Raw genomic sequence first — 87,898 nt, 5'->3', positions numbered from 1 at the left:
AGATGATGCTTGATCACTATCAGCAGACCAAAAACCTGCTGGTGAGCTACGACATCAATCCGTTGGGCTTCTTCTAATGCTCGGGTAGTGAGCGACTAGTCAGAAACCAAGACGTGCCCTGTTGGATGAAAACACAGGGCACGTCAATGGATTCAAGCACTGAGGGGCAGTCGCTGCGATATTTTTCAGGGCTATTACTGTTGAGTGCCTGCCGGTCTACCCCGCGTCCACTTCATTGACCGGCAACGAAGCAAACATTTCAACACGGCACACCTCAAGGATCTCATCCGCCAGTGCCGAATCATCCGGACAGGCACGCGACAAAATTATCGCACCGACCGCACGAGACAGGAGGTCGATCATTTTCTTTCTCCCCTCACCCGAAGCGGCATCCGGCTTCGTCGGGTATTTATCCCCCAGTGTTTGCAGGGTGTGCTCGATCCCTTCGGCAAACGTCGCTTTCACATCAACCGATTGACGCGCCGCGTCGCCACATAACGCGGCCATGGTGCAACCGTTGCCGCGTCCATCGCGATGTTCCCTGGTCACATAGACGTCGATAAAGCCCGGAACATCGAGCGATTCAGCCCCTTCCAGCGATTTGGAAAGGCTGCTGGCCGAGGCTTCGGCCATCAGGTCGGCCTTCGAACCGAAATGCTTGTAGAAACCTCCGTGGGTGAAACCGGCAGCCGCCATGAGGTCCGATATTCCGACGCCGTCGAAGCCGCGCTCACGGAACACCTCAGAGGCCGTCTCAACGATGTGCTCCCGATTGGCCTGCGCCTGGGCCTTGGTCACTCTCACGTGCAATACCTCATGTCGACTGGGAAATCATGCGCCCAATGATACATAGATGTTGATCACAATCAAAACCGTTGACAGTTTAGATTTCGATCATCATCCTAATTGCACGCACCACCGACCTCCATCAACAGGCACGGAAGACATACCAGATGACCGACCAGAATCTGTTCACCCCTTACACGCTTGGCGCTCTCACGCTGTCGAACCGTGTCGTCCTCGCGCCACTGACGCGCAACCGCGCAGGCGAAGGCTTTGTGCCAAGCGAGTTCGCAGCCACCTATTACAGCCAACGCGCCAGCGCAGGCTTGCTGATCAGCGAGGCCACGCAGATTTCCCGACAGGGCCAGGGCTATCAGGACACCCCCGGGATCTACACCCAGACGCAGATAGATGGCTGGCGCACAGTGACCGATGCCGTCCACGCCGAGGGCGGAAAAATCTTCCTGCAACTGTGGCATGTCGGTCGGGTGTCGCACGTTGATCTGCAAGAAAACGGCGCCGCTCCCGTGGCCCCTTCTGCGCTGCGCGCCGCCACCAAAGTATTCGTCAACAACCGCTTTGAAGACGTCTGCGAGCCACGCGCGCTGGAGATCAGTGAACTGCCGGGAATCGTCGCCGATTTCCGCCAGGCCGCGGCAAACGCTGTCGCCGCCGGGTTCGACGGTGTGGAGATTCACGGTGCGAATGGCTATTTGCTGGATCAATTCCTCAAGGACAGCGCCAACGTGCGCACTGATGCTTACGGCGGCTCGATTGAAAACCGTGCGCGTCTGTTGCTCGAGGTGACGGCAGCCGTCGTCAATGAAATCGGTGCGGATCGCACCGGTGTGCGCCTGTCGCCGGTGTCACCGGCCAATGGCGTTTCCAGCAGTGATCCGCAGGCGCAATTCGATTACGTCGTCGATCAACTCAACGCCCTCGGCGTCGTTTATCTGCACGTGGTGGAAGGTGCAACCGGTGGCCCGCGCGACGTGGCGCCATTCGATTTCGGCGCGCTGCGCCAGCGCTTCAAGAACACCTACATCGCCAACAATGGCTACGACCTGGACCTGGCGACTTCGCGGCTCGCCGAAGACCAGGCCGATCTGATTGCGTTCGGTCGCCCGTTCATTGGCAACCCGGATCTGGTGGAGCGCCTCCAGAGCGGTGCGCCGTTGTCCGCCTTCAATCCCGCCACCCTCTATGGCGGCGGCTCGGCAGGCTACATCGACTACCCGACGTTGGCTGAATCGAGCGCCACAGCACGCTGAGCAATCAATGAACGCGCTTTCTGTTTTCACACATCCTGAAAGAGAGATGAACCCATGAGCACTCGCCCTACCGTTCTCATCACCGGCGCCTCCACTGGCATCGGCGCCGTCTACGCCGAACGCTTCGCGCAACGCGGCCACGATCTCGTCTTGGTTGCCCGAGACCAGGCACGCCTGGACGCACTTGCAGCCCGGTTGCGCAGTGAACACGACGTCGCCGTCGAGGTGATTCCGGCGGACCTGACCCAACTCAGCGATCTGACAACGGTTGAAGCACGCCTGCGCGACGACGCCCGTATCGGCATCCTCGTCAATAACGCTGGCGCTGCGCTGTCCGGCAACTTCATCGACCAAAGCACCGACCGTGTTGCGCAATTGGTCGCCCTCAACACCACGGCGCTGGTGCGGCTCGCCAGCGCCATCGCCCCACGCCTGGCCAAAGCAGGCGACGGTGCGATTATCAACATCGGTTCGGTGGTGGGTCTGGCGCCGGAGTTCGGCATGTCGGTCTACGGTGCGACCAAGGCGTTTGTGCTGTTCCTTTCCCAAGGCCTGAGCCTGGAACTTTCGCCTCAGGGCGTCTACGTGCAGGCCGTGCTGCCGGCGGCAACCCGCACAGAGATCTGGGATCGCTCCGGCATCGACATCAACACCCTGAACGAAATCATGGAAGTGGGCGATCTGGTGGATGCCGCACTGGTCGGTTTTGATCGGCGTGAGCCTGTGACGATCCCGCCGCTGCACGAAGCTGAACGCTGGGATGACCTTCAGACCGCACGTCAGGGCCTGCTGGGACAGATCCGCCAGTCGGCGGTTGCCCAGCGCTACCAAATCCCGCAGTGATCTTTTTGTAGCGAACACCCAGGCAGGATTCGATGCAGGCGCCCAAGGCACTGCATCGAAAGCGGCCCTCTGTTCGGAGTAGACATGGCTCCCACGAATACAAATGACCCCACTGGCTCGCAGGCATCGTTCGTCAATGCGGCGAACCAGTCGATCACGGTCAACGGCATTCCCTTCGCCTATCGCGACGTTGGACCCAAGACCGACGTGCCCCTCGTGCTGTTCAACCATTGGGGGGCGGTGCTGGACAACTTCGACCCCGGGATCATCGATGGCCTGGCGCAAACAAGGCGCATCATTGCCACCGACTATCGCGGCATCGGCAGCTCTGGTGGAACCGCGCCTCTGACGGTCGGCGAGATGGCTGACGATGCCATTCAACTGATCCATGCGCTGGGGTTCGAAACTGTTGATGTGCTTGGTTTTTCACTCGGCGGTTTCGTCGCTCAAGACATCGCCCTGAAGGCGCCCGAATTGGTGCGCCGCTTGATTCTGACCGGCACTGGGCCGGCCGGCGGCACCGGTATCGACAAGGTTGGCACGGTGTCGTGGCCATTGATGCTCAAAGGCTTGCTGACCCTGCGCGATCCCAAGTTCTACCTGTTCTTTACGTCGACGCCCAATGGCCGTCGATCCGCCTCGCAGTATTTGCAACGCCTGAAAGTGCGCAAAAAAAATCGCGATAAAAACCCGACGCCCAGCGCCTTTCTCCGGCAGTTGAAAGCCATCATTGCGTGGGGCAGACAGGCCCCTCAAGACCTCGGGCGCTTGCGGACGCCGACGCTGATCGTCAACGGCGATAACGACATTATGGTGCCCAGCGTTAACTCGATTGCGCTGGCTGACCGCATCCCCAACACACAACTGGTGATTTATGAGGATGCCGGCCACGGCGGCATTTTCCAGCACTACGCTGACTTTGTAGCCAAGGCACTGGCGTTCCTTGATGCCTGACAACACCGCATGTTGACGCCGAAAACGCTCCGCCCTCCTTCCAACCTGACAAGAGCCGTACAACGATGAAGGCATTTTTAATTGATCGCTATGGCAAGAACACCGGGCGCATTGGCGAAGTCCCCGTCCCCGCGGTGGGCGCCCACGACGTCTTGATCGAGGTACACGCCAGCAGTGTCAACGTGCTGGATTCGAAGATCCGCAAAGGCGAATTCAAACTGATCCTGCCCTATTCATTTCCGCTGGTACTGGGCAATGACCTGGCGGGCGTGGTGGTTGAGGTTGGCGCGCAAGTGAACCGGTTCAAACCGGGAGACGAAATCTACGCTCGCCCGCCCGAAACGCGGATCGGCACGTTCGCCCAATTGATCGCCGTGAACGAAAACGCAATCGCCCTGAAACCCGCCAATATCACCATGACACAAGCTGCGTCCATCCCCTTGGTCGCACTGACCGCCTGGCAAGTGCTGGTCGAAACGGCCCGACTGGAAAAGGGCCAGAAAGTGCTGATCCATGCCGGTTCCGGCGGCGTCGGCACCCTTGCCATCCAGCTGGCTAAACACCTCGGTGCCTTTGTCGCGACCACCACCAGCACCGCAAATGTCGAATGGGTGAAAGCGCTGGGGGCCGATCTGGTGATCGACTACACACAGCAGGACTTCGAGAACGTCTTGCATGACTACGACGTGGTGTTGAACAGCCTCGGCGCGGATGTACTGGAGAAATCACTCAAGGTCCTCAAGCCCGGCGGCCAACTCATTTCCATCTCAGGACCACCCACTGCGCAGTTCGCGCAGGAGCAAGGGTTGTCCTGGCCATTGAAGCAAGTCATGCGCCTGCTGAGCCTCGGTATTCGGCGCAAGACACGCCAGCGGGACGCCAGCTACGCGTTCGTGTTCATGCGGGCCAATGGCGCCCAACTGCAACAAATCACCGCGCTCATTGAGGCCGGAATCATCAAACCTGTGGTTGACCGCTCCTTCACCTTTGAATCAACGGCAGAGGCATTGAAGTACGTCGAGCAGGGACGCGCCAAGGGCAAGGTTGTTGTTACGATCAAATGAATACCTTCGAAGGAGCCTGGAAACCCAGGGGACAATTCAGTTGTCAGGTGGACGGCGAGAGGACGGGGCGTCCTCTTCTCTGAATTCGCGTGCTAAATGAGTTTCGCTGTTTCCGTTGACCCTTTATTGACAGGACGGATCTTGAACCAGATGGAGTACATCGCTGGCAGGAACACCAGCGTCATGATGGTGCCGACGAAGGTGCCTCCGATCAGGGTGTAGGCCAGCGTCCCCCAGAAGACGGAATGTGTCAGGGGAATGAACGCCAGGATGGCGGCGAGTGCAGTCAGCAGTGGTAAGTATCAAAAAATGACGACGACATCTGAAATCTGCGACACCGGTTGCGGGCTCAACGCCACGCTGCGCATCATCTCGGGCAAGTGGAAACCGCTGGTCTTGTTTTTCCTGCGCGACGGCCCGAAACGCTATGGCGAGCTCAAGCGTTTGATCCCGGGCGTCAGCGACAAAGTCCTGATCCAGCAGTTGAAGGATCTGGAAGCCGATCAGGTGCTGGCACGGACCGACTACAAGGAAGTGCCCCCGCGCGTGGACTACACGCTAACCCCGCTCGGCCGTAGCCTGGCCGATGCGATCATCCCGCTGTGCACCTGGGGAACCGAGAATGCGGCGCAAATGGCAAGCATCTTCGCCAAGCGCGACGCTTTGGCCTAGCGCGATGCTGACGAACCGCCGAGTGGGACGATTTTGCGCAGGCGTGCGCCGTCTTTTCGCAAAGCGAACACCTGAGCCGCCACGCCAACAACAAGCGCAAGCGCTATAAAACCCAGCGCACCTTTGAGCAATGGCGAATTCGGGTCAGTGACGATGGGGTGGCCATCGGGGACTCGACGCAACGTCTCCGAGACGGTCGGGACCATCAGGAGGAACGCCGTCAAGCTCAGAAGGATGGTTTCAAGGTACACCCCTGCCCGGCCCAGCCAGGTAACGAAGCCGACCCCGTAGCCGACGAGCAACAGCACGATCGTGGCCGCCCCGATCACAGGGCTGATCGGTTGATGGGCCACCAGAAACACAGTAAAGCCGCCGATCAGCATCGAGACGAGGTAGGCAAGGCCGGCCCGCGACCGTGGCACGATGCGCCCGTGCCTGATGAACATATAGGCCGCCAAGGGAATGGCTGGCAGGCTCCCGAGGGTGTGTACCCAGCCAAGGGCAGAGATCCCGAACATTCGATTGTTCCTTTTTTGATTGGATGATGTACATGACGCAGCGAACGCCGTTGCGTTGCCGATCAACCGCGTGAAAGCGTTATGATTCCGGGGTTCAGACTATTGAAGGCGTGGCCGGACTGATATGACGGATCTACTCGAAGACTTGACCATTCGTCCAGAGATGCGGTTAGAGGGGCTGGCCACAGGGGATCTGCTCTCCCAGGTATTAGCGCAAATTCGTCTGACCGGGGACCGCGTCTACTCCACCACACAGGCTATGGGTCAACACCTGACGCTGGACGAAAAAAGCTCGCACATCTGCGTCCTGCAAAAGGGACAGCTCCACATCGAAAGCGCCGACGGGCAGGTCCAGACGATCGAACAGGGCGACATCCTGCTGCTGCCCCACGACCCTTCATCGTTGAGCATCACCGCCTCCAAGGGACCTGCGTCGCTCGTCATTTGTCGATTCTGGTTCGATGCCAGCAGCTTCCAGGCCATGCTGTTCGCCTTGCCGTGGCTGATCCATATCAAGCACGCCGAAGCTGCAGCGTGGTCGGAAGGTATCCTGCATTTCATGCTCATCGAGGCCAATGACACGCAGCCTGGAGGCGCGTTGATGATTTCGCGCCTCATTGATCTCACCGTCATTCGCATCCTGCGAACCTGGGTTCAGCACGGCATGGCCTCAGGCTGGCTGGGGGGGTTGTCCGACGAGCGCATCGCCCGAACCCTCAGAGCCATCCATGAAAAGCCCGGGCAACAATGGCGAATTGAGGCACTCGCCACGATCGCCGGCATGTCACGGTCAAGCTTCTGCGATCGGTTTAGCGCGCTGGTGGGACGCTCACCGCTGCGTTACCAGAATGAATGGCGACTGACCCTGGCAAAAACGATGCTGGCCAGGCACAACAGCCGCATCGGCGAGGTGGGATTCGCGATTGGCTACGAGTCCGAGGCTTCTTTCAGCCGCGCCTACAAGGCGTATTTCGGACGCTCGCCACGGGACGACAACAGCCAGAGCGCGGTTGAAGAGCACGTTTGAATCAGACTCGTCGCCGCCTGGAAAACCCCTTCACGCTCACACCTGATCCATCGCCTCGACCAACCCCATATCCTCACCCAAAAACCCGCCGCTCTGATGCTGCCAAAGCCGCGCATAGAGGCCGTTCTTCCCCAGCAATTCGGTGTGAGTGCCCTGCTCTACAATGCGTCCGTCATCCATGACGATGAGCCGGTCCATGGCCGCAATCGTGGACAGCCGATGGGCGATGGCGATCACGGTCTTGCCCTGCATCATTTCATCGAGGCTTTCCTGAATCGCCACTTCGACTTCCGAGTCCAGCGCGCTGGTGGCCTCGTCCAGCAGCAGGATCGGCGCGTTCTTGAGCATCACCCGGGCAATCGCGACACGTTGGCGCTGGCCGCCCGACAGCTTGATGCCGCGCTCACCCACGAGGGTGTCGTAGCCAGTGTGGCCTTGCCGGTCGCTCAGTTGGCTGATGAACTCATGGGCCTGGGCATTGGCCGCGGCGCTGCGGATTTGTGCGTCGGTCGCATCGGGACGGCCATAGGCGATGTTGTCGCGGATGGAACGGTGCAGCAGCGAGGTGTCCTGCGTGACCATGCCGATGGCGCTGCGCAAGCTGTCTTGGGTCACGTGTGCGATGTTTTGGCCGTCGATGCGAATCTCCCCGCTGTCGACGTCATAGAAGCGCAGCAGCAGGTTGATCAGCGTGGATTTGCCGGCGCCGGAGCGGCCAACCAGACCGATTTTTTCGCCTGGGCGGATGCTCAGGCTCAGGCCATCGAGCACCTGGCGTTCGCCGTTGTAGTTGAAGCTCACGTTATCGAAGGTGACCGCGCCACCGGAAGTCGCCAGCACACTCGCGTCCGGCGCATCCTTCACCTTGGGGCCACGGGTAAAGGTGGCCATGCCATCCTGCACGGTGCCGATGCTCTCGAACAGCGAGGTCATCTGCCACATGATCCAGTGCGACATGCCATTGATACGCAACGCCATGGCGGTGATTGCCGCCACGGCACCCGCGCCGACTTCACCCTGGTGCCATAGCCACAGCGCATAGCCACCGGCGGCCATGATCAACGCCACCACCAACGCCTGGTTGACGATCTCGAACTGGCTGACCAGGCGCATCTGACGAAAGCCGGTTTGCTTGAAGTCCTCCATCGCGGCACGCGCGAAATGCGCTTCACGATTGGAGTGTGAAAACAGCTTCACCGTCGTGATGTTGGTGTAGGCGTCCGAGATACGCCCGGTCATCATCGACCGCGCATTGGCCTGTTCCTGCCCGACTTTCCCAAGGCGAGGCACGAAATACAGCATGGCCAGTCCGAACAACGCGACCCAGGCAAGGAACGGCAGCATCAGTTTCAGGGCGAAGCCACCGGCCAGGGCGATGATCGCGATGAAATACACCCCGATCCCGGGGGCGATCTCGATCAGGGTGAACAGCACGTCGCGCACGGCCAGCGCCGTCTGCATCACCTTGGTCGTCACCCGTCCGGAAAACTCATCGGAAAAAAACGAAAGGCTTTGCCGCAGCATCAGGCGATGGAAGTCCCAGCGCAGCCGCAACGGCAAGTTAATCGCCAAGATCTGGTGCTGCACCATGGTGCGTAGCGCAACCAGCCCGACACTGCCCACCATGACGATGCCCATGCCCCACAGCACGCGACTTTCCTGCGCCGCCGCTTCACCGCCGGCCTGCCAGGTCGAGAGCAGGTCCACGACCTGTCCGAGGAAGGAAAACAGCCAGGCTTCGTAAATCGACACCGCGGCACTGAGCAGCGCCAGCGCAAGGATGTAACCGCGGGCGCCCCGCGTACAGGCCCACAGGAAGCGAGCCAGGCCAGCGGGCGGCGGAGGTACCTCGTCAGGAGGAAAAGGGTCGAGCCTTCGTTCAAACGCACGAAGCATGGTGTTCTCCAAAACGGTCAAGTTGAGGGGATTCTGCCATTGAACGGTTGCTTTGAGGGTTTTGCGACGTTGAGGCAGGGCGCTGTTGGCAGCTTGCTTGGCCAATAGCGGACGTTCATCTCAGGCACGCCACGCCGGGTTCTCAATCAAAAGCGCCATACCCTGCCCGCCGCCAACACAGGCCGCGGCGACCCCGTAACGCAGATTGTGCTCACGCAGTTGTCGCGCCAGGGTCAACACCAGACGCAGGCCACTGGCGGCCAAGGGATGTCCGAGCGCCAGTGAACCACCCTGAACGTTCAGGCGCGAACAGTCCAGTTCCAGCTCCCGTGCCACCGCCAGGACTTGGGCAGCCTGGGCTTCATTGATTTCAAAGCGGTCGATCTGCTCCAGGTTCAAGCCACTGCGCTGCAACAACAGGTGAATTGCCGGTGCGGGCCCGATACCCATGAATTCCGGCGCCACGCCCACCACCGCGCTGGCGCGCAGCAACGCCAACGGTGTATCCCGACAGGCCGAAGCACGCCCGACCAGGGCGGCTGCCGCGCCATCGACCACCGCACAACTGTTGCCGGCGGTTTGCACCCCGCCTTCGTGCACGGTGCGCAATCGGGCCAACGCCGCGATTTCTCCGGGCCGTGGGTGACTGTCTTCACTCACCATGTCGACACCGCGTGACAGGCGAATGCCGCGTGGCTGATAACCTTCCTGCTCAAACACCTGATGCCCCACGGCAACGATCTCGGGTGCCAGCCAGCCCGATTGTTGTGCCGCAAACGCCCGCTGATGACTAGCGCAGGCGTAGGCGTCCACCGCTTCGCGACTGAGCCCATAACGCCGCGCCAGGTTGTCGGCGGTGGTGATCATGTCCACCCCGGGAGCCGGGTCGTACAACGCCTCCCAGAGAAAATCCTTGAATTGCACTTGTGCACCAAGGCGGAAGCCACCTCGATGGGTGTAGGCCGCAATCGGATTGCGCGACATCGATTCGGCGGCCACGCACAGCGCCAATTGCACACCGTCACCCAGTTGCCCGGCGGCCTGGCGCAGCAGTTCGAAACCGGTGGCGCAGATGCGCTGTACCCCCAGTGCCGGTACCGATTGCGCCACGCCGCTGTAGAGGCCGATGTGCCGTGGCAGCATGTAGGCATCGAAACTGGCCTGGGCCATGGAACCCGCCAGCACGCTGTCTACCGCCAGCGGATCGACTCCCGAGCGAGCCAGTACTTCGCGCCCGACCTTGATGCCCAGGTCGATCGGCGAAACCTCGGCCAGTGCACCACCCAGATCCACCCACGGCGTGCGCACCGCATCGAAAATCGCCGCATCGGCAAAGACCGAGTATTGCCCGCCTGCGCTCACAACTTCGCTCCAGCGCGCAAGATGGCCGGATCGAGCCCGCGATACAGCGCCTCGACCTGCTCCGCACGCCACTGCAAGACTGCACGCTGATTGATCGAGCCCTTGTCGGTGATTTCCCCCCGGTCGATGGACGCCGGCTCATCGAGCAAGGCGATCCACTCCAGGCGACTGGCATTGCCCGTAGCCTCACGATTGAGTCGCTGCAACCAGCCGGCGAACCACTCACGCACCGGCGCGCTGGCCAACACCTCGGTGTCGCTGGCACTGGCCGCCAACCCAGACAGCCGTCGGCATTCAAACATCCGCGCAAAGACCAACGCGCCCAGGCATTCACGATCCGGCGCGGTCACCACCAGGTCCTGGACATAGGGCGAACCTTCGAGCACCGCACGACTGCGCAAAGGCCCGACGCTGACGAACACCCCGGACGACAACTTGAAATCTTCGGCGATGCGCCCGTCGAACATCAGCCCCAATTGCGGATCACGCGGGTCGGCGAGCTTGAGCGCATCGCCGGAACAGTAGAAACCCTGCGGGTCGAACGCTTCGAGGGTCTGCTGCGGCGACCGCCAGTAGCCGGGCATGATGTGCGGCCCACGAAAGCGCCCTTCCAGCTTGCCGTCTACCGGCACCAGACGCACCTCACAACCCGGCGCTGGAAGGCCGACATAACCGGCCATGGACAACGGCCCGGTGGTGAAGGTGCAAGACGGCGAAGCCTCGGTCATGCCGAGCCCGGCCATCATCCGGATACGCTCACCGCAGTGCTGTTCGGCGACACGTTCGAGACGGTCCCAGACACTTTGCGACAGACCGGCTGCGGCAAAAAAGAACAGGCTGATGCGCTTGAAAAAGACCTCCCGCAGCTCCGCGTCCTGCTCCAGTGCCGAGGCCAACTCTTCCCAACCCTTGGGCACGGTCAGATAAGCCGTGGGCGACACGTCCTTGAGGTTGCGCAGGGTCTGCGCGAAACCCTGCGCCGTGGGCTTGCCGTCGTCCAGATAGAAGCTGCCACCGTTGTAAAGCACGATGCCGACGTTATGGCTGCCGCCGAAAGTGTGGTTCCACGGCAGCCAGTCCACCAGTACCGGCGGCTCTTCGCCGAACACCGGAAACGTCTGCAACAGCATCTGTTGGTTAGCGCACAGCATGCGTTGGGTGGTGATCACCGCCTTGGGCAGTTTGGTCGAGCCGGAGGTGAACAGGAACTTGGCGATGCTGTCTGGTCCCGTGCGGGCAAACGCGGCTTCGGCCTCGGCACCGCCCGGCTGCTCAAGCAGGCTGGCGAAGCTGACCTGCCGGCGTCCGGCGATTTCCCCCCGAACGGTAATCATGGGCGTTTCAGCCGGCAGCACCGCCTCGATGGCTCGCTGGTAGGGCGCGGCATCACTGACAAACACCAGGCCGGGCTGCAGCAGGTCGCAGACATGACGCAGCTTGGCGAAATCCTGGGACAACAGCGAATAGGCCGGCGACACCGGGCAGTAAGGAATGCCCGCGTATAGGGCGCCGAAGGCGAGTTGCAAATGCTCGATGTCATTGCCCGAGAGCAATACCAGCGGTTTGTCCGCCGACAGGCCATAGCTCAACAGGCTTTGAGCGATGGCCCGGACACTGTCGAGCATCTGGGCGTAACTGATCCGGCGCCACTCGCCGTCGGCCTGGCGTGCGGCGATGAAAGTCTGCTCGGGACGCACCCGGGCCCACTGCACCAGACGGTCAAGCAGCCGAGGCGGATAGTCGGCCAATGGCTCCAGGGAGCGCATGTGCAAGGCGCCCTGTTGCTCGGTCACCTCAACCGCTGCGCGACCGATGGACACGTGACGGTAGCGCGGCGCACTGGCCTCGATATGGGGTTGCGATCTGAATTCGGAACTCACGTGCTTGTTCTCCATCAAGGCACGCCACCTCCCAGCCGCACGAATGGGCAGGGTGGTGGCTGCAGCCTTTTTATTGTTATGGGTGCTGTTCAGATCGGGTAATGCCGTGGTCCATGCTGCAAGGTGACCCAGCGTAACTGGGTGAAATGCTCGATGGACGCCTTGCCACCAAAGCTGCCGTAACCGCTGGACTTGACCCCGCCAAAAGGCATTTGCGCTTCGTCGTGTACGGTCGGGCCATTGATATGGCAGATGCCCGACTCGACCCGCTGGGCCAGTGCCAGGGCACGCCCGGTATCGCGACTGAAAATCGCTGCCGACAAACCGAACTCAGAATCGTTGGCCAGACGCAGCAATGCTTCATCGCCCTCCCCGCGCAACACCACCGCCACCGGGCCGAAGGATTCTTCACGGTACAGACGCATGGTCTCGTTGACGCCATCGAGCAGGGTCGGCTGCAAAATGCTGCCGTCCAGTTGTCCACCGACCACCAGCCGCGCGCCCTTGGCCAGGGCATCGTCGATCAGCCCCTTGATGCGTGTTCCGGCACTGGCATCCACCAGCGATCCGAGCACCGAGTCCGTCAGCGCAGGATCACCGGCGCGCAGGGTCGAGACCTTGGCCGCCAGTTTGGCGACGAAGGCATCGGCGACTTTCGCATCGACGATCAGCCGCTCGGTGGACATGCAAATCTGTCCCTGATTGAAGTACGCACCAAAAGCCGCCGCTTCTACCGCCGCCTCCAGGTCGGCATCATCGAGCACCAGCAACGGCGCCTTGCCGCCCAACTCCAGCAAGGCCGGTTTGAGATGGCGCGCCGAGAGTTCGCCGACAATGCGCCCGACGTGAGTCGAACCGGTGAAATTGACCCGGCGCACCGCCGGGTTGGCGATCAGCCGCTCGACAATCGCCGCGGCATCCGCCGGGGCATTGCTGATGACGTTGACCACGCCATCGCCCAAACCTGCATCCTGCAAGACCTGGCCGATCAGACGGTGCACCGCCGGGCTCAACTCGGAAGCCTTGAGCACCACGGTATTGCCGCACGCCAGCGGCATGGCGATGGCGCGGGTGGCAAGAATCACCGGGGCGTTCCACGGGGCAATGCCCAGCACTACACCGCAGGGTTGACGCAGGGCCATGGCAAAACTGCCCGGCACATCCGAGGGGATAACTTCGCCATTGATCTGCGTGGTCATCGACGCCGCTTCACGCAGCATGTTGGCCGCCAGCTTCACGTTGAAACCGTACCAGTTGGCCATGGCCCCGGTTTCACCGGCGACCGCGATGAATTCGTCGCTGCGCACCTGCAACTGCTCGGCCGCCTTGAGTAAACGGGTGCGGCGTTCATTGGGCGCCAGGGCGGCCCAGACGGGAAACGCTGCCTGGGCCGCAGCCACCGCGGCATCGGCATCTTCCAGGGTGGCCGCGGCAACCCGCGATACCACTTCACCGGTCACCGGGTTGCGGCGTTCGAAGGTTCGACCGTCGCGGGCAGGCAGCGACTGGCCGCCAATCAGCAGGGGCACGTCCAGCATGGTGATTCCTCTTTATTGTCTTTATCGGGAATACAGTCGAGCGATGCAGAGCGCCGGGGCAGACGTGCACCCGGCGATCAGTCTCAGCGCTTGTAGGCCTGCAAGCCGGGCTTGATGCTCTTGTCGTCGAGGAACTGCTTCATGCCCTGCTCGCGGCCACCTTCAGTGTCGAGCAGGCGCGACTGGTCAAGCTTGGCGTACAGGTAGTCTTCGTTCTGCTCCCAGGTCAGCTCGCGGCAGCGCTTGAAGCCATGCTTGGCCGCACGCAGCACCACCGGGTTTTTCTCCAGCAGGTTGCGCGCCAGATCCACGGTGACTTCACGCAGTTTCGCTAGGGGAACGCTTTCGTTGACCAGTCCCATTTCGGCGGCTTTCTGCCCACCGAACGTCTTGCCGGTCATGATGTAGTAGAGCGATTGGCGATGGCCCACGGTGTCGGCCATGGCCTTGCTCACCAGGTTGCCCGGCGGAATGCCCCAGTTGATTTCCGAGAGGCCGAAGGTCGCTTCGTCGGCGCAGATTGCCAGGTCACAGGCTACCAGTGGGCTGAAGCCGCCACCGAAACACCAGCCGTTAACCATGGCGATGGTCGGCTTGGCATACATGCGCAGCAGCTTCCATTGCCATTGCGAGGCTTCGCGGCGGATTTTTTCCTGAAGGATCTCCGGGCCCGCGTCCACCTCGCGAAAGTACTCCTTGAGGTCCATGCCCGCGGTCCAGGCGTCACCGGCACCGGTCAGCACCAGCACGCCGGCCGCGGGATCCTGTTCCAGGGTTTCCAGCACATCGATCATTTCCCGGTTGAGTGTCGGGCTCATGGCGTTGCGTTTTTCCGGGCGATTGAGAATGACCCAGGCGATGCCTTCTTCGATTTCTACCTTAACGGTTGTCCAGCGACCTTCGTAGTTGCTCATGGCGTTGCTCTCTTGTTCTTGGCTTGAAGATGACTGGAAATTAAAGGACCTAATTAGTTATGTCAATTAACTATTATTCGAATTAACCATTTTTTTGTTCACCCGAAAATATCCTCCGAACCCATCGCCATGAACAACGGGCATAGCTATCAGCCGCCAACCCCGGCAAACTAGATACGCTTGTTAACCTCCACCTCTCCAGGATTCACCCGCAATGGCCAAGCCTTCCCCCCTCGCCGATCAAAGCGAATCCCCATCCGCCACCGCCCAGATGCAGGCACCGCTGGATTCGGCACTGGACGACCTGATCGGCTACGCGATGCGGCGCGCCCAACTCAAACTGTTCCAGAACCTGATCGGTCGCCTGTCAGCCCACGACCTGCGCCCCGCGCAGTTCTCGGCCCTGGCAATCATCGAGCAGAATCCAGGGCTGATGCAGGCCGACCTGGCCCGGGCCCTGGCCATCGAGCCGCCGCAGGTGGTGCCACTACTCAATAAACTGGAAAGCCGCGCGCTGGCGGTGCGGGTGCGCTGCAAGCCGGACAAACGCTCCTACGGAATCTTCCTGAGCAAGACCGGCGAAGCCTTGCTCAAGGAGCTCAAGAAAATCGCCGCGCAAAGCGATTTCGACTCCACTTCATCGCTGACTGGCGAAGAGCGCGAGGAGCTGCTGCGCTTGCTGAGAAAGGTTTATCAGGACTGAACACACGCGCCCGGCGAGGAACACCGCAGGACCCGGGATTACCAGATCGGCAAGGTATAGAGCACCAGGAAACGGGTCTGGTTTTCATCGCGGAATGCTGCGCCGGCCGGGAAGTCATTGCGGTAGATCGCCTTGCGCGCCAACAGCCCTACGTTTTTCAGCGGGCCGCTCTGAATCACATAACCCAGCTCCATCTGGAATTCGCGCTCCTTGCGGTCCTCGGCGTTGTAGGCGGCCAACTCGATATTGTCGCCGCGCACGTAACGCAACCTTCCCTTCAAACCGGGCACCCCGGACGCGACGAAGTCGTAGTCATAGATCGCTTGCCAGGTGCGCTCCTTGGCGTTGAGAAAATCCGAAGCCATGGTCAGTTCGCTCATGCCCATTAGCTCGGTGCCGGAGATGTACGGCGTTGCCGTGTCGCCACTGGCGTGCATGTAGCCGAGGCTCACCCGGTGCCCGCCGAAGCGGTAGCCGAACAATGCCGAGAGGTTGCGGTTGTCCACTCTGCCCGCCTTGGCGCTACCATCCTCGCGACTGAAAAAGCTGCGCAAGTCGCTGGTGAACACACCTTCGCCGAGCGGCAGGTTATGCAGCAATGCCAGGGTGTCCTGCTGGTACAGGTCGGCCACCTCGGCATGGTAGGCGCGCAGGCTCAGGTCCTTGTTGACCTGGTAATCACCCCCCAGATAAGCCAGGTGCGAGGTGGTTGCCGCGCCGTTGAATCGCCGGTTTGGCGTGGCGATGCTCATGGCCTGATAGTCCGTGGAGTCACGCTTGTTGATGCGATCGATGTAACCGGTGTTGAGGGTCAGGCCATCGATATCCCTGGAACTGAGCGTGGTGCCGCGAAAGGTCTGTGGCAGCAGTCGCGAAGGGCTGGCAAAGGCAAACGGAAGGAAGATCGAGACATCACCGCTCTTGATCGTCGTCTGGGCAAACCGCAATTTGGCCGTCGGAGCCAGCCGCGAATAGTCATCCGCCGCGCGCTTGTCACTGGCTGACACCGGCAACAGTTCAGTACCGCTGCGATCCGGAGCGGAGTCGAGCTTGACCCCCAGCAGCCCCCGCACATCCAGACCAAAGCCTACAGTCCCTTCGGTAAACCCCGACTCCATGCCCATGATGAAACCTTGGGCCCATTCCCGCGCGGCCGTCTTGGCGCCGCCGTCCTGATATTCACGGTCCATGTAGTAATTGCGCAGGATCAAGTTTGCGTGACTGTCCTCGATAAACCCTTCGGCCCTCAGTTGAGAAGGCAGAACGCTGGCGCCAAGCAACGCCACCACCCACCCTGGAGTGGCACGGGAGACGCAGGCGAGCGATGTGACTGAACCGGTGTTCATGCGGCGATTTGGCATGTTCGATGTCCACTTCTTATTGTTGTTTTTGGGTGCCGTTCCCGCAGGGGCTTGCCGGCTTCACGAACACAGAATGGAAACAGCCAAGGGGCGTCGTCAATCGCAGATGACCGATAATCGAACATTAACATTATTATCTATTTTTAATTTAAACCTAGCGTCAACACTTAACAGGCTGTTTTTTATGTCTTTATTTTCTGTTTTCGTGGCTTTTACAACATCATTCTTTTTTTAGTTATATTTGTTATCTTAATCACCAGCAGTCACTCACGGCGCCCCTTCGCACGGACGGCTCGACTGCATAACAAAAACAACAATGAGGTTCACCCATGGACAGTCCATCGCGTCGCTCGACGCTGACAATCGCTTTGTGCTTTATCGTTGCGCTGATCGAGGGGTTCGATCTGCAGGCTGCCGGTACCGCTGCCGCAGGATTGCGGCAGAGTTTTGCCCTGGACCCGAAGATGATGGGCTGGGTGTTCAGCGCCGGGATCATTGGCTTGCTGCCGGGTGCGTTTTTTGGCGGCTGGGTGGCCGATCGTATCGGCCGAAAGAAAATCCTCGTCGGCGCCGTACTGCTGTTCGGTGTCTTCTCCCTCTGCACCGCCTATGTCGAGAGCTATTCCAGCCTGCTGCTGGTGCGCTTCATGACCGGCCTGGGCCTGGGTGCCGCCCTGCCTAACCTGATTGCCCTGTGTGCCGAGGCCGTGAGCGAGCGCCATCGCGGCACCGCCATCAGCGTCATGTACTGCGGCGTGCCCCTGGGTGGCGCGCTGGCGGCTGTGGTGGCGATGTTTTCCAGTGAACACTGGCAAACCACCTTCATCATCGGCGGTCTGACGCCCTTGCTCGTGGTGCCGCTGATGGCCCTGCTGCTGCCCGAATCCACTGCGTTTCGCCAGCAACACGTCACGACCAGCAACCCACGCTCGTCTACCGCCCAGGCGCTGTTCGGCGAAGGACGCGCACGCTGCACGCTGGCCTTGTGGTTGAGCTACTTCTTCACCCTGACCGGGATGTACATGCTGCTCAACTGGCTGCCCTCGCTGTTGCTGGAACAGGGTTTCAGCAAGCCCCAGGCAGGCATGGTGCAGATGCTGTTCAACATCGGCGGCGCCATTGGTTCGCTGCTCGGCGGGGTGATGCTGGACCGCTGCAACGGCCTGAAAGTGGTGCTGTTCGTGTACGCCGGGGTGTTGGCGGCGCTGGCCGGGGTCGGCCTGTCAGTGGGTATCGTGCCGATGGCCATCGCCGGGTTTGCCGTCGGGCTGTTCGTCATGGCCGCACAGCTGGTGCTGTATGCACTGGCGCCCCCGTCCTACCCGACGTCGGTGCGCGCCACCGGTGTCGGCGCGGCCGTGGCCATCGGCCGACTCGGTTCGGTGGCAGGTCCCTTGGCCGCCGGCCAGATCCTCGCCGCCGGTGCCGGCACCACTGGTGTGCTGCTAGCAACTTCACCTGGATTGGTCATCGCCGCGCTGTCGATCCTGACGGTGATCGCCCGCCATGGTGCGATCACCGAGCCGCAACCAGAGGCGGCAAACTGAGCCCCATTACCAATGGTTTCAATAATGAAAATGCCCGGCAATTGGCCGGGCATTTTTGAGGGATAGCAAGCCAACTGTCCGGTTATCGTTTGATCGCATCGACATTCTGGCGAACAACGCTTGGGCGCTCCCCCTTCTACGTCCGCTGCAACACCGACTCACCCGCCTTCGCTGGCAATCGCAGGTTGTCCAGCAACGCCACGGCCGCCACCACGGCGACACACAGGAACGTCAGCTGAAAGTCGACCGTCTCTGCGGTCCCGCTATTGCCATGGATGCTCATTGAGAGGCGCAGCAGCAGCGCGCCCGTGGCCACCCCCATCGCCATGCTCAGCTGGAAGAACATGCTGAACAAGGTCGAGGCGTCGCTCATCTGCTCCTTGGGAACATCGGCAAAGCCCAAGGTGTTGAACGCGGTGAACTGCATGGATCGCGACAAACCGCCGACAAACAGAATGCACATGACCAGTGCCCAACTCATCTGCGGGTCCAGCCAGGCACACGCCGCTATCGCCAGTACACCAAGGACACCGTTGATCATCAGCACCGGGCGAAAGCCCCAACGTTGCATCACCCTGGTCGTGAACGGCTTCATGGCCAGGTTGCCGGCAAAGACGGCCAGCACCAGAAGCCCTGAATCCAGCGCAGAAAGCCCGAAGGCCAGTTGAAACATCAGCGGCAGGAGAAACGGCAAGGTGCTGATGGCGATGCGAAAGATCGACCCACCACACAGACAGACGCTGAAGGTACGGACAGCCAATACGTCCAGCGCCAGCAACGGTTGCCCATGCCGACGCATATGGCGCCAGGCCAGAACACCGAGCATCCCCCCTGCACTACTGAGCGCCAATGCCGACAGCCCGTTGGCCGGACTTTGCCCGAGCAGCTCCATACCGAACAGCAGCGCCGCGCTGGCGCCGCCCGCGAGCACGAAACCCATGAAATCGAAGGACCGCGCAATGACCTGCTCTTGCCTGGGAATCAGCACGAGCGCAGCGATCATGGCCAACACGCCCAATGGCAGATTGAGGTAGAAAATCCACGGCCAGGCCGCGTGGGTGACGATGAACCCGCCCAAGGGTGGGCCGAGTATCGGGGCGACCAAACCGGGCCAGGTGATAAAGGAGATGGCCCGCACCAGGTCTTTTTTCTCGGTGGTGCGAAGTACCGCCAGACGCCCGACCGGCACCATCATCGCGCCGCTGATGCCCTGCAGCACGCGCGCGGCGACAAAGGCCGGCAGGCTGTCACTCAAGCCACAGAGCAACGAAGACAGGCTGAACAGCACGATCGCCGAACTGAATATCAGGCGTGAGCCGAAGCGGTCGGCCAGCCAGCCGCTGATCGGAATGAACACCGCCACCGCAAGCATGTACACGCTCATGCCGATGTTCACATCCACCGCCGGCACGCCGAAGGTTCTGGCCATGTCCGGCAGCGCGGTGGCGATGACCGTGGCGTCGAGGTTCTCCATGAAGAACGTGACCGCGACCAAAAGGGCAATCAATGTTGAGCGACGTTGCGACATCAGTTATCCCCACCCATGAGCCTCTTCGATAAAGTGCAGCACTGCACTCGAGCGCTCGTCAATCCGTGAAATCAGCGACAGTTCACTGACCATTTCCGCTTGATCCAGCGGCACAATGCGTATGCCCGGCATGGTCAGGCGGGTCATGGTTTCAGGCACGATGCTCAGGCCGATGCCGGCGGCCACCAGCCCGGGAATGCTCATCAGCGACGGCACGTACATGATGTTCTGCGGGTGCAACTGGTTCTGACGGCAGGCCTGGAGCGTGTGGGAAGTCAGGCCGATGCCGGCGCTGTCCTGCAGGAACACGAACTTTTCATGCCGTAGCGTGGCCAGGTCTCCGCTGAAGCTGTCGACCAGTTCATGGTTGTCCGGGATCAGCAGGACGAGTCTGGATTGGCTGAAATGATGGGTGCGCAGCCGATCCGGCAGGTGATCCTTGAACACCCGGGCAAAGGCCAGGTCGAGCTTGTGGTCGAGCAACATGTCGAACTGCGCGCGAATACCCGCGTCCACCAGCGACACCTTGACCTCAGGAAAGGTGCTGAAGTAATGCCGGAGCAATTGCGGCAAGTTGGCCTCGAACAAGGCCGAGTGGTAGCCGATGTTGATCTCGCCCACCTCCCCCCGCCTGGCACGCCGGGCAGCGGCGATTGCCAGTTCGCTGGACTCGATGGACTGCCGCGCATGAGGCAAAAACGCCTCGCCGGCAGCGGTCAACGCCACCCCGCGGTTCTCCCGGCGGAACAATACCAGCCCCAGCTCGGACTCGAGCGTGCGCATCAATTGACTCAGCGCCGGTTGCGCAATGCCCAGTTGCTCGGCCGCACGACTAAAATGTTGCAGGTCGGCTGCAATCACAAAGGCTTTCAGGTGACGCAGTTCCATAATCCTTACCCATAAGGCCAGCTTATCTATTTATCGGGATTTCGATAATTATTCTGCAGACAGTATGGGTTAACGTCTACTCACTTCGACGTTTCTGCTGGCGCCCTCGCCCGGGCTGGATCGTAGAGGTACCCCATAACCATAAAAAATGACGAGCACCTCAATGAGCACAACCAGTCACGAGACTCATGATTTGCGCATGCCTCGCAAAGCGGTGACCGCCGCGACCATCGGCACCGCCCTGGAGTGGTTTGACTTCACGCTTTACGGCGCCGTATCGGCGACCATTCTGCCCAAGCTGTTCTTCCCGGCGATGGAGCCGACTGCCGGCCTGCTCGCTTCGCTGGCGACCTTCGGCGTTGGCCTGGCCGCGCGGCCATTGGGCGCGATTACGTGTGGCTACCTCGGCGACAAACTCGGCCGCCGCAACCTGATGTTGGCCACCGTGACCATGATGGGCCTGGCGTCGGTATTGATGGGCTTGTTGCCCACCTACGGCCAGGTAGGGATCTGGGCGCCGATCCTGCTGGTGCTGCTGCGGATCGTTCAAGGTTTCGCGTTGGGCGGTGAGTCCACCGGGGCACAACTGATGGCGCTGGAGCACGCGGCCCCCGATCGCCGCGGACGTTATTCGGGCATGCTCGGGTTGTGCTCACCGCTGAGCCAGATAATGGCCAATGGTGTGTTGATGGGCCTGGCAGCGACACTTTCAAGTGAGCAATTCGAAAGCTTCGGCTGGCGAATTCCCTTCCTCATGAGCTTCGTACTGGTGGTGGTCGCGATCTTCATCCGCCTGAAAGTCGATGAAACCCCGGCCTTCGTCGCCTTGAAAAAGACCCCGGTCAAACAGGAAAAAAGCCCGCTCAAATCGGCCGTGGGCAGCCACTACAAAACCATCCTGCGCCTGATGCTGTTCTTCTGCTCGCCGGCTGCCCTGTTCTACCTGATCGTGATTTTTTCCCTCAGCTACCTGACCAAGCACCTGGGCTTTAGCCAGCAGACGGGCTTCATGTCGCTGATGGTGGCGAACGTCTGCGCGATTTTCGGTGCGCTGGCCGGTGGTTATCTGGCAGATCGCTGGGGCCGTAAAAAGGCGCTGGCCCTGGGTTCATGCATGACCTTGCTGATCCTGTTCGTCTACTTCCCGATCCTCAACACGCTCAACGTCCCCGCCATCATGGCAATCATGGGGCTGTTCCTGGGCTTCACCCAGTTCCAGAGCGGCATCCAGCCGGTGGCCTTCGCCGAAGCGTTCCCGACCCAGGTTCGTTACTCCGGCTCGGCACTGGCCTACACCGGCGCCAACCTGGTGATTGGCGGCCCTATGCCGATGATCGCCGTATGGATGATGAGCCAGTCGAACAACTCGCCGTGGCCTCTGGTGACGCTGTGCGCGGTGATCAACCTGATCTCGCTGGCAATGATCGTCATCGGCCCGGAAACCCGCGGCATCGACCTTAACGCCGTCGCTAAAGACGACGCTGTCGACACTCGCGCTTCAGCCATTCTTTCCAAATAACGCAGCAGGACGACCATGAACCGCACCGTCTTCATCCTCAACGGCCCTAATTTGAACCTGCTGGGTCGTCGCGAGCCGCACATTTACGGCCATACCACGCTCGATCAGATTCGCCAGACCAGTGAAAGGCTGGCCGAGGACCTTGACCTGGTCTGCGACTTTCGCCAGACCAACCACGAAGGCGTGATGGTCGACTGGATTCAGGAAGCGTTCGAACAAGGCGCGGCACTGATCATCAACCCGGCCGGTTTTTCGTTTCACTCGATTCCGGTCCTCGATGCCCTGAAGCTGCTCGACACGCCGCTGATCGAACTGCACCTGTCGAACATCCATGCCCGCGATGAACTGCATCGCCACTCGATCATGTCCGGCGTGGTCAATGCGGTGATCTGCGGCATGGGCGCGGACGGTTATCCGCTGGCCATCAGGGCCATTGACGACCTGCTGCGTCGTCGGGTTGCCAACCACTAATACACCTCTTCTCCAGACGCTTGCACGGCGGTCCCTTGGCAAATTATTGCCAGGGCCGCCTGCACCTGAAATTCAGTCGCCGGCCGCAAAAACGTGCCGAAAAAAATAATAATTCATCGCGAGACAACCACCATGCGCCACACTTATTTTCGCCGTAACGTGCCCGCCCACTACTCATTGATCGGTCTGACCCTGGCACTCGGTGCCGGTTCGGCAACGCTCGTTCAGGCCGATGAAAATAGCGGTTTTATCGAAGGCGCTACGGCCACCCTCAATCTGCGCAACGCCTACATCAATCGCAACTTCGTCAATCCCGCCTACCCGAATGCTGCCGCACCGCAAAACAAAGCGGAGGAATGGACGCAAAACTTTATCCTCGATGCCCGCTCCGGCTACACCCAAGGGCCGATAGGTTTCGGTGTTGATGTGTTGGGTCTTTACTCGCAGAAACTCGATGGCGGCAAAGGCACTGCCGGCACGCAACTGTTGCCTGTCCATGGTGATGGAGAGCCTGCCGACAACTTTGGCCGCCTGGGCGTTGCCGCCAAGGCCAAGGTTTCAAAAACTGTCGTCAAAGTCGGCGAATGGGTGAGTACCCTGCCGATCCTGCGTTCGGACGACGGCCGCTCATTGCCGCAGACCTTTCGTGGTGCTCAGGTCACCTCCCAGGAGGTCGGCGGGTTGACGTTGTATGGCGGCCAGTTCCAGCAGAACAGCCCGCGCAATGACGCCAGCATGGAAGACATGTCCATGAACGGGAAGCCTGCGTTCACCTCCGACCGATTCAACTTCGGTGGCGGTGAATACACCTTCAACGAGAAGCGCACCACGGTTGGGCTGTGGTACGACGAACTTAAAGACATCTATCAGCAGCAATACTTCAGCCTCAACCACACACAACCCGTGGGTGACTGGACATTGGGCGCCAACATGGGGTTTTTCTCGGGTAAGGAAAACGGCGCCAGCCTGGCCGGCGACCTGGACAACAAGACCGCCTTCGGCCTGTTCTCCGCCAAAGTGGGAGGCAACACCTTCTACGTGGGTCTGCAAAAGCTCACCGGCGATAACGCCTGGATGCGGGTCAACGGTGCCAGCGGCGGCACATTGGCGAACGACAGCTACAACTCCAGCTACGACAATGCGCAAGAAAAGTCCTGGCAGGTTCGCCATGACTATAACTTCGTCGCACTGGGCGTCCCGGGCCTGACCATGATGAACCGCTACATCAGTGGCGATAATGTGCACACCGGTGCGATCACCGATGGCAAGGAATGGGGCCGCGAATCGGAACTGGCCTATGTGGTGCAGTCTGGCGCGCTGAAAAACCTCAGCGTCAAATGGAGAAATTCCAGTATCCGGAAGAACTTCAGCACCAACGAGTTTGACGAAAACCGGCTCTTCATCAGCTACCCGATTTCGTTGTTGTAAGGCGATCCACGTAAGCACGCGGCCTTATCCAATTGGATAGGGCCGCGTTATCTGAAAGCGGGGAAGTAGGCGAATATCTTCGTCGACATTCCCGTCACCCCCGCCCCGCTTTCGTCGTGCCTGGCGTGTTTTCACACAACCTGGGTCGAGAGCAACCCTTGAACGCCCTGCACTATTCAGTAATCCGCCGATTAGTCGATAATCGAAATACCCCTTCGCTATCGGCGCGCTCAAATGGATCAGGTTCTTTCGCTTCTCTCCGATACCCTTCCAAAAGCCAAAACCCTGGAGCAGCTGACGCGGCCCTTGCTGTCCCTGCTCAGCCGGATAACCGGTATGGAGTCGACCTACCTGACGACCATCGATACCAACGAAGGTGTCCAGCGTGTCGAGTTCGCACGCAACGTCGGTGACATGGTGATTCCTGAAGGGCTGGTCGTGCCTTGGACAGATACGCTGTGCAAGCGGGCGCTGGACGAGAATCGCATGTACTCGGATAACGTTGCCGAAGTCTGGGGGGACTCGGAGGCCGCCGCGGCATTGGGCATCAGAACCTACGTGAGCGCACCCATCAGGTCCCAGGATGGGCAACTGCTGGGGACGGTCTGTGCCGCCAGCTCGAATCAAGTGGCGCGCTCGCCTGAAGTGGAACCCTTGCTGATGCTGCTGTCAGGGTTGCTGGGATATTCCCTTGAACGTGGGCTGCTGGTTGAGCGACTCCAGACTGCCAACGCCGAGTTGACCAAACTGGCCCTGACAGACCCACTCACCGGCTTGTCCAACCGGCGAGCCATTCTTAACGATGCCGCACGCCTGTTCGCCCTGGCCCAGCGGGAGCACAAGTACATACTCATCGGTGTCATCGATCTGGATGGGTTCAAGCTCATCAACGATACCCACGGTCACCTGGCGGGTGACCAGTTACTGCGCGGTGTCGCCGCCCAATTGCAGCATGGCCTCAGAGCCAGCGACATCATCGGCCGTACCGGCGGTGATGAATTCATCGTGATCGCCCTGGGCACACCCTCCGAACACTCGGACCTGGAAAAAGACATGCGAAGTGCCGCCGAACTGCTTCAGGATCGCCTGTCCAAAGCGACGATTGGGCGATATGAGCTGGGCCACGGTCTTGGTGATATTCAGTACACCGGCGCGAGTGTCGGGGTAGTGGCCGTGATACCGGGCAGCATGACGGTGGACGAGGCCACGAAACTGGCAGACCGCGAGATGTATAAGGTGAAACAGCAGCGCAACCGTCAACGGTTGTAGGGAAGCCCTCTTACGGCTCCTGATGATAGGCATACCGTCAACCTCCAGTCTTGCCGACCCGGCAGGCAAGACTGCACCGGAGCATCGACATCATTCAGCTTGGTCCTGATCGGCCGCTCGATGTCCCAACATGCCAAGAAACTGTCCCGCCGTGCCCATAGCCTCGCGCCCGAGATACCTACTATAGGACCAGCGCCCTCTGCTCAATCAGCGAGAGTCAGTTACCTATACGGGTGCACATAGTGCGCACCGCCGTACAAGCACGGACTGGAGACAACAATGACAAAAATCGCCGAAATCCAAGACACTCCTTCACCAGCGACTCCCTCGGCACCGGCCATTATTCGGTCGTCGGTGCGCCAGCATTCAATCAAGGTCGAACTTTGCACGCCCGCCATCGGCGCAGAGCTCAGCAACATCAGCCTTGTCGACGCGACTCAGGATCCAGAATTGATCGCGCAAATCCGGGCGCTGTGGATCAAGCACAAAGTGCTGTTCTTCCGCGACCAGAACATCACTCCAATGGAGCAACAGCACTTCGCCGCGCAATTCAGCGAACTTGAAGCCCATCCCCTGGCGCCCAGCCATCCGGAGGCGGACAAACTGCTGACGCTGTACCGCAATCTCGATCCGAGCAAGCCCAAGAGCTATGTGGAAAAGGCTAGTCGCGAAAACCTCTGGCATGCCGATGTCACCTACAAGCAGGCGCCGCCCCGCGGCGCGGTATTGCGCTGCGAACTGGGTCCGGAGACCGGCGGCGATACGCTATTTTCCAACATGGTGATGGCCTACGAAAAACTGCCCGAAAGCATCAAGCAACGAATCGATGGCTTGTATGCCAAGCATGGTGCCGAGCAGACCTTTGGCGCCCAGTTGCCACGCGAAGAACGTCACGCGATGGCCCTGAAGACCCCCTGTGCCGAGCATCCGGTAGTGCTTGTGCATCCCGAGACCGGCGAAAAGGTGTTGTTCGTCAACTCGGCGTTCACCACCCATTTCTCGAACTTCTTCAACTTCGAGGACATCCGCTACGGCCAGGACTTCATGCCCGAGGCTCATCACCTGATGAACTACCTGATCTCCCAGGCAGCCATCCCGAAGTACCAGGTTCGCCTGAAGTGGCGCACCAACACCGTGGCCATGTGGGACAACCTGCAAGTCCAACATTACGCGGTGGCTGACTACGGCAATGCGCCAAGAAAGATGCTGCGCGCCACCCTGGCGGGCACCTCGCTGACCTGACCCTGACTGCCTGACAGACAGCCTGGGCACCCGACCATCAATGAGGGTCGGGCGATCCCGGCTGCCGAAAAATCCCGTTCACAACAACAATCAACGGAGATACCTATGCTCTACGAACACGTCGACACCGCCGTCATCGATGGCGAATCCCTGCCCTGGATTCCGTTTACCCCTTATGCGGAAAACGTGCTGCTCAAGTACTTCAAGCTCGACCCGATTCGCGGCGAATGGATCGTCATGATGAAGGCGCCGATCGACATGCAACTGCCCAAGCACCACCACACGGGTACGGTGATGGTCTACACCTTCGAAGGTCAGTGGAAGTACAAGGAACATGACTGGGTCGCCGGCCCGGGCAGTATCGTCTACGAGACGGCCGGGTCGACTCACACTCCGGAAGTCGTCAGCACCGGCAATGGCGACGGCTATGTGCTCACGCTGGTCCAGGTCAATGGCGATCTGGCGTTTCTCGACGACAACGACAACATCGTCGCGCTCGAAAACTGGAAGTCCGGGCTCAAGCGTTATCTCGCCTATTGCGAGGCGCATGACATCACGCCGAAAGACCTCACGGCCTTCAATTGATCTGAGTTCCAGGAGAACTCCCGGCATCCCCCGATTCAAGGGGGAGCCGGAAAAGTAACCTGATCGTAAAAAATCCAGTTGTACTACGGCGTTTCCGGTATGGGCGCCATCGTGCATACCATCAACCCGCGCCTGCATGAAGATCAGGTGGCCTACATCGCCAATCATGCCGAAGACCAGTACATCTTCTTCGACCTGACCTTTCTGCCATTGATCAAACTCATCGCTGGCCGCTGCACGACGGTCAAGGCGTTCATTGCCATGACCGATCAGGCGCACATGCCGACAGGGGAAGAACTGCTGGCGTTTTATGAAGGCAAGATTGCCAAGTGGTGGACGCCGGATGATGTGGTCTTCGTCGACACGATTCCACTGGGTGCTACCGGCAAGGTCCTGAAGAACCGTCTGCGCGAGCAGTTCGGTGATCATCTGCTGGTCAAGGCTGTCGGCTAAGCGCAGCAGGGAAAAAGTCCAGCCCCGTTCATGTGTGGCCTCGAGTGATCGCGGCCACACACCGTGCAAAATCCTCGCGCCTAGCGCTCCAACTGCTCAAGAAACTCCAGAAGCAATTCGTTGACCTGAGCGGGGCTTTCTTCTGCGGCGCTATGCCCCACACCCGGTAGCAGAACCTTTTTGCGCAATGCGGGCAGATAGGCGTCCATCTGGTCGTAGAGACCACGGATTTCGACCGGCTCCAGGGAAGGGTCGGCAGCACCCCCGATGAACAGGCTCGGCTGGCTTACCTTCGCGCCGTCGAGAAACGCGGTGATTTCCCAATTTCGGTCGCGACAGCGGTAATAGTTCAGGGCACCGGTAAACCCCGTGCGCGTGTACTCGGCGACGTAGAAGTCGAGCGACTGCGGGCTCAACCAGGACGGAAAATCCCCCTTTGGCTCGGTGAAGGCATTGAGAATGGGTTCGCCGGCCTCGACGAACAGACGCCAGCGTTCGGCACCGACGGCGCTGCCGGAGATCGAGTAAAAGACGCTGCTCAAGGTCTTGCGCGGATCATGGGCCAGTTCGCGATCCGGCTTGTCGAGCTGCTGGAAATACAGGTGGTGGTAGACCCTTCCTTTCGCCATGGCCTGCAAACTTACGGTCGGTTTGACCTTGCCGCGCGGCGGTATCGGTGTATTGAGCATCACCAGGCCACGGATCAGATCCGGTCGCAACAGGGCCGCCGCCTGGGCCACCCAGGCACCCAAGTCATGGCCGATGATGACCGCGGACGTTTCGCCCAAAGCCGCCATCAAACCCACCATGTCGCCGACGGCCTGGCTCATGTCATAGGCTTCGATGGCATCGGGTCGGTCCGATTGCCCGAACCCTCTTTGATCCGGCACGACCACTCGATAGCCGGCCTCGGCCAATGCCACGATCTGGCGCCGCCACATGTACCAAAGGTAAGGGAAACCGTGCAGCAGGATGACGAGCGGGCCCTGCCCCTCGTCGATGTAATGCATGTGGATGCCGTTTACCTCGGCAAAGCAGTGGTTGAATGCATCGGGGTCATCGGCATTCACCTGCGCCATTGCGGCGAGCCGCTGACCAATACGCGTTGCAGTGCGCGTCTCCATTATCTACCTCCATCTTATTAGTTGTAGGCCTGAAGGTAGCGCCGAGAGAGGGTCGCGCACTGAGCTTTGCAGGACACAGTATTGTGAAATTGGGACAGCGCGAACGCCTACGGATCTGCGCCAGTCGCCGCCAGCCTTGGTCCGTCAGCAGTGTCCCAATACGCGAAAAAACTGTCCCACCCTGCCCATGAGGTCGCGTTCGTGCTCCCTATAATGTGACCGCGCTCCCTGGTCTGCCCTGCGCCAGACCAGGGTTGAAGATCGCTAGCGCAATCAGTACGTCCACACGCGCCGTCTTCTCGTTCATCACCTCTTCGATGAAAAAGAAACGCCGCCATCGGCCGAGGGAGGTCTCCTACTCATGCCCAAGCTTGTTCGCGCCGCCGTCTTGACCAAATACCTGGAAGTCACCCAGGACCTGGGATTCAACCCGCGTGACGTGTTGGCCGTTGCCGGCCTGAACAAGGCTCAGCTGCAAGCCCCCGAATACCGTATTCCGATTGATGCCGTCGTGCGCCTGCTGGAGGATTCGGCCGCCGCCAGCGGTTGCCAGACCTTCGGCCTGAGCATGGCCGAGTCGCGTCAGCTTTCGGATTTCGGCGTGGTCAGCCTGCTGCTCAGCCATCAACGCACCCTGCGCGATGCCTTGCAGGTGATGGAGCGCTACCGTCACCTGATGAACTATTCGCTGGCAATCCACGTAGAAGAGGCCGGCAGGATGGTGATCATTCGTGCAGAGATGGTCAGCGAATCCCTGCTGCCCAATCGCCAGGCCACGGAGTTGGTCATCGGCGTGCTGTTCCGTATGTGCTCGACGCTGCTCGGTTCGCAGTGGCGCCCCTACAGCGTCAACTTCATGCACCCGCCGCCGGTCAGCCTGCACCGGCATCGGCGGCTGTTCGGGTGCAATCTGGAGTTCGGCAGCGAGTTCAACGGCATTGTTTGCTCCGACGCCAGTCTCGACATGATCAACCCGCATGCCGACCCGGCCATGGCCCGTTATGCCCAAGACTACGTCGATTCGCTGCCGGGCAATGAAAGCACCTCGATGTTGTTCGAGGTGCGCAAGGCCATCTACCTGTTGTTGCCCATGGGGCGCGCCACCCTCGAGCAGATTGCCCAGTCACAGGGCATGAGCGTGCGCACCTTTCAACGCCGTCTGCAGGACGACGGCTGTGTCTTCAACGACCTGATCAACGACGTGCGCCGCGACCTGGCGCTGCGTTATCTGGAGAACCCGAACAACTCGATGAGCAGCATCGCCGACATGTTCGGCTTTTCGATGGCCAGCTCCTTTACCCGCTGGTTCGTCAACCAGTTCGGCATGCCACCGGCGGCATGGCGTAGTGCGCAGAAACCCGACCATTCGTGATGAACCAAAAAAACGGCGACTGCTGGTACAGTCGCCGAAAAAAACACCCGTAGTGACCTCCATTTCAGAAGCCTGAAGGTAGCTCTCACAGGCATCCTGCACTAAGCTCCGCAGGACACAATCTGGTGAAATTGGGACACGAGGGACAGCATGTATACCCTGACGCGAAGTGCCAGCCTCACCAACTATGAGCAGATTGCCCGTTCAGTGGGGCTCGATCCTTTTCGCATGCTACGCATGGCCAAGCTGCCGGCCAGTGCCCTCGACGATCCGAATATCATGATCAGTAGCGATTCGGTCGGATGGCTGCTGGAGGAGTCAGCCCGCTTGTCCGGCCAGGAGTCCTTCGGCTTGTTGCTAGCGGAAAAAAGGCACCTTTCCAACTTTGGCATGCTGGCGCTGCTTATCCGCGAAGAGCCAACACTTCGCGCCGCCCTGCAATCCTGCTTTCGCTATACGCGACTGCAGAATGCCGGCGTGCATTTGTGGCTTGAGGATGTAGGCGATCTGACCCTGCTGCATGTGGGTGTGAACATGCAGGGCCATCATGGCGTCTGGCGCCAGGCGATTGAACAGGCAACCGGGATTATCCTGCGCACGTTGTGCATTCTGAGCAACTACACCTTCCGACCGGTAAGGGTCTGCTTCACTCACGAAAACCCTGCCAGTCTGGAAGTACACCACCGTGTGTTGGGAACGGCGATCGAGTTCTCGCAGGAATTCAATGCCATCGTTTGTCGCGGACGCGATCTGGACATGGCCATCCCCGAAGCGGATCCAGCGCTGCATCGCGAGGTCAAGCGAGCGCTGGACATGCAGTTGGCTAACCTGCGTGACGAGCCGGCGCAGCGGGTCCGTCAGATCGTCAAGATGCTGCTGCCAAGCGGGCTGTGTTCTGTCGATGCGATCGCCCAGCACCTTGGCATGCATCGACGCACCCTTAACCGACACCTGGCGGTAGAGGGTGAGAGTGTCACCACGATCATCAATGCTGTGCGCGCCGAACTCGCCGAAGAGTATCTGGCCAACAGTAAACGCCGATTGTATGAGGTTGCCGAACTGCTCGGATTTTCCTCTGCCGGTGACTTTTCACGCTGGTTCCGCAGCCACTTTAGCAAGACACCTTCGGGTTGGGCGGTGTCCTATCAAGAGAGCAAGGCGACACCCGAGCCCCATCGCCTGAGTAAACCGTAAGAGCACCTCATCGACTTGCCTGACGTCACCCACCCCATGCTCCCCAGCCACCCAGAGGCTCCTGGTCTTGTACAGATCTACAAGACCCCGGAAAATCCAGCGGATCGCTACGAGAATGCGTGGCACTGCGATGCCACCTGGCGTGAGTCGCCGCCGATGGGTGCCGTGCTGCGCTGCATCGAATGCCCGCCGACAGGGGGTGACACCATGTGGGCCAACATGGTGCTGGCTTATGACAAGCTGCCCGCGGATGTGAAGCAGGAAATCGATAGTTTGATCGCCAATCACAGCTTCAATTCTTCCTTCGCTGCGGCCATGCCAAAGGAAAAACGCCTGGCCATGAAGGCGCAGTACCCGGATGCCGAGCATCCGGTGGTTCGTACCCATCCCGAAACTGGCGAGAAGGTGCTATTCGTCGCTGCCTACGCTACGCATTTCGTCAATTACCACGCCCAAGGACGTGTCCGTGTCGGCCAGGACTACAACCAAAGAGGCGTCGACCTGCTGCAGTATCTGATTAGTCAGGCCTACAACCCCGAGTACCAAGTGCGCTGGCGCTGGAAGAAAAACAGCATGGCAATATGGGATAACCGCTGCACCCAGCACTATGCGGTCATGGATTATCCACCCTGCCATCGCAAGATGGAGCGCGCGGCCATCATCGGCGACAAACCCTACTACACGTAAAACTATCCAGAGACGAGAGACGCTTGCGAGCGTCTCCTTTGGGTCGTTTGCAATCCTTCACCTCTTGCAGTCGCATTTGCCTCAGCGAGGGAACAACAACGTCACGGCGAAACGAAACCCCCACCCCTGCGCCCCGTCATCCGGGCTGTCGAGCCAGTAGCGTGGCCCGGCTTGCACCGTCAGTGGCTGCCCGCCGATTTTCAACAGTTGTGTGACCGTCAGATTGACCGGCACAGACCATTCGCGTGACTGCCAGTTATAGGTGGATTCGGTGTTCACCCCGTAAGTCGTGAAGGTGCTGGTTGTATAGGACAGGAAAGGTTGCAGGAAGGTCTGGTTGACCTTTTCCTTGCCGTCCGGCGGGCTGCCGTCCAGGCCCCAGATATGGTTGGCGAGTATCCCGTGAGTCCAGCCATTGGCCTGTTTCAACGCAACGGCCGTCGGGCCGATCCCCCACTGCTCGCTACCGAGCAATTCATCACTGCCGGTGGGGATCAATATCGCCGGGCCGACGCCGAGTATCCAGCCACTGTCCGTGGGCTTTTTCGGCGAAAAGAAAAAGCTCTGGGTGATATCACCGACCCCGGACTTGTCCGCCGCACCATTGGGCGCCAGACCGTGTTGATCGATGACCGGCAGGATGGTGCGCGAAATCAGGTTCCAGTCATCGTTGAGGGTAAACGGCAGCACCGGCTGGATATTGGTCACGCTGTGCATGCCCTCCCCGGTCGGCCCCATTTTCTGGTCCCAGTTGTACTGCACCGGCAGGCTGTACATGGCGGCCACCGGGTTGAGGGCTTGTTTGGCCAGTTCCGCCGAATCCTCAGCCTGGGCCAAGGGCACGAAGCACAACGAAGCGAACACTGCCGACGAGGTGTAACCCCAACGCTGTATTAAATCCATTGCTCATCACCCGGAATCGACAACGCAAGGACTAAGCGTAGGCAACAGTGATCAATGTGCAATTTTCCTGGGTCTTGTGGCACTCAGGACGTTGACGAGGATGGGTTCTTGTAACGCAACGCCTCCACCAACAACGCAAACGCAGGCGACGCCTGACGGCGACTCGGGTAGTAGAGATGAAAGCCGGCAAACCACGGCGACCAGTCTTCCAGCACTTGAATCAGGCGTCCGGCCTTGAGATGAGGCGTCACCAGGTCATGGGGAACATAGCTCAATCCGAAACCATCGAGTGCCGCGTCCAACAGCTGATAAACACCGTTGTAGGTCACTTGGCCTGACACGCGAACCTTGAGGCGTTCGCCCTCTTTTGCGAACTCCCAGGCATACAGACCGCCGTTCGTGGGTAGCCGCAGGTTGTTGCACAAATGATCCGTGAGCGCCCGAGGCGTCGTGGGTAATTCACGGTTGGCAAAGTAGCCGGGAGACCCCACCACCGCCATGCGCATGTCCGGCCCGATACGCGTGGCAATCATGCCTTCGGCCACGTCCTCGCCCAGCCTGACCCCGGCATCAAAGCCCTGTGCGGCAATGTCGACGAAGCTGTAATCGCAACAGACTTCCACCGAGATGTCCGGGTACTTGGGGAGGAAGTCTTTCAGCACAGGCCGAATGATCTGATCCAGCACATGGTCCATCGCGTTGATACGGATATTGCCCGCGGGGGTATCGCGCAGATCACTCAGGCCCGCCAGTTCTATTTCGATTTCCTCGAAGTGGGGCCCCACCCTCCTCATCAGACGTTCGCCTGCCTCGGTGGGCGAAACGCTGCGCGTGGTTCGCGTCAACAAACGCAGCCCAAGTCGCGCTTCCAGGCCCCGAATCGTGTGGCTCAACGCGGATTGGGAGACCCCGAGCCTGGCAGCGGCTTTGGTGAAACTGCGCTCCCTGGCAACGGCGAGGAAGGCAAGCAGATCACTGGCGTTTTCCCTGAGCATTGATGAGAGCTCCACATAAGTATTTTCGGATTCTAGCGACTAATCCTCTTAATGAGGAGCTGATAGATTTTAGACCTCGTTCCAATCATGAAAAATCTCGCGGCCATGGCGTTATCGCTGTCGTGGCTCGCTTTAGATGCACCCACAGAGGGGGAAATCCATGCTCGTCATTAACCCGAACGGCTCGCAGCCATCTGCCAAAGGACCCGCCGATTACTTTACGGGCACTGTCCGTGTCGACGCGCCGTTCAAGGGGACAGAACAGGCTCGGGTCAGCGGCGCCACCGTGACCTTCGAACCGGGCGCTCGCACTGCCTGGCACACTCACCCGCTAGGCCAGACTTTGATCGTCACCGCAGGGGCCGGCCTGGTGCAGGCGCGGGGGCAACCGGTTCGCTCAATCAAACCGGGTGACACCGTGTGGATTCCACCTGATGTCAAACACTGGCATGGGGCGAGCGACACCACTGCAATGACTCACATCGCCATTGCCGAAGTGCTGGACGGCAAAGTGGTCGACTGGATGGAACAGGTCAGCGACGAACACTACGCCCAAGGGCTTTGATCGCGCACCCGGTGTCATCAGGTGCGCAGGTAGCTTCATGATTACTGCTGGGTGCCGGGCAGCAGCTCAAAGGTGGGGGTAAACGGGGTGATGGCGGCCATCAACTGCTCGAAGGGTTTGTGATTGCCTGTGAAGGTGGCTTTGCCGGCCGCAACGAGTTGAGCGAAGCTGGTTTTCCGTGCCATTACACCTTCAAGATCAGAACGATCAAGGGTGATCGACAGGTCGGCATTTTTCGCTTGCTGCCCCTTGATATTGGTCAGGGTTGAATTGCTCAACTCAACCACAAACTGCTCACCGTTATCAGGTGTCTTGAGATTCAAGACGAAGTGTTGATCCGCAACTTTGCTGCCATCCAGTGCAATGCCGAGATACTCCAGCCACAACTCGGTACTCATGGCGCGAATCATGTCAGGCCCGGTGGTTTTGGGCGGTAAACCCTTGGGCATGCCGTGGCGTAATTCATACGCCGCCGCAAGGAAGCTGTTACGCACCCCGGCACTTTCCTTCTGATAACCGACCTGTTCATAGACGTCCGCGAGCAAGTCCTTGGCCTCGGTGTTTTGGGGTTCGGCATACACCAGCTTATTCAGGATTTCATAGGCTTCGCGGTATTTGCCCTGATCGAACAAGGATTTGCCCTTGGTCATGATCTTCTCCGAGCCCCCCATCATTTCCACGTACAGGGGTGCCGAATCCTTCGGTGACAGCGGCATCAGCGTCGCCGGGTTGGCATCCCAGTAACCCAGGTAGCGGTTGATCACGGCGCGGCTGTTGTGCTCCTCGGAGCCGTGATAGCTGTGAGTCGCCCAGTTGTTTTTCAGGCTGTCCGGCAACTTGTAGACGTTGTGAATCTCGTTGATGGTGACGCCCTGGTTAGCCGCATGCAGCACCGCGTTATTCAGGTTGGCATAGGCGTCGCGTTGCGCGCGCATGACGTCCTGAATCCGCTCATTGCCCCAACGTGGCCAACTGTGCGCGGCGAACATGACGTCGGCTTGTTCTCCGTAGCGATACAAAGCGTTGTTGATGTTCTTCGACCAGACCAGTGGATCACGGACCAGAGCACCGCGCAGGGTGTAAATGTTATGGATGGTGCCGACGATGTTTTCCGCGGCCCAGAATGCCTTGAACTGCGGGAACCAGGTATTCATCTCCGCTGGCGCTTCGGTGCCCGGCGTACTTTGAAACTCCATTTCCACGCCGTCGATGGTCAGGGTTTCGAAATCTTTGGAGATATAGCGATTGGGTTCGATCAGGCCCATGTTGCCAATCGACGCATTCTTTCCGATGGCCATGTCGACGTGGCCATAAGGACTGTGCGGCAACAGTACGCCATATTGGAAAAATGCACGCCGGGTCATTGCGTTACCGGCGTAGACGTTTTCAGCCACCGCATGTTCCATGAAGCCAGTGGGTGCTATCAGCGGGATTTTGCCGCTGCGCACATCGGCCTCATCGACCACCCCGCGCACGCCACCAAAATGGTCGGCATGGGAGTGAGAGATCACCACCGCTACGACCGGGCGCTTGCCGAGTTTTTCATTGATAAAGTCCAACGCAGCCTTGGCGGTTTCCTTCGACATCAGCGTATCGAACACAATCCAGCCCGTATCGCCCTTGATGAACGTGATGTTGGCCAGGTCAAACCCGCGCACTTGGTAAATCTTTTCCGGAACCACCTCGTACAGACCGAAGGCCATATTGAGGATCGCCTGACGCTGCAAGGACGGATTGATACTGTCGTAGTCCTTGCCGTCGAGCAGGAAGTCATAGCTCCCCATGTTCCAGGCGACATTACCGGCTTCAGCCATGATTTTGTTGTAGGTCGGTGCCGCAATAAAGCCTCTTTTGGCCTCTTCAAAATCTCGTTTATCACCGAACGGAAGTGTCTTGCGTACACCGTTTTGCAGTTCGATCGTGTAGGCCGAAGGCGGCTTGCCTTTGCTATCGAAGTGCGCACTTTTTGTTGAGGAAGGATCAGAACTTGCGCCGTTTGCATCGGCAGCAAAAATCGCAGGGCTAACGCCACAGCCCAGCGTAATTGCCAGTGCCAGATGAAGGGTCTTGTTGTGCATGAGGGGGTTCCTGTACCAAGGGCTGCCAAGAGCGTCAATGCGGAAAATTGCGCCCGATTTTATTTATTGGGTACGCGTCGACTTGACCCGCCAGGCCATGAATAGCATATTCATTTCATTACGAAAAATTCCGTTTCAGTAGTTTTCGATAACATAAAGGTTATGAGATGACACCCCGTCGCTTACGTCAGTTTTTGGCATTGATTGAACATGCGCACTTTGGTCGAGCGGCCAAAGCGTTAGGGGTATCCCAGCCGGCGCTGAGTAAAAGCATCCAGTTGCTGGAGAGTGAACTTGGCGTCACGTTGTTCGACCGACGCCCTGAAGGCGTTGCGCTGACGGCGTTTGGCCATTTGCTGCGTGAAAAAAGTCGGCGCTTGTTAGTGGCCGAGGAAGATTTGCGGCGTGACATTGCCTTGCTGGCGGGAGGCGATATCGGCGCACTGCAAGTGGCCTTGGGTCCCTATCCAAGCGTCACCAGCGGATACACCAGCATCGCGCGGCTGCATGCTCGGCATCCGCACATCAAAGTCACGGCCCATGTGGCCGGATGGCGAGACGTGGCTCATCAGGTCGCGACCGGAGTGGTGGATTTAGGGATCGCCGAAATCAGTACCCTGGAAGGCCGGGAAGAATTCACCTGTGAGCTGTTGGGTGAGCACCAGGGACGCTTGTTTTGTCGGCCCGGCCATCCTCTACTCTCGCAAAAGCGTGCATTGACGTTGGCACAAACACTCGATTTTCCCTGGGTGGCTTCGCGTATTCCGTTGCGACTGGCCACCCATCTGCTCCCGGCAACGCTGGGCTGTGCCGGTGCATACGATGCGGTGAACGGTGATTTTGTACCGGCGATTGAAATAGACGTGCCCATGCAAATCGTTAAATTCGTCGAGCACAGCAACGCCTTGGCGGTAGGGAATTTATCGACGTTTGAGCGAGAGTTCCTCGCCGGTGAGGTCGTACCGCTACCCCTTCATGACCTCGCCCTGCGCACCCGCTATGGCTTTATCTACCTGAAAGAGCGCTCACTGCCGCCCGCCGTAGAGGCTTACATGAGCGAAGTACGGGTTGTGGAAGCCGAAATTTGTCAGCGTGAAAGTCTTCTGGCCCAAATGACAAGCGTAGCGAAAAAAGATCAAGGTTAGTGGTTCGCCTGCCGAAATATCATGCACTTTGGCGACTGCACGGGATATTCAAGAACGCAACGCCGCATGAATGAGCTATACCCAAGAGTCCCCCCACCGCACTTCTTCCACTTTTGGAGGTTGGCAATGAAATTCTATCCCCCCCTGTCAGTACTATTGATTAGCGCAAGTCTCTTCGGCTGCACCCACTCATCAAACCAATCAATGAATCTTCCATTGGCGGCGACCTCGAGAAACCCCGGTCATTCCGCCACAACCACATTGACTGGCGAAGGCAATCAAACCAACTTTGACTTCTACATAACCGGCGTTCCAAGCGGAACCATGCTGCCGCCGCGCATCTACACGTTCATTAACAAAGGCAGTTGCCAGCAACCAGGGCCTGCCGCGTTCGCCATGAACGATAAGGTCAACACCGAACCCAATGCGGGTACCGGCGGATGGACCTTTTACAGAAGCGCGCCGATAAAAATGCCAGACCTGTTGTCTGGCAAGTACTCCATTGTCGTGCGCACCTCGCCCGAGGATGGCAACGCCGATATTTTCTGCGGCGATGTTGCGCACGCGACTCGATGAAACACCCTAGTCCTTATTGAGTCGAGTCGCGCTTTATGTGGCGATTGTGTTCAGGGTGGGTATTTATCCCGTGTGTAATCCTGGCGTTACATACACCACCCCAACACTGCAATCGCTCCGTCTATTTGAAAAAAACGCACTAGACTTTTCCTGCGCCTTTAACTGTGGAGGGTCATTTCACAAAGGGGGGAATGATTCTGTACGCAGTACCTAGGCAAATTGCTCGGTGGTCAATGCACCAAGGGTCAATGTTGTTGTGCACTCATCGCCCGGTTGCCAGCACCATGAAACAACGAGGAAACCTGGTATGGAACAGCTATCGGATCGTTTCAAGCTATCAATAGTGTTTGCTGCACTTTTGTCATTTAACGGACTTGCCCACGCGGCTCAAACGGAAAAGACCAACATTCTGTTTATCGTCTCCGACGATACCGGGTATGGCGACCTCGGCCCCTATGGAGGTGGTGTCGGGCGCGGCATGCCCACGCCGAGCATCGATCAACTGGCGGCAGAAGGGGTCACTTTTTATTCTTTTTACGCCCAGCCAAGCTGCACACCCGGTCGCGCGGCCATGCAAACCGGGCGTATCCCCAACCGTAGCGGCATGACGACCGTGGCCTTCCAGGGCCAGGGTGGTGGTTTGCCAGCCGCCGAGTGGACGTTGGCATCGGTATTGAAAACCGGTGGCTATGACACCTATTTCACCGGCAAATGGCATTTGGGCGAAGCCGACTATGCGCTGCCCAACGCGCAAGGTTATGACGTGATGAAGTACGTCGGCCTGTACCACCTCAATGCCTACACCTACGCTGACCCGACGTGGTTCCCCGACATGGACCCGGAAACCCGAGCGATGTTTCAACGGGTGACCAAGGGCGCGTTGTCCGGCAAGGCGGGAGAAAAACCGGTCGAAGAATTCAAGATCAACGGCCAGTACGTCGACACGCCTGTCGTCGACGGCAAGCCCGGTGTGGTCGGCATTCCGTTCTTTGATAACTACGTCGAAAAAGCCGCTCTGGAGTTTCTCGACACAGCGGCCAAATCGGACAAACCCTTTTTCATCAACATCAATTTCATGAAAGTGCACCAGCCCAACATGCCGGCACCGGAGTTCATTCATAAGTCCATGTCCAAGTCCAAGTACGCCGACTCGGTCGTCGAACTCGACACCCACATCGGTCGGATCATGGACAAGCTCAAGGCGCTCGGCCTGGATAAGAACACGTTGGTGGTGTACACCACGGACAACGGCGCCTGGCAGGATGTTTATCCGGATGCCGGCTACACCCCGTTCCGCGGAACCAAGGGCACGGTGCGTGAGGGCGGTAACCGGGTACCCGCCATTGCCGTCTGGCCAGACAAGATCAAGCCGGACACCAAAAACCACGAGATACTCGGAGGCCTGGATTTGATGGCGACCTTCGCCTCGGTTGCCGGCGTGAAGCTGCCGGAGAAAGATCGTGAAGGTCAGCCGATTATCTTCGACAGCTACGACATGACACCCGTCCTCACCGCCAGTGGCCCTTCTCCGCGCAAGGAGTGGTTCTACTTCACCGAGAACGAATTGTCGCCGGGCGCGGCCCGTGTCGGGAACTACAAGGCCGTGTTCAACTTGCGCGGCGATGATGGTGCACAAACCGGTGGTCTGGCGGTGGACTCGAACCTTGGGTGGAAAGGCGCTGAAAAATATGTCGCCACCGTGCCGCAGGTTTTCGACTTGTGGCAAGACCCGCAAGAGCGCTATGACCTGTTCATGAACAACTTTACCGAGCGTACCTGGACGATGGTGCCGATCACGGCGGCGATCATGAAGCTGATGAAAACCTACGTCGATTACCCGCCACGCAAACTGCAAAGCATGGGTTATGACGGGCCGATCGAGCTGTCGAAGTACCAGCAATTCCAATACGTACGGGATGCCCTGAAAAAAGAAGGCATCAACTTGTCGATGCCAAACGGCAACTGATCAAACAGGCGAAACAGGGCGGCCTCATCAGAGGTCGCCACTTCGTAGCGTCAATGCTCCCATTCGCCAACTCTTTCGCCTTGTGCAGTGGAAAGGAGGCGCGCTAGCGCCGTCATGGGCTCTGTCACTGGACTTCGTTCCCCATCTTTCCGGCAATGAAATCAAATGGCACAGGACGTCAAAATCAGCACGACCTGATCTGACTTTCGATGTGCGAGATCGAGCGTTTGATATCTCATACAGCTACGGACCTGATGTCATAGCAACCAGCGCACCCAATATCCTCCGGGCTGCCATTCCAAAAGCTGAATCGTTTTGGAACGAGGCTCGTTCGATAGCCGACCTGCCTGGTGCTTTCGAGCGGGTCAAAAAGCATTTGTCGACTGGTGGCCTGGGTTTCTACAACTACATACAACATCCTCTTGCATACGCGTTTGTATTGGCCATGAACGGCAAGCCCGACTCAGCCGAAGAAGAGTTTCAACGCTATTCACAGCGCCTTTCAGAGGCGGCTCGAAAAAAACTCCGCAAGCTATTCATTGATGCAGGCGGCCACCTTGGCTAAGCGAGTACGACTTTTTCAACAGAATCGGCCAAGAGCAGACGTTCGAACCTAAGGTAATGCGATGAAGAGAAAAACAAGAATGACTGCACTTCTGACCAGTAACGCAGCAACCCAGCCTGGGCCTGGCTGGACGTTTGACCCTGATCGCATGATCCGAATAGCCTGTCCGCACTGTTAGGGAAGTATCCACAGTGTTCCGTCATCGACTGGTCGCCCGGACGCTTGGCCTGCATCGAAGCTCAGGGGGTGGATGTTGAGACGCTCGCTGAAATTATCCGGGGTGTAGCTGAGGCTGCTTGGGATGAGCACATCACGTTCGTCGATGCTTCGTACGAGGAAATGGGTAGAGCGTGACCCAAGAGCGGACAGTCGACCTTGGCTTCCCAAGCGTGTGCGCAAAGACCAGATCTTGGACAACAATCGAGCAGACGGGAACGGAACGCAGGTCACCATAGAGGAAATCTCGACGCTAATGTCCTTTGCATACGAACAGCTCGGCCCTGTACCGGAAGACCATGCATTAGCTCAGGCAGGTTTAGAAAATGGTGGTGGAATCGTCCTGGATTATGTCGATCACAAGGTGACAAAAATTTACCCACCTGAAGGTAAGCTTTGGGTCTTTTTTACCTGTCACGAAGGACGGCAACCGGGCCAAGAAGAGCCGGTCGACTAAGGACTGCTTCCGGTGAAATCTTCGGATAGCGTGGTCTGTGTTCCTGCTTGATGAGCGGCAAATTTCTCAGCCCGAAACTTCGGAACCTCCATGCCGATAGTGCTCAGTCGCTCCAGTCGGGTGCTTTCTCCCAGTGCATAGGGCTCCTGGTCTTGACGCGGAAGAAAACCTTGATGCATCCGTACCAAAAATATTGTCCGTGAAACCCCGTTGATACTTTCTACATAGGATGTTGAAACCGGCGAGCGCTGAACGCTTGCTTGATGCAATGCCGCACCCGTTTCCGTTCCTCGAATCCTGAGCAACGCCCATTCTTTTTCAGGTGGGCCTGACATCACCAACTCAACGCTGACACCTCCATTGCCCTCATAAGCTCTTACGATGGCCTTTCCCGCAATCGGGGCGGCATAACACTCGTTGCTTGTCCAAAGGGCAGCTCCTGGAGCAATGAACGCCAATGACAAAGTAAACGCTCTGTAGCAGGCAGTGCCTTTCTGAGCGGCACGCGCCATCGATTCAGTGGACCAATCGATGGTACCGAACGGGATTGCAGTGGGAACCATTGTTGCCTCTTCAACATGTGATGAATGCAGGCCTTATCAACCTGGCCATGGTGCTGAAAGACACGGGCGACCCGCGTCTATGGAATGACGGCTCTGCACGAACCCGAAGGCTAGTTAGGCCGCCCTCCTCCAAACGACCACTCATCGCTGGCCGTAGTCGTGATCACCACCATGACGTCCTCTGCGCCCAGTCCTGTCGCCCGCTGCAATTTCTCGACCAGATCACGGTAAAACTGCTGTTTGGTCTCGACACTTCGAGGACGGCCTGCGGTAATCGCGATGAGCACAAAGTCATGGCTGCGCGGCCCGCCCAGGTAGTGGGGATCAAAGATCAGCTCGCCAATCTCATGTTGGTGGATGACCTGGAAACGATCAGTCTCAGGGACTTCGAAGCTCTGGACCAAGGCGGCGTGCAACCCCTCAGACAATGCCTGTAGATAGTCGGCCGACTTCCCGCGGTGCAGTGAAATTCGTGAAAACGGCATCCACAATTACTCCTGAGGTTTGGCAGGCCTGGCCTGTAGTTCATTGAGTAATCTCAGCGCCGAGGCAGCTGTCGGCCAACCGGAATAAAACCCCAGGTGGGTGATGACTTCGGCCAGTTCGTCGACACTCAGGCCGTTATCCAGTGCGCGTTCCAAATGAAAGGGCAGTTGCTCCAGCCGGTACATCGCCACCAGCGCTGCCACCGTCGCCAGACTGCGTTCACGCGGCTTCAATTGCGTACGCGTCCACATGTCGCCAAACAATATGTTGTCGGTCAGTTCGGTAAATTTCTGCGGATAGTTGCTCTGGTGTTCTCGCCCCGTGACCATCGATGCACTCATGATGTTTTCCCCATGTCCCAATTGATGGGGGCAAACTATCAAGTCGCGACAATTCCGAATATCAGATTTAATAGCACCCATCATCCCGAATTAGTGGACCATTAAATGCGCCGTCCCACCTTCGATCTTGACGTATTGCGCACTTTCGTCACCGGCGTGGACTTCAACAGTTTTGCCAAAGCGGCAGATCGTCTCGGTCGGTCGACGTCTGCCGTAAGCGCTCAATTGAAGAAACTCGAGGAGCAGATCGGTACGCCGGTCCTGGCTAAATCCGGTCGCGGATTGGTCTTGACCCCCACGGGAGAAACACTGCTCAGCCATGCCCGACGGTTGCTGGAACTGAACGATTGCATCTTCCAGACCCTGCATGAAAGGCAGACTGCCGGGACTATACGACTCGGACTTCAAGAGGACTTTGGGGAACATTTTCTGAGCGATCTCCTGCGACGCTTCGTCCATGCTTACCCGAAGGTGAATCTCGAAGTCAGGATCGCCCGCAATGCCGAACTGCTTGCTCTGGTTCAAGGCGCAGGCCTGGACCTGGCGCTGACCTGGGACACCGGACACCTGTCGCCCTATGCCACTCGCTTGGGCGAAACACAGATGTACTGGATCGGGGCCCGCGATAGCCCATTGCTGATGCCCCTTGATGACTCACCGTTGCCATTGATCATGTTCGACGCGCCTTGCGTATTGCGCAGCGCCGCCACTCAGGCGCTGGATGCCGCGCAGGTTCCTTGGCGGATCGCCCTGACCAGCCCCAGCGTCGGTGGTATCTGGGCAGCCGTCGCCGCCGGATTGGGCCTGACCCTGCGAACCCGCATCGGGCTGCCGAGTCATCTCACCGTCGTTTCTGGATTGCCCCCGCTGCCGAGCCTTGGCTATGTGCTTCATAGCAGTGACGACGACCCATCACCGGCCGCCCAACAATTGGCCGCAATGATCAAAACGAGCCTGCAAGAACAGGCGTTTCGTTTCACCATTACGAAATAATCGAAGGCAGGGTTCAATTCGAGCGAGACCGATGGAAAGTTACGCAGTACGCAGGTGATGGGCGATTTACCTCCCGGAAAAAAGTGCCAAACGAGTCGCCAAGCCAATGAAAACCACGCCCAACAGTTGATTGAGTCTCTTGGCAATGCTGGCATTGCTCGCCAGCTTGCTCCCGACCTTGCTGGCCAAGAGAATCACGGCACCATTCACGATCAATCCAATGGCATTCAAAATGGTCGCAAATGCCAACATTTGTACGACCAGCGAGCCTTTAGTCGGGTCCACAAACTGTGGAAACAAGGCCAGTACAAACAACGCCATTTTCGGGTTCAACAGATTGGTCACCAGGCCTTGTCGAAAAATGCGCAACAGCGGCGTGGGCGGCAAGGCTTCATCGGGTGCCAAGGGTGATGAGCTGCTGGTAAGCGCTTTCCAGGCAAGAAATGCCAGGTACGCGGCACCGGCAAATCTGACAAGGTCGTAAGCCGCAGGTACAGCGCTCATCAATTGCGACAGCCCGAGTGCTGCGGCCAATGCGTGGCAATAAGTGCCTGCCTGAATGCCCGCAAGTGATACAAAGCCCGACGCCCGCCCCTGGCTCAGACTCCGCGAGGCGATCAACAACATGTCTGGGCCGGGAGTCAGCGTAAGCGCAACGCACGCACCCGCGAAAAGTAATGCCACAGAAACGTCGATCATAAATACCTCAAGCTCTTATTGTTAATGTCGCCTTGCCGGCGAATGACGGCATTCTACAGAAGGCTCACAACAGTAATGAACGGCAGGAATGCTACTTTCGATGGATTGCGGTCGCAATCGAACGGCTGCTTTGGGGCACTTGGCAGGTGACGTGCCAGCACTCTTCATCGTGGCGGCTGCCTTGGCCATCTTGACGCCCCGCTCGCAATTGGCCGCTCGGCCCGGGACCTAAGAGTAGGTGATACAGGGCGGCTCTTGACCGGGCAAACACCCTGAAGTTCCTGCTGCAACGGGGGCTATTTAAGCAACGGTGCCTTAGAACTTTTTTCTATTTATCGGTCTATCTGGATAGGCTCATTTGCTCGGTAAGCACTGCCCCCGCAGGCTTGCCTCAGCCAAATGACCACACGTTCAATTGCCTATCAGAGGTTGTCTTCGCTCATGAAATTCAATGTCCCACGGATGGTGCTCTTCGGCCTGTTCGCGTTTGCGGCAGTGAGCTCGGCATCAGCCACACAGATGAAAACCTCAACCCCTGCTTTTGCCACTGGCGTCTCCGCCGTTCAAGCGCCTGTCACGGCCGCTGAGAATCCTTGGCCGAGCCTAGCCAGCATGGCCGGCCAGCAGACAGGGCCGCTGCTTGCCCATGACGACCGCTACTGGCATGACGGCCGTTGGTATGATCGTAGAGACGATCGGCGCCGGGACGATTGGCGCAGGGATAATTGGCGTAGAGAGCAAGCCCGCCGAGAAGCTGAGCGTCGTGATTGGGAGCGCCATCAGGATCGCGCCATGCGGCACCGTTACGAAGAAGAGCACCGTTACTATCGTCGCTAGGTAGCGTTGCGTCGATCGGTTGAATCCACAGTCGATTGCTGCCCGTCGTCGCAGGCAGCAATTGGGCCAAAAGCTGTCTTTCACGACGGCCATTTAAGACGTGCGGACGACCCATCAATGCCAGAGCTCACGATTGTTCCAGTAAGGCAAACCACCTATTGATAGTGCACCCAAAAATGTTTTGGTCACTTCAACATCACAAGTACCCGAAAATATCAGCTTCGCCTCCGCTTACATCCGGTGATGTTCCAGCAAGAAGTCCACGAACAATCGCACCCGCGCCGGCATTGCCGCCCCGCCGACGAACACCGCATGAATCGGTTCCTGGTCCCCGGGGTTCCAGGCTTCCAACAGCGGAATCAGGTCGCCGCGCTGCAGATCCTCGCTCACGCTGAACTCACCGATACGTGCAATGCCGGCACCTACTCGCGCGAGTTGTGCCAGCGCTTCACCACTGCTGCATTCGATGTTGCCGCTGACCTTTAGGGAAAACTCTTTTCCATCGCGGATGAACGGCCAGTTGGGTTCGGCACGCCGGAAGTTGAAGCGCAGGCAGTTGTGCTGTAACAGGTCTTCCGGTTCCTGGGGGATGCCGTGGCGCTGCAGATACTCGGGCGATGCCACCACTACCTGGCCGGTGTCGCCGATCCTGCGCGCGGTCAGCGGGCTGTCGGGCAGATGGCCAAAGCGGACCGCGACGTCGGCCTGCCCGCCGAGAATGTCGACCACTTCGTCGCCGAGGGTGAGGTCGACGACGATGTTCGGGTAACGGGCGCTGAATGCTGCAACCAAGGGAACGATGGCCAGCCGCCCATGGCCAAGGGCGGCACTGACCCGCAATCGCCCCTTGGGTACGCCTTGGTCGGCGATGGCTTCTTCGACCTCGTCCATGTCGGCCAGGATACGCCGGGCGCCGCGCAGGAACGCTTCGCCCTCGGCAGTGAAGGTGATCGCTCGGGTGGTGCGCAACAGCAGGCGGGTGCCAAGACGTTGCTCGGTACGCGCGATGATCCGACTGACTGCCGAGGGTGTCAGGCCCAATGCACGTGCGGCGGCCGACAGGCTGCCTTCCTGCGCCACGGTGGCGAACACGCTCATTTCACCTGACCTGCCGTTGAAATCCACTTGTGCCTCCTGCGCAAAGGTGATTGCCAAAAATGCGATCTACCGCCTGAAAAGACTGGATCGTAGCATTAGCGGCATAGATAAGGAGCCTTCCATGCGTATCAATCCACCACTTGTCGCACTCGCCATCGGTGCCTTTGGCATCGGCGTAACAGAATTCGCCCCCATGGGCATGTTGCCGGGTATCGCTGCGGATCTGGGCGTTTCCATTCCCGCCGCAGGTTTGCTGGTCAGTGCTTATGCGATGGGCGTATTGCTCGGCGCACCGCTGATGACCCTGACCACCGGCAGGATTCCCCGGCGCTATCTGCTGATCGGGCTCATGGCGATTTTCACCCTGGGTAATCTGATGTCAGCCTTGGCCACCGATTACTACAGCCTCATGGTCGCCAGGGTGGTGACCTCACTGAACCATGGTGCATTTTTTGGCGTTGGCTCCATCGTCGCCGCCAGCGTGGTCGCCCCGGAGAAACGTGCCGGGGCGGTTGCGGCGATGTTCATGGGTCTGACCCTGGCGACCATCGGCGGTGTGCCGCTGGCCGCCTGGTTCGGTGAACTGTTCGGTTGGCGCACCGCTTTCTGGGGAATTACCGGCCTCGGCGTGGTGACCATGGTCGCGTTGTGGTTCGCCCTGCCTGACCTGAAGGCGCCGCAAAGCGTCGGTGTAATGGCCGAAATTCGGGTACTGGGGCGGGGTCCGGTGCTGGGCGCGTTGGCCCTGACCGTAGTCGGATCGAGCGCAATGTTTACCGTCTTCACTTACATCGCGCCGATCCTCAGCAGCGAAACCAATAGTTCCACCGCCTACATCACCGCCATGCTGGTGCTTTTTGGTGTGGGGTTGACGCTGGGCAATATGTGGGGCGGCAAGGCCGCAGACCGCTCGATAGATCGCACCTTGATCGTCTCGCTAAGCGTTCTGATTCTCGTCTTGCTGGCGTTCACCTTCGTGATGCGTTGGACGGTGCCGGCTGCTCTGGCCATCCTGATATGGGGTATCGCCAGTTTCGCCCTGGTGCCACCGCTACAGATGCGCGTCATGGAAGCAGCGAAGGACGCGCCCAATCTTGCCTCAGCGGTGAACATTGGCGCCTTCAATTTTGGCAACGCGATTGGCGCAGCGCTAGGCGGAGCGGTGATCAACGCTGGTCTGGGTTATCCGGCGATTTCCCTGGCCGGAGCGGCGATGGCTGCTCTGGGGCTGCTGATGGTGTTGGCTTATGCCTGGCGTTCCAGAACGATTGAAGCAGCAGTGGTGTGACGAAGATGAGGGGGAGTGGTTCGTTACCATCGATGAGGGGCGGCAATCGGTCAATTTTAGCGATTGCTGACCGGCAGCTTTGGGTCGACTTCTGCCCTTCAGTCATGAAGACCGGGGAACATTAGTGCACTTTACTTTCAGAATGCTGGATAGAAAAGCGAGCACATCGCGCTAACCCTTCCGGCATGGGCTAGATTGTCATATGTGCATCTCCACCGACTCTGGCGTGGCCATTGTTTTAGGAGACGTGTTGGTCACGGGAGGCCGCTATGCATTACCCAAGATTGGTTGAGTCGGACAGTCGAATCAGTGATAAGGATTTTGCCGCCCTTCTGGAGAGCGGTCTGATAGCTAATGATCCGAGCGTATTGGTTGCTGCACTGGGCACAATTGCACGAGACAGAGGAATGAGTCGGCTCGCTCGCGAGACCGGAATTAGTAGAGCCACGCTGTACCGGGCATTTTCTAAGGATGGTGACCCGAACCTTTCTATCGTTCTGAAAGTGGCCACGGCCTTGGGTATAAAAGTTAAGATCACTGTCGCAACCATTCCCAGAAATGGACGCGGTTCAGGGATGTAATCACCATGGCAAAAAGCATGCAGACCACGCACAAACCCGTCCATTGAACGTCGCCTATGGGTCGATTGCCGCCCCCCCATGTCGGGCAGTCATCAGCCAGAAGCTACCCCTCAGATCGCCGTTCAGACTGTTTTACACGTTAACCAGGCACCCCAGAACAAACTGCTGAAAAAACGGGTAGCGTCCCCAAAACCCGCATCATGCAAAAGCTTCTGAACAGCCGCCTCGGAATGTGGAGGGTCAGCGCCTTGAAGAATTTTCCCAAGTTTGACTTTCACTTCATCCGGGCTGGCTCCGTGCTGACGCCAACGTTGCCCCCAGGCAGCGAGGAGTAACGGCTGGCTGGCATAGGCATATTGATTGCCGGCGACAATCAGCGGAGCCCCCGGTTTCAGACGAGCCCGAATGGATCGTAGAATGTCTCCCTTGGCATCATCCCCATCCAGATGATGGAGTACACCGATCAAAGTGGCTGCGTCGTAGGACTCATCTGCGGCCAGGTTTTCAACGTGCCCAAGATGCACGTCCGTTCTTTCAAGCAAATTGTTTAAAGCTAACTGCTGTTTCGCGGTTTCCAGCATCGGCTCAGAGGGATCAACGGCGGTGAAGCGCCAACCCGGCTCGAGCCTGGCCATCGCGATGATCTCCTGCGCTGTACCGCCAGCGCCGACTACCAGTATTTTTGCCGAGCCCATATTTCCAAGGCTTGCCGCGAGCATGCACGCCACCAAGTCCTGACAGGCGTCATAACCTGCCAGTGCGATACGACTCTGTCGTCCGTACTCATTGGCCCGAGTGTTATCAAATTTTTCAGCTGAGTTAAGTGGTGATTTCAAGGCGGTTCTCCATGTCCTTGAATCAACTTAGGTCATAAAAACCGATAATAAAAATTCATTAATTTTATGGACTGCATTCCTACCGGGAATGCCAAAGCACTCAGGTTTCGTCCAAACGACAGTCAGCGACTGGGTCGATTTCAGCCCCTCTAAACGGGTAGCAATCGGCCCAAAGATCCTTCACCCCTTACGAGGCTCAATCCCCAGCCTGCGACAAAGGCCTGGCCACTTGCTCCAGCGCCTGACGCTCCGAAGCCACTCCCCAAACCGCTTGCACCCCCGCCGCCACACACATCAGCGCGGCACCAATCAGATAACCGATCAACAAACTGCTGCGCTGTTGCGTCTCGATCAGTTGCCCAAACAACGTCGGGCCGATGATGCCGCCCAAGCCAGTGCCAAACGCGTAAAACACGGCGATGGCCAAGGCGCGGATTTCCAGTGGGAAGGTTTCTGCCACGGTCAGGTAGGCCGAGCTGGCCGCTGCCGAGGCGAAAAAGAAGATCACCATCCACGCCGCCGCTTGCTGGGTCACGTCCAGCCAACCCTGCTGGAACGCATAGCCACTGAGCGCCAGCAGGATCCCGGACGTCGCGTAGGTGAAGCTGATCATCACCCGTCGGCCGATCACGTCAAACAAACGCCCCAACAGCAACGGACCGCAGAAATTGCCCAGCGCCAAGGGCAACACATACCAACCGACCCGCTCGGCGGGCACTTGGTAAAAATCGGTGAGCACCAGCGCGTAGGTGAAGAAGATCGCGTTGTAAAAGAAGGCCTGCGCGGCCATCAGAGTCATGCCTACCAGCGCCCTGCGCCTGAAGCTGATGAACAGCGTGTGGAAGATCTCCGCGAGCGGCGTATGGTCCCGCGCATGCAGTCGCAGCGGTTGGCTGGTCACGGGCGGCAGTTCATGACCTTGTTCGCGCAGACGCGCTTCGATGCCTTCAACGATGCGTTGCGCCTCATCGTGCCGACCATGGATCAGCAACCAGCGCGGGCTTTCCGGCAGCCACAGGCGCATCACCAGAATCACCAACCCCAGCGCCGCACCGATGCCGAAACACAGGCGCCAGCCCAGATCACCGCCGACCACGTTCGGGTCCAACAGGACGATGGCCCCACCGGCGCCGAGCGCTGCGCCTAGCCAGAATGTGCCGTTGATGGTCAGATCAACCCAGCCGCGAAAGCGTGCCGGCGTGAATTCCTGGATGGTCGAATTGATCGCCGTGTATTCGCCGCCGATGCCCATGCCGGTGAGGAAGCGGAACAGCAGGAAGCTTTCCAGGTTGAAGGAAAACGCCGTCGCCGCCGTGGCGCCGACGTACAGCCATAACGTGATGAAAAACAACTTGCGCCGCCCCAGGCGATCGGTCAGCCAACCGAACAACAAGGCACCGAGTACGGCGCCGGCGATGTAGATGCCGCCGGCCAAGCCAATATCGACGTTGCTCATGCGCAGGTCGGGGCTGTTTTTCAGCGCGCCGGACACTGAGCCAGCCAGGGTCACTTCGAGGCCGTCGAGCAACCAGGTGATGCCGAGCGCGACCACCAGCAGCGAGTGAAAACGGCCCCACGGCAAGCGGTCCAGGCGGGCTGGAAGATCGGTTTCGAATATCGCGCCGGGGTGGCGGCTAAAGAGCTGTTGGTGGGTCATCGCCACTTCATTGTTATGGGCGGGGCTTTGAGAGTTAGGAGTTGGGGCCGGGAGCGGGAGTTCAATTCACCTGCCCGCTTAAACAGGTTTCTGGGCGCGCGTTTAAAGACACTCGGTGTTACGTCCAAACGGCTACAACGCCTTGCGCCATCGCCTACGGGTAAGACAGAATCCGCCGGCTTGTGCGTCTGGGACACGGGTTCTATCTTGGCTGGGTCACTGAAAAACAGTGATCGGGTTTGGTAGCCCGGTTTTTTTGCCTAGATGCATGGCGGCACCTTGCAAAGTCTTTTTTAGACTTTGCTTTCATGGTGGCCATGCGTGGGGCCCATTCGTGGGCGCCGGGTTCTAGTGCGACCGGTCTACCAACCCGCGTATGGCCACCACCCTCGTTTGGTAGCAAGGGTGATGGCTCCTTTAAGTATTCGCGCTAGAGGTTCCATCCATGATCAAACCAACACCCAACCCACCAGAAACCGATCCGGCATCGCCTTACGAATCTCACGATTCCAAAAAATTCCACGAAGCGGCGGAACGCGCCCTCGACCATTACCTCAACCCGGCTGCCCAGATCATGGCCAGCAACCACGAACCCGAACCCATGTTCCTCGCCAACCCCAAGTGCGACACCGAATCCCTGCTGGTCAATGCCAGCGAATCACTGGGCTCGGCGACCACCATGCTCAGCAATCTTGCGGCGCTGCTGGACAACTCAAACCGTAAGACCCTGCTGGGGATTACGCAGGTGGTCATGTTGGGGGAATTGGCGGTGAATCAGGTGCTGGATAAGGTTGAAGTGAAGGAGTAAGCCAATCTGTTGCGTCGGGCGGTAGAATCCACAGTTAAATGCCGCCCTTCGCGACAGAGAGCAACTGGGCCAAAAGCAGTCAATTTCGCACCTTTTCGTCTACCCTCACAGGGCGCCAGGCAGCAATCAGCGTGTGCCGGGCGCCTCGACATTCTTTCGTTAATGCACCGGAGAAACTCCATGCTCAAGCGTACCCTGGCATTGGCCGTCGGCTTGTCCCTGTCATTTTGTACCCTGTTGGCGCAGGCCGCCGACACCCTGAGAGTCAGTGCGATTCCCGATGAAGCCCCGACCGAACTGCTGCGCAAGTTCAAGCCGCTTGGCGAATATCTGGAACAAAAGTTGGGCATGAAAGTCGAGTTCGTGCCCGTGAGCGACTATCCGGCCGTGGTCGAGGCGCTGGCCACCGACCGCATTGACATGGCCTGGCTGGGCGGCTTCACGTTCGTGCAGGCACGCCTGAAAACCGGCAACGCCATTCCGCTGGTACAGCGCGAACAGGACGCTCAATTCACCAGCAAATTCATCACCGCCGACCCGGCCGTCAAGTCCCTCGCCGATCTCAAGGGCAAGACCTTTGCATTCGGTTCGGTGTCCTCGACGTCGGGCAGTCTCATGCCGCGTTATTTCATGCTCAAGGACGGCATCAAGCCTGAAACCTACTTCAGTCGCGTCGGCTACTCCGGCGCCCATGACGCCACTGTCGCCTGGGTCCAGGCCGGCAAGGTGGACGCCGGGGTACTGAACGCCAGCGTATGGGAAAAACTGGTCGCCGCCGGCAAAGTCGACACCAACAAGGTCAAAGTGTTTGCGACCACCCCGGCCTACTTCGACTACAACTGGACGGTGCGCGGGACCCTCGATCCGGCGCTGGCAGCCAAGATAAAAGCAGCCTTCCTTGCGCTCGATCCGGCGAACCCCAAGGACAAGGCAATTCTGGACCTGCAAGCCGCCAGCCGCTTCATCGAAACCTCGCCTGAGAACTACAAGGGCATCGAGGAAGCCGCACGCGCCGCCGACCTGCTCAAATGACATTGCAACTGACCCGGGTCAGCCTTACCCACGCCAACGGCGTCCAGGCGCTGCGTGACGTGGACCTGCACATCGGTGCCAGCGAACAGGTCGCCATCATCGGCCCGTCCGGCGCGGGTAAGTCGAGCCTGCTCAACGTGCTGGCCACCGCCCTGCGACCGGGCAACGGCGAGCTGCAGGTACTCGGCGAGCGGGCCTGGCAGCTTTCCGCCCGTCAGCGTCAGCGTCTGCGCGCGCGCATCGGTTTGATTCATCAGTCGCCCCCGCTGCCACCGCGCCAGCGCGTGGTCACCGCGGTGCTGGCCGGAAAACTGGGACAGTGGGGGCTGGGCAAAAGCCTGCTCAACTTGCTGCATCCACTGGATATTCCAGGCGCACGCGCGGCATTGGCCAGACTGGACCTGGGTGACAAATTGTTCGCGCAATGCCAGCAACTGTCCGGTGGACAGCTACAGCGCGTGGGCATTGCCCGCGTGTTGTACCAGGCGCCCGAGGTGTTGCTGGCCGATGAGCCGGTATCGGCCATGGACCCCGTGTTGGCCGAGCACACGCTGTCGGTGCTCTGTCGCCATGCCCGGCAGCACAACGTCACCCTGGTCGCCAGCCTGCATGCGGTGGACCTGGCTCTGGCGCACTTTTCACGGATCATCGGCGTGCGTGATGGACAGATTCTGTTCGACCTCGCGGCCAGCGAAGTCGACCGTGAGTTGCTCGACAAGCTCTACGCCAACGAACAACTGCAATCCCCACCGATTGCTCCGCCACCCTTGAGTGTGCAGATTCCCCGATGCTGACCCGTGATACCCGAGACCCGGCCACCCTGCCCCGCCTGCTGCTCAGCTTGCTGGCCCTTGCCTTGCTCTGGCCGGGCATTCGCCTGAGCGAGCTGGACCTGAGCGTACTGGTGGCGAGTGACAGTCAGAGCGAGATGGGCCGGTTTGTAGCAGCGTTCTGGCCACCGGCGCATGGCGCGGAATTTATCGAGCTGTTGCTGCAAGCCACCCTGCAGACCCTGGCCATCGCCACCGCCGGCATGGCCCTGGCGTTGCTGTTCGCAGTCCCCGCCAGCCTGCTGGCCAGTCGTGCCCTGTCGCTGTCGGCTGCCTCCCGTGCCGGCCATCCGAGTTATTGGGGCCAACTGCTGCGCTGGCCTGTACGCGGTGTGTTGATCTTCCTGCGCAGCGTGCCGGAAATCGTCTGGGCCCTGCTGTTCGTACGCGCCGTCGGCCTCGGCCCGACGGCCGGGGTACTGGCCATCGCCATTACCTACAGCGGCATGTTGGGCAAGGTCTACGCGGAGATTTTCGAGTCAGTCGACCAACGCCCGGCCCATGCGCTATTGCAGTCCGGCAGCGGTCGGCTCGCCGCCTTCTGCTACGGGATCCTGCCCAATGTCGCGGCGGAACTGCTGTCGTACACGGTGTACCGCTGGGAATGCGCCATCCGCGCCTCGGTGGTGATGGGATTCGTCGGTGCCGGCGGTCTGGGCCAGCAAATGGACCTGTCGTTGCGCATGTTCGCCGGCGGTGAAGTGGCCAGTCTGTTACTGACATTCCTGGTACTGGTGCTGTTCGCCGATCAACTCAGCCGCCTGCTGCGCTGGAGACTGGCATGAATCGCCTGATCAACCTGGCCTTGTTGCTCTGCATCGGCGCAGCGGTGGTCGCCTCGTTCAGCTACCTGGGCATCAACCTCGGCGAACTCGGCGACACTGGCAACCTGCATCACATGGGCGCTTATGCGCAGCGCTTTCTCAGCCCGGACCTGAGCTCAGGCCACCTGCAAGCCATCGGCCATGGCGCCCTCGAAACCATCGCCATGTCCGCCCTCGGCACCCTGCTCGCGGCGGTATTCGGCCTGCTATTGGCATTGCCCGCGGCCGGACGCTTCGGCTGGCCACTGCAGAGCGCATCGCGCCTGGTGCTCAACGCCTTGCGCGCCGTTCCGGAACTGGTGTGGGCCGCGCTGATGGTCCTCGCCGCCGGCCTCGGCCCCAATGCCGGCACCTTGGCATTAGCCCTGCACACCACCGGCGTACTCGGCCGACTGTTCGCCGAAGCGCTGGAAAACACCCCACCCGAACCCGCCGACGCCATCCGCCTGCAGGGCGGCAATGCCGTGTGGGCTTTCTGTTACGGCACCCTGCCCAACCTGCTGCCACAGCTACTGGCCTACATCCTGTACCGCTGGGAAAACAATATTCGCATGGCCAGTGTGCTCGGCTTTGTCGGCGCCGGGGGGTTGGGGCAGATGCTGTATGTCAGCCTGAGTCTGTTTCAGGAAGCTCAGGCCAGTACGGTTATTTTGGCGATGCTTTTATTGGTGTTGGGTGTGGATACGTTAAGTAGCTGGAGCCGTCAGCGCTGGGTTAAGGCTTGAGTGGTTTTGCAGAAAAATCGCTATGACTTGATTGGGGTGTGGGTTGAACCGGCTGTACGTGGTTCTGGCCACATGGTTTTTGCCCAACTTTTGACGCGCTTAAACAGGTTTCAGGCCACGCGTTTAAAGACACTCGGTGTAACGTCCTAACGGCTACAACGCCTTGCGCCATCGCCTACGGGTAAGACAGAATCCGCCGGCTTGTGCGACTACGGGGTGGGCTATATCGTTTTCCGGTCACTGCAAAACAGTGATCGGGTTTGGTAGCCCGCTTTTAAGTGGTCGCATGACAACACCATATGCAGTCTTTTTTCGGGCTCTGTTTTATATGGTGGTCATGCGTGGGGCTCCTTCGTGAGCGCCGGGTTTCCCACTTAGACCGGTCTACCAACCCGCGTATGGCCACCACCCTCGTTTGGTAGCAAGGGTGATGGCTCCTTAATTTTCTAAGTGGAGCTTCATCTATGATCAAACCAACACCCAACCCACCGGACACCGATCCGGCATCGCCCTACGAATCCCTCGATTCCAAAAAACTCCACGAAGCGGCCGAACGCGCACTCGACCATTACCTCAACCCGGCTGCCCAGATCATGGCCAGTAACCACGAACCTGAACCGATGTTCCTCGCCAATCCCAAGTACGACACCGAATCCCTGCTGGCCAACGCCAGCGAATCACTGGGGTCGGCGACGACCATGCTTAGCAATTTGGCGGCGTTGTTGGAGAACTCGCACCGCAAGACGTTGCTGGGGATTACGCAGGTGGTGATGCTGGGGGAGTTGGCGGTGAATCAGGCGTTGGATAAGGTTGAAGTGAAGGCGTAAGCACGATCCTCTGTGGCAGGAAACTGATTTCTCGCCACAGAGGGGGGTGTATTGAGATCGCTTGTGCGTCCATGACTTTTCAGTTCGGGAAAATCGGATCTGCACTGACTGCTATCGTATCGGGCAAAAGCGGACGGTGGGACTCGGAGTCGGCCGCTAACCAAAGCAAATTTTCGACTTGTCCATAAAGCCAAAGGGGTTTCATTGACATACGCACTAATGCTGCTTAGCTATTGAGTTATTCGTGACTAATCCGAGAGAAAGCCATGACCGAACAAGGAGTTGAGATCGCACAAATATCATTTTTTCTCGCAAGAGAAAATAAAAAAGCCGACTCCTTATTTGATCAAAAAAAAGACGTTTTAAAAAATATTACCGCAAGAGAATTCAAATTCTCGATAAGTGAAACAGATTGTAATTTCATATACTTTGAAACTACAACCACAAAATTGAATCCACCATGGTTAAACTTTATTAATGAACAACTGCCTGCGGAAGGAGCACCAGTATTTAGCTCTAAAAGCAAGAACCCAAATGGGATTTTATTTTTAAACGTCAAGAATAGAGTATTTGCAGCTACTTTCGGAAGGAGTGCCATAAGCTATCTTGATCGCGATGCATTTGAGCCGGACTTCGGAATAAAAACAGCTATGAATATGTGTGGCAACGAAGAAGTACGCCAGACAAAAAGTGAGAGCCATGCCATAACACCAACACATATCGATAGACAGGTCAACAAACCGGCTGACTCTTTCGCTTTCGGCTTGAGCGAAGCGGAAGACCTTCGATATATATCAGCCCACATGAAAGACCACAGAAATATAACCCTTCAGGGTCGAAACAATTTAACAATAAAAATTATTGGAAAAGAAAAGCTTAATTGGCAGCTCTTGATCGACTACTGTGAAAATTTTTTAGTTGCATATGCTAGTAAAGAATACGCCAAGCTATTTCCAAACTACAAGCATTTTGACGAGGCTTCGGAATCAGACAGCAACACGCTAGATGAATATCTAGTAGCCCAGCTTCGCTCAAAAAACACGAGCAAAATTAATCTTGGAATACCAGAGGTACTAATTGATTCGGATTATGGTTTCGCTTACTCCAACAACAAAAAAGCCGACGACAACACTTATGCATATTTAGATATTTGTCAAATATTCAACCATATATCTGCTGAAAAAATAACCACTGCGAAGCTCAAGTCCAAACATATTTATGCGTACTCATATGAAGAGGATCTGGTGCTCGGCTATAAAAAATGGCCACTGTATAACTGCTTATCTTTTGAGCAAAGCTTGGGAGATAAGTATTTTGTATTGAGCGATGGAAAATGGCTCGAAGTGGATAGCGGCTTCTACATAGAAATAACCAACTTCACAAAAGTCACTCTCCACGAAGAAGTTTGCGAAGAAATTTATCGAGGGATAGATATTAGTGATGACGCTAAAATGCAAAACAGAGAGAGCATTTTCAACAAAAAAATCTGCGAAATTCGCCCCTCATGCGTTTTGTTTGACCAAGCAAAACTTAAAATAGGCTCAGGCCGAAAAGACAAAGAGTTTTGTGACATCCTAGATTTAACGAATGAAAATAAAATCAGAATAATTCATTGCAAACCATACAAAAACGCCTCCTCAACAAACTACTTATTTTCACAGGCTCAATTCTACTGCCACGCATTTATTAACGACCAGTCTTTCCTTGGTGAGATTAGAAGCTATATTAGCTTATCGTCCAGCACCAAAAAAAATGACTACCTAGATTATATAAAATCTAACATAGCGGACATACATGGCACAGACTATGTTGTTTGCCTGTGGCTATTGTACGACCAGCGTGTAACGACCCCAGTTAAAACTGAAATCCCATTGATGGCCCAATATGAGCTAAAGCTAATGTACGAGCACCTACGAAATACCTGCAAATTTCACGATGTAATAATACGATTCGTTCCGGTAATTAAGAAAAATTATGTCAAAGCCATTTCCCATTAGAGCTGCTTTTTAATTAGCGCCTTATTTTTAACTAGCGTGGAGTAACTCTGGAGGACTCGATCCGAATTTCTGCTTTTTACTCCAAAGTCTTCGCTTCAGACTGACCGCTTTGGCTTTGCTACCTATCGCATGGACAATTCCTTCCAAAAGCTAATATTCACTGTGAAACATAGTTGGCAATGTCGTGAGCATACTCCACTCTTAACCTCCGCAAATCGACAGATGAAAATCTTAATTCCGCCCACAAAGCACAAAAAACTCACGTTTACAAAATATCATCTATTTCAATTTCATCTAAGTTATAAGAAAAGTACCCCTTAACCCCGATATGCTCTTTTGCCCATCCGACGACATCTCTAGCAACACCCTCAAAGCCTGGAAAAAGAGTTGCTCCATGCACACCTAACAATCGACAGTACTTCACCAGCTTCGGAACCTCAGTTATTGGCAAAGTATTTTTTGTTAGATCCGCACGACCGTCCAATGAATGAAAGAGATCGAATGTTTCCTCAAGAGGGGAAATTGTATAATCTTCATTTGCTAGATCGACACCCTGTTGCAAAGTAAAAACCCCAGATTGAGCAGCAAGATTTCTGCTCGTTCCTCCGGGAGGATCGATTATTTTTATATTTTTCCATTTAGAAGAATTAGTAATGTTCAACGCCCAAATAGCAATATTTCCCTCCGGCTGCGTATAGTCTGCTGAGGTTGCTGCAAAGTACGCTGCTACATAGCTACGCCGACTCCAATCCAAAAGTCTAGTAGGAACACCGTGATGCTGTGCAGCAGCTAGAACTTCGTAATATTCCCGCCCTGGCCAGAGCGCCCAGTCGTGCCAATATTCATCCTTACCCGTCGAGATTTTATCTTTCAAAATCTCATTATATCCAGAAACAGCTAATCCAGCTGTATCACACCCATCAAGAAACCTCTTAAGAACTTGCTGTTCGTAAAGCACCTGCGTAGCACTAGTATCTCCAAACATAACAGTGTGGCTTCGCGACAAAAAAGTCCCTTTACCTCTCCTGCATACGGAAGGAATCAGGGAATAGTCAGCACTACCTTGCCCACGAAATATAAAAACCTCTTTTCTCCACTCTCGATTTAGAGGTGACAAGTATTCAATTAGCGACTTAGCATCATCAAAATGTTTTTCTTGGTATCGTTTATTACTCAATTCCAGATTAACCTTTTAAATTTATCTCACAGAATAAAGGAGGGTTCATACTTGAGATGAGTACAAAAAAATCGCCTCTTCCTTATTATGCGTAGAAAATAGGCTTCGGATACAACAATCCCTAGCCCGCTAAATCCCTAATATCGGACAGCCCGTCGGGAAGTGCTTGCGTTGCTGATTCATCAAAACTTTCAAGAATTTCTATCATTTCATGCTTAACCCAGTCCGCAGTAGTCAATACGGAATCATTTAATTCAGCATCAACGTTATGTACGATGATGTCACGAGACAACTGGAGCTTCACTAACTCTCGCGCCAGCTCGGAAGACACGACACCTTCCTCTACAAGCTTGTCAATAATAAGCCGAGTTGAAGTTTTGTTTTTTATTAACTTTCGCGCCTGCTCATGATTTAGTGCATTCATAGCAGTCTCGATAAGTAACTGCTGAATAGAAATCCAAATAGAAATAAGCTCTGCGTGCGTACTATTTACAGTGGTTGCAATATTTTCAGCCACTTCTTCTTTCTGTTCAGGAGACATATAGATGCTATCGAGTTTGCTCAATGCCTCGCCAAGCTTCTCCTTGACCTCTCCGGAAATCTTCAAGATATTATCGAAATCGTCGTGACCGATAAAATTATTATGAGCTACAAGGCACCTCAACTCATACAACTTCGCCCACCGAGTTTGCAAGTACTCACTTTTACAGCTAACGATAGGTTGAAAATACCTCTCCCAGTTTGAAGTCGGGACAAGCTCTTTTAGTTCGTCGATATTTATTTCGCTAGCCGACAGTGCCGATCGAACTTTTTCCATAAGCTTAGAGGAACTAGCTGTCGAGTAAGGTTTAAATAGAAAATCCGAGAGCTGTATAAAATCTGTTTCAAAGAGATAATTATTGCCCGCAGTATTTTTTTTCGTTTTTATAGACTCCGACACTTCCCTCGGTACAGCTTCCTTTGTCCAGCCCAAACCAATTTTTGTAAGCATGAATTTTGTAATGAGCTTGCGCATCATGTTTTCAATTTCATGTATCACCGGATAGGCAGCCGAGGAAAGGCTGCTACTTACATCATCCCACAAAACCTCAACAGGTCTTTCAGCAGCTTTTGCCAAAATGGTTCTTATTGACTTCAACAATGATAGAAATATTATTATCTCGTCTTTGTTTTGACACCCTAAACGGACGTGAAAAAATATGTGACTATTGTTTTGTATTTCTCCCTGTTGAACATCATAGTCAAACCTCACCCCATCGAACACCAATCCTTTAGTTTTTATTTCGATGCTACTATATGATTGAATCAAATTATTGAATGCGGAAATCGAATTGCAAAACCCCTCCTTGGAATTAACTATTGCAAGATATTCGACTTTAAGGTTTTCCATTACCGTTTCTTCTTTAAGGTGATATGGGGAGAATAGTAGCGTTTTGTACCCCACATGTCATCGAAACAGTCTGTGCATCGATACAAACGGCAGATACGCCAGCACGGTTCAGCTAGCTGGACCTAAGCCTATTACCTCATTCTCGCGATATTCGATATCGCAAATACATTCGCCCAAGATGGTTTTTTGCTTAGTCACGCTAGGTTGAGCACTTTGGACAAAAAGTAGAGGTTGCCGCTCCCCTACCACAGTCTCTGGTAACCGAAATAGTTTTGGCCCACCGCCCTATCCCCCAACCACCCCATACAACCCCTCCCGCCGATCCCCATGCAAATCATTCCGCGCACTAATCCGCTTATTCCTCGCCTCCCCCAGATTCACCGTCGCCAACAAAACCCGCTCCCCACCCTGCTCCGCCGGCCCCGCCACCGGATACCCATCCGCATCAACAATCACCGAACCCTGCACCCACCCCACCCCTCGCTCAAACCCATGCCGATCACACGCCGCAATAAACATCCGATTCACCGAAGCATTCGCCTGCACCCGCACCACCTCCGCCGGACGCTCCGTCAGCGGCCTCGGCCCATCCGGCCAATTCACCGGCGCACACAACAAATCCGCCCCCGCCAGCGCCGGCAGCCGCACCCACTCCGGAAACTCCAGGTCATAGCAAATCAACATCGCAATCCGCCCATGCACCGTCTCAACCACCGGCGGCGCAGCATCACCGGCGGTGAAAATTTCACTCTCCGCATCCCACAGATGCGCCTTGCGATACACAGCGCGCACCCCTTGGGCATCAATCATCGCCGCGCTATTGGCCAGTTCATCCCCCTCCAACCGTTCGCAAAAACCACCCACCACCACAATGTTCAGTTCCCGGGCGAGTGCCGCCCACAGACGCAAGGTCGGTCCATCAACCGTTTCCGACAACGACAACGCCTCCCTGCGGTCATTGAACACATACCCGCTCTGCACCAACTCAGGCAGCACCACAACCTGCGCCCCTTGATGCACCGCCGAACGAATCGCGCGTTCGGTCAACGTGCGGTTAAACGCCAGATCACCAATCTTCGGCGCCACTTGGCAGCAAGCAACCACGGTATTTTTTGCAGTGTTCAACGTCCCTCCTCCACAGTCGGTTGGGTCATGGCGATGATGTCGCTCTCGGTAATCGCGTCGATGATCTTGCGTTCCGCCGCGAGGTCCAGCGAGCGGCTGAGGATGAAGTACGTCAGGCCCGACACCACCAATCCCACCAGCCAGGCGATGTCTACGCCTTCGAGCATGCGTGCCAGTGGCCCGACGAAGACTTCTTTGTTGGCGGCGGCATCGAAGATGTAGAAGAACGGCACCATTGCGGCGAAGCCGATCAGGTAGGAGACGATGCCGCGAAATTGCCAGGCGCCGTAGATGCCGTTCGGGGTGAAGAAGTGCGGGATGGCGTAGCGGCCTTTGCGCACGAAGAAGTAGTCGACCAGGTTGACGGCGGTCCAGGGCACGAGGAAGTACAGGAGCAGCACGAGGAAGGTGTTGAGCAGTGCGATGCCGTCGCCTTTGATCGACAGCACGCAGGTCAGCAGGATCACGCTGATTGCGGTGATGGACAGGATTCGGGCGCGGGGTGTCGGGGTGATTTTCTTGATCGAGTCGGCGCCGGTGAGCAGCGTGAGCATGGCGCTGTAGGTGTTGAGCGCGATGATCGGCAGGAAGCCCGCGACCGAGACGATCACCAGCACATTACCCAGCCCCGGAATCATCGAAGAGCCGACCTGGTTCAACGCAACCAGCGCATCCACTGCTTTCAACTGCTGCGCCAGCCACGCGCCGAGGCCGATCATCCAGCTGCCGGACAGCGAGGCGCCGATGAATACGGCGGCGATCAGTTTCGGGCGGCTGGTGTTTTTCGGCAGGTAACGGGAGTAGTCGGAGACATAGGGCGCATAGGAAATGTTGTAGCTGGCGCCGATGGCGAACAGTGTGGCGAACGCGACCCAGTTGAAGCCGAGGTCCGTCGCCGGGGTGACGCCTTCCTGGCCGGCGCCGAACATCAGGGCGATGGTAACCAGCGCGTACAGCGGCAAGGTGGCGAGCAACGCCCATTTGAAGGCTTTGTGCATCAGGTCGTGGCCGTAGATCGACAGCAGCGCGCCGATCAGCACCACCGCCACGGCGACAATGGTCGGGTCGATGCCGAACACATGTTCGAGGCCGTTCATGATCAGCGAGATGTTCACCACGTTGAAGCCGACGAACACAAACATCGTCGCCATCAAGGCCAGGATCACCCCGCGATAACCGAACTGGGCACGGGACTGGATCATTTGCGGCAGGCCCATTTCCGGACCTTGCGAGCCGTGGAAAGCCATGAAGATGGTGCCAAACATGATGCCGAGCGCACCGGCGAGCATGGTCCACAGCGCCGACAAGCCGAGGCTTGGGCCGACGAAACCGATGGAGATGGTGAAGAAGTGGAAGTTGCCCAGGAACCAGAAAGGCCCCTGGCTGCTGAGTTTGGCGTGACGTTCGTTTTCCGGAATGTAGTCGATCGAGTGGCCTTCGATGGCCAACCCGCCGCTCGCTTCGAGGGCGTGCGCAGATTGTGGGGACCCTGACATACGAATGTTCCTATGCTGGTGATTGTTGTTTTTATGGGCAAAGCGCCGGTTTCATTGCAATGTAGGGCGTCGGTCAGGGCTATAAAATATCGCAGGCGCACTGTTTACATAGATCGGCGTCTATGTGGTGAACATCGGAGGCAACACATGCTGGGCACTGTATCGGAACTGGATCTGCGCTTGATCCGGGTCTTTCTGACTGTCGTCGAGGCCGGCGGAATCTCGGCCGCGCAAACGGCGCTGAATACCACGCAACCGACCATCAGCGCGCAATTGGCGACGCTGGAAGCGCGGGTCGGTTTTCGTCTGTGCGAGCGTGGGCGCGGCGGGTTTTCGGTAACGCCCAAGGGTGGTCAGTTTGTCGACGCGGCCCGTCGGCTACTGGCGGCGGCCGAGGGCTTTCGGGTTGAGGTGCAGCACATCAATCGCAAGGTGTCGGGCACGATCAACATTGGTTTGCTCGGTCAAATCGATCCGTCCGCCAACAAGAACATCGCCCTGGCCATTGCCCGTTTGCGCTCGCGCCATGAAGGGCTGTATTTCCACTTCACCGAGCTGTCGTCATCGTTGCTGGAAGAGAAAATCATCAACGGCCACATCGATCTGGCCATCGGTTACTTCTGGCATCGCTTGCCCAACATCGATTACTTCCCGTTGTTCCAGGAAACCCAGATCGCCTACTGCGCCCCGGCGCATCCACTGTTCGATCAGGTCGGTGATCTGAGCCGCGAGGACGTGCGCGAGTACGACTGGGTCTGGCCCAGCCACCCGTTACCGGAAATGCCCGCGCCCACGTCCATCGAACGTTTGACGGTGCTCACCGACAGCATGGACGGTGCCGCGTTGCTGATTCTGTCGGGTCAGCATTTGGGCTTTTTGCCACAGCACTACGCGGCGAAACATGAACAACTGGGCCAGTTGCATCCGCTCAACCCTGAACTGCTGCGTTATGAGGTGGGCTTCCATGCGGCTGTTCGGCATTCGGCGCGGCAACGGGAGGTGGTGAGTGCCTTCCTGGCGGAGTTGATCGGGATTTTTGCAGCCGGGTAATCAAGGGACGGAAACAGATCCGCCCCCAGCATCGACCGAATTATTCAGCCATGATCGCCTGATACTGCTTCTGGTACTCGGCATAGGGAAGGTGTTGATCCATCAATGCTTTCACGCGCGATTCCTTGTATTGAGCAGGCGTCAGCATTCCCACCGGAACCGACGGGAGCGTAGAAGCTGAGGCTTCGGTAGTGGGTGTGATATTTCCGATGCATTGATATTTGACGATCATCTGGCCACCGGTGCAATTACCCCAGCCATCGCGGACCTGGCAGTTCTGGGTTTGGCCACCGAAAGGTTCGGCGCGGGTGTAACCCCAAACCGCACATTTGTTGTTTGCAATTGACTCGGCTTGCTTGTAGTCAACGACCGGCGTTTCAAAGGGTTTGAAATCATAAGCCATATCGATCGAGCCATCCGCTCGGCTCCCGCCGGTTGCGTAGAAGTCTTTACGGCTGGAGCAGCCTGTTACCACAACAGCAAGAATGATCAGAACAAGTAGCTTACGCATGGAGGAAAACCTTCAGATATAAGAAAAGTACAAAGACGGCAATGCGCCTTACAGCTGTCGACAAAAACGACAACGGGAGGTGGTGAGTGCCTTTCTGGCAGGGTTGATCGGGATTCTTGCAACCGGGCAATCAAGGGACGAAAACAAATCCGCCCCCCGTTCAAACCCTCAATGTTCTTCAAGCACACCGAAGCGCAGGTTGTTGGCCACGTAATCCGGATGGAAGACATCCTGATCGAGCTCGAACAGCGCTTTGTTCTGCGGCAGGCGCTCGTTCTCGTTCAATACTTCGTCTGGGCTCACGCCTGTCAGCTCGGCGAGAAGTTCGCCGATCAGTTGTTCTACGCTCATTTTATTGTTCTCGTTGAGGCTGAAGGTCTATGCGGTCGAGCCCCCGAATTGCGGGGCTTGTAGCGTAATTCGCGAGAAGAATTTAATACGCGCACGCATCCTCAATTTTTCAATCGGCGACAGCGCGTTCTCATTTCATGACAATTTGTGCCCGTTTATCCGGCCGTTCCACGTCATCCATAAACAGCCTAACGACGTCATCGCTGGCCCTCACGCTATATAGTTTTGTATATTACGCAGCTCAAATCGCCTAGACCCTCTCCATGAGCCGCATTCGCCAACACAATCAGCACCTCATCCTGGCCGCCGCCAGCGAAGAGTTCGCCGCCAAAGGCTTCGATGCCACCCAGACCCGGGACATCGCTGCGCGTGCGGGGGTGCCGAAGGCGAATCTGTATTACTACTTCCAGAGCAAGGAAAACCTCTACTCGCGCGTGCTGCTCGGGTTTGTCGAACCCTTGCTGCACGCCTCGGCCGCGCTGCGTGAAAGCGACGATCCGGTGGAGGGATTGCAGGCCTACATCGCCGCGCGAATCCGCATCGCCCGGGAGCATCCGCACATTGCCAAGGTGTTCAGCGGGGAGTTGCTGCTGGGGGCGCGGCAATTGCCCGAGGAGTGCCGGGACCTGCTGTATGCCGAGGCGCAACGTAATGTGGAGTGCCTGCGCAGCTGGATTGATCGGGGTCTGTTGGCGCCGGTGGACCCGGAGCATTTGATGCTGTTCATCTGGTCGGCGACCCGCACCTACACCAATCTGGGCTGGCAGATGGCGCACATCACCGGGCAGCAAACGCCGCAGGATGAGGATTACGCGATGGCGGCGGCGACCATTACGCGGCTGGTGTTGGGCGGTGTGGTGCCGGAGGTTGGGCAGTCGCCGAGGGCGTTGATGTTTGCGACGTGAGCAGCCTGAAGCATTCAAGCCTCAGGGCTGACAGTGGCTTCAGATGCGGATTTCCGCCGCTGGCTTGACGTCGATCCGCGCCACCGAACCGGTCAGGTGCGCCAGGTCCTTGTTGTGCTCGGCGATGATGTCTTCGGCCGTCGAGTTACCGTTGTCGACGGTGGAGTGCGCATCCGCCGCCAGCTCCACGTCGTAGCCCAGTTTCAGTGCCTGGCGTACGGTCGCGTTGACGCAGTAATCGGTTTGCAGCCCACAGATGATCAGGCGCTCGAAGTCCTCTCTGGGCAGCAGTTTTTCAAGATTGGTTTGGTAGAACGAATCCGGGGTGGTTTTGCGTACGTAATGATCCGTGGGCTCGGTGTCCAGGTTATTGGCCAGTTTCCAGCCATCGGTGCCGTATGCCAGCGGGCTGCCCTCTTCCTCATGCTGTATGAAAACCACCGGCACCTTGGCTATCCGGGCTCGGGTGCTGAGGTGGTTGATGCTTTCGATGACGCGGTTGATCTCAAAGCACTCGTACTCGCCAGAGCACAGCGCCTGCTGGACGTCGATGATTAACAGTGCGGTAGCCATGATTCATTCCTTGAACAATCAATGGATCAGGGGACGAAAATAGATCCGTCCCCTTTCAAACACAACCTCTTAGTAGCCGAGTGACAACCCGGTGTTGCGACGTGGGTCGTTGGCGCCGTAGAAGCGGTTTTTGCCGACCGGTTTGCCTTCCAGCGAAGGCGCGCCGACGAGTATCGCCGCGACGTGGTTGGCGTCCTGTGGCCCGGCAAACTTATGCCCCCAGCTTTCGAGGATCTTCACCGTGTCCGGGCTGGTGGTGAAGGTCTCGAGGTTGGTCTCTTCCGGCAGCCATTGCTGGTGGAAACGCGGGGCGTCCACCGCTTCCTGGATGTTCATGCCGTAGTCGATCACGTTGAGCATGGTCAGCAGGGTGGCGGTGATGATGCGGCTGCCGCCGGGGGTGCCGACGACCATCACGACTTTGCCGTCCTTGGTGACGATGGTCGGGCTCATGGACGACAGCGGCGCCTTGCCGGGCGCGATGGCGTTGGCCTCCCCTTGCACCAGGCCGTACATGTTCGGTACGCCGATTTTCGAGGTGAAGTCGTCCATTTCGTCGTTGAGGATGACCCCGGTTTTGCTGGCCATGACGCCGGCGCCGAACCAGTCGTTGAGGGTGTAGGTCATCGACACCGCGTTGCCCCATTTGTCGACGATGGAGAAGTGCGTGGTGTTGCTGCCCTCATGCGGCGCTACGCCGGGTTTGATCTCGCGGGACACGCCGGCTTTTTGCGGCTGGATCGCGGCGCGCAGTTTGGTGGCGTAGTTTTTGTCCAGCAGGTGCGCGATTGGATTCTTCACGAAATCCGGGTCGCCGAGGTAGCTGTTGCGGTCCACATAGGCGTGGCGCATCGCTTCGATCTGATAGTGCATGGCTTGAGCCGAGTGGTAGCCCAGGTCTTTCATCGGGTAACCGTCGAGGATGTTCATGATCTCGCAGATCACCACACCGCCGGAGCTTGGTGGCGGTGCCGAGACCACGTGGTAGCCACGGTAATCGCACTCGATGGGCGCCAGTTCGCGGGTTTTGTATTTGTCGAGGTCGGCCTGGGTGATGATGCCTTTGTTGGCCTGGCTGGAGGTGACGATGGCGTCGGCGACCCAGCCTTTATAGAACCCGTCGGCACCCTTCTCGGAAATTTCCCGTAGGGTTTTGGCCAGGTCCTTTTGCACCAGTTTTTGCCCGACCTGCATCGGCTCACCGTTGCTGAGGAAGATCGAGCCGGAGTCCTTCATGTCTTTCTTGAAGACGTCGGTGGCGTAGTCGAGCAAATCGACATCGCCCTGCTCCAGCGCAAAGCCGTCTTCGGCCAGTTTGATCGCCGGGGCGATCACTTCCTTGCGCGGCTTGGTGCCGTACTTGCTCAGGGCCAGTTCCATGCCGGACACGGTGCCCGGCACGCCGACGGCCAGGTGGCCACGGGTACTGAGGTCCGGGACGACATTGCCTTCTTTGTCGAGGTACATGTTGGCGGTGGCGGCCAGCGGGGCTTTTTCACGGAAATCGAGGAAGGTCTTGCGCCCGTCCGCCAGCTGAATGGTCATGAAACCGCCGCCACCGAGGTTGCCTGCTGCGGGATAGACCACCGCCAGCGCATACGCCACCGCGACGCCGGCATCCACGGCGTTGCCGCCGTTCTTGAGCACATCGACCCCCACCTGGGAGGCCAGGTGCTGGGCCGTGACCACCATGCCGTTTTCGGCCGCGACGGGGGCCACGGAGGCGGCGTGGGCAGTCAGGCAGCTAAGCGCCAAGGAGGTCGCGATGAGCGATTTGGCAAAAGATTCGTACTTCATGAGTCGGTCTCTTTTTGTTTTTAGGGTCTGAAAAAGCAGAGAAAACGTTTCAAGAGCAGAAGGCAGTATGGCTCGGATTACACATTGCGCCTCCCCGTCGAGTCAGTATGCTGAGGCTCTGTTCAGCCCTTCTGCGGAGTTCGCCAGCATGACCTACACCTTCACCACCCTGGCGTCTCCGGTCGGCGAACTGAAGCTGGTCGCGAACGGGGCAAGACTGGCGGCCATCCTCTGGGAAAACGACAAACCGAACCGGGTGCGACTGGGCCCGATGCACGAAGCGCCGGACAACCCGATCCTGGTGCGCGCCGTTCAGCAGTTGCAGGAATACTTTGCCGGCACCCGAAACCGCTTCGATCTGGAGCTGGATTTTGCCGGCACGGATTTTCAGAAGAAGGTCTGGCAGGCCCTGCTGACCATCCCGTTCGGCGAGACGCGCAGCTACAGCCAGATTGCCGAGCAGATCGGCAACCGGAGCGCGGTGCGAGCGGTGGGCGCGGCGAATGGCAAGAACCCGATCTCGATTGTTGCACCCTGCCATCGGGTGATCGGTGCGTCGGGGAAGCTCACCGGGTTTGCCGGTGGGCTGGAGGCGAAAGAACGGTTGCTGACGCTTGAAGGGTGCGAGTGGTCAGGCGCCATCAGAACAGGCGACCTGTTTTGAGCTGACTAACCCGAACTTTGCGGCGAGGGAGCTTGCTCCCGCTCCAGTGCGCAGCGCGGGCAAAAATCTTCGACGATGCCGATGTTTTGGGGCCGCTTCGCAGCCCAGCGCGAGCAAGCTCGCTCGCCACAGGGTTCAGGTTTCAAATCTCAGGCAACGGTGAAAATATTCTTCATCGCAGCGTACTGCAGCAGCATGATGGTCTTGGCGTCGCAGATCTCCCCGCGATAAAACGCTTCCAGTGCCTCATCGAAGGCCCACTCCAGCACCTCCAGTTCTTCGGTCTCTTCCTCCAGCCCGCCGCCCTCGCTGACTTTCGACGTGGCGTCGTACTCGGCAATAAAGAAGTGCAGCTTTTCGGTGACCGAGCCGGGGCTCATGTACGACTCGAAGACCTTTTGCACATGGTGCACGCGGTAACCGGTTTCTTCCTCGGCTTCGGCACGGATGCGTTCTTCCGGTGCCGCCCCTTCGAGCAACCCGGCGGCCACTTCGATCAGCAAGCCGTCATGGCCGTTGACGAACACCGGCAAGCGGAACTGACGGGTCAGCACCACGGTGCGCTGCTCGCGGTTGAACAACAGAATCGCCGCGCCGTTGCCGCGGTCGTAGACCTCGCGGGTCTGGCGTTGCCAGTCGCCGTTGTTGCGCTGATAGTCGAAGGTGATTTTCTTCAGCAGGTACCAGTCGTGGGACAACACCTGGGATTCGATAATGTTGACCCGTTCGGCTGTGTTCGCCATGGCACCGCATCCTTTTTCGTGAGAAGCGCCCATGGTAGGCGAAAACGGAAATCTGTGGCGAGGGAGCTTGCTCCCTCGCCACAATAAGGCGCGGAACGCGTCAGGAGAGCTGCGCCTTGTATTCTTTTTCGTACTGGCCGGCGAGGGTTTCTTTCTGTTTTTCATCGAGCAGTTTGCCGGCCATCTGGAAGAACTTCTGCTCTTCCTCTTTCAGATGGTGATGAACCTTCTCGGCCAACTTCTTCGCGGTCGCCAGCCACGCCGGGCTGGACATCTCGGTCTCGTCCAGTTCCTCCATCATTTCGTCCATTTCGTGGTGCTCGGCGATGGCGTGACGGCTCAGGTCGACGCCGTTGTCGAACTCCATCAGCGGGATGTAGAAATGCCGTTCCTCGGCGGTTTCGTGGGCCTGGAGTTCGGACTTGAGTTGTTTGTAAGCCTCGACCCGCTCCGGGGTGTCGCCACTGGTTTTGATCAGCGCATCGGCATAGCTGCGTTGGCGCTCGTGGCTTTCACGCAAGGCTTCGAAAATATTCACGGGGTGTCCTCATTGGCCGCGTTCTGAAGTGACGCTGTTTAGGCTAGACATCCGTGCGACGGCGACGGTTCCACAATTGCGGCGCGCACGCTAGGCTGCCGGTTCATTGCCATAAGGATGTCGCTCATGACCCTGCGAATCGAACAATCGCAAAACCCCACGGATGAAGAACGCGAGGCGATCCTCACGCCGTTGCGTGCCTACAACGCGGCACAGGCGGGTCCGGGCAATCCGCAACCGCTGGCGCTGCTGGTGCGCGATGACAACGGCGAGATTCTCGGCGGGTTGTATGGCCGGTTCTTTTACCAGTGGTTGTTTATCGAGTTGCTGTCGGTGCCCGAACAGGCCCGGGGACAGGGTTTGGGCTCGAAACTGATGCAGATGGCGGAAGACCTGGCACGGGAAAAGGAATGCGTGGGGATCTGGCTGGACACCTTCGACTTTCAGGCGCCTGATTTTTACAAAAGGTTGGGCTTCAGCGAGTTGGGCCAGATTGCCGACTACCCGCCGGGGCACAAACGCCATTTCTTCCAGAAACGCCTGATCAACTAATTAACACCCAAAACCCCTGTGGGAGCGAGCCTGCTCGCGAAAGCGTCGGGTCAGTCAACATTGATGTTGAATGTAATGCCGCTTTCGCGAGCAGGCTCGCTCCCACAGGGGATACTGCGTCAGTTCATGAATCTGATTACAGGCAAGTCGCCAACGCCGCCAAACGGCGCTTGGCCACGAAATCATCATGCTGCGCGTAGTAACTGATCACGGTGCCGGACGCATCGGTGGTCACGTCGATAAAGGATTCCGCCGACCGCGTGTAAACAGTCGAACCGCCCTTCTTCCCCGGCTGCAAATACGCGCCAGCATCCACGCCGAACACCGCCTCGTCCTGCCAGGAAAACTGCACGCACTGGGCCACGACCATTTCCGGCTTGTTCGAGTTCAGGGTTTTGTACGGGGTCTTGGTGCGAGCATCGTCCATCACCGAGCCCGCGCATCCCGCCAGCAACGTTACGGCCAGCGCCACCATCAGAATTCGCATTACGTTCGCTCATCAAGAAAAAGCGGACTGTATCACCGTGGCGCGGCGTTTCGTTCTGCTTTACTGCATTTATACCGCGACACCGCGTACCGATTCGCGCACCCTGTCGCGCCATAAACACTGCCTTTTTCTGGAAACCCCATGACACCCAACGCCGAATTCTACAAACCGACCCCTGAATACGCCGACAAGCTGATCAGCCAGATTGGCCAGACACCGTCCTGGATTGCCAAGCGCATCGGCGTTACCGACAAGCGCATCCGTTACATCCTCGACGGCGAACGCACCGTCAAAGGCGAGACCACGCCGATCAAGATGACCTACACCGAGCAGTTCGCCCTCGAATGCCTGGCCGCCGCGGCCAAGGCCAGCAAGAAACAATCTTCGTAACCCGTTATCAAGGAGCGACCATGGCGGCAACCGAACAGCAACATGAGCAGGCGCTGAAGAAGTTTCTCGATGAGCGCCCGGAACTGCGCCACGAACTCGACAACCTCAACCCGCTGCTGGCCCAGGCCAAGGGTGAGACCGCAGCGCAGTACCGTGACGAGCGATTGCACGAAGCCTTCGAAGCCGAGGCCGAACGTCAGGGACTGTTCGCCTGGGAACTGACGCTGCTCCTGACGGCCGCCACACCACAGGACTACGAAGCCCAGCGCCGGGAAGTGCATATCGAAGTCGCGGAGATGGCCGGCATGGATTGGCTGGACTATTGCGAGCTGTACGGGATAAAACCGTAACCACTGTTCAAGGATGCCCGCACAGATGCTGCCTTCCGCCTCGTCAACCCACGCCAGCCCCGGCCACCTGCACACGCAAAAGTGGCGCGGGCGCATCGGCATGACGCTGGTGGCCATGCTCTCGGTCCTCGCCGGCATGACCGACGCCATCGGCTTCATGGCCAGCGGCGATTTTGTCTCGTTCATGAGCGGCAACACCACGCGGCTCGCCGTGGCCATCAGCGTCGGCGACCTGGGGCTGACCGGGCGTTTGCTGCTGCTCGTGGCCACGTTCATCGTCGGCAACGCCTTGGGCATTATCGTCAGCCGCCTCGGCGGGCGGCGGGCGCTGCCGTTGATGCTGACCATCGCCGCGCTGCTGTGCGCGGCCGCCATCTGGCCTTACGAGGATCAATTGCCCGCGCTGCTGGCGGCGATCATCGCCATGGGCATGCTCAATGCCGCCGTCGAGGAAGTGAACGGCCTGCCGGTTGGGCTGACCTATGTCACGGGTGCCTTGTCGCGCTTCGGACGCGGATTGGGGCGCTGGATGCTCGGCGAACGGCGCAATGGCTGGCGCGTGCAATTGATCCCCTGGACCGGGATGTTTGCGGGGGCTGTGCTTGGGGCGGTGCTGGAACATCATTTGGGGCTTCAGGCGTTGTTTGCCAGCGGATTGCTGGCGGGGGTGCTAGGGGTGGTGTCGTTGAAGATTCCGCGGCGGTGGCAGTTGGGGTACATGCCGCGCTGATTGAAGTGTTGCCTGCCAGGCCGCCTTCGCGAGCAGGCTCGCTCCCACAGTTGATTTGCGTCGTCCACTAAACCCCTGTGGGAGCGAGCCTGCTCGCGAAGGCCGCAACTCGGTCCCGAGAGAAATCGCCCTTCGCCGCCCCGCCGATAAAGCTTTATCATGGCCGCAGTTTCGCTGATCGAGTCCGTCATGAAGTTCGCCATCGCGCTGTTTTCCGCCGCCCATGCGCCCTCCTCGCGCCGTGCCTTGTTGTTTGCCCAGGCTGCGCTGGCCGGTGGGCATGAGATTGTCCGGCTGTTTTTCTATCAGGACGGCGTCTACAACGCGTCCGGCAGTGTGGTCACCCCGCAAGATGAGCTGGACCTGCCCAAGCAATGGCGCGCGTTTGTCAGCGAGCATCAACTGGACGGCGTGGTGTGTATCGCCGCCGCCCTGCGCCGTGGCGTGTTGAACGAGGAAGAAGCCGGGCGCTATCAGCGCGACGCCGTTGCTGTCGGCGCGCCGTGGGAATTGTCCGGCCTCGGCCAGTTGCATGACGCGGTGCAGGACGCTGACCGCTTGATCTGTTTCGGAGGTGCGTGAGATGGCTAAATCCTTGCTGATTATCAGCCGTCAGGCGCCATGGTCCGGGCCAAACGCGCGCGAAGCGCTGGATATCGTACTGGCTGGCGGCGCCTTCGACCTGCCAATCGGCCTGCTGTTTCTCGATGACGGCGTGTTCCAGCTCGCCGCGAAACAGGACGCCAAGGCCCTGCAACAAAAAGACCTGAGCGCCAACCTGCAAGCCTTGCCGATGTTTGGTGTCGAGGAATTGTTCGTCTGCGCTGACAGTGCCGCAGAACGTGGGCTGGCCCCTGGCGCTTTCTCGCTGGAAGAAGCCCGGGCGCTGACCGCCCACGACATCACCGCCCTTATTGACCGTTACGACCAGGTGATCACCCTCTGATGTCGACTTTGCATGTGTTGTCTCATTCCCCGTTCGGCGACGATCGCCTGACCAGTTGCCTGCGCGTGATCGGCGCCAACGATGCGCTGCTGCTGAGCGGCGACGCCGTGTATGCCCTGCAGCCCGGCACCGCACCGTTCAGCGCGCTGAATACTCGCGGCCTGACGCTGTTCGTACTGGCCGAGGATATTCAAGCCCGCTCCATTGCAACGCCAGACTGGGCCAAGGCCATCGATTACCCGGCCTTCGTCGACCTGTCGATTCACTACGACAAGGTCAACAGTTGGCTATGAATTCCCTGACAGTCGGCGCTCGCGCCATTGAGTTGGACAAGGACGGTTTCCTCGTCGAACTGAGCGACTGGTCCGCTGATGTGGCCAGCGCCCTCGCCGCTGCCGAAGACATCGAGTTGAGCCCGGAGCATTGGGAAATCCTCGAACTGCTGCGCCGTTTCTACGAAGAATTCCAGCTGTCGCCGGCCACCCGCCCGCTGATCAAGTACACCGCGTTGAAGCTCGGCCCGGAAAAAGGCAACAGCCTGCACCTGAACCGACTGTTCAAAGGCACCCCTGCCAAACTCGCCGCGAAACTGGCGGGCCTGCCCAAACCGACGAATTGCTTATGACCGACTTCCCAGCGCTGACCCTCGAAACACCCGCCGAGCACCCGTTCGCCCAGTTCGTGCGAATCCTCGGCAAAGGCAAACGCGGTGCCCGCGACCTGACGCGTGAAGAAGCCCGCGAAGCCATGGGCATGGTGCTCGACGACAAGGTCGAAGACACCCAGCTCGGGGCGTTTCTGATGCTGCTGCGACACAAGGAAGAAAGCGCCGAGGAAATGGCCGGTTTCACCGAGGCCCTGCGTGAGCGTTTGCAGGCGCCGGTCTTGAATGTCGATCTCGATTGGCCGACCTATGCCGGCAAGAAGCGTCATTTGCCGTGGTACCTGCTCGCGGCCAAGTGCCTGGCGCAGAACGGCATCCGCATTTTCATGCACGGCGCCGGCGCGCACACCGCCGGGCGGCTGTACAGCGAACAACTGCTGGAAGGACTCGGCATTTCACTGTGCCGCAACTGGCAACAGGTGGGCGCAGCACTGGATAACGGCGGCCTGGCGTTCATGCCGCTGGTGGATTGGGCGCCGCAACTGCAGCGCATGATCGACCTGCGCAACACCCTGGGCCTGCGCTCGCCGATCCATTCCCTGACGCGCATTCTCAATCCATTGGGCGCTCGTTGCGGCCTGCAAAGTATTTTCCACCCCGGCTATCAGGCCGTGCACCGCGATGCCAGCGGCTTGCTGGGCGATACGGCGATTGTGGTGAAGGGCGACGGCGGTGAAATCGAGATCAACCCGGACGCCGACAGTCACTTGTACGGCACCACCGGTGGTGAAAGCTGGGACGAAGAGTGGCCGCAACTGTCGGCCCAGCGTCACGTCAAACCCGCCGCTCTCGACCCTGAGCATATGAAAGCCGTCTGGCGCGGTGACGTGGTCGACAGCTACCCGCAAATGGCCCTGATTTCGACCATGGCCTTGGCGTTGCGCGGGCTCGGTCAATCCCGCGATCAGGCGTTCGAAACCGCCCAGCAGTATTGGGATGCTCGCGACAGATCGATTTAACCGATCATAACTGCCCAACCTTTGCGCTATTTGTTCGAACTGATGGGCATAGACTCCTCTCCAACGATTTACTGGGTTTGAGGAGTCTTGATCATGGGTTTATTAGTCGAAGGCCGCTGGCAGGACCAGTGGTACGAAAGCGGCAAAGACGGCACGTTCCAGCGCGAACAGGCGCAGCGCCGTAACTGGGTAACCAGCGACGGCAAGCCGGGCCTGACCGGTGTCGGTGGCTTTGCCGCCGAAGCTGGCCGCTATCACCTCTACGTGTCCCTCGCCTGTCCGTGGGCGCACCGCACGCTGATCCTGCGCAAACTCAAAGGCCTCGACAACCTGATCGACGTGTCGGTGGTCAGCTGGTTGATGCTGGAAAACGGCTGGACCTTCGACCAGAGCCTGGGCTCCACCGGCGACAAACTCGATCACCTCGACTTCATGCACCAGCGCTACACCGCCGACACCGCCAACTACACCGGCCGCGTCACCGTGCCGGTGCTGTGGGACAAACAGCAGAACCGCATCGTCAACAATGAATCGGCGGAGATCATCCGCATGTTCAACAGCGCGTTCGATGACCTGACCGGCAATGACCTGGACTTCTACCCAGAGCCACTGCGCGCCGAGATCGATGCACTGAATGAGCGGATTTACCCGGCGGTAAACAACGGCGTGTACCGCGCCGGTTTTGCGACGTCACAGCACGCTTATGAAGAAGCGTTCGATGGTTTGTTTGAAGAGCTGGATCGACTGGAGCAGCTGTTAAGCGCCAATCGTTACCTGACCGGCGAATACCTGACCGAAGCGGATATTCGGCTGTTCACCACGCTGATTCGTTTTGACGCGGTGTACCACGGGCACTTCAAATGCAACCTGCGGCGGATTGCCGATTATCCGAACCTGTCGAACTGGCTGCGCGAGATTTATCAGTGGCCAGGGATCGCCGAGACGGTGAGTTTTGAGCACATCAAGAATCACTACTACGGCAGCCACAAGACCATCAACCCGACCGGGATCGTGCCGAAGGGGCCGGCGCAGGACTTCACCGTGGCGCATGACCGGGCGCGGTTGAGTGGGAAAGGGGTTTGGCGCAGGAACCAGGCTTGATCGTAGTTCTGCATTGATTTTGAGGGCCCCTTCGCGAGCAAGCCCGCTCCCACATTGGATCTGTGTCGTTCACTAATCCCCTGTGGGAGCGAGCCTGCTCGCGAAGGAGGAGACTCGGTATTCAGACTTGCGCCTGAGCACCCTCGAACCACGCCAGTTTCTCGCGCAGTTGCACCACTTCCCCAACAATCACCAACGTCGGCGCATGCACTTCATGCTCCGCCACCAGCCGTGGCAGGTCCGCCAACGTGCCGGTAAACACCCGCTGATTAACCGTGGTGCCCTGCTGAATCAACGCCGCCGGGGTATCCGCCCCGCGACCGTGCTTGATCAACTGCTCGCAGATGACCGGCAAGCCCACCAGGCCCATGTAGAACACCAGCGTCTGCGCCGGCGCGACAAGGTCGGCCCACGGCAGATCGGTGGAACCGTCCTTCAAATGCCCGGTAACAAACCGCACGGACTGCGCGTAATCGCGGTGAGTCAGCGGAATCCCGGCATACGCCGCGCAACCACTGGCCGCCGTGATGCCCGGCACCACCTGGAACGGAATGCCATGGGCCGCCAGTTCTTCGATCTCTTCACCGCCGCGACCGAAGATGAACGGATCACCGCCCTTCAACCGCACCACCCGCTTGCCAGCCTTGGCCAGATCGACCAGTTGCTGGTTGATCTGATCCTGCGGCACAGCGTGATCGGCGCGGCGCTTGCCGACGTAGATCCGCTCAGCATCACGACGGCACAGCTCCAGAATCGCCGGGGCCACCAAGCGGTCATACAGCACCACATCGGCTTGCTGCATCAGGCGCAAGGCGCGGAATGTCAGCAGGTCCGGATCACCCGGCCCTGCCCCGACCAAATACACCTCACCGGTGGTGACATCCGCTTCGCCGTCGATTTTCGCCTGCAACAGACGCTCGGCTTCGGCGCCCTGCCCGGCCAGCTGCCGGTCAGCGATCGGGCCTTGAAAAACGTCTTCCCAGAACCCGCGACGCTGCTGAACATCCGGAAACAGGCCTTTGACCTGATGGCGAAAACGCGCCGCCAAACCGGCCAGTTGACCGTAGGTGGAAGGAATCCAGGTTTCAATCTTGGCGCGAATCAACCGTGCCAGCACCGGCGCATCGCCGCCGCTGGAGACCGCAATAATCAGCGGGGAACGATCGACAATCGCCGGAAAGATCACGCTGCACAGGGCCGGCGCGTCCACGACGTTGACCGGCACACAGCGCCGATGGGCATCGGCGGACACTTGCGCGTTCAACAGCTCGTCGTCGGTGGCGGCAATGATCAGCCCGCAACCGTCCAGATCCGTTTCGACATAACCGCGTAACAGGCACTCGCCACCGCTGCCGGCCACCAGTTCGCGCAGTTGCGGTTCGATTTCAGGTGCAACCACCCGCAGCAGCGCACCGGCATCGGCCAGCAGGCGGGATTTGCGCAAGGCAATCTCCCCCCCACCGACAACCAACACACGACTGCCGCGCAGGTTGTGAAACAGCGGCAGATAGTTCATTTAGCCGATGACCTCAAGGCCACCCATGTACGGCTTCAGCACGTCAGGCACGCGGATCGAACCGTCGGCCTGCTGGTAGTTCTCCAGCACCGCCACCAGGGTACGACCGACTGCCAGGCCGGAGCCGTTCAGGGTGTGGACCAGTTCAGGCTTGCCGGTTTCCGGGTTGCGGAAACGCGCTTGCATGCGACGGGCCTGGAAATCGCCGCAGTTGGAGCACGACGAAATCTCGCGGTACTTGTCCTGGCTCGGAATCCACACTTCCAGGTCGTACGTCTTGACGGCGCTGAAGCCCATGTCGCCGGTGCACAGCGCCAGGGTGCGGTAAGGCAGCTCCAGCAGTTGCAGGACTTTCTCGGCGTTGGCAGTCAGGCCTTCCAGCGCTTCCATCGAGCTCGACGGCTCAACGATCTGGACCATTTCAACTTTGTCGAACTGGTGCTGACGGATCATGCCGCGGGTGTCACGACCCGACGCACCGGCTTCACTGCGGAAGCACGGGGTGTGAGCCACGAACTTGATCGGCAGCAGTTTCGCATCAACGATTTCGCCAGCAACGATGTTGGTCAGCGACACTTCGGCAGTCGGGATCAGGTACAGATCGGCTTCGCCTTCGCGAGCGATTTTGAACAGGTCTTCTTCGAACTTCGGCAGTTGACCGGTGCCTTGCAGCGCCGGGGCCTGGACCAGATAAGGCGTGTAGGCCTCTTCGTAGCCGTGCTCGGTGACGTGCAGGTTGATCATGAACTGCGCCAGGGCGCGGTGCAGACGGGCAATCGGGCCGCGCAGCAGGGCGAAACGTGCGCCGGACAGCTTGGCGGCGGTTTCGAAGTCCAGCCAGCCGAACTTCTCGCCCAGGGCCACGTGGTCCTGAACCGGGAAATCGAACGCGGTCGGAGTGCCCCAGCGGCGGACTTCGACGTTGCCGTCTTCGTCTTCGCCAATCGGCACCGATTCGTGCGGCAGGTTCGGGATGCCCAGCAGGATCGAATCCAGATCGGTCTGGATCGCGTCCAGTTCGACTTTACCGGCGCTCAATTCGTTGGCCATGCGCTCGACGTCCGCCATCAGTGGCGCGATGTCTTCGCCGCGCTGCTTGGCCTGACCGATGGATTTGGAACGGGCATTACGCTCAGCCTGCAGTGCTTCGGTGCGGGTCTGGACGGTCTTGCGCTGTTCTTCCAGCGCTTCGATGCGCGCAACATCCAGCGTGTAGCCACGGGATGCCAGGCGGTCCGCTACGTCCTGAAGGTTGCTACGTAACAGTTTGGAATCGAGCATGTCGGTTTCTCGTTTATCAAAGTTTGGTCAAGGACAGGCCGGCCCAGGTGGCAAGCAGCCCGCCGAATACGCTGAGCGTCGCATAGCCCAGGGCCAGCGGCACTTGCCCGCTTTCCAGCAAGCGCACCGTATCCAGTGAAAAGGATGAAAAAGTCGTCAGCCCTCCGAGGAAGCCGACGATCAACCCGGCACGCACCTCAAGCGGCACTTCCGGGCGTATCAAAAACAGACCGTAAAGAACGCCGATCAGCAAACAGCCCACGATATTAACGGCCAGCGTCGCGGTATAGAAGTGCCGCGGCCAATTAGCGTTGATCCAGTTTCCGGTGGAAAAACGCAACAGCGTGCCGGCGACACCGCCGATGGACACCGCGATGACCAATGGAATCACTATTTTCTCCGCTGCCGGGGGCTTAGTCGGTCAAGTTGGGCGAGGTGATTGAGCTTCTCGCCGATCTTCAATTCCAGGCCACGCGGCACTGGCTGGTAGAACGGCTGCGGTTCAAGTTCTTCCGGGAAGTAGTCTTCGCCCGCGGCGTAGGCATCCGGCTCATCGTGGGCGTAGCGGTATTCGTCGCCGTAACCGAGTTGTTTCATCAATTTGGTCGGGGCGTTGCGCAGGTGCAGCGGCACTTCCAGCGAACCGTGTTCGGTGGCGCTGCGCATCGCAGCCTTGAAGCCCATGTACACCGCGTTGCTTTTCGGCGCGCAGGCCAGATACGTGATGGCCTGGGCCACCGCCAATTCACCTTCGGGGCTGCCGAGGCGCTCCTGCACTTCCCACGCCGCCAGGCACAGGCTCAGAGCGCGGGGGTCAGCATTACCGATGTCTTCGCTGGCCATGCGCACCACGCGCCGGGCCAGGTACAGCGGATCGCAACCGCCGTCGATCATCCGCGCGAACCAATACAGCGCGCCGTCCGGGTTGGAGCCGCGCACCGATTTATGCAGCGCGGAAATCTGGTCGTAGAACGCTTCGCCGCCCTTGTCGAAACGCCGACGGGTATCGCCGAGCAGACTTTGCAGCAGATCGGTGCCGATCTCGCTGTTGTCGTCGGCCAGGTCCGAGGCGTTTTCCAGCAGATTGAGCAGCCGCCGGCCATCGCCATCGGCGGCGGACAACAGCATCTGGAAGCCTTCGTCGCTGAGTGTCAGCTGGCGCTTGCCCAGGCCACGCTCCTCGGTCAGTGCGCGATGCACCAGTTTGCGCAGGGCCGCTTCGTCGAGGCTCTTGAGCACATAGACGCGGGCCCGGGAGAGCAAGGCGTTGTTGAGTTCGAACGAGGGGTTTTCGGTGGTCGCACCGATGAAAATCAGCGTGCCGTCTTCAACGTACGGCAGGAACGCATCCTGTTGGGACTTGTTGAAGCGGTGCACTTCGTCGACGAACAGGATCGTACGTTTGCCGTACTGCCCGGCCTGTTGTTTGGCGATTTCCACCGCCTGACGGATTTCCTTCACGCCGGCCAGCACCGCCGAGACCGTTTCGAAGTGCGCGTCCGAGACTTCCGCCAGCAACCGTGCCAGGGTGGTTTTGCCCACGCCCGGCGGGCCCCAGAAAATCATCGAATGCAGGGCACCCTGCTCCAGCGCTTCGCGCAAAGGCTTGCCGCGAGCGAGCAGGTGTTCCTGACCGACGTACTCGTCCAGATTGGCCGCACGCAGGCGGGCGGCCAAGGGCTGAGCAATCGGGGCGCTGCGAAACAGGTCCATCACTACTTGCGAAACCTCACTATTTGAACACCGCGGGACCCTGTGGGAGCGAGCCTGCTCGCGAAAGCGGCGTGTCAGACAACATTGATGACACTGACACTCCCCCTTCGCGAGCAGGCTCGCTCCCACAGTTGGTCGATCGGCGTTACTCCTGGATCACGTCCGCACCCTTGGGGATATCGAACTTGAACTTGGATGCCGGGATCGGCTCGTTGGCCTTCACGCCGGTGAACAGGATATTGGTGCGCTGACCGACGCTGTCGATCAGTTGCATGTCGTTGACCAGACCGTTACGGAACGACAGGCGCAGGCTGTCGAACAGGGTGTCCTTGGTTTTCGGCTTCAGGGTGAAGTCGATCACGCCGCCGGCTTCCTTGGCGCTGATGTCGAAGCTCTGGCTGATCTTGGACACGTCACCGGACAGCAGCAGCGCCGGGGTCTGGGTCAGACGCAGGTCGAGGGTCTTGATGGTGACTTGTTCCAGGTCCGGGTCCCACAAGGTCACTTTCTTACCGTCGGACACCATGGTTTGTTCGGCCGGCGCATTGGTGTGCCAGTAGAACAGGCCTGGACGCTGCAACGACATATCACCAGCGGTTTCCTGCAATTGGGTGCCACTGCCATCAAGCGTCAACTGGGAGAAACGCGCGGTCAGGGTCTTGGATGTTTCGAGCAATTGGGTCAGGCGCGCCACGTCCTTGTCATCGGCGTGGGCCGAAAGCGTGGTCAAAGCCAGAACCGGCAGCAACAACATGCGGATAAGACGCATGGGAGTCCTCTTGATATTCGTGGGGGGTGCGAGTGGCGCGTCACTGCGCCACCCTGCTTCAAATCAAATCAGTCGCGTACCGGGCCAGGCGCCAGGACTTCACGCGAACCGTTGGTGTTCATGGACGTCACGACCCCGGCCATTTCCATGGCTTCGATCATGCGTGCGGCGCGGTTGTAGCCGATTTTCAGCTTGCGCTGAACAGCCGAGATGGACGCGCGACGGCTTTCGAGGACGAACTGCACTGCCTCGTCGTAGAGCGCATCGGTTTCCGCATCATCGTCACCACCACCGCCGCCATTCTCAAAGCCGCTGCCGGCCTCTTCGACACCGGCGAGGATCTCGTCGTTGTATTCCGGCGCGCCGCGCAGTTTCCAGGCTTCCACCACGCGGTGAACCTCGTCATCGGACACGAACGCGCCGTGTACACGAATCGGCAGACTGGTGCCCGGCGGCATGTAGAGCATGTCACCGTGACCCAGCAGTTGCTCGGCGCCGCCCTGGTCGATGATGGTCCGGGAGTCGATCTTGCTCGATACCTGGAACGCCATGCGCGTCGGGATGTTGGCCTTGATCAGACCGGTGATCACGTCCACCGACGGACGCTGGGTCGCCAGGATCAAGTGGATACCGGCAGCACGGGCCTTCTGGGCGATACGGGCGATCAGTTCTTCAACCTTCTTGCCGACGATCATCATCATGTCGGCGAATTCGTCGACGACTACGACGATGGTCGGCAGCTTGGTCAGCAGTGGCGCTTCGTCGTGAATGCTTTCGCGCTTGTACAGCGGATCGGTCAGCGGCGTGCCGGCGTCCTGGGCTTCCTTGACCTTGGCGTTGAAGCCGGACAGGTTTCGTACGCCCATCTTCGCCATCAGTTTGTAGCGCCGCTCCATCTCCGCCACGCTCCAGCGCAGGGCGTTGGCCGCGTCCTTCATGTCGGTCACGACCGGGCACAGCAAGTGCGGAATGCCTTCGTAGATCGACAGCTCAAGCATTTTTGGGTCGATCATGATCAGCTTGGCGTCTTCCGGGCCAGACTTGAACAGGATCGACAGGATCATCGCGTTCACGCCCACCGACTTACCGGAACCGGTCGTACCGGCCACCAGCAAGTGCGGCATTTTTGCCAGGTCAGTGATGACCGGCTTGCCGCCGATGTCGTGACCGAGGGCCAGGGTGACCGGCGACTTGAAGTTGTCGTACTCGGGGGTCGACAGCACCTCGGAGAAGCGCACGATCTGCCGGTCTTCGTTGGGGATCTCGATACCGACGGTGGTCTTGCCGGGAATCACTTCAACCACCCGCACACTGGTCACGGCCAGGGAACGCGCCAGGTCTTTCGCCAGGTTGGAGATGCGGCTGACTTTGACGCCTGCCGCCGGTTGAATTTCGTAACGGGTAATCACCGGGCCCGGGTGAATCGAATCCACCGAGACTTCCACGCCGAATTCCTTGAGCTTGATTTCCAGCAAATGGCCAACCGCAGCCAGGGATTCGGGCGAGTAATTGAGTTGTTTCTTTTCTGCCGGGTCGAGAATCGAAATCGGCGGCAAGGTGCCTTCCACGGCGCTGTCGACGAACAACGGCGCCTGTTTCTCTTTCTCCACACGCTTGCTCGGTGCCGAGGGTTTCGGCGGCGCGGGGGCGATGACTGGCGGAACCTGCTTCTCGCGCTCCGACATGTGCTTGCTCAGGGCCTGCTCGCGTTCGATCAGGCGTTCCTTGACCTTGGCCTGCTCGCGCTTGTCGGTGACAGTCGGTGCGACCACGTCATGTACGCGATCGTCGACTTCACGCAGTTGCGCCACCAGTTGCTTGCGTTCGGTACGGGCCGCCCACCAGCGATTGGCCGCGCCCTGGAACAGCTCGAACAGGTCGAGGGTGATCTTGCCGGTGACGTCCATCACCTTGAACCACGACAGGTCGGTGAACACCGTCAGGCCGAACAGGAACAGCGCGATGAACAGCAGCGTGCTGCCCTGGATGTTCAGCGCGTTCTTGGCCAGGTCGCCAAGGCTTTCGCCCAGCGCGCCGCCAGCACCGGCCGGAAGGCCTGTGGCCGCATGGAAATGGATGTGCGCCAACGCAGCGCCAGACAGCACCAGAAACACCAGACCGATCAACCGCCAGGAGAACAGCCAGCCGCTCCACTGCCACGGTTCGTGGCGCTGACGGAAGATCTGGTAGACCTTGACCGCGAGCAGCAACGGGAAGATGTAGGCGAAATAACCCAGCACCATGAACAGGATGTCGGCGCTGTAGGAACCGGCGGGGCCGCCGAAATTCTGCACGTCATCAATCTTGCTGTTGTGGCTCCAGCCCGGATCGTCCTTGCCGTAAGTCAGCAAGGCCATCATCAGGAACAGGCACAAGGCGCCAATGGCGATCAATGCACCTTCCTTGAGCCGGTAGTGCAAATGCTGGCGCCAGAGCGGAACGACTGTTTTGGGTGCTGCGGTGGATTTCTTCAAAACGCTTCTTTTCCTGCGCCCGAGGCGCGTCCATCTGTTGAATGACTATAAAAAACTGCCCAATCCAGGCAGGTAAAAAAGTGAACAGGCGCAACCGGGACTACTTTTAACACTGCACCGCGTCTTTTATAAACACGGTGAGCATTGCTTATTTTGTTACAACCCCCTTTGCACGCAGGCATTGTACGGGTTTGTTCGCTCGATAACATGCGTGAAGCACTGGGTACAGCATAGCCAAAAAGTGCCGGGATACGCGGCCAATTTGAGCATGCATTCTCTTTCGTGACAAAGGCTTATGAGGTGTTTTTATGAGCGAAGCGAAGCATTCACGCCTGATCATTCTGGGTTCCGGCCCTGCCGGTTACAGCGCAGCCGTTTATGCCGCCCGCGCCAACCTCAAACCCGTTGTCATTACCGGCATGCAGGCAGGTGGCCAGCTCACCACCACCGTCGAAGTCGACAACTGGCCCGGCGACGTCGAAGGGCTCACCGGCCCGGTGCTGATGGAGCGCATGCAAAAACACGCCGAACGCTTTGACACAGAGATCGTTTACGACCACATCCACACCGCCAAGTTGCAACAGCGCCCATTCGAACTGATTGGCGACGGCGGCACTTACACCTGCGACGCCCTGATCATCGCCACCGGCGCTTCGGCGCAATACCTGGGGCTGCCTTCGGAAGAAACGTTCGCCGGCCGAGGGGTTTCCGCCTGCGCGACCTGCGATGGCTTTTTCTACCGCAATCAGGTGGTGGCAGTGGTCGGCGGCGGCAATACTGCCGTTGAAGAGGCCTTGTACCTGTCGAACATCGCCAAGGAAGTCCATCTGATTCACCGTCGCGACAAGCTTCGCTCGGAGAAAATCCTCCAGGACAAGCTGTTCGAGAAAGCAGCCAACGGCAATATTCGCCTGCACTGGAATCAGAATCTGGATGAAGTGCTGGGCGATGCCAGCGGTGTGACCGGCGCCCGTCTGCGCGACAGCCTGACCGGCGAAACCCGTGAATTGGCGCTGGCCGGCGTCTTCATCGCCATCGGCCACAAACCCAATACCGATCTGTTTATCGACCAACTGCCGATGCACGACGGGTATCTGCGGGTCAAAAGCGGCAACGAAGGCGACGCTACCGCCACCACAATCCCCGGCGTGTTTGCCGCCGGCGATGTCGCCGATCACGTTTACCGCCAGGCCGTTACATCAGCCGGGGCCGGATGCATGGCGGCACTGGACGCCGAAAAATACCTCGACGACATTCCCACCGTTTAACGGCACACTTTACGGCGGGCCCACCAGCCCGCCACCGCCCTCCCCTTCTGCAAGCCCGGATGCCATGCTGACTTGGTTACAACGCAATACCCTGACCTTTCCCCCGCTGGAAAAAGCCATGCGCGACCCCAACGGGCTCCTGGCCGCCGGGGGCGATCTGTCTGCCGATCGTCTGATTCAGGCCTATCGCCACGGCTGCTTTCCATGGTTCTCCGAAGGCCAGCCGATTCTCTGGTGGTCGCCGGATCCGCGCACCGTGTTGTTTCCCGACGAACTGCATGTTTCCCGCAGCTTGGGCAAATTGCTGCGCCAACAGCGCTATCAAGTGACCTTCGATCAGGATTTCGCCGCCGTCATCCGTGCCTGCGCCGCGCCGCGTGATTACGCCGACGGCACCTGGATCACCCAGGCCATGCAGGACGCTTACATTGAACTGCACCGGCGTGGCCATGCGCATTCGGTGGAAGTCTGGGATCAGGACGAGCTGGTCGGCGGGCTGTACGGGCTGGCGATGGGGCAACTGTTCTTCGGCGAGTCCATGTTCAGCCGCGCCGACAACGCCTCCAAATTTGGCTTTGCCACACTGGTGCGACATCTGAAAGACTCGGGTTTTGTGCTGATCGACTGCCAGATGCCGACCGATCATCTGCATAGCCTTGGCGCACGAGCGATCCCACGCCGTGAATTTGCCGGTTACCTGGCGCAGCACCTGGATCAACCCAACCGCGCCACATGGGTTTGCTGAGCGACTTTCGCGCGGGTGGCTTACACTTAATTCAAAGCTTTTTCCCGAGGGTTGATCATGACCGAGTTGGCGCGTTTGAAGTTCTATGCCACTCAGCCCCACTCTTGCAGCTATCTGCCAGATGAACAGGCCACAACCCTGTTTCTCGACCCTAGCCAGCCCATGGATGTGCATGTCTATGCAGATTTGTCTGAAATGGGTTTTCGGCGCAGCGGCGACCACCTCTACCGGCCTCATTGCCAGAACTGCAACGCGTGCGTCCCGGCGCGCATTCCTGTGGCGCAATTCACCCCCAACCGCCAACAGAAGCGCATCTTCAAACGCAATGCCGACCTGCAGGTTCGCCCGGCCAGGGCGCAATTCAGCGAAGAGTATTTCGACCTCTACCAGCGCTACATCGAACAGCGCCACGCAGATGGCGACATGTACCCGCCGAGTCGTGATCAGTTCTCCACGTTCCTTGTGAGGGATCTGCCGTTCTCGCGTTTCTACGAATTTCGTCTCGAAGGGCGGCTGCTGGCGGTGGCCGTCACCGACTTGTTGCCGAACGGTCTGTCGGCGGTTTACACCTTTTACGAACCGTCCGAGGAGCGTCGCAGCCTGGGGCGTTTCGCGATTCTGTGGCAGATCGGCGAGACCCGGCGCCTTGGACTGGAGGCGGTCTACCTCGGCTACTGGATCAAAAACTGCAAAAAGATGAGCTACAAGACCCAATATCGGCCTATCGAACTGCTGATTAATCAACGCTGGGTCATCCTGAACTAGAACCCCTTGGCTTAAACCCCATTTTTCGGGCACAATGCACGCCGCTTTTGCCTGGCGCAGTTGCACCGGGCCATTCATTGGACACCGAGGGCTTTACTGCATGTCGAAAGAAGACAGCTTCGAAATGGAAGGCACTGTCGTCGACACCCTGCCCAACACCATGTTTCGTGTGGAGTTGGAAAATGGGCACGTCGTAACCGCGCATATCTCCGGCAAGATGCGCAAGAACTACATTCGTATTCTTACCGGTGACAAAGTGCGCGTCGAGCTGACGCCCTATGACTTGAGCAAAGGGCGCATCACTTACCGCGCTCGCTAATCAAGTCAATACAAAACGCCCGGTTTATGCCGGGCGTTTTTGTTTGTCTGCGATTTGGCGGGGTTTTGGATTATTGGGTTCTTGGGTTTTGGGTGTATATCCGTTGCTGCGGTGATGGCTGAATATGGTTTCGCTCTTACAGCGAGTCCCTTTTTCAAACGCCAAAAAGGAACCAAAAGGCTTTGCCCCGGCGTACGGCACTTCGCTAAGGCTCAGTGTTCCCTCGCTACGGTATCCATCAGGGGACATCGCCTACGGTCTGCTTCGCTACGACCTCATCTCGATGTGTTCGGCTTCGCCGAACGGCGCTACGCGCCTGATCCCCTGATGAACACCTACGCTCGGCCTGCCGAAGGGGCAAAAGATCAAAATCAAGATCAACGTCAAAAGCCAAAGCCAAAGCCAAAGCCAAAGCCAAAGCCAAAGCCAAAGCCAAAGCGAAAAGCTTCGCGAGCAGGCTCACTCCCACAATGAAACGGTGTACACCCGCCGCTTCTCACCACTCAACAGGCCGAGCGTTAGCTCGCCTGCAGCTTTTGATCTGCCCGCCCCTTCGGGAGGCTGAGTG

General features: G+C 58.4%; 90 protein-coding genes and 3 pseudogenes. 54 read left to right on the top strand and 39 right to left on the bottom strand.

All coding sequences use genetic code 11. The features are described from left to right. On the top strand, positions 1–77 hold a 77-nt coding region (locus ACWKV5_RS27030; protein WP_003155258.1), incomplete at its 5' end, for a hypothetical protein. Positions 78–216: 139 nt separating this feature from the next. On the opposite strand, the gene ACWKV5_RS27025 is transcribed toward ACWKV5_RS27030, so the two are convergent. Then, positions 217–804 carry a TetR/AcrR family transcriptional regulator gene (locus ACWKV5_RS27025; protein ID WP_483843744.1) on the bottom strand — a complete coding sequence of 196 codons (588 nt, stop codon included), beginning with the start codon at positions 802–804 and terminating at the stop codon, positions 217–219. Between the two features lie 149 nt (positions 805–953). Here ACWKV5_RS27025 and ACWKV5_RS27020 point away from each other — a divergent pair, with 149 nt between their 5' ends. The 4 genes from ACWKV5_RS27020 (at position 954) to ACWKV5_RS27005 (ending at position 4,915) form a co-directional block, all read left to right on the top strand. Continuing rightward, a complete protein-coding gene (locus ACWKV5_RS27020; RefSeq protein ID WP_483843743.1) occupies positions 954–2,054 on the top strand; it encodes an alkene reductase in 1,101 nt (366 codons plus the stop codon). Between the two features lie 54 nt (positions 2,055–2,108). Then, a complete protein-coding gene (locus ACWKV5_RS27015; RefSeq protein ID WP_483843742.1) occupies positions 2,109–2,897 on the top strand; it encodes an SDR family NAD(P)-dependent oxidoreductase in 789 nt (262 codons plus the stop codon). Positions 2,898–2,981: 84 nt separating this feature from the next. Beyond that, on the top strand, positions 2,982–3,851 hold the full coding sequence (locus tag ACWKV5_RS27010; RefSeq protein ID WP_483843741.1) for an alpha/beta fold hydrolase: 870 nt from the start codon (positions 2,982–2,984) through the stop codon (positions 3,849–3,851). A 65-nt stretch (positions 3,852–3,916) separates the two neighbouring features. Beyond that, positions 3,917–4,915, top strand: a complete 999-nt coding sequence (locus tag ACWKV5_RS27005; RefSeq protein WP_483843740.1) for an NADP-dependent oxidoreductase — start codon at positions 3,917–3,919, stop codon at positions 4,913–4,915. A 92-nt stretch (positions 4,916–5,007) separates the two neighbouring features. Here the strand turns inward: ACWKV5_RS27005 and ACWKV5_RS27000 are convergent. Beyond that, positions 5,008–5,208 (bottom strand): annotated as a pseudogene (locus ACWKV5_RS27000) (hypothetical protein); the annotation flags it as partial. Between the two features lie 16 nt (positions 5,209–5,224). On the opposite strand from ACWKV5_RS27000, the gene ACWKV5_RS26995 reads away from it, so the two are divergent. Beyond that, positions 5,225–5,587 carry a winged helix-turn-helix transcriptional regulator gene (locus tag ACWKV5_RS26995; RefSeq protein WP_056744504.1) on the top strand — a complete coding sequence of 121 codons (363 nt, stop codon included), beginning with the start codon at positions 5,225–5,227 and terminating at the stop codon, positions 5,585–5,587. Here ACWKV5_RS26995 and ACWKV5_RS26990 read toward each other — a convergent pair. Beyond that, positions 5,584–6,105 (bottom strand): hypothetical protein, encoded by a 522-nt coding sequence (locus ACWKV5_RS26990; protein ID WP_483843739.1) that lies wholly within the window; start codon positions 6,103–6,105, stop codon positions 5,584–5,586. The two genes, ACWKV5_RS26995 and ACWKV5_RS26990, sit on opposite strands and share 4 nt — an antisense overlap. A gap of 124 nt (positions 6,106–6,229) precedes the next feature. Here ACWKV5_RS26990 and ACWKV5_RS26985 point away from each other — a divergent pair, with 124 nt between their 5' ends. Then, positions 6,230–7,132: an AraC family transcriptional regulator gene (locus ACWKV5_RS26985; protein ID WP_483843738.1), complete on the top strand. Its 903-nt coding sequence runs from the start codon at positions 6,230–6,232 to the stop codon at positions 7,130–7,132. Between the two features lie 36 nt (positions 7,133–7,168). Here ACWKV5_RS26985 and ACWKV5_RS26980 read toward each other — a convergent pair whose 3' ends face one another. The 5 genes from ACWKV5_RS26980 to ACWKV5_RS26960 form a co-directional block, all read right to left on the bottom strand. Continuing rightward, positions 7,169–9,028 (bottom strand): ABC transporter ATP-binding protein, encoded by a 1,860-nt coding sequence (locus ACWKV5_RS26980; RefSeq protein WP_483843737.1) that lies wholly within the window; start codon positions 9,026–9,028, stop codon positions 7,169–7,171. A gap of 120 nt (positions 9,029–9,148) precedes the next feature. Further along, a complete protein-coding gene (locus ACWKV5_RS26975) occupies positions 9,149–10,390 on the bottom strand; it encodes a thiolase family protein (RefSeq protein WP_483843736.1) in 1,242 nt (413 codons plus the stop codon). After that, on the bottom strand, positions 10,387–12,270 hold the full coding sequence (locus ACWKV5_RS26970) for a feruloyl-CoA synthase (protein ID WP_483843735.1): 1,884 nt from the start codon (positions 12,268–12,270) through the stop codon (positions 10,387–10,389). Before ACWKV5_RS26970 ends, ACWKV5_RS26975 begins: the two co-directional genes overlap by 4 nt. An 89-nt stretch (positions 12,271–12,359) precedes the next feature. After that, on the bottom strand, positions 12,360–13,808 hold the full coding sequence (locus ACWKV5_RS26965; protein ID WP_483843734.1) for an aldehyde dehydrogenase: 1,449 nt from the start codon (positions 13,806–13,808) through the stop codon (positions 12,360–12,362). An 83-nt stretch (positions 13,809–13,891) separates the two neighbouring features. After that, positions 13,892–14,722 (bottom strand): p-hydroxycinnamoyl CoA hydratase/lyase, encoded by an 831-nt coding sequence (locus ACWKV5_RS26960; RefSeq protein WP_483843733.1) that lies wholly within the window; start codon positions 14,720–14,722, stop codon positions 13,892–13,894. Positions 14,723–14,936: 214 nt separating this feature from the next. Between ACWKV5_RS26960 and ACWKV5_RS26955 the strand changes: the two genes are divergently transcribed. After that, the gene (locus tag ACWKV5_RS26955) at positions 14,937–15,425 is read left to right on the top strand and encodes a MarR family transcriptional regulator (protein WP_483843732.1); all 489 of its coding nucleotides are present in this window, start codon (positions 14,937–14,939) and stop codon (positions 15,423–15,425) included. Positions 15,426–15,463: 38 nt separating this feature from the next. Here ACWKV5_RS26955 and ACWKV5_RS26950 read toward each other — a convergent pair whose 3' ends face one another. Continuing rightward, positions 15,464–16,771, bottom strand: coding sequence for an OprD family porin (locus tag ACWKV5_RS26950; RefSeq protein ID WP_483843748.1), 1,308 nt, complete (start codon positions 16,769–16,771; stop codon positions 15,464–15,466). Positions 16,772–17,115: 344 nt separating this feature from the next. Between ACWKV5_RS26950 and mhpT the strand changes: the two genes are divergently transcribed. Both mhpT and ACWKV5_RS26940 read left to right on the top strand, forming a co-directional pair. Further along, on the top strand, positions 17,116–18,333 hold the full coding sequence (gene mhpT, locus ACWKV5_RS26945) for a 3-(3-hydroxy-phenyl)propionate transporter MhpT (RefSeq protein WP_483843731.1): 1,218 nt from the start codon (positions 17,116–17,118) through the stop codon (positions 18,331–18,333). Between the two features lie 55 nt (positions 18,334–18,388). After that, positions 18,389–18,487, top strand: a pseudogene (locus ACWKV5_RS26940) (hypothetical protein); the annotation flags it as partial. On the opposite strand, the gene ACWKV5_RS26935 reads toward ACWKV5_RS26940, so the two are convergent. Continuing rightward, entirely contained in the window at positions 18,470–19,861 is a 1,392-nt protein-coding gene (locus tag ACWKV5_RS26935) for an MFS transporter (protein ID WP_483843730.1), read from the bottom strand. The pseudogene ACWKV5_RS26940 and the gene ACWKV5_RS26935 overlap by 18 nt on opposite strands. A gap of 3 nt (positions 19,862–19,864) precedes the next feature. Then, entirely contained in the window at positions 19,865–20,749 is an 885-nt protein-coding gene (locus tag ACWKV5_RS26930) for a LysR family transcriptional regulator (RefSeq protein ID WP_483843729.1), read from the bottom strand. Between the two features lie 163 nt (positions 20,750–20,912). Between ACWKV5_RS26930 and ACWKV5_RS26925 the strand changes: the two genes are divergently transcribed. From ACWKV5_RS26925 to ACWKV5_RS26895, 7 genes are all read left to right on the top strand, one after another. Next, positions 20,913–22,268 (top strand): MFS transporter, encoded by a 1,356-nt coding sequence (locus ACWKV5_RS26925; RefSeq protein ID WP_483843728.1) that lies wholly within the window; start codon positions 20,913–20,915, stop codon positions 22,266–22,268. A 15-nt stretch (positions 22,269–22,283) separates the two neighbouring features. After that, entirely contained in the window at positions 22,284–22,739 is a 456-nt protein-coding gene (locus tag ACWKV5_RS26920) for a type II 3-dehydroquinate dehydratase (RefSeq protein ID WP_483843727.1), read from the top strand. Positions 22,740–22,871: 132 nt separating this feature from the next. Then, positions 22,872–24,167: an OprD family porin gene (locus ACWKV5_RS26915; RefSeq protein WP_483843726.1), complete on the top strand. Its 1,296-nt coding sequence runs from the start codon at positions 22,872–22,874 to the stop codon at positions 24,165–24,167. 234 nt (positions 24,168–24,401) lie between these two features. Continuing rightward, positions 24,402–25,436: a sensor domain-containing diguanylate cyclase gene (locus ACWKV5_RS26910; RefSeq protein ID WP_483843725.1), complete on the top strand. Its 1,035-nt coding sequence runs from the start codon at positions 24,402–24,404 to the stop codon at positions 25,434–25,436. A 369-nt stretch (positions 25,437–25,805) separates the two neighbouring features. After that, complete coding sequence (locus tag ACWKV5_RS26905; RefSeq protein ID WP_483843747.1) at positions 25,806–26,678, top strand: TauD/TfdA dioxygenase family protein; 873 nt, start codon at positions 25,806–25,808, stop codon at positions 26,676–26,678. A gap of 105 nt (positions 26,679–26,783) precedes the next feature. Further along, on the top strand, positions 26,784–27,263 hold the full coding sequence (locus ACWKV5_RS26900; RefSeq protein ID WP_483843724.1) for a 2,4'-dihydroxyacetophenone dioxygenase family protein: 480 nt from the start codon (positions 26,784–26,786) through the stop codon (positions 27,261–27,263). Between the two features lie 99 nt (positions 27,264–27,362). Next, complete coding sequence (locus tag ACWKV5_RS26895) at positions 27,363–27,716, top strand: AMP-binding enzyme (RefSeq protein WP_483843723.1); 354 nt, start codon at positions 27,363–27,365, stop codon at positions 27,714–27,716. Between the two features lie 80 nt (positions 27,717–27,796). Here the strand turns inward: ACWKV5_RS26895 and ACWKV5_RS26890 are convergent, their stop codons facing one another. After that, positions 27,797–28,840, bottom strand: coding sequence for an alpha/beta hydrolase (locus ACWKV5_RS26890; protein WP_483843722.1), 1,044 nt, complete (start codon positions 28,838–28,840; stop codon positions 27,797–27,799). 361 nt (positions 28,841–29,201) lie between these two features. Here ACWKV5_RS26890 and ACWKV5_RS26885 point away from each other — a divergent pair, with 361 nt between their 5' ends. From ACWKV5_RS26885 to ACWKV5_RS26875, 3 genes are all read left to right on the top strand, one after another. Next, positions 29,202–30,212, top strand: coding sequence for an AraC family transcriptional regulator (locus tag ACWKV5_RS26885; protein ID WP_483843721.1), 1,011 nt, complete (start codon positions 29,202–29,204; stop codon positions 30,210–30,212). Between the two features lie 150 nt (positions 30,213–30,362). After that, on the top strand, positions 30,363–31,406 hold the full coding sequence (locus tag ACWKV5_RS26880; protein WP_483843720.1) for an AraC family transcriptional regulator: 1,044 nt from the start codon (positions 30,363–30,365) through the stop codon (positions 31,404–31,406). Between the two features lie 36 nt (positions 31,407–31,442). After that, entirely contained in the window at positions 31,443–32,093 is a 651-nt protein-coding gene (locus ACWKV5_RS26875; RefSeq protein WP_483843746.1) for a TauD/TfdA dioxygenase family protein, read from the top strand. Positions 32,094–32,174: 81 nt separating this feature from the next. Here the strand turns inward: ACWKV5_RS26875 and ACWKV5_RS26870 are convergent, their stop codons facing one another. After that, positions 32,175–32,996, bottom strand: coding sequence for a transporter (locus ACWKV5_RS26870; RefSeq protein WP_483843719.1), 822 nt, complete (start codon positions 32,994–32,996; stop codon positions 32,175–32,177). Between the two features lie 83 nt (positions 32,997–33,079). After that, on the bottom strand, positions 33,080–33,991 hold the full coding sequence (locus tag ACWKV5_RS26865; protein ID WP_483843718.1) for a LysR family transcriptional regulator: 912 nt from the start codon (positions 33,989–33,991) through the stop codon (positions 33,080–33,082). Between the two features lie 160 nt (positions 33,992–34,151). Here ACWKV5_RS26865 and ACWKV5_RS26860 point away from each other — a divergent pair, with 160 nt between their 5' ends. Further along, positions 34,152–34,556: a (R)-mandelonitrile lyase gene (locus tag ACWKV5_RS26860; RefSeq protein WP_483843717.1), complete on the top strand. Its 405-nt coding sequence runs from the start codon at positions 34,152–34,154 to the stop codon at positions 34,554–34,556. A 41-nt stretch (positions 34,557–34,597) separates the two neighbouring features. On the opposite strand, the gene ACWKV5_RS26855 is transcribed toward ACWKV5_RS26860, so the two are convergent. Then, entirely contained in the window at positions 34,598–36,634 is a 2,037-nt protein-coding gene (locus tag ACWKV5_RS26855) for an alkyl/aryl-sulfatase (RefSeq protein ID WP_483843716.1), read from the bottom strand. A gap of 167 nt (positions 36,635–36,801) precedes the next feature. Between ACWKV5_RS26855 and ACWKV5_RS26850 the strand changes: the two genes are divergently transcribed. From ACWKV5_RS26850 to ACWKV5_RS26830, 5 genes are all read left to right on the top strand, one after another. Next, positions 36,802–37,779, top strand: a complete 978-nt coding sequence (locus tag ACWKV5_RS26850; RefSeq protein WP_483843715.1) for a LysR family transcriptional regulator — start codon at positions 36,802–36,804, stop codon at positions 37,777–37,779. Between the two features lie 126 nt (positions 37,780–37,905). Next, positions 37,906–38,355, top strand: coding sequence for a hypothetical protein (locus ACWKV5_RS26845; RefSeq protein WP_483843714.1), 450 nt, complete (start codon positions 37,906–37,908; stop codon positions 38,353–38,355). A gap of 307 nt (positions 38,356–38,662) precedes the next feature. Further along, entirely contained in the window at positions 38,663–40,321 is a 1,659-nt protein-coding gene (locus ACWKV5_RS26840; protein WP_483843713.1) for an arylsulfatase, read from the top strand. 82 nt (positions 40,322–40,403) lie between these two features. Then, positions 40,404–40,886, top strand: coding sequence for a hypothetical protein (locus ACWKV5_RS26835; RefSeq protein WP_483843712.1), 483 nt, complete (start codon positions 40,404–40,406; stop codon positions 40,884–40,886). 409 nt (positions 40,887–41,295) lie between these two features. Then, entirely contained in the window at positions 41,296–41,559 is a 264-nt protein-coding gene (locus tag ACWKV5_RS26830) for a hypothetical protein (RefSeq protein WP_483843711.1), read from the top strand. Here ACWKV5_RS26830 and ACWKV5_RS26825 read toward each other — a convergent pair. The 3 genes from ACWKV5_RS26825 to ACWKV5_RS26815 form a co-directional block, all read right to left on the bottom strand. Continuing rightward, on the bottom strand, positions 41,556–42,122 hold the full coding sequence (locus ACWKV5_RS26825) for a hypothetical protein (RefSeq protein ID WP_483843710.1): 567 nt from the start codon (positions 42,120–42,122) through the stop codon (positions 41,556–41,558). The genes ACWKV5_RS26830 and ACWKV5_RS26825 overlap by 4 nt on opposite strands. Positions 42,123–42,232: 110 nt before the next feature. After that, entirely contained in the window at positions 42,233–42,607 is a 375-nt protein-coding gene (locus ACWKV5_RS26820) for a tautomerase family protein (RefSeq protein WP_483843709.1), read from the bottom strand. A 6-nt stretch (positions 42,608–42,613) separates the two neighbouring features. Continuing rightward, complete coding sequence (locus ACWKV5_RS26815; protein ID WP_483843708.1) at positions 42,614–42,949, bottom strand: carboxymuconolactone decarboxylase family protein; 336 nt, start codon at positions 42,947–42,949, stop codon at positions 42,614–42,616. Positions 42,950–43,054: 105 nt separating this feature from the next. Between ACWKV5_RS26815 and ACWKV5_RS26810 the strand changes: the two genes are divergently transcribed. Then, positions 43,055–43,942 (top strand): LysR substrate-binding domain-containing protein, encoded by an 888-nt coding sequence (locus ACWKV5_RS26810; protein WP_483843707.1) that lies wholly within the window; start codon positions 43,055–43,057, stop codon positions 43,940–43,942. Between the two features lie 66 nt (positions 43,943–44,008). Here ACWKV5_RS26810 and ACWKV5_RS26805 read toward each other — a convergent pair whose 3' ends face one another. Beyond that, complete coding sequence (locus ACWKV5_RS26805) at positions 44,009–44,641, bottom strand: LysE family translocator (RefSeq protein WP_483843706.1); 633 nt, start codon at positions 44,639–44,641, stop codon at positions 44,009–44,011. 130 nt (positions 44,642–44,771) lie between these two features. Between ACWKV5_RS26805 and ACWKV5_RS26800 the strand changes: the two are divergent. Further along, positions 44,772–44,873: pseudogene (locus tag ACWKV5_RS26800) on the top strand (DUF6632 domain-containing protein); the annotation flags it as partial. Positions 44,874–45,709: 836 nt separating this feature from the next. Here ACWKV5_RS26800 and ACWKV5_RS26795 read toward each other — a convergent pair. Beyond that, the gene (locus tag ACWKV5_RS26795; protein WP_483843705.1) at positions 45,710–46,603 is read right to left on the bottom strand and encodes a LysR family transcriptional regulator; all 894 of its coding nucleotides are present in this window, start codon (positions 46,601–46,603) and stop codon (positions 45,710–45,712) included. A gap of 94 nt (positions 46,604–46,697) precedes the next feature. On the opposite strand from ACWKV5_RS26795, the gene ACWKV5_RS26790 reads away from it, so the two are divergent. Together ACWKV5_RS26790 and ACWKV5_RS26785 are read left to right on the top strand one after the other, a co-directional pair. Further along, entirely contained in the window at positions 46,698–47,864 is a 1,167-nt protein-coding gene (locus ACWKV5_RS26790; protein WP_483843704.1) for an MFS transporter, read from the top strand. 269 nt (positions 47,865–48,133) lie between these two features. After that, the gene (locus ACWKV5_RS26785; protein ID WP_483843703.1) at positions 48,134–48,445 is read left to right on the top strand and encodes an addiction module antidote protein; all 312 of its coding nucleotides are present in this window, start codon (positions 48,134–48,136) and stop codon (positions 48,443–48,445) included. Between the two features lie 122 nt (positions 48,446–48,567). Here the strand turns inward: ACWKV5_RS26785 and ACWKV5_RS26780 are convergent, their stop codons facing one another. Beyond that, the gene (locus ACWKV5_RS26780) at positions 48,568–49,281 is read right to left on the bottom strand and encodes a class I SAM-dependent methyltransferase (RefSeq protein WP_483843702.1); all 714 of its coding nucleotides are present in this window, start codon (positions 49,279–49,281) and stop codon (positions 48,568–48,570) included. A gap of 196 nt (positions 49,282–49,477) precedes the next feature. Beyond that, positions 49,478–50,938 (bottom strand): MFS transporter, encoded by a 1,461-nt coding sequence (locus tag ACWKV5_RS26775; protein ID WP_483843701.1) that lies wholly within the window; start codon positions 50,936–50,938, stop codon positions 49,478–49,480. A gap of 445 nt (positions 50,939–51,383) precedes the next feature. On the opposite strand from ACWKV5_RS26775, the gene ACWKV5_RS26770 reads away from it, so the two are divergent. The 7 genes from ACWKV5_RS26770 to ACWKV5_RS26740 all read left to right on the top strand — a co-directional run bounded on the left by ACWKV5_RS26770 (position 51,384) and on the right by ACWKV5_RS26740 (position 57,981). After that, a complete protein-coding gene (locus ACWKV5_RS26770) occupies positions 51,384–51,746 on the top strand; it encodes a DUF6124 family protein (RefSeq protein WP_483843700.1) in 363 nt (120 codons plus the stop codon). Positions 51,747–51,926: 180 nt separating this feature from the next. After that, positions 51,927–52,778, top strand: a complete 852-nt coding sequence (locus ACWKV5_RS26765; protein ID WP_483843699.1) for a putative selenate ABC transporter substrate-binding protein — start codon at positions 51,927–51,929, stop codon at positions 52,776–52,778. Further along, positions 52,775–53,572 (top strand): phosphonate ABC transporter ATP-binding protein, encoded by a 798-nt coding sequence (locus ACWKV5_RS26760; RefSeq protein WP_483843698.1) that lies wholly within the window; start codon positions 52,775–52,777, stop codon positions 53,570–53,572. The genes ACWKV5_RS26765 and ACWKV5_RS26760 overlap by 4 nt, the downstream gene beginning before the upstream one ends. Then, entirely contained in the window at positions 53,566–54,393 is an 828-nt protein-coding gene (locus ACWKV5_RS26755; protein WP_483843697.1) for a PhnE/PtxC family ABC transporter permease, read from the top strand. Before ACWKV5_RS26760 ends, ACWKV5_RS26755 begins: the two co-directional genes overlap by 7 nt. Then, a complete protein-coding gene (gene phnE, locus ACWKV5_RS26750; RefSeq protein ID WP_483843696.1) occupies positions 54,390–55,157 on the top strand; it encodes a phosphonate ABC transporter, permease protein PhnE in 768 nt (255 codons plus the stop codon). The genes ACWKV5_RS26755 and phnE overlap by 4 nt, the downstream gene beginning before the upstream one ends. Positions 55,158–55,621: 464 nt before the next feature. Beyond that, positions 55,622–55,984, top strand: a complete 363-nt coding sequence (locus ACWKV5_RS26745) for a DUF6124 family protein (protein ID WP_483843695.1) — start codon at positions 55,622–55,624, stop codon at positions 55,982–55,984. A 266-nt stretch (positions 55,985–56,250) separates the two neighbouring features. Continuing rightward, entirely contained in the window at positions 56,251–57,981 is a 1,731-nt protein-coding gene (locus ACWKV5_RS26740) for a DUF6119 family protein (protein WP_483843694.1), read from the top strand. Positions 57,982–58,246: 265 nt separating this feature from the next. Here the strand turns inward: ACWKV5_RS26740 and ACWKV5_RS26735 are convergent, their stop codons facing one another. The 4 genes from ACWKV5_RS26735 to ACWKV5_RS26720 form a co-directional block, all read right to left on the bottom strand. Next, a complete protein-coding gene (locus tag ACWKV5_RS26735) occupies positions 58,247–59,158 on the bottom strand; it encodes an FRG domain-containing protein (protein WP_483843693.1) in 912 nt (303 codons plus the stop codon). Positions 59,159–59,279: 121 nt separating this feature from the next. Then, on the bottom strand, positions 59,280–60,548 hold the full coding sequence (locus tag ACWKV5_RS26730) for a HepT-like ribonuclease domain-containing protein (protein WP_483843692.1): 1,269 nt from the start codon (positions 60,546–60,548) through the stop codon (positions 59,280–59,282). Between the two features lie 285 nt (positions 60,549–60,833). Next, positions 60,834–61,673 (bottom strand): nitrilase family protein, encoded by an 840-nt coding sequence (locus ACWKV5_RS26725; RefSeq protein ID WP_483843691.1) that lies wholly within the window; start codon positions 61,671–61,673, stop codon positions 60,834–60,836. Then, positions 61,670–63,169 carry a purine-cytosine permease family protein gene (locus ACWKV5_RS26720; protein ID WP_483843690.1) on the bottom strand — a complete coding sequence of 500 codons (1,500 nt, stop codon included), beginning with the start codon at positions 63,167–63,169 and terminating at the stop codon, positions 61,670–61,672. Before ACWKV5_RS26720 ends, ACWKV5_RS26725 begins: the two co-directional genes overlap by 4 nt. A gap of 147 nt (positions 63,170–63,316) precedes the next feature. Between ACWKV5_RS26720 and ACWKV5_RS26715 the strand changes: the two genes are divergently transcribed. Beyond that, positions 63,317–64,219 carry a LysR family transcriptional regulator gene (locus ACWKV5_RS26715; protein ID WP_483843689.1) on the top strand — a complete coding sequence of 301 codons (903 nt, stop codon included), beginning with the start codon at positions 63,317–63,319 and terminating at the stop codon, positions 64,217–64,219. A gap of 40 nt (positions 64,220–64,259) precedes the next feature. On the opposite strand, the gene yecR is transcribed toward ACWKV5_RS26715, so the two are convergent. Next, positions 64,260–64,730: a YecR family lipoprotein gene (gene yecR / locus ACWKV5_RS26710; RefSeq protein ID WP_483843688.1), complete on the bottom strand. Its 471-nt coding sequence runs from the start codon at positions 64,728–64,730 to the stop codon at positions 64,260–64,262. 168 nt (positions 64,731–64,898) lie between these two features. Continuing rightward, a complete protein-coding gene (locus ACWKV5_RS26705; protein WP_483843687.1) occupies positions 64,899–65,081 on the bottom strand; it encodes a hypothetical protein in 183 nt (60 codons plus the stop codon). Positions 65,082–65,344: 263 nt separating this feature from the next. Here ACWKV5_RS26705 and ACWKV5_RS26700 point away from each other — a divergent pair, with 263 nt between their 5' ends. After that, positions 65,345–65,986, top strand: a complete 642-nt coding sequence (locus ACWKV5_RS26700) for a TetR family transcriptional regulator C-terminal domain-containing protein (protein WP_483843686.1) — start codon at positions 65,345–65,347, stop codon at positions 65,984–65,986. Positions 65,987–66,025: 39 nt separating this feature from the next. On the opposite strand, the gene ACWKV5_RS26695 is transcribed toward ACWKV5_RS26700, so the two are convergent. Together ACWKV5_RS26695 and ggt are read right to left on the bottom strand one after the other, a co-directional pair. Continuing rightward, positions 66,026–66,559, bottom strand: a complete 534-nt coding sequence (locus ACWKV5_RS26695; protein WP_483843685.1) for a cysteine hydrolase family protein — start codon at positions 66,557–66,559, stop codon at positions 66,026–66,028. Positions 66,560–66,628: 69 nt separating this feature from the next. Further along, a complete protein-coding gene (gene ggt, locus ACWKV5_RS26690; RefSeq protein ID WP_483843684.1) occupies positions 66,629–68,356 on the bottom strand; it encodes a gamma-glutamyltransferase in 1,728 nt (575 codons plus the stop codon). Positions 68,357–68,504: 148 nt separating this feature from the next. Here ggt and ACWKV5_RS26685 point away from each other — a divergent pair, with 148 nt between their 5' ends. Next, entirely contained in the window at positions 68,505–69,020 is a 516-nt protein-coding gene (locus tag ACWKV5_RS26685; protein WP_483843683.1) for a methylated-DNA--[protein]-cysteine S-methyltransferase, read from the top strand. 149 nt (positions 69,021–69,169) lie between these two features. Here the strand turns inward: ACWKV5_RS26685 and ACWKV5_RS26680 are convergent, their stop codons facing one another. Both ACWKV5_RS26680 and ACWKV5_RS26675 read right to left on the bottom strand, forming a co-directional pair. Next, positions 69,170–69,763, bottom strand: coding sequence for an NUDIX domain-containing protein (locus tag ACWKV5_RS26680; protein WP_483843682.1), 594 nt, complete (start codon positions 69,761–69,763; stop codon positions 69,170–69,172). A gap of 100 nt (positions 69,764–69,863) precedes the next feature. Beyond that, complete coding sequence (locus tag ACWKV5_RS26675; protein ID WP_483843681.1) at positions 69,864–70,301, bottom strand: hemerythrin domain-containing protein; 438 nt, start codon at positions 70,299–70,301, stop codon at positions 69,864–69,866. 126 nt (positions 70,302–70,427) lie between these two features. Here ACWKV5_RS26675 and ACWKV5_RS26670 point away from each other — a divergent pair, with 126 nt between their 5' ends. Next, complete coding sequence (locus ACWKV5_RS26670; RefSeq protein WP_483843680.1) at positions 70,428–70,853, top strand: GNAT family N-acetyltransferase; 426 nt, start codon at positions 70,428–70,430, stop codon at positions 70,851–70,853. 136 nt (positions 70,854–70,989) lie between these two features. Here ACWKV5_RS26670 and ACWKV5_RS26665 read toward each other — a convergent pair whose 3' ends face one another. Beyond that, positions 70,990–71,340, bottom strand: a complete 351-nt coding sequence (locus tag ACWKV5_RS26665; protein ID WP_123432234.1) for a hypothetical protein — start codon at positions 71,338–71,340, stop codon at positions 70,990–70,992. A gap of 141 nt (positions 71,341–71,481) precedes the next feature. Here ACWKV5_RS26665 and ACWKV5_RS26660 point away from each other — a divergent pair, with 141 nt between their 5' ends. The 9 genes from ACWKV5_RS26660 (at position 71,482) to ACWKV5_RS26620 (ending at position 76,480) form a co-directional block, all read left to right on the top strand. Continuing rightward, positions 71,482–71,730 (top strand): hypothetical protein, encoded by a 249-nt coding sequence (locus tag ACWKV5_RS26660; RefSeq protein WP_027925145.1) that lies wholly within the window; start codon positions 71,482–71,484, stop codon positions 71,728–71,730. Between the two features lie 20 nt (positions 71,731–71,750). Next, positions 71,751–72,080, top strand: a complete 330-nt coding sequence (locus ACWKV5_RS26655; protein ID WP_483843679.1) for a DUF6388 family protein — start codon at positions 71,751–71,753, stop codon at positions 72,078–72,080. Between the two features lie 25 nt (positions 72,081–72,105). Then, entirely contained in the window at positions 72,106–72,810 is a 705-nt protein-coding gene (locus ACWKV5_RS26650) for a YoaK family protein (RefSeq protein WP_483843678.1), read from the top strand. Between the two features lie 189 nt (positions 72,811–72,999). Next, positions 73,000–73,392, top strand: a complete 393-nt coding sequence (tusD, locus tag ACWKV5_RS26645; RefSeq protein ID WP_483843745.1) for a sulfurtransferase complex subunit TusD — start codon at positions 73,000–73,002, stop codon at positions 73,390–73,392. Position 73,393: 1 nt separating this feature from the next. Next, on the top strand, positions 73,394–73,756 hold the full coding sequence (gene tusC / locus ACWKV5_RS26640) for a sulfurtransferase complex subunit TusC (protein WP_483843677.1): 363 nt from the start codon (positions 73,394–73,396) through the stop codon (positions 73,754–73,756). After that, entirely contained in the window at positions 73,756–74,049 is a 294-nt protein-coding gene (gene tusB, locus ACWKV5_RS26635; protein WP_483843676.1) for a sulfurtransferase complex subunit TusB, read from the top strand. The genes tusC and tusB overlap by 1 nt, the downstream gene beginning before the upstream one ends. Further along, positions 74,046–74,381: a TusE/DsrC/DsvC family sulfur relay protein gene (locus ACWKV5_RS26630; RefSeq protein ID WP_483843675.1), complete on the top strand. Its 336-nt coding sequence runs from the start codon at positions 74,046–74,048 to the stop codon at positions 74,379–74,381. Before tusB ends, ACWKV5_RS26630 begins: the two co-directional genes overlap by 4 nt. Beyond that, positions 74,378–75,379, top strand: a complete 1,002-nt coding sequence (locus ACWKV5_RS26625) for a glycosyl transferase family protein (protein ID WP_483843674.1) — start codon at positions 74,378–74,380, stop codon at positions 75,377–75,379. Before ACWKV5_RS26630 ends, ACWKV5_RS26625 begins: the two co-directional genes overlap by 4 nt. Positions 75,380–75,472: 93 nt before the next feature. Beyond that, a complete protein-coding gene (locus ACWKV5_RS26620; RefSeq protein ID WP_483843673.1) occupies positions 75,473–76,480 on the top strand; it encodes a glutathione S-transferase family protein in 1,008 nt (335 codons plus the stop codon). Between the two features lie 121 nt (positions 76,481–76,601). On the opposite strand, the gene cysG is transcribed toward ACWKV5_RS26620, so the two are convergent. From cysG to ACWKV5_RS26590, 6 genes are all read right to left on the bottom strand, one after another. After that, positions 76,602–77,996 carry a siroheme synthase CysG gene (gene cysG / locus ACWKV5_RS26615; RefSeq protein WP_483843672.1) on the bottom strand — a complete coding sequence of 465 codons (1,395 nt, stop codon included), beginning with the start codon at positions 77,994–77,996 and terminating at the stop codon, positions 76,602–76,604. Next, the gene (serS, locus tag ACWKV5_RS26610; protein WP_483843671.1) at positions 77,997–79,277 is read right to left on the bottom strand and encodes a serine--tRNA ligase; all 1,281 of its coding nucleotides are present in this window, start codon (positions 79,275–79,277) and stop codon (positions 77,997–77,999) included. Between the two features lie 16 nt (positions 79,278–79,293). Beyond that, positions 79,294–79,668, bottom strand: a complete 375-nt coding sequence (gene crcB, locus ACWKV5_RS26605; protein ID WP_483843670.1) for a fluoride efflux transporter CrcB — start codon at positions 79,666–79,668, stop codon at positions 79,294–79,296. Continuing rightward, positions 79,668–80,990, bottom strand: a complete 1,323-nt coding sequence (locus tag ACWKV5_RS26600; RefSeq protein WP_483843669.1) for a replication-associated recombination protein A — start codon at positions 80,988–80,990, stop codon at positions 79,668–79,670. Before ACWKV5_RS26600 ends, crcB begins: the two co-directional genes overlap by 1 nt. A gap of 145 nt (positions 80,991–81,135) precedes the next feature. Next, positions 81,136–81,759: an outer membrane lipoprotein periplasmic chaperone LolA gene (gene lolA, locus ACWKV5_RS26595; RefSeq protein ID WP_054053642.1), complete on the bottom strand. Its 624-nt coding sequence runs from the start codon at positions 81,757–81,759 to the stop codon at positions 81,136–81,138. 68 nt (positions 81,760–81,827) lie between these two features. Next, complete coding sequence (locus ACWKV5_RS26590; RefSeq protein ID WP_483843668.1) at positions 81,828–84,233, bottom strand: DNA translocase FtsK; 2,406 nt, start codon at positions 84,231–84,233, stop codon at positions 81,828–81,830. Between the two features lie 308 nt (positions 84,234–84,541). On the opposite strand from ACWKV5_RS26590, the gene trxB reads away from it, so the two are divergent. From trxB to infA, 4 genes are all read left to right on the top strand, one after another. Further along, positions 84,542–85,501 (top strand): thioredoxin-disulfide reductase, encoded by a 960-nt coding sequence (trxB, locus tag ACWKV5_RS26585; RefSeq protein WP_483843667.1) that lies wholly within the window; start codon positions 84,542–84,544, stop codon positions 85,499–85,501. 64 nt (positions 85,502–85,565) lie between these two features. Beyond that, positions 85,566–86,246 carry a leucyl/phenylalanyl-tRNA--protein transferase gene (gene aat / locus ACWKV5_RS26580; RefSeq protein ID WP_310269619.1) on the top strand — a complete coding sequence of 227 codons (681 nt, stop codon included), beginning with the start codon at positions 85,566–85,568 and terminating at the stop codon, positions 86,244–86,246. Between the two features lie 57 nt (positions 86,247–86,303). Next, entirely contained in the window at positions 86,304–87,011 is a 708-nt protein-coding gene (locus tag ACWKV5_RS26575) for an arginyltransferase (protein WP_123432247.1), read from the top strand. 100 nt (positions 87,012–87,111) lie between these two features. After that, complete coding sequence (infA, locus tag ACWKV5_RS26570; protein WP_002553999.1) at positions 87,112–87,330, top strand: translation initiation factor IF-1; 219 nt, start codon at positions 87,112–87,114, stop codon at positions 87,328–87,330. The last annotated feature ends 568 nt before the right edge of the window (positions 87,331–87,898 follow it).

The sequence above is a fragment of the Pseudomonas oplopanacis genome (genome assembly GCF_057128725.1).
The sequence above is the reverse complement of the archived record's forward strand: the minus strand, read 5'-3'. Positions and strand labels throughout refer to the sequence as shown.

Excerpts from the sequence above, each read along its gene's own strand:
- lolA (WP_054053642.1), bottom strand. The coding sequence starts at position 81,759 with ATGCGTCTTATCCGCATGTTGTTGCTGCCGGTTCTGGCTTTGACCACG.
- ACWKV5_RS26965 (WP_483843734.1), bottom strand. The coding sequence starts at position 13,808 with ATGCTGGACGTGCCCCTGCTGATTGGCGGCCAGTCGCTGCCTGCCCGC.
- ACWKV5_RS26840 (WP_483843713.1), top strand. The coding sequence starts at position 38,663 with ATGGAACAGCTATCGGATCGTTTCAAGCTATCAATAGTGTTTGCTGCA.
- serS (WP_483843671.1), bottom strand. The coding sequence starts at position 79,277 with ATGCTCGATTCCAAACTGTTACGTAGCAACCTTCAGGACGTAGCGGAC.
- ACWKV5_RS27005 (WP_483843740.1), top strand. The coding sequence starts at position 3,917 with ATGAAGGCATTTTTAATTGATCGCTATGGCAAGAACACCGGGCGCATT.
- ACWKV5_RS26805 (WP_483843706.1), bottom strand. The coding sequence starts at position 44,641 with ATGATCGACGTTTCTGTGGCATTACTTTTCGCGGGTGCGTGCGTTGCG.
- ACWKV5_RS26740 (WP_483843694.1), top strand. The coding sequence starts at position 56,251 with ATGACCGAACAAGGAGTTGAGATCGCACAAATATCATTTTTTCTCGCA.
- ACWKV5_RS26910 (WP_483843725.1), top strand. The coding sequence starts at position 24,402 with ATGGATCAGGTTCTTTCGCTTCTCTCCGATACCCTTCCAAAAGCCAAA.
- ACWKV5_RS26935 (WP_483843730.1), bottom strand. The coding sequence starts at position 19,861 with ATGTCGCAACGTCGCTCAACATTGATTGCCCTTTTGGTCGCGGTCACG.
- ACWKV5_RS26745 (WP_483843695.1), top strand. The coding sequence starts at position 55,622 with ATGATCAAACCAACACCCAACCCACCGGACACCGATCCGGCATCGCCC.
- ACWKV5_RS26660 (WP_027925145.1), top strand. The coding sequence starts at position 71,482 with ATGACACCCAACGCCGAATTCTACAAACCGACCCCTGAATACGCCGAC.
- ACWKV5_RS26925 (WP_483843728.1), top strand. The coding sequence starts at position 20,913 with ATGAGCACAACCAGTCACGAGACTCATGATTTGCGCATGCCTCGCAAA.
- ACWKV5_RS26575 (WP_123432247.1), top strand. The coding sequence starts at position 86,304 with ATGACCGAGTTGGCGCGTTTGAAGTTCTATGCCACTCAGCCCCACTCT.
- ACWKV5_RS26850 (WP_483843715.1), top strand. The coding sequence starts at position 36,802 with ATGACACCCCGTCGCTTACGTCAGTTTTTGGCATTGATTGAACATGCG.
- ACWKV5_RS26630 (WP_483843675.1), top strand. The coding sequence starts at position 74,046 with ATGAATTCCCTGACAGTCGGCGCTCGCGCCATTGAGTTGGACAAGGAC.
- ACWKV5_RS26900 (WP_483843724.1), top strand. The coding sequence starts at position 26,784 with ATGCTCTACGAACACGTCGACACCGCCGTCATCGATGGCGAATCCCTG.
- ACWKV5_RS26820 (WP_483843709.1), bottom strand. The coding sequence starts at position 42,607 with ATGCCGTTTTCACGAATTTCACTGCACCGCGGGAAGTCGGCCGACTAT.
- ACWKV5_RS26990 (WP_483843739.1), bottom strand. The coding sequence starts at position 6,105 with ATGTTCGGGATCTCTGCCCTTGGCTGGGTACACACCCTCGGGAGCCTG.
- ACWKV5_RS26655 (WP_483843679.1), top strand. The coding sequence starts at position 71,751 with ATGGCGGCAACCGAACAGCAACATGAGCAGGCGCTGAAGAAGTTTCTC.
- tusC (WP_483843677.1), top strand. The coding sequence starts at position 73,394 with ATGGCTAAATCCTTGCTGATTATCAGCCGTCAGGCGCCATGGTCCGGG.
- ACWKV5_RS26870 (WP_483843719.1), bottom strand. The coding sequence starts at position 32,996 with ATGGATTTAATACAGCGTTGGGGTTACACCTCGTCGGCAGTGTTCGCT.
- tusD (WP_483843745.1), top strand. The coding sequence starts at position 73,000 with ATGAAGTTCGCCATCGCGCTGTTTTCCGCCGCCCATGCGCCCTCCTCG.
- ACWKV5_RS26930 (WP_483843729.1), bottom strand. The coding sequence starts at position 20,749 with ATGGAACTGCGTCACCTGAAAGCCTTTGTGATTGCAGCCGACCTGCAA.
- ACWKV5_RS26950 (WP_483843748.1), bottom strand. The coding sequence starts at position 16,771 with ATGAACACCGGTTCAGTCACATCGCTCGCCTGCGTCTCCCGTGCCACT.
- ACWKV5_RS26770 (WP_483843700.1), top strand. The coding sequence starts at position 51,384 with ATGATCAAACCAACACCCAACCCACCAGAAACCGATCCGGCATCGCCT.
- ACWKV5_RS26600 (WP_483843669.1), bottom strand. The coding sequence starts at position 80,990 with ATGGACCTGTTTCGCAGCGCCCCGATTGCTCAGCCCTTGGCCGCCCGC.
- ACWKV5_RS27010 (WP_483843741.1), top strand. The coding sequence starts at position 2,982 with ATGGCTCCCACGAATACAAATGACCCCACTGGCTCGCAGGCATCGTTC.
- ACWKV5_RS26625 (WP_483843674.1), top strand. The coding sequence starts at position 74,378 with ATGACCGACTTCCCAGCGCTGACCCTCGAAACACCCGCCGAGCACCCG.
- ACWKV5_RS26765 (WP_483843699.1), top strand. The coding sequence starts at position 51,927 with ATGCTCAAGCGTACCCTGGCATTGGCCGTCGGCTTGTCCCTGTCATTT.
- tusB (WP_483843676.1), top strand. The coding sequence starts at position 73,756 with ATGTCGACTTTGCATGTGTTGTCTCATTCCCCGTTCGGCGACGATCGC.
- ACWKV5_RS26680 (WP_483843682.1), bottom strand. The coding sequence starts at position 69,763 with ATGGCGAACACAGCCGAACGGGTCAACATTATCGAATCCCAGGTGTTG.
- ACWKV5_RS26790 (WP_483843704.1), top strand. The coding sequence starts at position 46,698 with ATGCGTATCAATCCACCACTTGTCGCACTCGCCATCGGTGCCTTTGGC.
- ACWKV5_RS26705 (WP_483843687.1), bottom strand. The coding sequence starts at position 65,081 with ATGAGCGTAGAACAACTGATCGGCGAACTTCTCGCCGAGCTGACAGGC.
- ACWKV5_RS26815 (WP_483843708.1), bottom strand. The coding sequence starts at position 42,949 with ATGAGTGCATCGATGGTCACGGGGCGAGAACACCAGAGCAACTATCCG.
- ACWKV5_RS26775 (WP_483843701.1), bottom strand. The coding sequence starts at position 50,938 with ATGACCCACCAACAGCTCTTTAGCCGCCACCCCGGCGCGATATTCGAA.
- ACWKV5_RS27015 (WP_483843742.1), top strand. The coding sequence starts at position 2,109 with ATGAGCACTCGCCCTACCGTTCTCATCACCGGCGCCTCCACTGGCATC.
- yecR (WP_483843688.1), bottom strand. The coding sequence starts at position 64,730 with ATGCGTAAGCTACTTGTTCTGATCATTCTTGCTGTTGTGGTAACAGGC.
- ACWKV5_RS26670 (WP_483843680.1), top strand. The coding sequence starts at position 70,428 with ATGACCCTGCGAATCGAACAATCGCAAAACCCCACGGATGAAGAACGC.
- ACWKV5_RS26895 (WP_483843723.1), top strand. The coding sequence starts at position 27,363 with ATGGGCGCCATCGTGCATACCATCAACCCGCGCCTGCATGAAGATCAG.
- ggt (WP_483843684.1), bottom strand. The coding sequence starts at position 68,356 with ATGAAGTACGAATCTTTTGCCAAATCGCTCATCGCGACCTCCTTGGCG.
- ACWKV5_RS26915 (WP_483843726.1), top strand. The coding sequence starts at position 22,872 with ATGCGCCACACTTATTTTCGCCGTAACGTGCCCGCCCACTACTCATTG.
- ACWKV5_RS26825 (WP_483843710.1), bottom strand. The coding sequence starts at position 42,122 with ATGGTTCCCACTGCAATCCCGTTCGGTACCATCGATTGGTCCACTGAA.
- ACWKV5_RS26880 (WP_483843720.1), top strand. The coding sequence starts at position 30,363 with ATGTATACCCTGACGCGAAGTGCCAGCCTCACCAACTATGAGCAGATT.
- ACWKV5_RS26890 (WP_483843722.1), bottom strand. The coding sequence starts at position 28,840 with ATGGAGACGCGCACTGCAACGCGTATTGGTCAGCGGCTCGCCGCAATG.
- trxB (WP_483843667.1), top strand. The coding sequence starts at position 84,542 with ATGAGCGAAGCGAAGCATTCACGCCTGATCATTCTGGGTTCCGGCCCT.
- aat (WP_310269619.1), top strand. The coding sequence starts at position 85,566 with ATGCTGACTTGGTTACAACGCAATACCCTGACCTTTCCCCCGCTGGAA.
- ACWKV5_RS26955 (WP_483843732.1), top strand. The coding sequence starts at position 14,937 with ATGGCCAAGCCTTCCCCCCTCGCCGATCAAAGCGAATCCCCATCCGCC.
- ACWKV5_RS26620 (WP_483843673.1), top strand. The coding sequence starts at position 75,473 with ATGGGTTTATTAGTCGAAGGCCGCTGGCAGGACCAGTGGTACGAAAGC.
- ACWKV5_RS26855 (WP_483843716.1), bottom strand. The coding sequence starts at position 36,634 with ATGCACAACAAGACCCTTCATCTGGCACTGGCAATTACGCTGGGCTGT.
- ACWKV5_RS26960 (WP_483843733.1), bottom strand. The coding sequence starts at position 14,722 with ATGAGCAACTACGAAGGTCGCTGGACAACCGTTAAGGTAGAAATCGAA.
- ACWKV5_RS26810 (WP_483843707.1), top strand. The coding sequence starts at position 43,055 with ATGCGCCGTCCCACCTTCGATCTTGACGTATTGCGCACTTTCGTCACC.
- ACWKV5_RS26865 (WP_483843718.1), bottom strand. The coding sequence starts at position 33,991 with ATGCTCAGGGAAAACGCCAGTGATCTGCTTGCCTTCCTCGCCGTTGCC.
- infA (WP_002553999.1), top strand. The coding sequence starts at position 87,112 with ATGTCGAAAGAAGACAGCTTCGAAATGGAAGGCACTGTCGTCGACACC.
- ACWKV5_RS26650 (WP_483843678.1), top strand. The coding sequence starts at position 72,106 with ATGCTGCCTTCCGCCTCGTCAACCCACGCCAGCCCCGGCCACCTGCAC.
- phnE (WP_483843696.1), top strand. The coding sequence starts at position 54,390 with ATGAATCGCCTGATCAACCTGGCCTTGTTGCTCTGCATCGGCGCAGCG.
- ACWKV5_RS26720 (WP_483843690.1), bottom strand. The coding sequence starts at position 63,169 with ATGTCAGGGTCCCCACAATCTGCGCACGCCCTCGAAGCGAGCGGCGGG.
- ACWKV5_RS26995 (WP_056744504.1), top strand. The coding sequence starts at position 5,225 with ATGACGACGACATCTGAAATCTGCGACACCGGTTGCGGGCTCAACGCC.
- ACWKV5_RS26985 (WP_483843738.1), top strand. The coding sequence starts at position 6,230 with ATGACGGATCTACTCGAAGACTTGACCATTCGTCCAGAGATGCGGTTA.
- ACWKV5_RS26860 (WP_483843717.1), top strand. The coding sequence starts at position 34,152 with ATGCTCGTCATTAACCCGAACGGCTCGCAGCCATCTGCCAAAGGACCC.
- ACWKV5_RS26785 (WP_483843703.1), top strand. The coding sequence starts at position 48,134 with ATGCATTACCCAAGATTGGTTGAGTCGGACAGTCGAATCAGTGATAAG.
- ACWKV5_RS26695 (WP_483843685.1), bottom strand. The coding sequence starts at position 66,559 with ATGGCTACCGCACTGTTAATCATCGACGTCCAGCAGGCGCTGTGCTCT.
- ACWKV5_RS26875 (WP_483843746.1), top strand. The coding sequence starts at position 31,443 with ATGCTCCCCAGCCACCCAGAGGCTCCTGGTCTTGTACAGATCTACAAG.
- ACWKV5_RS26760 (WP_483843698.1), top strand. The coding sequence starts at position 52,775 with ATGACATTGCAACTGACCCGGGTCAGCCTTACCCACGCCAACGGCGTC.
- ACWKV5_RS26665 (WP_123432234.1), bottom strand. The coding sequence starts at position 71,340 with ATGCGAATTCTGATGGTGGCGCTGGCCGTAACGTTGCTGGCGGGATGC.
- ACWKV5_RS26980 (WP_483843737.1), bottom strand. The coding sequence starts at position 9,028 with ATGCTTCGTGCGTTTGAACGAAGGCTCGACCCTTTTCCTCCTGACGAG.
- ACWKV5_RS26845 (WP_483843714.1), top strand. The coding sequence starts at position 37,906 with ATGAAATTCTATCCCCCCCTGTCAGTACTATTGATTAGCGCAAGTCTC.
- ACWKV5_RS26700 (WP_483843686.1), top strand. The coding sequence starts at position 65,345 with ATGAGCCGCATTCGCCAACACAATCAGCACCTCATCCTGGCCGCCGCC.
- mhpT (WP_483843731.1), top strand. The coding sequence starts at position 17,116 with ATGGACAGTCCATCGCGTCGCTCGACGCTGACAATCGCTTTGTGCTTT.
- ACWKV5_RS26755 (WP_483843697.1), top strand. The coding sequence starts at position 53,566 with ATGCTGACCCGTGATACCCGAGACCCGGCCACCCTGCCCCGCCTGCTG.
- ACWKV5_RS26920 (WP_483843727.1), top strand. The coding sequence starts at position 22,284 with ATGAACCGCACCGTCTTCATCCTCAACGGCCCTAATTTGAACCTGCTG.
- cysG (WP_483843672.1), bottom strand. The coding sequence starts at position 77,996 with ATGAACTATCTGCCGCTGTTTCACAACCTGCGCGGCAGTCGTGTGTTG.
- ACWKV5_RS26715 (WP_483843689.1), top strand. The coding sequence starts at position 63,317 with ATGCTGGGCACTGTATCGGAACTGGATCTGCGCTTGATCCGGGTCTTT.
- ACWKV5_RS26730 (WP_483843692.1), bottom strand. The coding sequence starts at position 60,548 with ATGGAAAACCTTAAAGTCGAATATCTTGCAATAGTTAATTCCAAGGAG.
- ACWKV5_RS26885 (WP_483843721.1), top strand. The coding sequence starts at position 29,202 with ATGCCCAAGCTTGTTCGCGCCGCCGTCTTGACCAAATACCTGGAAGTC.
- ACWKV5_RS26685 (WP_483843683.1), top strand. The coding sequence starts at position 68,505 with ATGACCTACACCTTCACCACCCTGGCGTCTCCGGTCGGCGAACTGAAG.
- ACWKV5_RS27020 (WP_483843743.1), top strand. The coding sequence starts at position 954 with ATGACCGACCAGAATCTGTTCACCCCTTACACGCTTGGCGCTCTCACG.